At 71.5% G+C, this 112,736-nt stretch carries 105 protein-coding genes, 2 tRNA genes and 2 pseudogenes (1 of these 109 running past the window's edge); 69 read left to right on the forward strand and 40 right to left on the reverse strand.

Annotated elements, in window-relative coordinates; all coding sequences use genetic code 11:
• Positions 1 to 238 precede the first annotated feature (238 nt).
• From CWN80_RS06170 to pknB, 6 genes are read left to right on the forward strand one after another with little or no spacing between them, the layout of a single operon-like run.
• Entirely contained in the window at positions 239 to 1,153 is a 915-nt protein-coding gene (locus CWN80_RS06170) for an FhaA domain-containing protein (RefSeq protein ID WP_040881717.1), read from the forward strand.
• A gap of 33 nt (positions 1,154 to 1,186) precedes the next feature.
• A complete protein-coding gene (locus CWN80_RS06175; protein WP_128277021.1) occupies positions 1,187 to 1,684 on the forward strand; it encodes an FHA domain-containing protein FhaB/FipA in 498 nt (165 codons plus the stop codon).
• A 2-nt stretch (positions 1,685 to 1,686) separates the two neighbouring features.
• Positions 1,687 to 2,919, forward strand: coding sequence for a Stp1/IreP family PP2C-type Ser/Thr phosphatase (locus CWN80_RS06180; protein ID WP_007929567.1), 1,233 nt, complete (start codon positions 1,687 to 1,689; stop codon positions 2,917 to 2,919).
• The gene (locus CWN80_RS06185) at positions 2,916 to 4,292 is read left to right on the forward strand and encodes an FtsW/RodA/SpoVE family cell cycle protein (RefSeq protein ID WP_040881721.1); all 1,377 of its coding nucleotides are present in this window, start codon (positions 2,916 to 2,918) and stop codon (positions 4,290 to 4,292) included. Before CWN80_RS06180 ends, CWN80_RS06185 begins: the two co-directional genes overlap by 4 nt.
• Positions 4,289 to 5,743 (forward strand): peptidoglycan D,D-transpeptidase FtsI family protein, encoded by a 1,455-nt coding sequence (locus CWN80_RS06190; RefSeq protein ID WP_007929569.1) that lies wholly within the window; start codon positions 4,289 to 4,291, stop codon positions 5,741 to 5,743. Before CWN80_RS06185 ends, CWN80_RS06190 begins: the two co-directional genes overlap by 4 nt.
• Before the next feature lie 52 nt (positions 5,744 to 5,795).
• Entirely contained in the window at positions 5,796 to 7,661 is a 1,866-nt protein-coding gene (pknB, locus tag CWN80_RS06195) for a Stk1 family PASTA domain-containing Ser/Thr kinase (protein ID WP_007929571.1), read from the forward strand.
• A 145-nt stretch (positions 7,662 to 7,806) separates the two neighbouring features.
• Here the strand turns inward: pknB and CWN80_RS06200 are convergent, their stop codons facing one another.
• From CWN80_RS06200 to CWN80_RS06210, 3 genes are read right to left on the reverse strand one after another with little or no spacing between them, the layout of a single operon-like run.
• The gene (locus tag CWN80_RS06200; protein ID WP_007929573.1) at positions 7,807 to 8,814 is read right to left on the reverse strand and encodes a YihY/virulence factor BrkB family protein; all 1,008 of its coding nucleotides are present in this window, start codon (positions 8,812 to 8,814) and stop codon (positions 7,807 to 7,809) included.
• Between the two features lie 9 nt (positions 8,815 to 8,823).
• On the reverse strand, positions 8,824 to 9,480 hold the full coding sequence (locus CWN80_RS06205; RefSeq protein WP_007929574.1) for an aminodeoxychorismate/anthranilate synthase component II: 657 nt from the start codon (positions 9,478 to 9,480) through the stop codon (positions 8,824 to 8,826).
• 16 nt (positions 9,481 to 9,496) lie between these two features.
• Positions 9,497 to 10,357, reverse strand: a complete 861-nt coding sequence (locus CWN80_RS06210; protein ID WP_007929576.1) for a DUF881 domain-containing protein — start codon at positions 10,355 to 10,357, stop codon at positions 9,497 to 9,499.
• 78 nt (positions 10,358 to 10,435) lie between these two features.
• Between CWN80_RS06210 and CWN80_RS15795 the strand changes: the two genes are divergently transcribed.
• Positions 10,436 to 10,804, forward strand: coding sequence for a cell division protein CrgA (locus CWN80_RS15795; RefSeq protein WP_007929577.1), 369 nt, complete (start codon positions 10,436 to 10,438; stop codon positions 10,802 to 10,804).
• A gap of 178 nt (positions 10,805 to 10,982) precedes the next feature.
• On the opposite strand, the gene CWN80_RS06220 is transcribed toward CWN80_RS15795, so the two are convergent.
• Together CWN80_RS06220 and CWN80_RS06225 are read right to left on the reverse strand one after the other, a co-directional pair.
• Positions 10,983 to 11,876, reverse strand: a complete 894-nt coding sequence (locus tag CWN80_RS06220) for a rhomboid family intramembrane serine protease (RefSeq protein ID WP_007929579.1) — start codon at positions 11,874 to 11,876, stop codon at positions 10,983 to 10,985.
• A 5-nt stretch (positions 11,877 to 11,881) separates the two neighbouring features.
• Complete coding sequence (locus tag CWN80_RS06225) at positions 11,882 to 12,403, reverse strand: peptidylprolyl isomerase (protein WP_007929580.1); 522 nt, start codon at positions 12,401 to 12,403, stop codon at positions 11,882 to 11,884.
• Between the two features lie 126 nt (positions 12,404 to 12,529).
• On the opposite strand from CWN80_RS06225, the gene CWN80_RS06230 reads away from it, so the two are divergent.
• Complete coding sequence (locus CWN80_RS06230) at positions 12,530 to 13,555, forward strand: hypothetical protein (RefSeq protein WP_007929582.1); 1,026 nt, start codon at positions 12,530 to 12,532, stop codon at positions 13,553 to 13,555.
• A 199-nt stretch (positions 13,556 to 13,754) separates the two neighbouring features.
• Here CWN80_RS06230 and CWN80_RS06240 read toward each other — a convergent pair whose 3' ends face one another.
• The 7 genes from CWN80_RS06240 to gyrB form a co-directional block, all read right to left on the reverse strand.
• Positions 13,755 to 14,000, reverse strand: coding sequence for a hypothetical protein (locus tag CWN80_RS06240; protein WP_192899845.1), 246 nt, complete (start codon positions 13,998 to 14,000; stop codon positions 13,755 to 13,757).
• Between the two features lie 289 nt (positions 14,001 to 14,289).
• Positions 14,290 to 14,362: transfer RNA gene (locus CWN80_RS06245), tRNA-Ala, on the reverse strand.
• 13 nt (positions 14,363 to 14,375) lie between these two features.
• Positions 14,376 to 14,558: a DLW-39 family protein gene (locus tag CWN80_RS06250; RefSeq protein ID WP_007929584.1), complete on the reverse strand. Its 183-nt coding sequence runs from the start codon at positions 14,556 to 14,558 to the stop codon at positions 14,376 to 14,378.
• Positions 14,559 to 14,577: 19 nt separating this feature from the next.
• Positions 14,578 to 14,654 (reverse strand) — tRNA-Ile (locus tag CWN80_RS06255).
• 87 nt (positions 14,655 to 14,741) lie between these two features.
• Positions 14,742 to 15,212 carry a DUF3566 domain-containing protein gene (locus CWN80_RS06260; protein WP_238148098.1) on the reverse strand — a complete coding sequence of 157 codons (471 nt, stop codon included), beginning with the start codon at positions 15,210 to 15,212 and terminating at the stop codon, positions 14,742 to 14,744.
• Positions 15,209 to 17,788 (reverse strand): DNA gyrase subunit A, encoded by a 2,580-nt coding sequence (gene gyrA, locus CWN80_RS06265; protein ID WP_128277023.1) that lies wholly within the window; start codon positions 17,786 to 17,788, stop codon positions 15,209 to 15,211. Before gyrA ends, CWN80_RS06260 begins: the two co-directional genes overlap by 4 nt.
• Positions 17,789 to 17,858: 70 nt before the next feature.
• The gene (gyrB, locus tag CWN80_RS06270) at positions 17,859 to 19,967 is read right to left on the reverse strand and encodes a DNA topoisomerase (ATP-hydrolyzing) subunit B (protein WP_083853676.1); all 2,109 of its coding nucleotides are present in this window, start codon (positions 19,965 to 19,967) and stop codon (positions 17,859 to 17,861) included.
• A gap of 243 nt (positions 19,968 to 20,210) precedes the next feature.
• Between gyrB and CWN80_RS15345 the strand changes: the two genes are divergently transcribed.
• Complete coding sequence (locus CWN80_RS15345) at positions 20,211 to 20,942, forward strand: hypothetical protein (protein ID WP_156811750.1); 732 nt, start codon at positions 20,211 to 20,213, stop codon at positions 20,940 to 20,942.
• A gap of 68 nt (positions 20,943 to 21,010) precedes the next feature.
• On the opposite strand, the gene CWN80_RS06280 is transcribed toward CWN80_RS15345, so the two are convergent.
• The 8 genes from CWN80_RS06280 to dnaA all read right to left on the reverse strand — a co-directional run bounded on the left by CWN80_RS06280 (position 21,011) and on the right by dnaA (position 29,752).
• On the reverse strand, positions 21,011 to 21,880 hold the full coding sequence (locus tag CWN80_RS06280; protein ID WP_007926515.1) for a hypothetical protein: 870 nt from the start codon (positions 21,878 to 21,880) through the stop codon (positions 21,011 to 21,013).
• 1 nt (position 21,881) lies between these two features.
• Complete coding sequence (locus CWN80_RS06285; RefSeq protein ID WP_007926512.1) at positions 21,882 to 22,730, reverse strand: hypothetical protein; 849 nt, start codon at positions 22,728 to 22,730, stop codon at positions 21,882 to 21,884.
• Positions 22,731 to 22,929: 199 nt separating this feature from the next.
• On the reverse strand, positions 22,930 to 23,484 hold the full coding sequence (locus tag CWN80_RS06290; RefSeq protein ID WP_007926508.1) for an LURP-one-related/scramblase family protein: 555 nt from the start codon (positions 23,482 to 23,484) through the stop codon (positions 22,930 to 22,932).
• Positions 23,485 to 23,498: 14 nt separating this feature from the next.
• Positions 23,499 to 24,041, reverse strand: a complete 543-nt coding sequence (locus CWN80_RS06295) for a DciA family protein (protein ID WP_128277025.1) — start codon at positions 24,039 to 24,041, stop codon at positions 23,499 to 23,501.
• Complete coding sequence (gene recF, locus CWN80_RS06300) at positions 24,038 to 25,243, reverse strand: DNA replication/repair protein RecF (RefSeq protein WP_128277026.1); 1,206 nt, start codon at positions 25,241 to 25,243, stop codon at positions 24,038 to 24,040. Before recF ends, CWN80_RS06295 begins: the two co-directional genes overlap by 4 nt.
• A 1-nt stretch (position 25,244) precedes the next feature.
• On the reverse strand, positions 25,245 to 26,330 hold the full coding sequence (gnd, locus tag CWN80_RS06305; RefSeq protein ID WP_007926504.1) for a phosphogluconate dehydrogenase (NAD(+)-dependent, decarboxylating): 1,086 nt from the start codon (positions 26,328 to 26,330) through the stop codon (positions 25,245 to 25,247).
• A 51-nt stretch (positions 26,331 to 26,381) separates the two neighbouring features.
• Positions 26,382 to 27,515 (reverse strand): DNA polymerase III subunit beta, encoded by a 1,134-nt coding sequence (dnaN, locus tag CWN80_RS06310; protein WP_007926502.1) that lies wholly within the window; start codon positions 27,513 to 27,515, stop codon positions 26,382 to 26,384.
• 746 nt (positions 27,516 to 28,261) lie between these two features.
• On the reverse strand, positions 28,262 to 29,752 hold the full coding sequence (gene dnaA / locus CWN80_RS06315; protein ID WP_128277027.1) for a chromosomal replication initiator protein DnaA: 1,491 nt from the start codon (positions 29,750 to 29,752) through the stop codon (positions 28,262 to 28,264).
• A gap of 444 nt (positions 29,753 to 30,196) precedes the next feature.
• Between dnaA and rpmH the strand changes: the two genes are divergently transcribed.
• From rpmH to CWN80_RS06355, 8 genes are all read left to right on the forward strand, one after another.
• Complete coding sequence (rpmH, locus tag CWN80_RS06320; RefSeq protein ID WP_007926496.1) at positions 30,197 to 30,334, forward strand: 50S ribosomal protein L34; 138 nt, start codon at positions 30,197 to 30,199, stop codon at positions 30,332 to 30,334.
• A gap of 10 nt (positions 30,335 to 30,344) precedes the next feature.
• Positions 30,345 to 30,719, forward strand: coding sequence for a ribonuclease P protein component (gene rnpA / locus CWN80_RS06325; RefSeq protein WP_007926494.1), 375 nt, complete (start codon positions 30,345 to 30,347; stop codon positions 30,717 to 30,719).
• Positions 30,716 to 31,048, forward strand: coding sequence for a membrane protein insertion efficiency factor YidD (yidD, locus tag CWN80_RS06330; protein WP_007926493.1), 333 nt, complete (start codon positions 30,716 to 30,718; stop codon positions 31,046 to 31,048). The genes rnpA and yidD overlap by 4 nt, the downstream gene beginning before the upstream one ends.
• Positions 31,045 to 32,082, forward strand: a complete 1,038-nt coding sequence (yidC, locus tag CWN80_RS06335) for a membrane protein insertase YidC (RefSeq protein WP_007926492.1) — start codon at positions 31,045 to 31,047, stop codon at positions 32,080 to 32,082. The genes yidD and yidC overlap by 4 nt, the downstream gene beginning before the upstream one ends.
• A gap of 51 nt (positions 32,083 to 32,133) precedes the next feature.
• Positions 32,134 to 32,763: a Jag family protein gene (locus tag CWN80_RS06340; RefSeq protein WP_007926491.1), complete on the forward strand. Its 630-nt coding sequence runs from the start codon at positions 32,134 to 32,136 to the stop codon at positions 32,761 to 32,763.
• A gap of 24 nt (positions 32,764 to 32,787) precedes the next feature.
• Positions 32,788 to 33,426: a 16S rRNA (guanine(527)-N(7))-methyltransferase RsmG gene (gene rsmG, locus CWN80_RS06345; RefSeq protein ID WP_007926490.1), complete on the forward strand. Its 639-nt coding sequence runs from the start codon at positions 32,788 to 32,790 to the stop codon at positions 33,424 to 33,426.
• A 585-nt stretch (positions 33,427 to 34,011) separates the two neighbouring features.
• Positions 34,012 to 34,809, forward strand: coding sequence for a ParA family protein (locus CWN80_RS06350; protein ID WP_128277028.1), 798 nt, complete (start codon positions 34,012 to 34,014; stop codon positions 34,807 to 34,809).
• Entirely contained in the window at positions 34,806 to 35,909 is a 1,104-nt protein-coding gene (locus CWN80_RS06355; protein WP_007926488.1) for a ParB/RepB/Spo0J family partition protein, read from the forward strand. The genes CWN80_RS06350 and CWN80_RS06355 overlap by 4 nt, the downstream gene beginning before the upstream one ends.
• Before the next feature lie 99 nt (positions 35,910 to 36,008).
• On the opposite strand, the gene trxA is transcribed toward CWN80_RS06355, so the two are convergent.
• The 8 genes from trxA to CWN80_RS06395 form a co-directional block, all read right to left on the reverse strand.
• Positions 36,009 to 36,332 (reverse strand): thioredoxin, encoded by a 324-nt coding sequence (gene trxA / locus CWN80_RS06360; protein ID WP_007926487.1) that lies wholly within the window; start codon positions 36,330 to 36,332, stop codon positions 36,009 to 36,011.
• Positions 36,333 to 36,378: 46 nt separating this feature from the next.
• Complete coding sequence (gene trxB / locus CWN80_RS06365; RefSeq protein WP_007926485.1) at positions 36,379 to 37,413, reverse strand: thioredoxin-disulfide reductase; 1,035 nt, start codon at positions 37,411 to 37,413, stop codon at positions 36,379 to 36,381.
• A gap of 109 nt (positions 37,414 to 37,522) precedes the next feature.
• Entirely contained in the window at positions 37,523 to 38,284 is a 762-nt protein-coding gene (locus CWN80_RS06370; protein ID WP_007926483.1) for a hypothetical protein, read from the reverse strand.
• Positions 38,277 to 38,906 (reverse strand): RNA polymerase sigma factor SigM, encoded by a 630-nt coding sequence (gene sigM / locus CWN80_RS06375; RefSeq protein WP_007926482.1) that lies wholly within the window; start codon positions 38,904 to 38,906, stop codon positions 38,277 to 38,279. The genes CWN80_RS06370 and sigM overlap by 8 nt, the downstream gene beginning before the upstream one ends.
• Before the next feature lie 4 nt (positions 38,907 to 38,910).
• Positions 38,911 to 40,836, reverse strand: a complete 1,926-nt coding sequence (locus CWN80_RS06380; RefSeq protein WP_128277029.1) for a protein kinase family protein — start codon at positions 40,834 to 40,836, stop codon at positions 38,911 to 38,913.
• Positions 40,837 to 40,930: 94 nt separating this feature from the next.
• Positions 40,931 to 42,604, reverse strand: a complete 1,674-nt coding sequence (gene murJ / locus CWN80_RS06385; protein WP_007929775.1) for a murein biosynthesis integral membrane protein MurJ — start codon at positions 42,602 to 42,604, stop codon at positions 40,931 to 40,933.
• Positions 42,605 to 44,635, reverse strand: a complete 2,031-nt coding sequence (locus tag CWN80_RS06390; RefSeq protein ID WP_128277030.1) for a DUF6049 family protein — start codon at positions 44,633 to 44,635, stop codon at positions 42,605 to 42,607. It lies immediately after the preceding gene.
• Positions 44,608 to 45,090: an NUDIX hydrolase gene (locus tag CWN80_RS06395; protein WP_128277031.1), complete on the reverse strand. Its 483-nt coding sequence runs from the start codon at positions 45,088 to 45,090 to the stop codon at positions 44,608 to 44,610. The genes CWN80_RS06390 and CWN80_RS06395 overlap by 28 nt, the downstream gene beginning before the upstream one ends.
• A gap of 156 nt (positions 45,091 to 45,246) precedes the next feature.
• On the opposite strand from CWN80_RS06395, the gene CWN80_RS06400 reads away from it, so the two are divergent.
• The 17 genes from CWN80_RS06400 to CWN80_RS06485 all read left to right on the forward strand — a co-directional run bounded on the left by CWN80_RS06400 (position 45,247) and on the right by CWN80_RS06485 (position 67,573).
• Entirely contained in the window at positions 45,247 to 46,209 is a 963-nt protein-coding gene (locus CWN80_RS06400) for an esterase/lipase family protein (RefSeq protein ID WP_128277032.1), read from the forward strand.
• 158 nt (positions 46,210 to 46,367) lie between these two features.
• On the forward strand, positions 46,368 to 47,837 hold the full coding sequence (locus CWN80_RS06405; RefSeq protein WP_128277033.1) for a CCA tRNA nucleotidyltransferase: 1,470 nt from the start codon (positions 46,368 to 46,370) through the stop codon (positions 47,835 to 47,837).
• Between the two features lie 108 nt (positions 47,838 to 47,945).
• Complete coding sequence (locus CWN80_RS06415; protein WP_157986917.1) at positions 47,946 to 49,277, forward strand: hypothetical protein; 1,332 nt, start codon at positions 47,946 to 47,948, stop codon at positions 49,275 to 49,277.
• A gap of 73 nt (positions 49,278 to 49,350) precedes the next feature.
• Complete coding sequence (locus tag CWN80_RS06420) at positions 49,351 to 49,827, forward strand: hypothetical protein (RefSeq protein ID WP_128277034.1); 477 nt, start codon at positions 49,351 to 49,353, stop codon at positions 49,825 to 49,827.
• Between the two features lie 10 nt (positions 49,828 to 49,837).
• Positions 49,838 to 50,311 carry a hypothetical protein gene (locus CWN80_RS06425; RefSeq protein ID WP_128277035.1) on the forward strand — a complete coding sequence of 158 codons (474 nt, stop codon included), beginning with the start codon at positions 49,838 to 49,840 and terminating at the stop codon, positions 50,309 to 50,311.
• 5 nt (positions 50,312 to 50,316) lie between these two features.
• Positions 50,317 to 51,147, forward strand: coding sequence for a PP2C family protein-serine/threonine phosphatase (locus CWN80_RS06430; protein WP_238148099.1), 831 nt, complete (start codon positions 50,317 to 50,319; stop codon positions 51,145 to 51,147).
• Between the two features lie 2 nt (positions 51,148 to 51,149).
• A complete protein-coding gene (locus tag CWN80_RS06435) occupies positions 51,150 to 53,192 on the forward strand; it encodes an FHA domain-containing protein (protein ID WP_128277036.1) in 2,043 nt (680 codons plus the stop codon).
• Positions 53,193 to 53,199: 7 nt separating this feature from the next.
• Positions 53,200 to 54,921: a serine/threonine-protein kinase gene (locus tag CWN80_RS06440; RefSeq protein ID WP_128277037.1), complete on the forward strand. Its 1,722-nt coding sequence runs from the start codon at positions 53,200 to 53,202 to the stop codon at positions 54,919 to 54,921.
• Positions 54,918 to 55,397, forward strand: a complete 480-nt coding sequence (locus CWN80_RS06445) for a hypothetical protein (RefSeq protein WP_007929790.1) — start codon at positions 54,918 to 54,920, stop codon at positions 55,395 to 55,397. The genes CWN80_RS06440 and CWN80_RS06445 overlap by 4 nt, the downstream gene beginning before the upstream one ends.
• Positions 55,394 to 56,110, forward strand: coding sequence for an FHA domain-containing protein (locus CWN80_RS06450; protein WP_007929794.1), 717 nt, complete (start codon positions 55,394 to 55,396; stop codon positions 56,108 to 56,110). Before CWN80_RS06445 ends, CWN80_RS06450 begins: the two co-directional genes overlap by 4 nt.
• Before the next feature lie 7 nt (positions 56,111 to 56,117).
• The gene (locus CWN80_RS06455; protein ID WP_128277038.1) at positions 56,118 to 57,560 is read left to right on the forward strand and encodes a hypothetical protein; all 1,443 of its coding nucleotides are present in this window, start codon (positions 56,118 to 56,120) and stop codon (positions 57,558 to 57,560) included.
• 13 nt (positions 57,561 to 57,573) lie between these two features.
• Positions 57,574 to 58,542, forward strand: a complete 969-nt coding sequence (locus CWN80_RS06460) for an AAA family ATPase (RefSeq protein WP_007929797.1) — start codon at positions 57,574 to 57,576, stop codon at positions 58,540 to 58,542.
• A 13-nt stretch (positions 58,543 to 58,555) separates the two neighbouring features.
• Positions 58,556 to 59,980, forward strand: a complete 1,425-nt coding sequence (locus tag CWN80_RS06465) for a DUF58 domain-containing protein (protein WP_128277039.1) — start codon at positions 58,556 to 58,558, stop codon at positions 59,978 to 59,980.
• 5 nt (positions 59,981 to 59,985) lie between these two features.
• On the forward strand, positions 59,986 to 62,373 hold the full coding sequence (locus CWN80_RS06470) for a transglutaminase TgpA family protein (protein WP_192899846.1): 2,388 nt from the start codon (positions 59,986 to 59,988) through the stop codon (positions 62,371 to 62,373).
• 5 nt (positions 62,374 to 62,378) lie between these two features.
• The gene (locus CWN80_RS06475; protein WP_128277041.1) at positions 62,379 to 66,776 is read left to right on the forward strand and encodes an FtsK/SpoIIIE domain-containing protein; all 4,398 of its coding nucleotides are present in this window, start codon (positions 62,379 to 62,381) and stop codon (positions 66,774 to 66,776) included.
• A 181-nt stretch (positions 66,777 to 66,957) separates the two neighbouring features.
• A complete protein-coding gene (locus tag CWN80_RS06480) occupies positions 66,958 to 67,230 on the forward strand; it encodes a WXG100 family type VII secretion target (RefSeq protein WP_083853647.1) in 273 nt (90 codons plus the stop codon).
• Positions 67,231 to 67,279: 49 nt separating this feature from the next.
• On the forward strand, positions 67,280 to 67,573 hold the full coding sequence (locus tag CWN80_RS06485; protein WP_128277042.1) for a hypothetical protein: 294 nt from the start codon (positions 67,280 to 67,282) through the stop codon (positions 67,571 to 67,573).
• A gap of 69 nt (positions 67,574 to 67,642) precedes the next feature.
• On the opposite strand, the gene CWN80_RS06490 is transcribed toward CWN80_RS06485, so the two are convergent.
• From CWN80_RS06490 to CWN80_RS06500, 3 genes are read right to left on the reverse strand one after another with little or no spacing between them, the layout of a single operon-like run.
• Positions 67,643 to 67,861: a biotin/lipoyl-binding carrier protein gene (locus tag CWN80_RS06490; RefSeq protein ID WP_007925829.1), complete on the reverse strand. Its 219-nt coding sequence runs from the start codon at positions 67,859 to 67,861 to the stop codon at positions 67,643 to 67,645.
• A gap of 35 nt (positions 67,862 to 67,896) precedes the next feature.
• Positions 67,897 to 68,991 (reverse strand): inositol-3-phosphate synthase, encoded by a 1,095-nt coding sequence (locus tag CWN80_RS06495; protein ID WP_007925826.1) that lies wholly within the window; start codon positions 68,989 to 68,991, stop codon positions 67,897 to 67,899.
• Entirely contained in the window at positions 68,988 to 69,584 is a 597-nt protein-coding gene (locus CWN80_RS06500) for a PadR family transcriptional regulator (RefSeq protein ID WP_238148100.1), read from the reverse strand. Before CWN80_RS06500 ends, CWN80_RS06495 begins: the two co-directional genes overlap by 4 nt.
• Positions 69,585 to 69,749: 165 nt before the next feature.
• On the opposite strand from CWN80_RS06500, the gene CWN80_RS06505 reads away from it, so the two are divergent.
• The 8 genes from CWN80_RS06505 (at position 69,750) to CWN80_RS06540 (ending at position 77,897) form a co-directional block, all read left to right on the forward strand.
• The gene (locus CWN80_RS06505) at positions 69,750 to 72,107 is read left to right on the forward strand and encodes a transglycosylase domain-containing protein (RefSeq protein ID WP_128277043.1); all 2,358 of its coding nucleotides are present in this window, start codon (positions 69,750 to 69,752) and stop codon (positions 72,105 to 72,107) included.
• A 128-nt stretch (positions 72,108 to 72,235) separates the two neighbouring features.
• A complete protein-coding gene (locus CWN80_RS06510; RefSeq protein WP_128277044.1) occupies positions 72,236 to 73,429 on the forward strand; it encodes a glycosyltransferase 87 family protein in 1,194 nt (397 codons plus the stop codon).
• A 171-nt stretch (positions 73,430 to 73,600) separates the two neighbouring features.
• On the forward strand, positions 73,601 to 73,888 hold the full coding sequence (gene rpsF / locus CWN80_RS06515; protein WP_007925817.1) for a 30S ribosomal protein S6: 288 nt from the start codon (positions 73,601 to 73,603) through the stop codon (positions 73,886 to 73,888).
• Between the two features lie 75 nt (positions 73,889 to 73,963).
• Positions 73,964 to 74,566, forward strand: coding sequence for a single-stranded DNA-binding protein (locus CWN80_RS06520; RefSeq protein WP_007925816.1), 603 nt, complete (start codon positions 73,964 to 73,966; stop codon positions 74,564 to 74,566).
• 95 nt (positions 74,567 to 74,661) lie between these two features.
• Entirely contained in the window at positions 74,662 to 74,898 is a 237-nt protein-coding gene (rpsR, locus tag CWN80_RS06525) for a 30S ribosomal protein S18 (RefSeq protein WP_007925814.1), read from the forward strand.
• Positions 74,899 to 74,928: 30 nt separating this feature from the next.
• Complete coding sequence (gene rplI, locus CWN80_RS06530) at positions 74,929 to 75,375, forward strand: 50S ribosomal protein L9 (RefSeq protein ID WP_007925812.1); 447 nt, start codon at positions 74,929 to 74,931, stop codon at positions 75,373 to 75,375.
• A gap of 182 nt (positions 75,376 to 75,557) precedes the next feature.
• Complete coding sequence (locus tag CWN80_RS06535) at positions 75,558 to 77,138, forward strand: DUF3352 domain-containing protein (protein ID WP_007925809.1); 1,581 nt, start codon at positions 75,558 to 75,560, stop codon at positions 77,136 to 77,138.
• A 138-nt stretch (positions 77,139 to 77,276) separates the two neighbouring features.
• Positions 77,277 to 77,897, forward strand: a complete 621-nt coding sequence (locus CWN80_RS06540) for a hypothetical protein (RefSeq protein ID WP_128277045.1) — start codon at positions 77,277 to 77,279, stop codon at positions 77,895 to 77,897.
• A 98-nt stretch (positions 77,898 to 77,995) separates the two neighbouring features.
• On the opposite strand, the gene CWN80_RS06545 is transcribed toward CWN80_RS06540, so the two are convergent.
• A complete protein-coding gene (locus tag CWN80_RS06545) occupies positions 77,996 to 79,339 on the reverse strand; it encodes an MATE family efflux transporter (RefSeq protein ID WP_007925807.1) in 1,344 nt (447 codons plus the stop codon).
• 108 nt (positions 79,340 to 79,447) lie between these two features.
• Between CWN80_RS06545 and CWN80_RS06550 the strand changes: the two genes are divergently transcribed.
• From CWN80_RS06550 to CWN80_RS06580, 7 genes are all read left to right on the forward strand, one after another.
• Positions 79,448 to 81,523, forward strand: coding sequence for a discoidin domain-containing protein (locus CWN80_RS06550; RefSeq protein WP_051987881.1), 2,076 nt, complete (start codon positions 79,448 to 79,450; stop codon positions 81,521 to 81,523).
• A 145-nt stretch (positions 81,524 to 81,668) separates the two neighbouring features.
• Positions 81,669 to 82,628, forward strand: a complete 960-nt coding sequence (locus CWN80_RS06555) for an AAA family ATPase (RefSeq protein WP_007925804.1) — start codon at positions 81,669 to 81,671, stop codon at positions 82,626 to 82,628.
• A gap of 7 nt (positions 82,629 to 82,635) precedes the next feature.
• A complete protein-coding gene (locus CWN80_RS06560; RefSeq protein ID WP_007925802.1) occupies positions 82,636 to 83,517 on the forward strand; it encodes a DUF58 domain-containing protein in 882 nt (293 codons plus the stop codon).
• Positions 83,507 to 83,980 (forward strand): hypothetical protein, encoded by a 474-nt coding sequence (locus tag CWN80_RS06565; protein ID WP_007925800.1) that lies wholly within the window; start codon positions 83,507 to 83,509, stop codon positions 83,978 to 83,980. The genes CWN80_RS06560 and CWN80_RS06565 overlap by 11 nt, the downstream gene beginning before the upstream one ends.
• Complete coding sequence (locus CWN80_RS06570; protein WP_040880857.1) at positions 83,980 to 84,963, forward strand: VWA domain-containing protein; 984 nt, start codon at positions 83,980 to 83,982, stop codon at positions 84,961 to 84,963. The genes CWN80_RS06565 and CWN80_RS06570 overlap by 1 nt, the downstream gene beginning before the upstream one ends.
• Positions 84,960 to 85,931: a vWA domain-containing protein gene (locus CWN80_RS06575; protein ID WP_007925796.1), complete on the forward strand. Its 972-nt coding sequence runs from the start codon at positions 84,960 to 84,962 to the stop codon at positions 85,929 to 85,931. The genes CWN80_RS06570 and CWN80_RS06575 overlap by 4 nt, the downstream gene beginning before the upstream one ends.
• A complete protein-coding gene (locus CWN80_RS06580) occupies positions 85,931 to 86,674 on the forward strand; it encodes a hypothetical protein (RefSeq protein ID WP_007925794.1) in 744 nt (247 codons plus the stop codon). The genes CWN80_RS06575 and CWN80_RS06580 overlap by 1 nt, the downstream gene beginning before the upstream one ends.
• A gap of 12 nt (positions 86,675 to 86,686) precedes the next feature.
• Here CWN80_RS06580 and CWN80_RS06585 read toward each other — a convergent pair whose 3' ends face one another.
• Positions 86,687 to 87,427 (reverse strand): GntR family transcriptional regulator, encoded by a 741-nt coding sequence (locus tag CWN80_RS06585; RefSeq protein ID WP_040880854.1) that lies wholly within the window; start codon positions 87,425 to 87,427, stop codon positions 86,687 to 86,689.
• Between the two features lie 137 nt (positions 87,428 to 87,564).
• On the opposite strand from CWN80_RS06585, the gene CWN80_RS06590 reads away from it, so the two are divergent.
• The 11 genes from CWN80_RS06590 to CWN80_RS06640 all read left to right on the forward strand — a co-directional run bounded on the left by CWN80_RS06590 (position 87,565) and on the right by CWN80_RS06640 (position 100,271).
• Positions 87,565 to 88,581, forward strand: coding sequence for a Gfo/Idh/MocA family protein (locus CWN80_RS06590; RefSeq protein WP_007925790.1), 1,017 nt, complete (start codon positions 87,565 to 87,567; stop codon positions 88,579 to 88,581).
• A 2-nt stretch (positions 88,582 to 88,583) separates the two neighbouring features.
• Positions 88,584 to 89,504 carry a TIM barrel protein gene (locus CWN80_RS06595; RefSeq protein WP_083853643.1) on the forward strand — a complete coding sequence of 307 codons (921 nt, stop codon included), beginning with the start codon at positions 88,584 to 88,586 and terminating at the stop codon, positions 89,502 to 89,504.
• Complete coding sequence (iolC, locus tag CWN80_RS06600; RefSeq protein WP_007925786.1) at positions 89,504 to 90,466, forward strand: 5-dehydro-2-deoxygluconokinase; 963 nt, start codon at positions 89,504 to 89,506, stop codon at positions 90,464 to 90,466. Before CWN80_RS06595 ends, iolC begins: the two co-directional genes overlap by 1 nt.
• Positions 90,463 to 91,362, forward strand: a complete 900-nt coding sequence (locus tag CWN80_RS06605) for a Cgl0159 family (beta/alpha)8-fold protein (protein ID WP_040880852.1) — start codon at positions 90,463 to 90,465, stop codon at positions 91,360 to 91,362. The genes iolC and CWN80_RS06605 overlap by 4 nt, the downstream gene beginning before the upstream one ends.
• Positions 91,359 to 92,327, forward strand: a complete 969-nt coding sequence (gene iolB / locus CWN80_RS06610; RefSeq protein ID WP_007925784.1) for a 5-deoxy-glucuronate isomerase — start codon at positions 91,359 to 91,361, stop codon at positions 92,325 to 92,327. The genes CWN80_RS06605 and iolB overlap by 4 nt, the downstream gene beginning before the upstream one ends.
• A 292-nt stretch (positions 92,328 to 92,619) precedes the next feature.
• Complete coding sequence (gene iolD / locus CWN80_RS06615) at positions 92,620 to 94,584, forward strand: 3D-(3,5/4)-trihydroxycyclohexane-1,2-dione acylhydrolase (decyclizing) (protein WP_128277046.1); 1,965 nt, start codon at positions 92,620 to 92,622, stop codon at positions 94,582 to 94,584.
• A gap of 72 nt (positions 94,585 to 94,656) precedes the next feature.
• Positions 94,657 to 95,625, forward strand: a complete 969-nt coding sequence (locus CWN80_RS06620) for a substrate-binding domain-containing protein (protein ID WP_040880840.1) — start codon at positions 94,657 to 94,659, stop codon at positions 95,623 to 95,625.
• A gap of 7 nt (positions 95,626 to 95,632) precedes the next feature.
• Positions 95,633 to 96,673: an ABC transporter permease gene (locus tag CWN80_RS06625; RefSeq protein ID WP_007925780.1), complete on the forward strand. Its 1,041-nt coding sequence runs from the start codon at positions 95,633 to 95,635 to the stop codon at positions 96,671 to 96,673.
• Positions 96,670 to 97,554 carry an ATP-binding cassette domain-containing protein gene (locus tag CWN80_RS06630; protein WP_128277047.1) on the forward strand — a complete coding sequence of 295 codons (885 nt, stop codon included), beginning with the start codon at positions 96,670 to 96,672 and terminating at the stop codon, positions 97,552 to 97,554. Before CWN80_RS06625 ends, CWN80_RS06630 begins: the two co-directional genes overlap by 4 nt.
• A 98-nt stretch (positions 97,555 to 97,652) precedes the next feature.
• Positions 97,653 to 98,666: a Gfo/Idh/MocA family protein gene (locus CWN80_RS06635; RefSeq protein ID WP_007925778.1), complete on the forward strand. Its 1,014-nt coding sequence runs from the start codon at positions 97,653 to 97,655 to the stop codon at positions 98,664 to 98,666.
• A 96-nt stretch (positions 98,667 to 98,762) separates the two neighbouring features.
• Positions 98,763 to 100,271, forward strand: a complete 1,509-nt coding sequence (locus tag CWN80_RS06640; protein WP_007925777.1) for a CoA-acylating methylmalonate-semialdehyde dehydrogenase — start codon at positions 98,763 to 98,765, stop codon at positions 100,269 to 100,271.
• Between the two features lie 170 nt (positions 100,272 to 100,441).
• On the opposite strand, the gene CWN80_RS06645 is transcribed toward CWN80_RS06640, so the two are convergent.
• Positions 100,442 to 101,251, reverse strand: a complete 810-nt coding sequence (locus tag CWN80_RS06645) for an alpha/beta hydrolase (protein ID WP_007925775.1) — start codon at positions 101,249 to 101,251, stop codon at positions 100,442 to 100,444.
• A 188-nt stretch (positions 101,252 to 101,439) separates the two neighbouring features.
• Between CWN80_RS06645 and CWN80_RS06650 the strand changes: the two genes are divergently transcribed.
• On the forward strand, positions 101,440 to 102,663 hold the full coding sequence (locus tag CWN80_RS06650; RefSeq protein ID WP_007925773.1) for an NAD(P)/FAD-dependent oxidoreductase: 1,224 nt from the start codon (positions 101,440 to 101,442) through the stop codon (positions 102,661 to 102,663).
• Between the two features lie 21 nt (positions 102,664 to 102,684).
• On the opposite strand, the gene CWN80_RS06655 is transcribed toward CWN80_RS06650, so the two are convergent.
• From CWN80_RS06655 to CWN80_RS06665, 3 genes are read right to left on the reverse strand one after another with little or no spacing between them, the layout of a single operon-like run.
• The gene (locus CWN80_RS06655) at positions 102,685 to 103,710 is read right to left on the reverse strand and encodes a Gfo/Idh/MocA family protein (RefSeq protein ID WP_007925771.1); all 1,026 of its coding nucleotides are present in this window, start codon (positions 103,708 to 103,710) and stop codon (positions 102,685 to 102,687) included.
• A 1-nt stretch (position 103,711) separates the two neighbouring features.
• Positions 103,712 to 104,482: an SDR family oxidoreductase gene (locus CWN80_RS06660; RefSeq protein ID WP_007925770.1), complete on the reverse strand. Its 771-nt coding sequence runs from the start codon at positions 104,480 to 104,482 to the stop codon at positions 103,712 to 103,714.
• Positions 104,483 to 104,491: 9 nt separating this feature from the next.
• Positions 104,492 to 105,658 (reverse strand): phytanoyl-CoA dioxygenase family protein, encoded by a 1,167-nt coding sequence (locus CWN80_RS06665; RefSeq protein ID WP_128277048.1) that lies wholly within the window; start codon positions 105,656 to 105,658, stop codon positions 104,492 to 104,494.
• A gap of 74 nt (positions 105,659 to 105,732) precedes the next feature.
• On the opposite strand from CWN80_RS06665, the gene CWN80_RS15800 reads away from it, so the two are divergent.
• Positions 105,733 to 105,945, forward strand: coding sequence for a type II toxin-antitoxin system VapC family toxin (locus CWN80_RS15800; RefSeq protein ID WP_007925768.1), 213 nt, complete (start codon positions 105,733 to 105,735; stop codon positions 105,943 to 105,945).
• Positions 105,946 to 105,954: 9 nt separating this feature from the next.
• On the opposite strand, the gene CWN80_RS16085 is transcribed toward CWN80_RS15800, so the two are convergent.
• Positions 105,955 to 106,035 carry a multicopper oxidase domain-containing protein gene (locus CWN80_RS16085; RefSeq protein ID WP_202865229.1) on the reverse strand — a complete coding sequence of 27 codons (81 nt, stop codon included), beginning with the start codon at positions 106,033 to 106,035 and terminating at the stop codon, positions 105,955 to 105,957.
• Between the two features lie 277 nt (positions 106,036 to 106,312).
• Entirely contained in the window at positions 106,313 to 106,927 is a 615-nt protein-coding gene (locus CWN80_RS06680) for a DUF5701 family protein (protein ID WP_007925767.1), read from the reverse strand.
• Between the two features lie 132 nt (positions 106,928 to 107,059).
• On the opposite strand from CWN80_RS06680, the gene CWN80_RS06685 reads away from it, so the two are divergent.
• The 4 genes and pseudogenes from CWN80_RS06685 to CWN80_RS06700 all read left to right on the forward strand — a co-directional run.
• A complete protein-coding gene (locus CWN80_RS06685) occupies positions 107,060 to 107,452 on the forward strand; it encodes a YciI family protein (RefSeq protein ID WP_007925766.1) in 393 nt (130 codons plus the stop codon).
• Positions 107,449 to 108,735, forward strand: coding sequence for an RNA polymerase sigma factor (locus CWN80_RS06690; protein WP_007925764.1), 1,287 nt, complete (start codon positions 107,449 to 107,451; stop codon positions 108,733 to 108,735). Before CWN80_RS06685 ends, CWN80_RS06690 begins: the two co-directional genes overlap by 4 nt.
• A gap of 100 nt (positions 108,736 to 108,835) precedes the next feature.
• Positions 108,836 to 109,078: a helix-turn-helix domain-containing protein gene (locus CWN80_RS06695; protein ID WP_337590128.1), complete on the forward strand. Its 243-nt coding sequence runs from the start codon at positions 108,836 to 108,838 to the stop codon at positions 109,076 to 109,078.
• Positions 109,079 to 109,146: 68 nt separating this feature from the next.
• Positions 109,147 to 109,485 (forward strand): annotated as a pseudogene (locus CWN80_RS06700) (SRPBCC family protein); the annotation flags it as partial.
• 38 nt (positions 109,486 to 109,523) lie between these two features.
• Here the strand turns inward: CWN80_RS06700 and CWN80_RS06705 are convergent.
• Positions 109,524 to 109,916 (reverse strand): annotated as a pseudogene (locus CWN80_RS06705) (TniB family NTP-binding protein); the annotation flags it as partial.
• A 119-nt stretch (positions 109,917 to 110,035) separates the two neighbouring features.
• Between CWN80_RS06705 and cmtR the strand changes: the two are divergent.
• From cmtR to CWN80_RS06720, 3 genes are all read left to right on the forward strand, one after another.
• A complete protein-coding gene (gene cmtR / locus CWN80_RS06710) occupies positions 110,036 to 110,395 on the forward strand; it encodes a Cd(II)/Pb(II)-sensing metalloregulatory transcriptional regulator CmtR (protein ID WP_083853642.1) in 360 nt (119 codons plus the stop codon).
• Positions 110,392 to 110,994 carry a cadmium resistance transporter gene (locus CWN80_RS06715; protein ID WP_007925754.1) on the forward strand — a complete coding sequence of 201 codons (603 nt, stop codon included), beginning with the start codon at positions 110,392 to 110,394 and terminating at the stop codon, positions 110,992 to 110,994. Before cmtR ends, CWN80_RS06715 begins: the two co-directional genes overlap by 4 nt.
• Positions 110,995 to 111,377: 383 nt before the next feature.
• Positions 111,378 to 112,736 carry the 5' portion of an alkaline phosphatase PhoX gene (locus CWN80_RS06720; RefSeq protein WP_007925751.1) on the forward strand. It continues 84 nt past the right edge of the window, so 1,359 of the gene's 1,443 nt are visible here — the first part of the coding sequence; the start codon lies at positions 111,378 to 111,380; the stop codon falls past the right edge of the window.

The raw sequence follows: 112,736 nt of genomic DNA on the forward strand, positions 1-112,736 counted from the left end.
GGCCTCCTCAGGGAGCGCGTTGGAGACGGCCGCGGGCGGCCTCCTCAGGGAGCGGGTGAAGGGACTACGGCCTTACCCCCCGGTGGGGTAGGGCCGTAGCGCTGACGCGAACTCCTCCCTTCGCCGGCCTCCCGCAGCGGGCAGACGCACCACGGCGCGGGTGCAGGCATCGCCCAGCCAGCGCCGTTAGGGTGGCCGGACCCATGTCCGTGTCGACCGCTGCCCGAAGGGAGGAAGCGTGAGCCTCTTCGAGAGGATGGAGCGCAAGCTCGAGCGCACCGTCAACGGCGTCTTCGCCCGCGCCTTCCGTGCCGAGGTGCAACCGCTCGAGCTGGCCTCCGCGCTCCGCCGCGCGATGGACGACCGGGCGACCATGCTCGGCCGGGGTCGCACGATCGTGCCCAACCTCTTCACCGTCGAGCTCGCACCGAGCGACTACGAGCGCCTCACCGAGTTCGACCAAGAGCTCGAGGACGAGCTGGTCGCGGCCGCCCAGGAGCACTGCGAGTCGCAGCGCTACCAGCCCGGCGGCCCCCTGCAAGTCCTCTTCGACCAGGACGACGAGCTCGAGACCGGCGTCTTCCGGGTCCGCCCCGCCACCGCCCGGCAGCGTGTCGAGCGCGCCGAGCAGGTGCGCGCCTACTCCGACGAGCAGGCCCGCACCGACGACCGTCACGACGCCTACGACGAGTACTCCGGCGGCTGGGACCTCGACGACGTCGAGGACGAGCCGGCACCTGCACCCCCGCCCGCTGCCCCCCAGCAGACCGTCCCGCGGCCCCGCCCGGCCGCCGAGGACCAGCCGACCGCCGTCCACCGCCCGGCACCGGCCCGCCCCGCAGCCACCCCCCGCTCGGTCCACGACCGGCCCTGGCTCGAGGTCGACGGCGAGCGCTACCCGCTCATCGCCGCCATGACCGTGCTCGGCCGCGACGAGGGCGCCGACGTCGTCCTCGACGACCCCGGCATCTCCCGCCGGCACTGCGAGGTGCGCGTCACCCACGACGGGCCCCGCCTCGTCACCCACGTCCGGGACCTGCGCTCGACCAACGGCACCTTCGTCAACGGCGAGCCGACCGACGCCGCCCAGCTCTCCGACGGCGACCGCATCACCGTCGGTCGCACCCAGGCCACCTTCCACGCCGGTCGCTGACGCGACCACCATCCCCCCGACAGGAGCCCCGAGTTGAGCGAGTTGACGGTCACCGTGCTGCGCCTCGGCCTGCTCGTGCTGCTGTGGGTCTTCGTCCTGTCGGTCGCCTCCGTGCTGCGCACCGACCTCTTCGGCACCCGGGTCGTCAACCGTCGCCCCGCCCCGCCCAAGAAGGCCGCCCGCCGCGCCAGCACCGAGAGCGCCGCCCCGGCCACCCCGCGCCCCGCGCGCAACCCGCGCACGCCGACGCACATCGTGCTGACGACCGGCCCGCTCACCGGCACCTCCCTCCCCCTTCGCGACGCCGGCGTCCTCATCGGACGCAACCCCGAGTGCGCACTCGTCCTCGACGACGAGTTCGCCTCCGGGCGGCATGCGCGGATCCTGCGCGCCGAGGACGGCTGGTACGTCGAGGACCTCGGCTCGACCAACGGCACCTTCGTCGGCCAGTACCGCGTCGGCGACCCCGTCCCCGTCGAGGTCGGCACCTCGATCCGGATTGGGCGCACCGTCATCGAGCTGAGGAACTAGCGATGGCGCTGACCTTCCACTACGCCGCCCGCTCCGACGTCGGGCTGGTCCGCAAGGACAACCAGGACTCCGGCTACGCCGGCCCCCACCTGCTCGTCGTCGCCGACGGCATGGGCGGCCACGCCGGCGGCGACATCGCCTCCGCGACCGTCGTCACCGAGCTCGTCGAGATCGACCACGACTCCCTCACCGCCGCCGAGGCCTCCACCCAGCTGGGACGGGCCATCACCGCGGCCAACGACGAGATCGCGCACACCATCGCCGACAACCCCGAGCTCGAGGGCATGGGCACGACGGTCACCGCGATCATGCGCGCCCGCAACAAGCTGATCCTCGCCCACATCGGCGACTCCCGCGCCTACCTCCTGCGCGAGGGGCGCCTGGCCCAGATCACCAAGGACCACTCCTTCGTGCAGACCCTCATCGACGAGGGGCGCATCACCGAGGAAGAGGCCAGCACCCACCCGCAGCGCTCCGTCGTCACCCGCGTGCTCACCGGCGACGCCGGCGACGAGCCCGACATCGGGGCCCGCGAGGCCCGCCCGGGCGACCGCTACATGCTGTGCTCCGACGGGCTCTCGGGCTTCGTCGCGCTCGACACCATCGAGGAGATCCTCACCGCCGGCACCGCCCCCGGGCGGGCGGCCGACGACCTCGTCTCCCTCGCGCTGCGGGCCGGCGCCCCCGACAACGTCACCGTCGTCGTCGCCGACGTCGTCGACTCCGGCACCGGCCCCTCGACGCAGCCGCAGGTCGTCGGCTCCGCCGCCCTGCGCCGCCCCGCCAAGCGGGTCGACACCTCGCCCGCCGCCCGGGCCGCCGCCCTCACCGCGGGCGACGACGACGAGGACGTCGAGCTCGCCGAGGAGAGCCCGAGCCGGCGCGCCCGCTGGCTGCGCCGCATCGGTGGGCTGGCCGTCGCACTGCTCCTCCTCGGCGCGGTCGCCTACGGCGGCTACGCCTGGACCCAGCAGCAGTACTACGTCGGCGCCCGTGACGGGCACGTCACGATCTTCCGCGGCGTCGCCCAGGACCTCGGCCCGATCACCCTGCACACCGCCGTCGACGAGACCGACATCGAGATGGCCGAGCTGCCCTCCTTCTACCGCGACGAGGTCGAGGCGACGATCTCCGTCGACTCGCGCCCGGCCGCCGACGAGCGGGTCGCCAGCCTGCGCGCCGCCGCCGAGAAGTGCGGCCGGCTGCGGGCCACCGGGGAGCCCTGCGGGCGATGAGGCGGGCCATCACGACGATCACCCCGGCACGCGGGCGCAATGTCGAGCTGCTGCTCACGGCGCTCGCCATCGGCGTCGTCATCCTCGCCTACGTCAACGTCACCGTCGCCGAGTCGGGCGAGATCCCGCCCGACCTGCTCGGCCACACCGGCATCCTCGCCGCGATCGCGCTCGGCGTGCACCTCGTGCTGCGCTGGCGGGCCTCCTACGCCGACCCGATCATCCTGCCGATCGTCACCCTGCTCAACGGCATCGGCCTGGTGATGATCCACCGGCTCGACCTCGCCGCCGGCCGCGACTTCAGCTCCGGTTTGGCCCTGCGACAGCTCATCTGGACCGGCATCGGCGTCGCCATCGCCCTCGTCGTGCTCGTCGCCCTGCGCGACCACCGCGTCCTGCGCCGCTACACCTACACGGCCGGCCTCGCCGCCCTCGTCTTCATCGCCCTGCCGCTCACCCCCTTCGGCCACTCCGTCTACGGCGCGAAGATCTGGATCAAGCTCGGCGCCTTCACCTTCCAGCCCGCCGAGGTCGCCAAGATCCTGCTCGCGGTCTTCTTCGCCGGCTATCTCGTGCAGACCCGCGACATGCTCGCCCTCGCAGGCCGCAAGTTCCTCGGCATCACCTTCCCCCGTGCCCGCGACCTCGGGCCGCTCGCCATCGCCTGGCTCGCCGCCGCTCTGGTGCTCGTGCTCGAAAACGACTTCGGCACCACCCTGCTGATCTTCGGCCTCTTCGTCGCGATGCTGTACGTCGCGACCGAGCGGATCTCGTGGATCGTCCTCGGCCTGCTCACCGCGGCAGCCGGCGCCCTCGTCGTCTACCAGTTCGCCTCGCACGTGCAGACGCGCGTGCTGTGCTGGACCGACACCTTCTCCGAGGAGGGCATGGAGCAGTGCGGCCAGATCGGCACCGGCATCATGGGCATGGCCGCCGGCGGCATCTCCGGCACCGGCCTGGGCCGCGGCCGGCCGTGGCTCACCCCCCTGCCCGAGTCGGACTTCATCTTCACCAGCCTCGGTGAAGAGCTCGGCCTCATCGGCGTCTTCGCGCTGATCATGCTCTACGCGCTGCTCGTCGAGCGCGGCCTGCGCTCGGCGATCGGGCTTCGCGACGGCTTCGGCAAGCTCCTGGCGACCGGCCTGACCTTCGTCCTGGCCATCCAGGTCTTCGTCGTCATCGGCGGCGTCACCCGCGTCATCCCGCTCACCGGGCTGACCCTCCCCTTCGTCGCCTACGGCGGGTCCTCGCTGCTGACCAACTGGACGCTCGTCGCGATCCTCCTGCGCATCAGCGACCACGCCCGCCGGCCCGAGCCGGAGTTCGACCCCGCCTCCATGGACGCCCCGACCCAGGTGGTGAAGACGCGATGAACCAGCCCATCCGCCGGCTCTCGATGCTCGTCGCCCTGATGTTTGCCCTCCTGCTCGGGTCGAGCACGTGGATCCAGGTGCTCGGCTCCCAGGACATCAACGACCGCCCGGGCAACCGCCGCACCCAGCTCGAGAGCTACTCCCGCGAGCGCGGGCAGATCCTGCTCGCGGGCCGCCCCATCGCCAGCTCGACGCCCTCCGACGACGACCTGCAGTGGCAGCGCGAGTACAGCGACCCCACGCTCTACAGCCACATCACGGGGTGGAACTCCTTCACCTACGGTCCCGGTGGCGGCGTCGAGTACGCCGCCGACGGCCTGCTCTCCGGGCGCGACGACAAGCTCTTCTACGACCGCCTCACCGGCACCATCGCCGGCCGCGAGCCGAAGGGGGCCAGCCTCGAGCTGACCATCAACCCCAAGGTGCAGAAGGCCGCGAGCCAGGCCCTCGGCGACCAGCGCGGTGCCGTCGTCGCCATGGACCCGCGCACCGGCGAGATCCTCGCGATGGTCTCCCACCCGGACTACGACCCCACGCCGCTCGTCAGCCACAGCCCCGCGACGGAGAAGAAGGCGTGGGACTCGCTGAACGGCGACCCCAACCGCCCGCTCGTCAACCGCGCGATCTCCGGCAACCTCTACCCGCCCGGCTCGGTCTTCAAGATCGTCACCGCGGCCGCCGCCATCGAGGACGGGCAGTGGGACAAGGACTCGTCGATCCCCGGCCCCGCGGTGCTCGACCTGCCGCAGACCGACGTCGGCCTGCCCAACTCGCACCCCGGCGCGTGCGGCCCGAACGACAAGGTCACTCTCGCCGTGGCCATGCAGGACTCGTGCAACACCGCCTTCGGCTGGCTCGGCATGGAGCTCGGCGGCGACGCGATGCGCGAGCAGGCCGACAAGTTCGGCTTCGGCGAGGACCTCGACATCCCCATGAGCGTCACACCGTCGACGGTGCCCGCGGAGCTCAGCCCGCCGCAGGAGGCGCAGGTCGGCATCGGGCAGTACGACGTGCGGGTCACCCCCCTCCAGGTCGCCATGGTCACCTCCGCCGTCGCCAACGACGGCGTCGTCATGCGGCCCTACCTCGTCCAGTCGGTGCTCGGCTCCGACCTGTCGACGATCAGCGAGACCAAGCCGCAGCAGCTGTCCGAGGCCATGCAGCCCGAGACCGCCGACCAGCTGACGGGCATGATGCAGCTCGTCGTCGACCAGGGCACCGGCAAGCAGGCGGCCGTGCCCGGCACGAGCGTCGCCGGCAAGACCGGCACCGCCGAGCACGAGGACGGCAAGGCGCCGCACGCGTGGTTCACCGGCTTCGCCCCCGCGGACAACCCCCAGGTCGCCGTCGCCGTCGTGGTCGAGGACGGCGGGCGCGCTGGCAACGAGGCCTACGGTGGGTCGGTCGCCGGCCCGATCAGCGCCGCCGTCATGAAGGCGGCGATGGAGTGACCACCCCACGCACCCCCCGCAGCACACCCACTCGCGACGCCAGGGAGACACGATGAGCGCAGCGGCACCCCGCCTGCTCGGCGGACGGTACGAGGTCGGCGAGCTCATCGGGCGTGGCGGCATGGCCGAGGTCCACCTCGGCCACGACACCCGCCTCGGTCGACCCGTCGCGATCAAGATCCTGCGCACCGACCACGCCCGCGACGCCGCCTTCCTCGGGCGCTTCCGCCGCGAGGCCCAGTCCGTCGCCGGGCTCAACCACCGCTCGATCGTCGCCGTCTACGACTCCGGCGAGGACCGGGTCGTCGAGGCGGGCGGGGCCCACCTCGACATCCCGTACATCGTCATGGAGTACGTCGACGGCCGGACCCTGCGCGAGCTGCTCAACGAGTCCGAGACCGGCACCCTCGAGCCCACCGAAGCCGCCCGCATCGTCCAGCAGGTCCTCGAGGCCCTCGACTACAGCCACGACATGGGGATCGTCCACCGCGACATCAAGCCGGGCAACGTCATGATCGCCGACGACGGCGCGGTCAAGGTCATGGACTTCGGCATCGCCCGCGCCATCGCCGACACCCAGGCGACGATGACCCAGACCCAGGCCGTCATCGGTACCGCCCAGTACATCTCCCCCGAGCAGGCCCGCGGTGAGACCGTCGACAAGCGCAGCGACGTCTACTCCACCGGCTGCCTGCTCTTCGAGCTGCTGACCGGACGCACGCCCTACACCGGCGAGCCGATCTCGCTGACCTACCAGCACGTCAACGCCGACATCCCGCTCCCTTCGAGCGTCAACCCGCAGGTGCCGCCGCAGCTCGACGCGATCGTCCACCACGCCCTGACCAAGGACCGCGACGAGCGCTACCCCGACGCGAAGTCGATGGCCGAGGACCTCGAGGCCTACCGCGGCGGCAGGCCGATCAGCCCCGTCGCCACTGAGCGCCTCGACGCGGCGACGACCGCGCTGCCCGTGGTCGCGCCGCGGGGCGAGCCGACGCCGCGCACCGACCCCGAGACCGCGTCGATGCCGGTGGCCCAGCAGCGGCGCCGCGGCGGGGGTCTCGGGTGGCTCATGGCCGCCCTCCTGCTCATCCCGATCGCCCTCCTCGGGTGGTTTGCCTGGGATGCCAGCCAGGGCGAGGAGGTCGTGCAGGTCACCGTGCCCAAGGTCGTCGGCAGCGACGAGGACGCCGCCGTCGCCAAGCTGGAGAGCGTCGGCCTCAAGGCGGACGTCGAGACCGTGACCGATGACGGCGCCGTCGGGACCGTCATCGCGCAGGATCCGGGCGAGGGCACGAGCGTGCCCGAGGGCGACACCGTCGTCATCCAGGTCTCCGGCGGGCCGGACGAGGTCGGTGTGCCGAGCGTCGTCGGCATGGGACGCAACGAGGCCACCAAGGCGCTCCAGGACGCCGGGCTCGAGGTCGGTGAGATCACCGAGGAGGACAGCCCCGACCAGGGCCCCAACCGGGTCATCAGCTCCAGCCCCGGGCCGGCCGAGTCGGTCGCGAAGGGAAGCAAGGTCGACCTCGTCATCGCCTCCGGTGACGTTGACCTGCAGGACTACACGGGCCAGAAGATCGACGACGTCCGCAGCGACCTCTTCGGCCTCAAGCTGAAGATCAAGGAGACGACCCGCGAGTCCGACGAGGACGAGGGCACGATCCTCGAGCAGTCCCCCGGCGAGGGCAAGATCCGCCAGGGGCGCACGGTGACCTTCGTCGTGGCCCGCAAGCCGGCCGAGACGGTGACGACGACGCCGAGCTCGAGCGAGACCTCGGACGAGCCGAGCGACTCGGAGTCGTCCGAGCCCAACCCGACGTCGACCTCCCCTTCGGCCCCGCTGACCCCGACGCCCTCGGAGCCGAGCAGCACCCGCTCGACCAGCAGCACCACGCAGTCCCCCGCCAGCCCCTGACCCTGCCCACCTCGCATGTCCCTCGGCGGATGCGCAGGGGGTTGCCCAGGGCGTGCGCATTTCCCTAGGGAGATGACACCCCGCCCTGACATCTCCCTAGGGAGATGTGGGCTTCCGTGCGCATTTCCCTAGGGAGATGCGCAGGTCAGCTGATGTCGCCGTCGCCATCCCTGTCCCCGTCGTCGCGACGGCGGGCGTCGTCGAAGAAGACGTCGATCCGCTGGAATCCCTTGAGCTGCTGGGCCTCCGCGTGCCGGGCGTAGGCGCGCTGGTCGGCTCCGGTGAGCACGACCTGGTCGGTGAAGGGCGTGAGCAGAGCCCGGGGCCACAGATGCTCCTTGAGCACGACGTTGACCTCGAGGCAGAGCATGATGACGACGGCCATCGTGTAGAGGAAGACCAGCAGGCCGAGGACGACGGCGAAGACGGAGTTGAGGTTGCTCGCCCGCTCGATGACCGTGCTGACGTACACGGCACCGACCGCCTGCATCCCCTGCCAGGCCAGCGCCGCGAGCACGGCGCCCGGCAGCACGTCGGTGAGGCGCAGCGGCCGGGTCGTCGAGATGATGAAGACCAGCCCGATGACGAGCGTGTTCAGCCCGATCGAGGCGATGGTGATCGCCCAGCCCGCGTAGCCGCCGGCGACGAGCCGCTGCAGGTAGGTCGTCAGACCGGTCGTCAGGACGATCGTCAGGCCGGCGACGGCCAGCAGGAGCAGGCCACGGGCACGGCTGGCGAAGGGGTTGGGCCGGGAGTTGCGCGGGATCATCCAGGCGGTGTTGCTCGCGTACTGCAGCGCCTGCCCGACGCCGAGCCCGCCGTAGAGCGCCGCGAGCCCACCGATGAGCAGACCCATCGGCCCACCGCCGAGGGTGCCGGTCGTCCGCAGCTCGTCGCCGACGATCGGGAACTCCGACAGCGCCGAGTCGAGGATGCGGTCCTGCCACTGCGGCTGCCCCTGGAGGATGAAGCCGACCGCAGTCGACAGCAGCAGCAGCGCGGGGAAGAGCGACAGGAACCCGTAGTACGTGAGCAGTGCGCACAGGTAGCCGCCGAAGTCGTCGAAGAACTTGTAGACGACCGCGATGGGGAAGCCGACGAGCGGGTGACGACGCTGGATCCGGTCGACCGGACCGATGCTGGGCTCGCCCACAGCCGACCGTCAGCCGGCCGTGACGGCCCGCGCCACGCCTTCGACGTCGCGCACGAGCGGTGACATCCCGATGCTGCGCTCGACCGCACCCTCGTGGCCGGTCAGCTCCAGCCAGTTGGCCAGGATCCGGTGTCCCCCTTCGGTGAGCACCGACTCGGGGTGGAACTGCACGCCGTGCAGCGGCAGGTCGCGGTGGCGAGCGGCCATGATGATGCCCGACTCGGTGTGCCCGGTCGGCACGAGCGTGTCCGGGACGGTGGCCGGGTCGATCGTCAGCGAGTGGTAGCGCGTGGCGACGAAGGGGGACGGCAGCCCCGCGAGAACACCGTCACCGTCGTGCAGGACCCGGCTCGTCTTGCCGTGGAGCAGCTCGGGTGCCCGCCCGACGCTGGCGCCGAGGACGACCCCGAGGGCCTGGTGGCCGAGACAGACGCCGAGCATCGGTTGGGCCCGCTCAGCACAGGACTCGATCATCGCCGTCGAGACGCCGGCCTCCTCGGGCGTGCCGGGCCCCGGCGAGACGAGCACGCCGTCGAAGTCGGCCGCGTCCGCCGGCGTGATGGCGTCGTTGCGCACGACCGTCGTCTCAGCGCCCAGCTGCTGGAGGTAGCCGACAATCGTGAAGACGAAGCTGTCGTAGTTGTCGACGACGAGGATCTGGCTCACCGGGTCAGTATCTCCCTCAGTCGGTGGCGGGCAACGGGCGGGCGTGCTCGAGCCGGGTGCGACCGTCGAAGGCGGGCAGCTCCGACTCGTCTGCCCGGCTCACCTCGTAGCCGAGACCGACGGCGTCGACGTACTGGCGGTAGATGTCGACCGCTGGGTCGTCGTCGAGCGCCTGCTCGAGCTCGTCCGGGTCACCAACGGCCGTGATCGTGAAGGGCGGCGAGTAGACGCGGCCCTGGAGGATGAGCGTGTTGCCGACGCAGCGCACGGCGCTCGTCGAGATGACCCGCTGGTCCATGATCTGCATGGCCTCGGCGCCGCCGCGCCACAGGGCGTTGACCACGCCCTGCACGTCCTGCTGGTGGACGACGACGTCGTCGACGGTGAAGCCCTCGGGCACCTCGCTCGCCTTGAGGTGGGCGTCGTCGAGGGTGACCGTCACCGACGGCCCCTTGACCGGGGTCAGGCCCGCGACGCGGCCATTGGTCGTCGTCTCCTGCGAGATCTCGCGCATCCGCGCGCTGCCGGGCACGGCCTCGCGGGTGAGCCGGTCGACGTCGCTGCGCAGGGTCCGCACCTCCTGCCCGGACCGCTCGTTGTCGAGGGTCCGCTCACGGATGACGTCGGGCAGGCCCGTCGCCTCGCTGCGCAGGTCGGTGCCGCGGGCGGTCGTGCTGGAGGTCGCGAAGAGCAGGCCAGCACCCATGGCGATGACCGGCACGAGCGAGGACCACCGGCTGGGCCGATGGGTCAGCCAGGTACGCACGCGCGGGCCGAGGCCGGCCGAGGCGTCGGCCGGGGCGGTGGGGGTGTCGTCGGCGGCCCGGTCGTCGGTGGCTGCGGTCGGCTCGTCGGCCGCGGGCTGGGCGTCGGTCACGGGTACCCCCTTCGGTCGGTTGGTCGGGCCCGGACCTCTACGCTAGGCCACGACCCCGATCATCCCGAGGAGCACCCTGTGGCGAAGTCCGCCGACGACGCACCGGACGCCAAGGCCGAGGCCGACGCGACCCCCAGTACGACGACGTCGACGTCGTCCGCCGCGCGCAGCAAGCGCTCGGGCGACCCGCGCAGGCGCGCGGCCGTCAAGGACGCGGAAGAGGCCGCCGAGGCGAAGTCCCGCCACAAGGTCAAGGCCCAGCAGATCGGCAACCCCGGCTGGTTCGTCCCCGTCATGCTCGGCCTGATGCTCATCGGCCTCGTGTGGGTCGTGACCTTCTACATCACCCAGGAGCAGTACCCGGTCGAGTCCTGGGGGCGCTGGAACCTCGGGGCCGGGTTCGCCTTCATCCTCGCCGGCTTCGCGATGACCACCCGCTGGAAGTAGCCGGTCACCCACTCCGCACAAGGCCGCACCGTCCACACGGACGGTGCGGCCTTGTGCGTGTCCCCACCCCCAGCCCTGTGCACACAATCCTGTGGACAACCCACGTTATCCACAGGATTGTGCACATCTGGGGACAAATGACACGCGTGTAACTCCCGGATTTCCGGGGTTTCGCACGTCAGGCGAAGGGGGTGAGCACCGGCGCTGAGGACATCGCGTACTTACCCACAGCCAGGGCGAGGACGACGAGCAGCGTCGCCCCGATCCCGACCCAGGCGATCGCCGGCTGACGCCGGCTGCGGGAGAGCGCCAGCGCCAGGGCCATGAGGGCACCCGCGACGAGACCGCCGAGGTGGGCCTCCCACGCGACGTTGGGGACGACGAAGCCGATGACGGCGTTGATGCCGATCGTCGCGATCATCGACGAGCTGTCGCGGCCGAGGTGCCGGTTGAGCACGATGACGGCGGCGAAGAGACCGAAGACGGCGCCCGAGGCCCCGACGACGGGCACGTACGCGCCCGGGTCGTAGGGGTCCACCGGCTGGAAGAGCAGCCAGGTGACGCTGCCCGCGAGTGCGGCGACGAGGTAGACCGCGAGATAGCGGGCCCAGCCGAGCATCCGCTCGAGGTACCCGCCGACGAGCCACAGCGCGAGCATGTTGAAGAGGATGTGCATCGGCTGGTTGGGGCTGTGCGCGAAGGCCGAGGTGATGAGGCGCCAGGGCTCGGCGGTGCCGAGGGCCGGCGCGAAGGCGACCTCCTGGAAGACCCGCGGGGAGAGCAGCTCGGCGACCCACACGACGGCGCAGATCGCGATGATGCCCATGGTGAGCATCGGGCGACCGTCACCGGCGCGGCCGCCGAAGATCGTCACCTGGGGGCGCTCCCCCTTCGCCTGCTCGCGGACGCAGTCCACGCACTGGACGCCCACGGCGGCGCTGCGCTGGCACTCCGGGCAGACAGGGCGACGGCACCGCTGGCAGCGGATGTAGCTGACCCGGTCGGGGTGACGCGGGCAGACGGGGACGTCGCCGGAGCCGCCGTCCGGCGCGCCGGACGGCGGCTGCGACATGCGGATCAGTCCTCGACGATCTCGACGGACTCGATGACGACCGACTCGACGGGCTTGTCCATCGCACCGGTCGGCACGGCCGCGATCTTGTCGACGACCTCACGGCTGGGGCCGTCGGCCACCTCGCCGAAGATCGTGTGCTTGCCGTTGAGCCACGGGGTCTCGCCGACGGTGACGAAGAACTGCGAGCCGTTGGTGCCGTGGCCGCCGCGCTTGCCGGCATTGGCCATGGCGAGCAGGTAGGGCTTGGAGAAGGTGAGGTCGGGGTGGATCTCGTCGTCGAACTCGTAGCCGGGGCCACCGATGCCCTGACCCAGCGGGCAGCCGCCCTGGATCATGAAGCCGGAGATGACCCGGTGGAACTCGAGGCCGTCGTAGAACTTCTGCGGGTTGGTCCGGCCCGCGTCGTCCTTGTACTCCGCCTCGCCCGTGGCGAGGCCGACGAAGTTGGCGACCGTCTTGGGGGCGTGGTCGGGGAGGAGGGCGACGGTGATGTCGCCGAGGTTCGTGTGCAGGATGGCCTTCATGCTCCCCATCGTAGTCAGGGGGCCCGACACGGCGAACGTGGCAGGGCTCATCGCAGCCCTCGGTTTCGTCCGTCGCCGATCCGGTGCAGGATGGGGGTGAGTCCCCCGACGTCCGCAGGAGGAAGTGTGTTCCAGAAGAACAACAAGGTCGAGGGTGGTCGGGTCCGTGCCCACGAGACCGCCGAGGCCGCATCGCAGAAGGTGCACGAGATCATCGACAAGGTGGCCGAGCACTCCGAGCAGGGAGCCGAGCGCGCGCAGGAGCTCAAGGGCGCCGCCGCCGAGCAGGCCCAGTCCGCCAAGGTGAGCGCCGCCGCCCGCGCCGCCGACCTGCGTGAGCAGGCCGAGGACGTCAAGCAGCAGGCGGCCAAGGACGCCAAGCGCAACCGCAAGGCTGCCCGCAAGCAGGTCAAAGCCACGAGCAAGCGCGCCCGCAAGCACGCCGACAAGGCCGGCTCCGAGGTCCAGGACCTGCGCGACACCTTCGTCGACGAGGTGCTGCCCAAGGTCGCCACGACGGCCTCCGGCCTCGCCGCGGCGGGTGTCGCCGCGGGCCGCAAGGCTGCCGACGAGGCGGCCTCCCGCGCCCCCGAGGTCGTCGCCGCGCTGCGTGACGAGCAGGACCCCAAGCTGGCGCTCGCCGCGGCGAAGGGGGAGAAGCCCCGCAAGAAGCGACGCGGGCTCAAACTGCTCCTCCTCGCGCTCGTCGCGGGTGGCATCGCCGCCTTCGTGGCGAAGCAGAAGCAGGGCCCCAAGAAGGACCCGTGGGCCGTGCCCGCCGGTGACCCCTACAAGGCTCCCGCCACCGGCCGCGACTCCTCGCTGGCCACCGGCACGTCCGCTGCCGCCACCACCGCTGCGGCCGCCCCGGCTGCCGCTGCCGGTGTCGCCCCGGCGGCCGAGGTCGTCGACGAGGCGCCCGTCGCCGCGCCGCTGGCCGACGTGGACGTCGACGACGAGGGTGCCGACTCGATCGACTCCGAGGAGACGCTCGAGGACACCCGCGCCGAGGGCGACGACGCCTGGAGCTCCGCCCGTGACTGGGCCGACAACTCCGCGGTGCCGTCCGTCACGGACACCTCCGAGGGCAGCGACGTCACCCCGCACAACCTGGGTGGCGACCTCCCCGTCGAGGGCGACACCACGGCCTGATTCACCACCGATCCCCGAGGAGGGCGCCCCGCGCCCGTCTCGAAGGGCCACGACGAAGGGCGCCACTCCCCACACCGGGGGGTGGCGCCCTTCGTCGTCTGCGGGCCCAGGCGAGGGAGTCGCGGACGAGCCGGGTGGAGCTGGCTGCCTGCTCGACCTGCACCCAGTGGCCGCACTGCCCGAAGACGTGCAGCTGCGATCAGCCGCCGACGAGCTCCGGTGGGCGCTCGGCGGGGGTCTCGCGCCGCTGGCGGGGGATGAGCAGGCAGACGAGCGCACCGGCGAAGGCGGCCCCCGCACCGACGAGGAAGCAGACCCGGAAGGCGGACTCGTCGGGGATGACGTGGTCACCCAGGCTGATCGTGCGGCTGGTGAGGATCGCGGCCATCACCGCGCCGGCGAGGAGCTCGACCTCGAGCAGTCGACCGTCAACCGGCAGGTCCACGCGGCGCTCGAGTCAGGGGTCGTCGAGCGCTCCCGCCCCTCCGGCTCGCCGACCTATCTCGTCGGGATGAGCGTCGAGGGCCGGGAGCGCTTCCTCGCCGACATGGACCGCCTGCTCGCCGTCTACGACCGGGCGGTCGCCGCCGGCCCGCGGCAGAGCACGAGCGCTTCCTCGAGCACCTCGCGGCCTTCGTCGCGGCGCTGGACCCGCACACGGTCACCGCTACCGACTGACGGCACGACGAAGGGGGCCGCCCCGCTGATGCGGGACGACCCCCCTTCGATCTCGGTGGAGGCGATCGGACTCGAACCGACAACCCTCTGCTTGCAAAGCAGATGCGCTACCAATTGCGCCACGCCCCCGAGGGCTGGTCGATCAGGTGGGGCGGTCGGTGACCGCCGCCCACGCACCGCCCGATCCGCCGGGGGCGGGTGCGGTGCTGCTCATCCGGCTCGTCGCGGCGTGCAGGTCCTTTTCGGACCGCTGCTGCTCGAGCTTGCGCCGGGCGTAGACCGCGCCGGCAGCCGCGACGATGACGAAGACCTTCTTCACGAACATCTCCTCACCGTCGTCGTGGTGGTGGGCCCAGGAGGACTTGAACCTCCGACCTCTTCGTTATCAGCGAAGCGCTCTAACCGCCTGAGCTATGGGCCCGTGTGCGCCGTGGAGAGTCTCCGTGGCGCGACGCCCGAGATTACCCCACACCCGGCGCCGAAACCAAAACGGCGCCGGGGGTGCGGATCAGTCGTCGGTCAGCGTCATGTGCACGCCGCCCACGAGGCTGGCGACGATGTTGTAGAGGAAGGCACCGAGGGTGGCGATGGCCGTCAGCAGGAAGACGTCGACGACCGCGATGACGATCGACAGCGAGACGACCCGGCCGAAGCCGAGGAAGTCCATGACGTCGAACTCCTCGCCCGAGCCGTCACCGATGATCTGGCCGGCCAGCTCGTTGACGGAGTCGAAGACCCCCATCGCCGAGAGCAGCACCCACATGACGGCCGTCATGACGACGAGCGCGATGCCCAGGGCCACGGAGACGAGGAAGCCGACCTTCATGACGGAGAAGGGGTCCACCCGCGAGACCATGAGCTTGACGCGGCGACCGGCCCGGGGGGCGGGTCGGGAGGCGGTGCCTCCGGACGAGGTCCGCCGGGCCTGGGACGACCCTGCAGCCGTCCGCACGGCCGTGGTCTCTCCTGTCGAGCTCACTCCTGGTCACCTCCGGGGGCATCCCCCTGCTGGGCGGTCTCCGCCGGGACCTCCCCGGCGGACTGCACGTCAGGGTCCGACGCTACCTGCTCGTCCCCCGGCTCCGCGTCCTCGCCACGGTCGACGTTGCGAGCAACTGCGACGATCTCGTCACCCTTGCGCGGCGAGGCGAAGCTGACGCCCTGGGTGTTGCGGCTCGTCCGGTTGACCTCGGCCACCGCCGAGCGGACGATGTTGCCCTTTTCCATGACGACCATGACCTCGTCGTCCTCGTCGACGACGAGAGCACCGACGAGCCGACCGCCCTTGCCGGACTTCGCCGCGAGCACGCCGAGGCCGGAGCGGCCCTTGGCGGTCCACTCGGAGGCGGAGGTCCGCTTGGCGACGCCGTTGTCGAAGACGACGAAGACGTCCGGGTCGGTGCCGTCCTCGATGACGTTGAGCGCGAGCAGCGAGTCGCCGTCGCGGAACTTCATGCCCGTGACACCGCTCGTCGAGCGGCCCATCGGCCGCAGCACGTCGTCGGTCGCGTGGAAGCGCACCGACATGGCGTCCCGCGAGACGAGCAGCAGGTCGTCCTCGGCCGACACGAGGCCGACCCCGATGAGCTCGTCGTCCTCCCGCAGCTTGATGGCGATGAGGCCGCCGCTGCGGGGCGAGTCGTACTCGGTCAGGCGGGTCTTCTTGACCAGGCCGCGCTTCGTCGCGAGGACGAGGTAGGGGGCCGCCTCGTAGTCCTTGATGGCGTAGACCGCGGCGATCTGCTCGTCCGGCTGGAAGGCGAGCAGGTTGGCCACGTGCTGGCCCTTGCCGTCGCGGGCCGCCTCGGGCAGCTCGTAGGCCTTGACCCGGTAGACCCGGCCGAGGTTGGTGAAGAAGAGCAGCCAGTGGTGCGAGGTCGTCGTGAAGAAGTTGCGCACGACGTCCTCGCCGCGCAGCGCCGCGCCGCGCACACCCTTGCCGCCACGCTTCTGCGCGCGGTACTCGTCGACCCGGGTGCGCTTGGCGTAGCCACCCCGGGTGATCGTCACGACGACGTCCTCCTCGGGGATGAGGTCCTCCATCGCGACGTCACCGTCGTAGGGGAGGATCCGGCTGCGCCGCTCGTCGCCGTAGCGGTCGACGATCTCACCGAGCTCGTCCTTGACGATCTGCCGCTGCCGCTCGGGCTTGGCGAGGATGTCCTTGTAGTCGACGATCCGCGCCTCGATCTCGTCGTGCTCGTCGATGATCTTCTGCCGCTCCAGCGCGGCCAGACGGCGCAGCTGGAGGTTGAGGATCGCCATCGCCTGCAGCTCGTCGATGTCGAGCAGCTTGATCAGGCCCTCGCGGGCCTCGTCGACGGTCGGGGAGCGGCGGATGAGCGCGATGACCTCGTCGAGCAGGTCGAGCGCCTTGAGGTAGCCGCGCAGGATGTGGATCGCGGCCTCGTCCTTGCGCAGCCGGTACTCGGTCCGGCGGACGATGACGTCGATCTGGTGCTCGACCCAGTAGCGGATGAAGGCCGAGATCGGCAGCGTCCGCGGCACCCCGTCGACGAGCGCGAGCATGTTGGCGCCGAAGTTGGTCTGCAGCTGGGTGTGCTTGTAGAGGTTGTTGAGCACGACCTTGGCGACCGCGTCCCGCTTGAGGACGATGACGAGTCGCTGGCCCGTGCGGCCGGAGGTCTCGTCGCGGATGTCGGCGATGCCCGACAGGCGACCCTCCTTGGTCATCTCGGCGATCTTCTGCGCCAGCGCGTCCGGGTTGACCTGGTAGGGCAGCTCGGTGACGACGAGGCAGGTGCGTCCCTGGATCTCCTCGACCTCGACGACCGCCCGCATGATGATGGAGCCGCGGCCGGTGCGGTAGGCGTCCTCGATGCCGCGCGTGCCCATGATGAGCGCGCCGGTGGGGAAGTCGGGGCCCTTGATGAAGCCCATGACCGCCTCGAGGGCCTCCTCGCGGGAGGAGTCGGGGTGGTCGAGCATCCACTGGGCGGCGTCGGCGACCTCGCGCAGGTTGTGCGGCGGGATCTGGGTCGCCATGCCGACGGCGATGCCGGCGGAGCCGTTGGCGAGGAGGTTGGGGAAGCGCGCGGGCAGCACGTCCGGCTGCATCGTCTTGCCGTCGTAGTTCGGGACGAAGTCGACCGTCTCCTGGTCGATGTCGCGCACGAGCTCCAGCGACAGCGGAGCCATCTTGCACTCGGTGTACCGGGGGGCGGCCGCACCGTCGTTGCCCGCGGAGCCGAAGTTGCCCTGCCCGTCGATGAGCGGGTACCGCAGCGACCACGGCTGCACGAGGCGGACCATGGCGTCGTAGATCGCGCTGTCGCCGTGCGGGTGGTACTGGCCCATGACGTCGCCGACGACGCGCGAGCACTTGTTGTAGCCGCGGTCGGGGCGGTAGCCACCGTCGTACATGGCGTAGACGATGCGGCGGTGCACGGGCTTGAGCCCGTCACGCACGTCGGGCAGGGCGCGGGAGACGATGACGCTCATCGCGTACTCGATGTAGCTGCGCTGCATCTCCGCGTTGAGGTCGATCGGCTCGGTGCGATCCGCCTCGGGGGGCGTGGTGGGGGTGTCGGTCATGTGGTCAGGTCACCTCGGGGTCGTGCCGAAGGGGGGGCAGGGCGGGTCGTCGCGGTGCGCGCCGGCCGGGTCAGATGTCGAGGAAGCGCACGTCGCGCGCGTTCTTCTGGATGAAGCTGCGGCGGGACTCGACGTCCTCGCCCATGAGCACGGCGAAGATCTCGTCGGCCGCGGCGGCGTCGTCGAGGGTCACCTGGAGCAGCACGCGGCTGGCCGGGTCCATCGTCGTCTCCCACAGCTCCTGGTAGTTCATCTCGCCCAGACCCTTGTAGCGCTGGATGGCGTTGTCCTTGGGCAGTCGCCACCCCTTCGCCTGGCCCTCGGCGACCATGGCGTCGCGCTCGCGGTCGGTGAAGGCGAACTCGTGGTCGTGGTTGGACCACTTGAGGCGGTAGAGCGGGGGCTGCGCCAGGTAGACGTAGCCGGCCTCGATGAGCGGCTTCATGAAGCGGAAGAGCAGCGTGAGCAGCAGGGTGCGGATGTGCATGCCGTCGACGTCGGCATCGGCCATGAGCACGATCTTGTGGTAGCGCGCCTTGGCGATGTCGAAGTCCTCGCCGATGCCCGTGCCGAAGGCCGAGATCAGCGCCTGGACCTCCTGGTTGGCGAGGATCTTGTCGATCCGCGCCTTCTCGACGTTGAGGATCTTGCCGCGGATCGGGAGGATCGCCTGGTTCTCCGGGTTGCGGCCCGCCTTGGCCGAGCCGCCGGCGGAGTCGCCCTCGACGATGAAGACCTCGGAGATCGTCGGGTCCTTGGACTGGCAGTCGGAGAGCTTGCCGGGCAGGCCGCCCGACTCGAGCAGCCCCTTGCGCCGGGTCGCCTCACGCGCCTTGCGCGCGGCCATGCGGGCGGCGGCCGCCTGGACGGCCTTGCGGACGATGTCCTTGCCCTCGTTGGGGTGCGCCTCGAGCCAGTGGCCGAACTCGTCGGTCATCGCCCGCTGGACGAAGCCCTTGACCTCGGAGTTGCCGAGCTTGGTCTTGGTCTGGCCCTCGAACTGCGGCTCGCCGAGCTTGACGGAGATGACGGCGGTCAGACCCTCGCGGATGTCGTCGCCGGTGAGGTTGTCGTCCTTGTCCTTGAGGAGGTTCTGCTTGCGCGCGAAGTCGTTGATGAGCTTCGTCATCGCCGCACGGAAGCCCTCCTCGTGGGTGCCGCCCTCGTGCGTGTTGATCGCATTGGCATAGGTGTGGACGGACTCGCTGTAGGCGCTCGTCCACTGCATCGCCAGCTCGAGGGAGAGGGCCCGCTCGGTGTCCTCCGTCTCGATCGAGATGATCTCGGCGGTGACCGGCTCGGCCTTCTTGGAGCCGACGAGGTGGCTGACGTAGTCGACGATGCCGTTGTCGTAGCGGTAGGAGACCTTGCGGGCCTTCTTGGCGGGGGCGGTCTCGCCGCCCTCCGAGTCGACGACCTCGGTGATGTCGTCGTCGACGTGGTCGAGGTCCTCGGCCTGCTCGGTCTCCGTGGGCTCGTCGACCCGCTCGTCGACGAGGTTGATCGTCAGGCCCTTGTTGAGGAAGGCCATCTGCTGGAAGCGGGCGCGGATCGTCTCGTAGTCGTACTCGACCGTCTCGAAGATCTCGGGGTTGGCCCAGTACGTGATCGTCGTGCCGGTCGCGTCGGTCTCCTCCTCACGGCGAAGGGGGCCGGTCGGCACGCCGTGGTCGAAGGACATGCGGTGGGCGTGGCCCTTCTGCCGCACGCAGACGTCGAGGCGGGTCGAGAGGGCGTTGACGACGGACGAGCCGACGCCGTGGAGGCCACCGGAAACCTTGTAGCCGCCGCCGCCGAACTTGCCACCGGCGTGCAGCTGGGTGAGGACGAGCTCGACCGCGGAGATGCCCTCGGCCTCGTGGATGTCGGTCGGGATGCCGCGGCCGTTGTCCTTGACCCGGACGGCACCGTCCTCCATGAGCGTCACGTCGATCGTGTCGGCGTGGCCGGCCATCGCCTCGTCCACGGCGTTGTCGACGATCTCCCACACGAGGTGGTGCAGACCGCGCTCGCCGGTGGAGCCGATGTACATGCCGGGCCGCTTGCGCACGGCCTCCAGGCCCTCGAGGACCTGGATCGCACTCGCGTCGTACTCGGGGCTCCCCGTGTCGGGGGACTTCGGCTGGATCTCAGGCGACTGCTCGTCTGCCACGGTGCTCCTCGAGCTGGTGCGGTGCATGGATCGCCGCGGGCTGGCCCCTGGGGCTGGCACCGCGGCCTCAACCCTCTGATCCTACCCTCTGGAGCGTCCTCGCGCGGCATCTTGTGGGCCCGTGGCGGCGGCTCTCGCCGCCCCACGGGGCGCCGGACGACTCCCTCCACACATCGGGGCCCCTCCGGCGCTCTCGTCGGCTGCACGACGACGCGCCGTCGGGGAGTCCTCCCCATGGCGCTGCGCACCGACGTCGTGAGGCTCGAGAGCATGATGACCACGCGCCGTACCCGTTCCTTCGCCGCCCTGGCCGCCGCCTCCGCGCTCGCGCTCTCCGCCTGCGGCGGTGACTCCGACACCGAGGGCAGCTCGTCGAGCACCTCCAGCTCAGCGGAGTCCTCCGCGAGCTCCTCCGAGGGCAGCGAGTCGCCCTCGGAGTCGGCCTCCGAGAGCCCGAGCGAAAGTGAGTCCGCCGAGGGCGAGAGCGGCGGCGAGGGCAGCGTCACCGCGTCGAAGTCCGGCGTCACCTTCGACGTGCCGGACGGCTGGACCACCGTGGACCCGTCCGCGCTGGCCAAGGACCCCGACAAGGCCCCGCAGTCGATCAAGACGATGGCCGAGACGGCGGGTCAGCCGGTCGACCAGTTCCTCACCCAGCTGTCGCAGAGCATCGACGTGCTCGTCATGGGCGAGGCGGAGGACGGCTTCTCCCCCAACATCAATGTCATCCCGAGCCCCCAGGCCCTCACCGAGTCCGACCTCAAGGCCAGCCTTGCGCAGCAGTCCGCCACGGTCTCCGGCACCGAGGAGGTCGACACGGACTCGGGCAAGGCCACCGTCGCGACCTACACGATGTCAGCGGGCAGCCAGACCGTCCACGGCCAGATGATCGCCGTGCCGTCCGACTCGGGCGCCGCCGTCATCACCGTCTCGACCATCGACAAGGACGAGACCGCCGAGGTCGCCAAGACCATCACCGACAGCGTCACCAAGGCCTCCTGACCCGGCCCACGACGCGGCGAGCCCGCCACCCCCTTCGTCCGGGGTGGCGGGCTCTCGCCGTCCCGGGGTCAGGAGCAGGCGCCCGCCGGCAGCTCGTCGCGGTGCCGGCGCACGACCTGGGCGAGCTGGTCCGCGATGGCCGTGCCCTGGGCATGGGTCCCGGTGCGTACCTGGAGGGTCACCGCCGTCCGACCGCCCTCGCCGGGGACGATCCCCAGCTGGCGCACGACGTACCCCTCCGGCGTCGAGCCCCAGCCGCCCTTGTACCGGGCCCCGGCGATGCCGCCGAGACCCCAGCGCTGGCCGTCGACGACCTGGCCCATCGCAGTGGTGACCGGTCGCGAACCGCTGAGGCAGGGCAGGGCGGAGGTCATCCGGGTCTGGTCCGTCAGGCGCCACGTCGCCTGGCCGAAGGGGGAGTACCCCTCGACGACGACGCGCGACGGGACCCCGGTGCGACGGTCACCCCCACGACGCAGCTGCTCCTCCACCGCCCCGGAGGCGCTCGCCCCGTCGCCGAGGGACTCCCACAGCCTCGCTGCGGCCTCGTTGTCCGAGGCGGTGAGGGCCGAGGTGATGTCGGTGGACAGGCGCTCACCGTCGCCCGCACGCACGACGGCCAGGGCGAGAGGGACCTTGATCGTCGACCAGGCGACGAGCGGCGGGGCATCACCGACGACGACCGGCACGCCGCCACCGACCGGGGCGTAGGCCAGGGCGATGTCGGCGTCCGGGTGGTCCGCGACGACCCGGCGAACGTCACGCGCGAGACCGGCGGAGGGCTTCGTCGAGGTCGGGCTGGCCGTGCTCGTCACCGAGGTGCTCGGGGTCGAGCTGCTCGAGGAGGCTGCGCTCGACGGGCCCTCCGGGGCGCCACAGGCACCCGTGGCGACGACGAACGCCGTCAGCAGCGACCCGCCGAGCAGCCGCCGCCGCACGTCAGTAGAGGACGACGACGGCGTCGTTGCCCCCGGTGCAGCGGGTGATGGTCGAGCCGGTGCAGGTCATCGTGTAGTTCTTCTTGGTCACGGGACTGCGCACCTCGAGCTTCGTCGAGCCGCTCGTCGGGTCCTCCGCGAGGTAGGCATCGCGCACCGCGCCGGCGAAGGCGCAGCTCGTGACCTCGGAGCCACGTCCCACGGAGGTGCCCTGCTTGGGTCCGGCGCACTTGGTGACGCCGTCGGGGAGCTTGCCCGTGCGCCTGTCCGTCGTCGACGAGGAGCTGCTCGACGACGAGGTCGAGCTGGACGTCGATGTGGAGGTCGTCGGCTGCGAGGTGGAGGTCGACGTGACCGTCGTCGACGTGGCCACCGGCTCGTCGTCGGCGCTGTTGAGCGCCATGACGGCCCCACCGACGCACAGGCCACCGACGAGCACCCCACCGACGAGCATGCCGACCATGCCCGCCGGGGACACACCCCGACCCGGCTCGCGACGCGGAGGCTGATGGGCCTGCGGCTGCTGCGCGTAGGCCTGCTGCGCCGGCGCGGCGTGGGCCTGCTGCCAGGCGGCAGGGGCGGGGGCCGCCGGTGGCGCGGCCTGCGGCTCGGGCTGCCACCAGTCCTCGGGCACGGCACCCGACGGGGTGGGCTCGGGCGTGATCGGCGGGACGACCGGCGTGGCCTGCGTGGGCTCGCCGCGGCGGCGCAGCTCGACGTCCTGCGTGGGCTCGTCCTCGGACTCCGTGGGCGCAACCTCCCGCGTCGGTCCCATGTGACCGGACGGGGTGGGGTCGCCGAAGAAGTCGTCGAAGGCGTCAGCGCCTCGACCGTCCTTCGGACCACTCATGATGCTCTCCTCGCAGGCATGGACACGCCCTCGGGATCAAGAGCGGCACCTCACGATGCCATAACAACCCGGGGTGACCGCCAATCGTCCGTGACGGGCGTCACCCCTTCGCGCCCGACACCGGCGTCGCCAGCCCACCGAAAGGGGTGCGCAGGTCGCGGATGAAGAAGCAGTTGACCCACACCATGCAGGCGTACGCTCAGCCGTTGTTGCGCTGCTTGGCCCGGATAAGGTCGAGCGCGATGACGGCGCCGATCGTCCCGAGCTTTTCGGGGGCCGGCACCTGGGGGCTGAAGCCGAGGACGTAGCGCTCGCGCCCGAGGAAGACCTGGGTGACGCCCGGCCAGTGCCTGCTCACCGTCGCGGCCACCCCACCCGGCCCGGTCACGCTGAACTCGTGGTCGAAGAGGGAACCGTCCAGGCGCAGCTGCGGGCCGGTCGTCAGCTCGATGCGCAGCGCCTTCTTGAAGAGGGTGAACTCCTTGACGATGCGCGCGACGAGGTTGCCGTGCCCGTCGAGCACCTCGAAGCGGTCGAGACCGAGGTTGGGCGGGTCGACGAGCCGCATGAGGAGGGTCCCGTCGCTGTCGACGATCGCCAGCTGCCGGTTGCCCATGAGCAGCCGCGAGCCCGCACCACCCTCTGTGACGATCCGCCCGACCGGCTGCCCGGTGAGGTCGTGGATCGCGAAGTCGTTGCTCAGGAAGGACCGCACCTGGTACAGGACGATGGCATCGGTCTGCAGGATCCCCACGTGCCCAGTGTGCTCTACCCGTACGTGTCCCGAGGGCCCCGACCGTCGCTCGTGCGCCGCGGACCACGCGACCACGACGGGGCGCTCGGCCCGTGCACCCGGATCTCGTGGACGACGTCCGGCCCCACGGAGTCGGTGATCCGCCCGAGCAGGGTGCTCGACAGCAGCCGGATCTGGGTCGCCCAGGCCGTCGAGTCGGCACGCACCGACAGCACCCCGGCCTCGAAGGTCACCGGCTCGCAGTGCTCGGCCACCTCACGACCGACGATCTCCGACCACCTGCCCATGACCGACCCGGCGGCGACGTCGACCTGCCAACCGCGGTCGCCGACGAGTCGCTCGACCTGGTCACCGATGGTCTGCGGGTCGCGGCCGCCGAAGGACAGCACCCCCTGCGGCTGCCACTTCCGCTTGCGGCGCGGCTTCATCCCCGGGCGCAGCCCCTTGCCCGCCGCCACGGCGCGGGCCCGGGCCAGTGCCGCTGCGGCGGCGTCCTGCTCCTGCGGCCCCTCCACCCCGCCCTCCGACGAAGGGGGCGGGACCTCCCCTTCGCTCATGGGGCGGACACCTCGCCGAGACTCACCGCGTAGGTGCGGCCGGCCAGCCCCTCGGGCACGTCCTCGGGCACGGCAGCGGTGATGAGCACCTGCTCGCAGTCGGCGATCATCGCGGCCAGCCGCTCGCGCCGCCCGGAGTCCAGCTCGGCGAAGACGTCGTCGAGCACGAGCACCGGGTCGTCGCCCAGGTCGTGCCGCAGCAGGTGGTAGGCCGCCAGCCGCAGACCGAGGGCGAAAGACCACGACTCACCGTGGCTCGCGTACCCCTTCGCCGGCATCTCGCCCAACCCGAGCACGAGGTCGTCACGGTGGGGGCCGACGAGGTTGACCCCCCGCTCGATCTCCTGGCTGCGCCGCTCCGCCAGCGTCTCCAGGAGCATGGTGCGCAGCTCGTCCGGCTCGGGCACCGCGCCGCCGGCGATCGCCTCGGCCGCCGCATCGTGCAGCGAGCTGCGGTAGACGGCAGTCGCCTCCGACTGGTTGGCGCTCACCTCGCGGTAGGCCTCCTGCAGGTGCGGCACGAGGTCACGCAGCAGCCGCAGTCGCGCGTAGAGCAGCTGGCTGCCGACCGTCGCCAAGTGGTCGTCCCAGATGTCGAGGGTGCGCACCGCCTCCTCGGCGGCCTCCCGCGGGTCGACGCCCTCCGGTACCGAGGCGCTGCGTCGCCCCCGCCCCGGGCGGCCACCGAGGAGCGAGGCTGCCGACTTCAGCAGGGCACCGCGCTGCTTGAGGATCTTGTCGTAGTCGGAGCGCACCCCGGCCCAGCGGGGCTGACGCTGCACGAGGAGGTCGTCGAGGAAGCGCCGCCGCTCACCCGGGTCGCCCTTGACGAGCGCCAGGTCCTCCGGCGCGAAGAGCACCGTGCGCAGCGTGCCGAGCACGTCGCGGGTCCGCGGCAGCGGCGAGCGGTTGAGCTTGGCCCGGTTGGCCTTGCCCGGGGTGATCTCGAGCTCGACGAGGCTCTCGCGACCGTCGCGGACGACAGCGCACCGCACGATCGCCCGGTCCGCGCCGAAGCGCACGAGCGGCTGGTCGGTCGCGACCCGGTGACTGGAGAGGGAGGCGACGTAGCCGATGGCCTCGACGAGGTTGGTCTTGCCCTGGCCGTTGAGCCCGACGAGAGTGCTGACACCCGGCTCGAGTGCCAGCTCGGCGCTCGGATAGCTGCGGAAGTCCCCGATGCTCAGGTGACGGACGTGCACGTCACTCGGTCGACCCGGACCCGCTCGTCGGTCCCGGCGACCCACCCGTGCTCTGCGTGCCCGACGTGGGACCCGCGTCGGCGGCATCCCCCTGCGCGGCCTCGGCGGGGGCCGCCGGCTTGTCGATCTTCTTGTCCTCCTGGGCCCGGCTCGCGGCGGGCGAGGCCACGCCCTTCGCCGCCTCGGCACGCAGGTCCTCGCCCTCGGCGACGGTCATCACCTGGTGGCCGCCGAACTGGCCACGCAGCGCGGCGACCGCCTGCATCGCGGGGCTCACCTGCTGACGGGAGGCGAAGCGCGCGAAGAGCGAGGCTGAGATGACCGGCATCGGCACGGAGTTGGCGATGCCCTCCTCGACGGTCCAGCGGCCCTCTCCCGAGTCGGCGGTGTAGTCGCTGACGTCGTCGAGATCGGGATTTTCCTCGAGGGCCTTGACCATGAGGTCGAGCAGCCAGGAGCGCACGACGGTGCCGCGGCTCCACGCCTTGAAGGCGCCGGGGACGTCGGTGACGATGTCCTTCTTCTCGAGCAGCTCGTAGCCCTCGGCGTAGGCGTGCATCAGGCCGTACTCGATGCCGTTGTGCACCATCTTCACGTAGTGACCGGCACCCACGGCGCCCGCGTGGACGAAGCCCTCGTCGCGCGGCCCCTCGGGACGCAGCGCATCGAAGATCGGCATCGCCTGCTCGACGTGCGCGGCGTCGCCACCGACCATGAGGCCGTAGCCGTTGTCCAGGCCCCAGATGCCGCCGGAGACGCCGCAGTCGAGGTACCCGACCCCCTTCGTGCCGAGCAGCTCGGCATTGGGGCCGTCGTCGCTGAATCGGGAGTTGCCACCATCGATGACGAGGTCACCGGGCTCGAGACGCTCAGCGAGGTCGGCGATGACCGCCCGGGTCACCTCGCCCGCCGGCACCATGACCCAGACGACGCGCGGGGTCTGCAGCGCCTCGACCATGGCCTGCACGGACTCGACGTCGGAGACCTCGGGGTTGGTGTCGTAACCGACGACCTCGTGACCGGCACGGCGCACACGCTCGCGCATGTTGCCGCCCATCTTGCCCAGACCGATGAGACCGAGCTGCATGACGAGTGCCTTCCTGTCGGGGGTCGCCCTGGGGTGCAGGACGAAGGGAGGTCAGCCGGCGAGACGCACCGGCTGCAGGACGTAGCGGTAGGAGGTGTCCATCTCGCCGTCCTGGCTCTCCTGGCCGGTGATCATCGCCGGCTTGAGGGGAGCGGTGAAGGAGAGCCGGGTGAAGTTGGTGCCGAGCACGCCGAGCCCATCGAGGAGGTAGCCGGGGTTGAAGGCGACCTCGATGTCGGGCCCGTCGACGGCGGCCTCGACGGCCTCCGAGGCCTGGGCGTCGTCGCCGGTGCCGGCCTCGATCGTCACCTGGCCGTCGGTGAACTTCAGCCGCACCGGGGTGTTGCGCTCGGTGACGAGAGCGACGCGCTTGACGGCCTCGGTGAGCAGCTCGGTGTCGACGACCGCCTCGGTCTCGCTCGAGCTCGGGAAGATTTTGGCGACCTTGGGGTACTCGCCGTCGAGCAGACGACTCGTCGTGTGCCGCTGGCCGGCCTCGAAGCCGACGAGACCGGAGCCGCCCGCCGCGGCACCGAGGGAGACTTCGATGGAGCCGGCGGCACCGAGGGCCTTGGCTGTGTCGGACAGGGTCCGGGCCGGGATGAGCGCGATGTGGCTGGCATCGGAGGCATTGGGTTTCCAGGTGAGCTCGCGCATCGCGAGGCGGTAGCGGTCGGTGGCGAGCAGGGTGACCTTCTCGCCCTCGATCTCGACGCGCACGCCGGTGAGGATCGGCAGGGTGTCGCCGCGGTCGGCCGCGATCTGCACCTGCTGGACGGCCTGGGTGAAGGCAGTGCCGTCGATGCTGCCGCTGGCCTCGGGGCTCGTCGGCAGGGTCGGGTACTCGTCGGCCGGCATCTGGAGGAGGGCGAAGCGCGAGCTGCCGCAGGTCACCTGGACCTTGGCGCCGTCCGTGGTGACGTCGACCGGCTTGCCCGGCAGGTTGCGGGAGATGTCGGCGAGCAGGCGGCCGAGGACGAGCACGGTCCCGGGCTCGGAGACCTCGGCGGCGACGGTGATCCGCGCCGAGACCTCGTAGTCGAAGGTCGAGAGCGTGATCGTGCCCTCGTCGCTGGCCTCGATGAGGACACCTGCGAGGACGGGGACCGGAGGTCGGTTCGGCAGACCGCGGGCCACCCAGGTGACCGCCTCGGCCAGCACATCGCGCTCGACGCGGAACTTCACGACAGACCTACCCTTCGGCGCGCCCGTGAGGGAGCTGGATGGATGACACGTTCTTCGGTGGTGCCCATGGCGAATGACACGTCGGACGTGCGCACACGCATGGGCTCCAGACATTACGCGGTCGAGCGCCCGGTCGGCGACTGCGGGTCGCCTTGTCATTCGTCGTCCGGGCGTGGTCCACAGATCGGGCCACCGTCATGCGTGGGGGAGGGATCGGATGGAGAGAGGACTCATCGTTGTCATGGGCGGTGTGGATCTCGTGGACAAGTGGGTTCTGGCCCGAGATCTGGCGGTACACAGCTGTGGACAACGCCGTGGATGACGACGTGCACGACAGAGGGGTGCTGTGGGTGGAGATGCGTCGTCACCAGTGGGCCCTCGTCGTGCACACGTCGTGCACAGCGTCGTCCTCACCCGGTTGTGGGTAGATCCGGTGGTCTGGGGCCACCTCCAGGCGTCCGAAGGTAGTGGCCAGCCCCTCGGCACCGCGCGCGCCGGGCCAGGGTGTGGACGAGCGGGGGACGTGGTGTGGACGAGGCTCGCCGTACCCCGACTTTTCAGGTGCTTCCGGGTATGCACAAGGTTGTCCACACCTTGGGGACATGTGGACGAAGGGAGGGGGTCCCGCGAGATCACGCCCGGATCTCGGGTGGCACACAGCTGGGGAGAAGCCTGTGGACAACGAGCGATGCGCGTGTATCCGTGAATATCTGCTGGGGGATAGATCGACCGATAGTGATCGATCGTCAGCCGGCCTGCTGCTTGATCCGGTTCGTCAGCTCGGTGACCTGGTTGTAGATCGCCCGCCGCTCGCCCATGAGCTCACGGATCTTGCGCTCGGCGTGCATGACCGTCGTGTGGTCGCGGCCGCCGAACTGCTTGCCGATGTTGGGCAGAGACATGTCGGTGAGCTCGCGGCACAGGTACATGGCGATCTGGCGCGCGGTGACGAGCAACCGGGTGCGTGAGGCGCTCTGCAGGTCCTCGATGCTCAGCCCGAAGTAGTCGGCCGTCTGCGCCATGATCGTCGCGCTCGAGATCTCGCTCGACTGCTCGTTGGGGATGAGGTCCTTGAGGACGATCTGGGCGAGCCCGATGTCGACCGGCTGACGGTTGAGGCTGGCAAAGGCGGTGACGCGGATGAGCGCACCCTCGAGCTCGCGGATGTTGGTGCTGATCCGACTGGCGATGAACTCCAGGACGTCCGCCGGGACGGAGAGCTTTTCCTGGATGGCCTTCTTGCGCAGGATCGCGATGCGGGTCTCGAGGTCAGGCGGCTGCACGTCGGTGAGCAGGCCCCACTCGAAGCGGCTGCGCATCCGCTCCTCGAAGCCCGAGAGGAGTTTCGGAGCGACGTCGGAGGTGATGACGACCTGCTTGTTGGCGTTGTGCAGCGTGTTGAAGGTGTGGAAGAACTCCTCCTGCGTCTGCATCTTGCCCTGCAGGAACTGGATGTCGTCGATGAGCAGGACGTCGACATCGCGGTAGCGACGCTGGAAGTTGGCCGCCTTGTCGTCGCGGATGCTGTTGATGAAGTCGTTGGTGAACTCCTCGGAGTTCACGTACCGCACCTTGACGTGGGGGTAGAGGCTGCGGGCGTAGTGCCCGATCGCGTGGAGCAGGTGGGTCTTGCCCAGGCCGGACTCGCCGTAGATGAAGAGCGGGTTGTACGCCTTGGCCGGGGCCTCGGCGACCGCGACCGCTGCGGCGTGGGCGAAGCGGTTGCTCGCGCCGATGACGAAGGTGTCGAAGATGTACTTCGGGTTGAGCCGGGTCAGCTCGACCTGCTCGGGCTCGGGCCGCCCGCGACGCGGTCGCACGGGTGCCGGCTCGGGGTCCTCGTCGACGAGGCCGTCGTCGCGGTCCTCGACGGGCAGGGTCGACGACAGGCCCTGGGGTCGGGGGGCGGTCGTCTCCGCGGGAGCAGCCGGCTCCGGGTCGAGACCCTGGGTCGGCGGGAGCGGCTCACCGTCGGCGAGGTCGGGGTCGACGGTCACCGCGAGGCGGATCTGACGCCCGAGTTGGTCGGAGAGGGCCTGGGTGACGTGGCGGCGCAGGCGCTGCTCGACGAAGTTCTTCGAGAAGTCGTCGGGGACGGCGATCAGGGCGGTGTCGTCGAGGAGTCCGACGAGGCGGGCCATGCTGAGGAAGGCGCGACGCGTGACGGGGACACCGTCGGCGTCCAGGGACTCGAGGGTGGTGCGCCACACCTCACCGAAGTCGACCTCGTCGGCCACGGGCGCACACCTCAAATTCCTGCGGCTCGCTGGCCGATCGATTCCCTGTCAGCTCTCATCCTGCCCCGGTGACGGCGGATCATCCACATCGTTGTCCACAGACTGTGGGTATACATGTGGGGCAGGTGCGCTGACGCTAACAACCCGAGCGGGCCGGGGCAAGCCGATCGGACCGGCAATCGTGCCGTCATCGGCGTGTCGCCTCGTCCGGGCCCGCCGACGCTGGCATCGTCATGCGGTTGGCCCACCGACACCGGCCGATCGTCGTGGGTTTGACCCTCTGTGGCGGCGTCCCGTACCGTGGTCGTCGGCCTGTCGGCCGCTTTCGCATGCCCATCATCCCGCTGGACCCCCGGTGAGCGAGGTGGGCTTCCGATCGCGGCCGAAGGGCGTAGAGGACTTCAGCACCGGGCCCACCGGCCCACCGACCCATCGGAGACTGCCATGAGCAAGCGCACCTTCCAGCCCAACAACCGTCGCCGCGCCAAGACGCACGGCTTCCGTCTGCGCATGCGGACCCGCGCCGGCCGGGCCATCCTGTCCAACCGCCGCGCCAAGGGCCGCTCCAAGCTCTCCGCCTGACGAGCCGCTGGTGCTGCCCGCGCGGCACCGCCTGACGGACCGCGCGGACTTCGCGGCAACCATCCGGGGACGCGGCGCCAAGCGCCACGGTTCCAGGCTGCTCGTGGTCCATGCCCGTGTGGCGGACTCGACCCAGACCGACGCCCGAGGAGATGACTCCCCGCGCGTCGGTCTCGTCGTGTCCAAAGCGGTGGGCAATGCCGTGACCCGGACCCGGGTGAAGCGCCGTCTGCGGGCCCAGGCCGCCGAGCTGATCGGCGGCCTGCCGGCCGGAGCCGACGTGGTCATCCGGGCCAACCCGGCTGCAGCCGCCGCTGACTCGCACGAGCTGGGTGACGCCCTTCGACACTGCCTGCGTCACCTCCTCGACGGGGACCGGGCATGAAGGTGCTCGCGCTGCCACTCATCGGCCTCGTGCGCGGCTACCAGCTGCTCGTCTCGCCACTGCTGCCCCAGAGCTGCCGCTATTTCCCGAGCTGCTCGGCCTACGGTCTGACCGCCCTGCGCAGGTTCGGCCTCGTGCGGGGCAGCTACCTGACCGTGCACCGCATCGTGCGGTGCAACCCCTGGTCCGCCGGGGGCATCGACCACGTGCCCGACACCTGGGCGCAGCGCGGCTCGCCTGACCTGGCGCGTCCGCGCTTCGCCGATGTCGAGCGCGACGACGACGACGTCGACACCGGCGTCACCGACCGAAGGACGTTCACCACGTGAGCTTCAGCGACATCATGTACCCCTTCGAGTGGCTCGTCGCCTGGATCATGCATCTGTGGCACGGCGCACTCACCGCGATCGGCCTGCCGGAGGCGAGCGGGTGGACCTGGACGCTGTCCATCGTCGGCCTCGTCGTCGTCATGCGGGCGGCGCTCATCCCGCTCTTCGTCAAGCAGATCCACGCCTCGCGCAAGATGCAGCTCATCCAGCCCGAGATGGCGAAGATCCAGGCGAAGTACAAGGGCAAGAACGACCCGGACTCCCGTCAGAAGATGACGGAAGAGACGATGGCGCTCTACAAGGACAGCGGGACCAACCCCTTCGCGTCCTGCCTGCCGATCTTCGCGCAGATGCCCTTCTTCTTCGGCCTCTTCCGGGTGCTCAACAGCCTCGACGAGATCGGTGCCGGTACCAAGAGCGGCATCGGCCCGATCACCCAGGCGGTCGCGGCCCAGGCCGAGTCGTCCACGATCTTCGGAGCCCAGCTGTCGGCCCAGTTCCTGGGCACGGACGGGGGCCTGAGCGTCAAGATCGTGACGATCACGCTCATCATCCTCATGTCGCTGACGACCTTCACGACGCAGTACCAGCTGATGCGCAAGAACATGCCGGCTGCCGCGCTCGAGGGTCAGTTCGCGCAGCAGCAGAAGATCATGCTGTACCTCTTCCCGATCATCTTCGCCGTCTCCGGCGTCTACTTCCCGATCGGTGTCCTCATCTACTGGTTCACGACCAACCTGTGGACGATGTGCCAGCAGTTCTACGTCATCCGTCGCATGCCGGCGCCCGGCTCCGCCGCGGAGAAGGCGATGCAGGATCGTCGCCGCAAGGCGGGCAAGCCGCTCGACACCCCCGAGGAGGCGCGCGAGCGGGCTCACGACGCCGAGATGGCCGAGGAGCTGACGGCGAAGGGCGTGATCTCTGGTCAGCGCCAGCAGCCCACCTCCAAGAGGCGGGCCAAGAAGAAGGGCGGCCCGCCGCCGAAGTCGGGTGGCTCTGCCGTGAGCGAGCAGAAGCCCAAGACTGACAACTGACCTCGGTCGTCCCTCGTTGGACGACCGCCCGCCACACGCAGGAGAAGCACCATGAGTGAGACCCCCATAACCGAGGTCGCGGCCGAGCCGGAGACCACGGAGACCCCCACCCCCGAGACGGCGGCGCCGAAGCGTTCGCGTCGTGAGCTGCTGGAGCGGGAGGGGGAGGTCGCGGCTGACTTCCTTGAGACGCTCCTCGACATCGCCGACCTGGACGGCGACATCGACCTCGACATCGACGGAGACCGCGCGGCCGTGGCGGTCGTCGATTCGGACGAAGGTCGGGTCCCACGGCGGCTCGTCGGCCAGGACGGCAAGGTGCTCGAGGCGTTGCAGGAGCTGACCCGCCTCGCCGTGCAGTCGGCGACCGGCGACCGCAGCCGCCTCATGCTCGACGTCGCGGGCCACCGCGCCGCTCGTCGTGCCGAGCTCGTCGAGCTGGCGCAGCAGGCGATCGACACCGTGAAGTCTTCCGGCGAGTCGGTGGACCTGGATCCGATGAGCGCCTTCGAGCGCAAGGTCGTCCACGACGAGGTGCTGGCTGCGGGCCTCGTCTCGGACTCCTCGGGTACGGAGCCCCGGCGCTACGTTGTCGTGCACCCCGCTGAGGCGGCTGCCGGCGACCAGTCGACCGACGCATCGACCTCGGACTCGGCCGCCGCCGACTCCGCCGATGCGTGACGTTTCACGTGAAACGGCCCGGTCATGACCGCTGAGATCCCCCCGGCCCCGGACGGCGCTCACCGACTCTTCGGTGAGCGCCGTCCGCGCGCCGAGGCCTTTGTCGCCATCCTCGCGGACACGGGTGTGAGCCACGGACTCATCGGTCCGCGCGAGGTGCCCATCCTGTGGGAGCGCCACGTCCTCAACTGTGCCGTCATCGAGGACGCGTTCAGTCGAGACGCCCGTGTCATCGACGTGGGGTCGGGCGCAGGTCTGCCCGGTCTCGCTGTGGCGATCGCTCGACCCGACCTCGATGTCCATCTCGTCGAGCCGATGCTCCGACGGACGGAATGGCTCGAGCACACGACCCGCGAGCTCGACCTCGAGAACGTGACCGTCCACCGTGGTCGCGCCGAGGAGTTCCACGGCCAGCTGTCGGCTCCCTTCGTCACGGCGCGGGCTGTGGCCCGTCTCGACAAGCTCGCCCGGTGGTGTGTCCCTCTCGTCGACCCCGGTGGTCAGATGATTGCCATGAAGGGGCGATCGGCAGCGGATGAGATCGCTAAGGCGGCGAAGGTGCTACGGCGACTGGGAGTGACAGCAAGCGAGGTCACGCCGCACGGTGCGGACATCCTGGACGAGCCGACACTCACCGTGGACTGCTCGGTGCGGGGCGGCTAGCTCGCACCGGACTCATTTGCGGCCCGTTTCACGTGAAACACGTGAAACGGGCCGCGGTCGTGTCACGCCCGGGTCCGGAGGATCAGCGGCCCCAGCTGCACTCCGAAGCAGCAGGCTCCATGGCGCCACCGTCGACCTCTCGCGTTTCACGTGAAACACGGCGCCATCCCCAGACGGCTGTGCACGACATGTGGACATCCCTGTGCATGACGAGCCTGTCATCCACAACGACCACGCGCGTTTGGCGTGTCGGCCCCCGCTGGGGTTGGATGGCGGGGCTCGCATGCCCACAGGAGGAATGTCTCGGTGACACCAGCACGAACCGTTGCCCCGGGGATCGGATGGCCGGGTCTGGAGACACCGGCGGCTACGGCACCTGTCGGCTGGATCGCCGACGAGGTGGTGGGTGCGGCTGCACCACCCCTCGACGCGGCACCTGTGGACGACGTGACCGACCCCGTGTCCCTGGCGGAACCCGCCCCGACCCACGAGGTAGCCGTGCCGGAGATCGACGAGACGCAGGGCGCCGCCCGCCCCGCCGCGGACGAGCCGCCAACGCTCCCTCGCCCGCCGAGGCCGCGGATCATGACGGTGTCGAACCAGAAGGGTGGTGTAGGCAAGACGACGACGGCGGTCAACATCGCTGCCGCGCTCGCCGAGGCCGGGCTCCACGTCCTCCTCATCGACACCGACCCGCAGGGCAATGCGAGCACGGCGCTCAACATTGACCACCACTCCGAGGTCCCCAGCGTCTACGACGTCCTCGTCGACGGCACCGCGATCTCTGACGTCATCCAGGCGTGTCCGGATGTGGACAACCTGTGGTGCGTGCCCGCGACGATCGACCTGGCGGGAGCGGAGATCGAGCTGGTCTCCCTCGTTGCCCGGGAGAGCCGCATGAGCAAGGCGATCGACCGGTGGATGGTGGAGCGTGCCGAGGCCGGTGTGGCCCGGATCGACTACGTCATCATCGACTGCCCCCCGAGCCTAGGTCTGTTGACGGTCAACGCCTTCGTCGCCGCCGACGAGGTCCTCATCCCGATCCAGTGCGAGTACTACGCCCTCGAGGGGCTGAGCCAGCTCCTCAACAACATCCAGCTCATCAAGACGCATCTCAACCAGGACCTCCACGTGTCGACGATCCTGCTGACGATGTACGACGCCCGCACCCGGCTGTCGGCGCAGGTGGCCGACGAGGTGCGGGAGCACTTCGCCAGTCAGGTGCTCGAGGCCACCGTCCCGCGATCGGTCCGCGTGTCCGAGGCTCCGAGCCATGGCCAGACCGTCATCACCTACGACCCGCAGAGCACGGGGGCCCGTTCGTACCGGGCAGCCGCCGCCGAGATCGCCCACCGTGGCGCCGAGATGAAGGAAGAAGCATGAGCGAGAAGCGACGCGGTCTCGGGCGGGGCCTGGGAGCCCTGATCCCTGACGCCGGGACGGCAGGACGGGGCACCGAGCGCCCCGTGGACGTCTTCTTCCGAGACCAGGAGCGGACCCCGACGGTCCCCAACACGGTCGCCGGCATGGTGGCGGAGCAGCACTCCGCGTCGGATGAGGGTGCCGACTCGTCGAAGACCGTCGTCCCGGATGCCCCGACAAGCGGTATTTCGCAGGAGCAGGAAGCGCCCGCGGAGCAGACGGCTCCAGACGGCCTCGCACCGGTGCCCGGAGCGACTTATGCCGAGGTTCCCGTGGCGGCCATCCGCCCCAACCCCAAGCAGCCCCGCACCGTCTTCGACGAGGACGACATGTCCGAGCTGGTCCACTCGATCCGTGAGATCGGTGTCCTTCAGCCCATCGTGGTCCGGCGCGTCACCGCCGAGGACGGCGTCGAGTACGAGCTCATCATGGGCGAGCGCCGGTGGCGGGCCAGCATCGCGGCCGGCAAGGAGACGGTCCCGGCCATCATCAAGGCCACGGAGGACGACGCCCTCCTGCGGGACGCACTGCTCGAAAACCTCCATCGGAGCAACCTCAACGTCCTCGAGGAGGCGGCGGCCTACCAGCAGCTGCTCGACGACTTCGGATGCACACAGGAGGAGCTCGCCGGGCGGATCGGGCGCTCCCGCCCGCAGATCTCCAACACCCTGCGTCTTCTGCGGCTGCCCCCACTCGTGGCTCGTCGGGTCGCTGCCGGGGTCCTCAGCGCAGGCCACGCCCGGGCCCTGCTGACGCTCGACGACGGTGAGCAGATGGAGCGACTCGCCCAGCGCATCGTCGCCGAGGGGCTGTCGGTCCGCACCGTCGAGGAGATCGTGGCCCTCGGCATGGACCCGGAGAAGCCGCGCCGATCCGCCCCCCGGGCGGGCCGGTACAGCCCGCAGCTCGACGATCTCGCCGGCCGTCTCAGCGATCGGCTCGACACCCGGGTGAAGATCAACCTCGGTCAGCGCAAGGGACGGATGACGATCGAGTTCGCGTCGATGGAGGACCTCGAGCGCGTCCTCGGGCAGATGGGCGTCGAGGCCGACATCGACTGACGCCTCTGACGACGAGAGGCCCCGCGGCAGCGCCGCGGGGCCTCTCGTGTGTGTGACGCTCGGATCAATGCCGATGTGCCACAACCAAATTCGTCAGACTCAGGAGACGAAGGGGTCGAGCTCCTTGACGAGCTTGGGCTTCGGGACGGCACCGACGATCGTCTTGACGACCTCGCCGCCCTGGAAGACGTACATGGACGGGATCGAGGTGATGCCGTACTTCGCGGTCGTCTGCGGGTTGGCGTCGGTGTCGAGCTTGACGATCTTCAGCTTGCCGTCGTACTGGCCGGACAGCTCCTCGAGGACCGGGGCCACGGCGCGGCACGGGCCGCACCAGGTCGCCCAGAAGTCGACGAGGACGGGGATGTCGCTCTTGAGGACGTCCTGCTCGAAGGTGGCATCGGTGGTCGGCGTGGTCGCCATGTCGGGTCCTTGTCTCTCGGTGACGGGTCGGTGGTGGATCGGTGGGTCAGCGGGCGCCGACGGTGCCGGCGACGGGGTTGTCCTGCGCGGTGAGGGCCTGGTCCTCGGCGGGCAGGCCGGCCTCCTCGCGGGCGGCGAGCCAGCGCTCGGCGTCGAGGGCCGCGGCGCAGCCGGAGCCGGCCGCCGTGATGGCCTGACGGTAGGTGTGGTCGACGAGGTCGCCGGCCGCGAAGACGCCGTCGACGTTGGTGCGCGAGGAGCGTCCGTCGACGAGGACGTAGCCCTCCTCGTCCAGTGCGACGGTCGTCGCGTCGGTGGTGGCCTTGAGCAGCTCGTTGCGCGGGTCGTGACCGATCGCGACGAAGAGGCCGGTGGCCTCGATCTCGCGCGTCTCGCCGGTGACGGTGTCGCGAAGGGTGAGCCCCGTGACCTTGTCGTCGCCGTGGATCGCCGCGACCTCGCTGTTCCACGCGAACCGGATCTTGTCGTTGCCGTGGGCGCGCTCGGCCATGATCTTGCTGGCGCGCAGCTCGTCGCGCCGGTGGACGATCGTCACCGAGCGGGCGAACTTCGTGAGGAAGGTGGCCTCCTCGACGGCGGAGTCGCCCCCGCCGACGACGACGATGTCCTGGTCGCGGAAGAAGAAACCGTCGCAGGTGGCGCACCAGCTGACGCCGTGGCCCGACAGACGCTTCTCGTCGGGCAGCCCGAGCTCGCGGTAGGCCGAGCCCATGGCGAGGATGACGGCGTGGGCCCGGTGGGTGCCCCCTTCGCCGTCCGTGACGACCTTGACCGGGCCGTCGAGCTGGACGGCGGTCACGTCGTCGGTGACGATCTCGGTGCCGAAGCGCTCGGCCTGTGCGCGCATGCCGAGCATGAGGTCAGGACCCATGATGCCGTCGGTGAAGCCGGGGAAGTTTTCGACATCGGTCGTGTTCATGAGTGCTCCGCCGGCGGTGACCGAGCCCTCGAACATCAGGGGCTGGAGGTTGGCCCGGGCGGCGTACACGGCGGCGGTGTAGCCCGCCGGGCCGGAGCCGATGATGATGACATTGCGGATGTCGGAGCTGGCGTCGGCCACGAGGAGAGTCCTTGGATCGGGGAGGGCGCCACAGGGCGCGCACGGTCTGAGAGGTCAACGCCATCGTAGATCCGTCTGTTCCCCGGGGCGGGGCGCACCCCCGCTCAGGTCACTGCTCGGTGAGGTCGACGGCGTCCGGCCAGATCGGCTCGCACCCAGAGGTGATGGCCCAGGCCTTGGCGGGGCCGTCGGGGAGGCTCTGGGCGACGATGAGCAGACCGTCCTCCCCGTCGAACTTCGCGACGTCGACGACGACGGCCTGCATCTGGGGTGCGCCGAGTCGGGCGAGGCAGTCGCTGGCACCGGCTGCCGTCGTCAGCGTGCCCAGAGCCCGGTCGTTGGTGTTTTCGGGGAACTCGGTGGGGTTGTCGAGCAGCTGCGATGCGCCGTCCGATACGGTCGCCTCGCTGTAGTCCTGGCCGCTCGCGGTGATGACGAAGGCCGGGACCTCGTCGTCGGGCGAGGCCGCGTCTCCGGCCGCCTCGCTGCTCCCGGCGGACTGCTTCGCGCTCTGCGTGGGCGCGGCGTCGGATGCGGTGTCCCCGCCGCCGTCGAGCCGGTTGATCATCAGACCGCCGACCCCGAGCGCGACGACGATCGCGGCGGCCGCTCCGAGGATCCACGGCGCCTTGGGCCGCCGGGTGCCCCGCGGGCCGGCGTCGCCCATCGTCCGCCAGAAGGGGGTGTCGTCGGTGTCCGACGCCCCACCGTCACCGTCGACGTCGGCGGTGTCTGACGGAGCTTGGCGGGCGGCTTCTTCGTCCGCGAGGCTCTCGGTGATGCGCTTGTTGAGGTCGGCGGGCATCGGTCCACTCTCCTTGAGGCTGGCCAGCAGGTGACGCATGCCCGTGGGGTCCTGGTCCTCAGTCATGGCCACCTCCCTTCGAGTCCGTGTGGCCTGGTGTGTCTGACGTGTCGGCTGCGCCGGAGGTTCCCTCGTCGGTGAAACCTGCGGCGACCAGCGCGGCGGCGAGGGCCTCACGGCCCCGGGCGCAGCGGGACTTGACGGTGCCCACCGCGACGTCGAGCACCTGCGCGGCCTCGGCGACGGGCAGGCCGTGCATGTCGACGAGGACGAGGGCCAGGCGCTGTCCCTCGGGCAGGCTGTGCAGCGCCTCGTGCACGGCGAGCCGGGTGTCGACCCGGCTTGCGGAGTCGGGTGCTGCCGGTGCGCGCGAGACGACCTCGTCGGTCAGCTCGGCGGTGGGCCGCGTCTTGCGGATCTGGTCGATGCTCGCGTTGACGACGATGCGGTGCAGCCAGGTCGTGACCTGGGCGTCACCGCGGAAGGAGTCGGCCCGACGGAAGGCCGACACGAAGCCCTCCTGGACGGCCTCGGCGGCCAGCTCGCGGTCGCCGCAGACGCCGACCGCGACGGCCCACATGCGGTCACGGTGGCGCCGGTAGACCTCGCCGAAGGCCTCTCGGTCACCGGCGACGTGGCGCCGCAGGAGGATCCGGTCGTCGACCTCGTCGAGGGGCGTGGTCGTCATCGTGTCAGCGGACGGTGACTTCGCCGAGGCTGGCGCGATAGCGGCCGTCGTCGGAGGGAGCGAGGGAGGTGAACCAGATGGTCACGTACTGCGCCGTGACCTCGGACTGCGGCTCGAGGACGACCTGGCCGGTGCGGCCCTCGGTCTTGCCGATCTCGGTGCCGGAGTTGGTCGCCTGGTCGCCGGCGTAGACGGTCGCCTGGGCGCTGGTCGGCAGGTCGAGGGTGACAGAGCTGATCTTCTGCGCCTGGCCGAGGTCGACGGTGATGCCGACGCCCTGCTTGACGCCGCCGAAGGTCTCGCTGTTGTAGCCCTCGGTCGTCCACACGGTCTGCGGGCTGCCGTCGTAGACGCGCTGCACCTCGGCGTTGTGCTCCACCCCGTCGCCGGGGGGCGGGTCGAAGCCCGCGGCGTTGATGATGCCGAAGGGTTCGCCGCTGCCGTCGCCCTCACTGCCGGAGTCGGAGGACTGGGTGGTCTGGACGGCGGTCGTCTCGTCGCCACCGAGGATCTTGCCGAGATCGGTGCCGGAGCCGATCCGCGAGGAGCCGAGGCCACCGATGACGCACGCGACGAGCACGAGGCCCGCCATGAGGGCGAGCACGAGGTTGGACTGGCTGCGGCTCGGCGGCGCACCGGCCGAGGCGGGCAGCAGCGGGGCCGGGGCCTCGAGCTCGGCGGTGACGGGCGCGGCGCCGAGCGAGCTGCGGGTGCGCTGGTCCTTGCGGATGGCCTCACGGCGCTGGCGGGCGTCGTGGATCGCCTCCTTGGAGCGGTCGCCGGCGGTGCGTGCGGCCTTGCCGAGGCGGTCGCCGATGACCTTGCCCCCGGCGCCGACAGCGGCCGCGGCCGCGGCTGCTGCGGCGGCGGCCGCGGCGCGGCGCTCGCCGTGGTGGTCGTCGCCCTCGTCCTCGCTCTCCCGGCCGTCAGCGGTCCGGGACCCGGTGTGTCGCGTGGTGGTGGGCTCGGTGGCCGCCTCGCCGTCGTCGTGGGCCGGGAGGTCGCGACCAGGGGTGATGACGACTGTGTGGCGGCTGTCGCCGCGCGTGTCGATGGCCTGGGTGACGTCCTCGTCGCGGTCGGCGCCCTCGGCGAGCTCGGTGACGGCTGTCGCGGGGGTCTCCGCCGCCGCAGTGACCGTCGGCACGACCTGGGTGTCGGCCGACCCGGTGCGCACCGCGCCGGCGAGGGGGATGCGGGACCACGGCGCGATCTGGGCGGCGTAGTCGCCGGGCGAGTCCGGGCCGGTGTCGTCGCCGAGGGTCTCGCGGCAGATGGTGTCGAGGTCGCCTGGGACGGCCACCGCGAGGTGCGAAGGGGGCGTCGGCGCGCCGTCGCTCGTCGGTGCGGCGGGCAGGCTGGTCGAGCCGGGCAGCGGCCAGGTGCCGGTGAGGCCGGCGTAGGCGAGGGCGACGATGGCGCGGGCGTCGTCGCGATCGGCCTCCTCGCCCTCGGTCTCGGTGCCGCCGAGGGCGGCGGAGGTGGCGAGGCCGCGCACCTTGACCCGCCCGTCGTGCGTCAGCAGGACGATGTCCGGGGTGAGGGCGAGGTGGTGCAGGCCGCGGGCCCGGGCGGCCTCGACTCCGGTGGCGATCTCGCCGGTGATGCGGCGGACCTCCTCGGCGGGCAGTCCGTCGGTGCCGATGGCCTCGGCGTAGGTGAGGGCGTCGGCGAGCGACTCCTCGGCGACCCAGGACAGGTCGCCCTCGGTGTCGACGTCGAGGATGCGGACGAGCTGGGCGGCCTCGACCCCGGCGGCCCGCCGTGCCGCGTCGAGGGCGGCGGGGGTGCTCGCGCCGTCGGTGGGCATGACGAGCAGCGTCACGTCGCGGTCGAGCGTCGTGTCCCTCGCGGTCCAGCGCTCGCCGCCCGCGATCTCCTCGATCCGGGATGCGACCGTGTATCGACCGAGCTCGGTCCCCGGGTTCACCCCGTGCACGTTGTCCCTCTCGTCGGTGGATGTCTGCCGCGCCATCCTAGGTGCCCGACCCGGTCGAGGTCGGGAGCCCGCCGCGGGGGGCGCGTCAGCCGCGCCGCAGCCGTCGGGTGAGGGGGGCGAGTGTCTCGGTGACCTCGCGCACCCGCATCCGGGCGGCGAGGGCGAGGCTCAGGGCGAGGACGACGAGGGCGACGAGGGCGGTGACGACGACGGCCCCGGCCCAGGTGTCGGTGTCGAGGACCAGGTCGAGGCCGCGCAGGACGAGCCCGCCGCAGGCGGTGGCGGCGACGGTGGCGATGACGAGGCGGATGTTTTGCTGCAGGACGCGGCCGAGCTGGAGGGGGCCGAGCCGGCGGCGCAGCAGCCAGAAGCCGATCAGGGCGGCGGTGAGGTTGGAGACGGACTGCCCGATGCCGACCCAGGTCGCGACGTCCTCGGGGGGACGGGTGGAGCCGAAGAGGGTCACGGAGACCGCGACGAGGGTGACCACGAGCTGCAGGCCGAAGGGGGTGCGACCGTCCTCGTAGGCGTAGTAGGCCCGTTGGACGAGGAAAAACCAGCCGTAGGGCACGAGCCCGAGCATCATCGTCACGAGGACGCCCACCGAGGCGTCGGTCGCGGCGCGGGGGGTGCCGGGCAGGATCGCGGCGAGGACGAAGGGGGCGAGCAGCACCATGATCGCGGTGGCCGGGATCAGCACGACGGCGGGCAGGGTCATGCCGCGTCGCAGGTCGGCCGTGACGGCGGCGGTGTCGCGGTCGTGGGCGGCGTGGGAGAGCCGGGTGAAGAGGGCGGTGACGAGGGAGACCGTGATGAGCCCGTGGGGGAGCATGAAGAGCAGGTAGGCATTGGCGTAGGCGGTCAGGCCGGCGCCCTCGACGCCGAGGTGCTGGGCCTCGTAGGTCGCGGAGGTCAGGACGCGGGAGTTGACGAAGTAGCCGAGCTGGCCGACGGCGACGGCGGCGAAGGCCCACATCGCCATGCGTGAGGCGCTCCCGAGGCCGCTGCCCCGCAGGCCCCACACCGGCCGGTAGCGCAGGCCGGTGGCCCGCAGCGACGGGACGAGCACCAGCGCCTGCAGGGCGATCGAGAGGGTGGCCGAGCCGGCGAGGACGGCGATCATCGTCGGGCTCCAGTCGGCGACCGGGGCTCGCAGTGGGGCGTCGGTCAGCAGGAACCACGCGAGACCGGCGATCGCGACGACATTGGCCAGAGCGGGCGCCCACATGAACATGCCGAAGCGGCTGTGGGCGGTGAGGACCTGCCCGAAGAGGGTGTAGACGCCGTAGAAGAAGACCTGCGGCAGGCAGATGACGGCGAAGGCGGTCGCCAGGCCCCGCGAGGGTCCGTCCCAGCTGCCGGAGACGACCAGCTGCACGAGCAGGGGCGCGGCGAGGGTGAGGGCGAGGGTGACGGCCGCGAGCGTGGTCACGGCGATCGTCAGCAGTCGGTTGATGTAGACGGTGCCGCCGTCCTCGTGGCGCATGGCCTTGGTGATCTGCGGGACGATGACGGCGTTGAGCACCCCGCCGGCGATGAGCAGGTGGAAGATGTTGGGCAGCGTGTTGGCGGCATTCCAGGCGTCGGCCGGCACGAGGTTGAGGCCGACGACAGCGATGGTCAGGGTGTTGCGCACGAGGCCGAGCACCCGGGAGGCCAGGCTGCCGGCGGCCATGATCGCGCTCGAGCGCACGATCGAGGGCTGCTCACGGGTCGTCGTGGGCTCCACGTCGTCGGGCCCGGTGGGCGCCTGACTCATTCAGCTCTCCTCGGTGGGCTCGTCCGCGGTCCTCGGACGACGACCGCCCCGCACGGTACGCCACGTGCCGCCGGCCAGGAGGAGGGCGGCCGCGCCACCGATGACCCAGTAGATGGATGCGCCGGTCGGACGCACCTTGACGCGCAGGGTCGCGGGCGCGGTGACCTCGTGCCCTGAGGGGGTGGCGACCGAGACGTGGACGGGCACCTGCCCGGCGGCGAGGGCGCTGGCCTGGACGGTCACGGTGTGGCTGCCGCCGGGGCCGATCGTCACGGGCTCGGGGTCGTCGTCGATGCGCAGGGAGGGGTTGCCCGGGGAGAGGCGGACGACGAGGTTGGTCAGCTCGACGTCGGTGCGGTTGACGATCGTGATCTGCAGCCGACCCGTGTCGGCGAAGAAGTTGACGTCGCCGGACCGGACGACGACGTCATCGGCGGTGAGAGCGACCTCGTCGGTGACCTGTTGCTGCAGCGCCGCGTAGTCGCTCGGTGCGGTGCGCCACCGGGCGGAGGTCAGCTGGTGGAGGGTCGGCACGAGCTCGCGTCGCCAGGCCCGTCCGTCGGAGCGGACCGACGCGAAGGTGACCATCGCCTCCTGGTCGTCGGAGATCTGCTGGGCGCGGTTCTTGCTGAGCAGCGCGGCCCGAGGCGTGTCGGGCGTGGTGGCGCGGCGGATCTCGGTGCGCGTGCGGGGGGTGCGGACCGGATCGGCGTCCTCGGCGGCGGTCAGGACGCTCGCGAGGTCCCCCTTCGTCACCCACGGGATGTCCCCGGAGGCGTCGCGCAGCTGTTCCCACGCATCGGGGTCCGGGGTGGTGCCGCGGTCGGGCACGACGAGCACGGTGCGGGGGGTGCCCGATCGTTCGGTGAGGATCGACGCGGTCTCGGCGACGAGCTGCTGCCGGGCGAGGACGACGTCGTCCGGGCCGGTCAGTCCGGCGACGAGCTCGGAGAGCGGGCCGTCGCGCACGACGAGCGGGGTCCCCCCGGTCGTGCGGACCCCGCCGGTGGCGGTGAAGCCGTCGGACTCGAGGCTGCTGCCGGGGACGAGGAGCGAGGTCGGGTCGGCGTGGAGGTCGTCGAGTGCCTCCGCCCGCTCGTCGGTGGCCAGACCGTCGGCAGGCCACAGGACGTCGCTGCGGGCGCCGAGCTCCTCGGCGACCGCGGCCCCGTCGGCGACGCGGGGGCGGACGAGGCGGGCCGCGGCCCCGGAGCGGGCCCCGGCGGCGACGTCCGCGTCGGCGCCCGGGAGCACGAGGGTGCGCGACCCGACGATGCGGTCGCGCAGGGCGGTGGCACGCTCGGCGCGCACCCGCCGCTCGGCGGTGCGCGTGGTCTCCTCCTCGGGCACGTCGAGCAGGGTGGGGTCGATCAGCCAGGCCTCGTCACGGGCCGGAGGTTCGTCGGTGAGCCGGGCGAGCCGCGAGTCGGGGCCGACGGCCTCCGACCAGGCCTTGGCCCTCCCTTCGCCGTGGCCGAAGAGACGACGGTCGGCGGGCAGGCCGAGCGGGATGCCCCAGACGAGGCCGAGCGGCTCGTACTCCTTCGTCCGGTGGACCCCGATGAAGGTGTGCACCGCGGTCGTCTCCGTCTGGATGCTCACCCAGGCGGCGCCGGCGGAGGCGTCGGGCAGCAGGTCGTCGGCGTCGACCCGCAGGACGAAGGGGGTCGACCGTCCCGCCGGGAGGTCGTCGAGCGAGTCGTCGTCGAGGGAGGCCCCTTCGACGGGGCGGGTGCCCTCGGTCCAGGTGGCGATGTCCGAGCGGCGGCTGCCGGCCTGCTGCGGGACGAGCCGGACCGAGGGGCTCTCGAGGGTCTCGGTGCCGGTGTTGGTCAGTCGGCCGCGGACGGTGGCGCGGCCGTCACCGTCCGCGACGGGGGTCATGGAGGTGATCGTCAGCCGGGTGCCCGTGGCATCGGGCGCCTCGGGGGCAGCGGTCGAGGGCGCGGCAGCGACGGGGAGCACGACGAGCACCGCGAGCAGCAGGCCCGCGATGCGTGCGCTCAGCCGTCGCCGGCGAGCCGCTGCCACGCCTCCCTCGCGATGCGTCGCTCGTTGGGGAAGGTCAGGTGCCGGGGGGCGTCCCGCAGCGGCAGCCAGGCGACGTCGACGGCCTCGTGGTCGGGGTCGTTGTCGATCGTCAGGTATCCGCCGATGGCCTCGAGCAGGTAGTGGTGGACGAACTTGTGGATCCGCCGGTCGGGCGTGGCGAACCAGTAGTCGATGGTGCCGAGCTCGACGAGGACCCGCGCCTCGATGCCGGTCTCCTCCGCGACCTCGCGCGCGGCGGTCTCGACGAGGGTCTCCTCGCCCTCGATGTGCCCCTTGGGCAGGCACCACTCCAAGCGACCGGCCCGGTTGCGCCGCGCGATGACGGCGATGCGGGCCTCCCCTTCGTGCACGTCGACGACGACGCCCCCCGCGCTGCGCTCCTCGACCGCAGGCAGACGGCGCTGCGGTCCGGAGGTGGGAGCGGGGTGACTCATGTGGTCACTGTAGCCACCGCGCCCGTGGCTCCCCCGGGGAGCATGGTCCGGTGGCTCGGGGAGCGGGCGCGGCCTACCTACCGCTAGGTTCGGACGGCACCGCCGAGGACGTCGGTGCCGCCAGCGTCAGCGTCGACGCCGTCATCTGGAGCCCTCATGAGGTCATCTCTTCGCCGACTCGCCGTCTCCGCCGCCGCTGCAGCAGTGGCCTGCGGTGCGCTCTCCGCCGCACCGGCCAGCGCCGCACCGGCGGCTGCCGACGCCGCGCCCAAGGTCGGTCCCTACCAGCTGAACTTCAGCAGCAGCCTGCTCTACTCGCTCGTCTACCCGGACGCGCAGGCGCAAGGGGTCAACGACTGGGGGTGCGTGCCGCGAGCGGGTGAGCACCCGGTCGTCCTCGTCCACGGCACCTACGCCAACCAGTACAACTCCTTCGCCCGGATGGCGCCCGAGCTGCGATGGGCCGGCTACTGCGTGTACTCCTTCAACTACGGCACCGACGGCACGGATGCTGCGGCGCAGCTGCCCGGGGTGTACGGCACGACGGGGCTGTCGGACAACGGCGACGAGCTCGCCGCCTTCGCCGACACCGTGCGTGCGCGCACCGGGGCCAGCAAGGTCGACATGGTCGGCTGGTCGCAAGGCGGGACGATCATCACCGACGTGCTGAAGAAGCACGGCGGCGGTGGGGTCGACGACGTCGTGACCCTCGCCGGCAGCCACCACGGCACGACCCTGTCGGGTCTGGGGACGATCGCCGAAGCCGTGGGGGCGACGGACCTCACCCGGGCCGGGCTGGGCCAGGCCGCCGTCGACCAGATCAAGGGCTCGGAGTACATCACCGCACTCACCGCCGACGGCGACACCGTGCCCGGGGTCGACTACACCGTCATCGGGACGAAGTACGACGAGGTGGTCACCCCCTACCGCAGCACCTTCCTCACTGCCGGTCCGGGAGCCACGGTCCGCAACATCACCGTCCAGGACGGCTGCGCGATCGACGTCAGCGACCACCTGTCGATAACCCACAGCCCCCGGGTCATCGACATCACCAAGCGCGCGCTCAGGGCCAACGGATCGGGGACCCTCCGCTGCCTGCCCAACGCGCCCGTCCTCTGACCCACCCCCTCGCCACGCATTTGCCTAGGGAAATACGGATCCCCCCGCGCATTTCCCTAGGCAGATGCGGACCCCCCGCATTTCCCTAGGGAAATGCGGACGGGGGGTGGGGGCGGGGCGAAGGGAGCGGGCCCGGGCACCGCGTAGCCTTGGGCCCCATGTCCGACCCCGCCCTGCCCCCGGAGATCCTGCGCGCCGCGGTGGCCCACCTGGCTCCGACGGTCCCGCTCCTCACCGACCTGGGTGAGCGCTTCGCGGCGGGTGGGCACGAGCTCGCGCTCGTCGGCGGCCCGGTGCGTGACGCCTTCCTCGGGCGGACCAGCGGCGACCTCGACTTCACGACCTCGGCGTCGCCGGACGAGACCGAGGCGATCCTCGCCGACTGGGGCGACGCCCACTGGGACATGGGGCGCGACTTCGGGACGATCGGTGCACGCAAGGGCGCCGACGTCGTCGAGGTGACGACCTACCGGGCGGACGCCTACGACGGGACGACCCGCAAGCCCGTCGTCGCCTTCGGCGACAACCTCGAGGACGACCTCGTCCGCCGCGACTTCACCGTCAACGCGATGGCCCTGCGACTGCCCGACCTGGAGCTCGTCGACCCGCACGGCGGCATGCTCGACCTCGCCGCGGGGCGGCTGCGTACCCCGTCCGCCCCCGAGGTCTCCTTCAGCGACGACCCGCTGCGGATGATGCGCGCGGCGCGCTTCGTCGCCCAGCTCGGGGTGACCCCCGGGCCCGAGGTCTTCGAGGCGATGACCGCGGCCGCGGGGACCCTCGAGATCGTCTCGGCCGAGCGGATCCGTGACGAGCTGGTCAAGCTGCTCCTGGCCGCCGACCCGGTCGCCGGGCTGCGGGTCCTCGTCGACACCGGCCTGGCCGAGCACGTCCTGCCGGAGCTGCCCGCACTGCGGCTCGAGATCGACGAGCACCACCGGCACAAGGACGTCTACGAGCACTCCCTGACCGTGCTCCAGCAGGCGATCGACCTGGAGGGCGTGGCGGGGCCGGACCCCGACGCGGATCTCGACCACCCGGTGCCGCGGCCCGACCTCGTCCTGCGTCTTGCCGCCCTGCTGCACGACATCGGCAAGCCCCGCACGCGGCGCTTCGAGGAGGGCGGCGGTGTCTCCTTCCACCACCACGACGTCGTCGGGGCCAAGATGACCGCCAAGCGGATGCGGGCACTGCGCTTCGACAAGGAGACGACCAGGTCGGTCGCGCGCCTCGTCGAGCTGCACCTGCGATTTCACGGCTATGGCGACGGGCAGTGGACCGACTCGGCCGTGCGTCGCTACGTCACCGACGCCGGCCCCCTGCTCGAGCGCCTCCACCGGCTGACCCGCGCCGACTGCACGACCCGCAACCAGCGCAAGGCGGCTCGCCTGCGCCGGGCCTACGACGACCTCGAGGAGCGGATCGTCGAGCTGCAGGAGCAGGAGGAGCTCGACCGGGTGCGCCCCGAGCTCGACGGGCACCAGATCGCGCAGATCCTCGACATCGACCCCGGCCCGGTCCTCGGCGAGGCCTACCGGTACCTCCTGCAGGTCCGGCTCGACGAGGGCCCGATCGGCGAGGAGGCCGCCGCAGACCGGCTGCGTGCGTGGTGGGCCGAGCGCGGGTGAGGGCAGGTCCGATGGGGAGTGCTGCCCATCGCCCTGCGGCGCCCACCGCCCTAGATTTGGGCTGACCCGCCCGCGAGGGCCGCACCGCCCACCTCCCAGGGAGAAACCATGACCGTCCGTGAAGGCATGGACAGCTCGCGTGTCCGAGAAGTCGCGAGCGGCCTCGACACCCAGGTCCATCGACTCGGGGAGATCCTCGTGCGCGGCAATGCGAGCGCCGCGGTCCTCGGGGACAACTGGGGCGGCGAGGACGGGCAGGAGCTCCTGCGCCAGTGGCGCGACGACGCCGGCAAGCAGGTCGGGGCCGCGAGCGAGATGCTGCGCTCGATCTCCAGCGAGCTGCGCCGACAGGCGGACGACCAGGACCGCGGCTCCGGCGGGCAGGGCAGCGGCGGGGGACCCGGTGGTCCGGGCGGTCCGGGCGGACCCGGTCGCGAGCCGGGTGACGGTCGCGGCCGCGGCACGGACGCCGAGGAGCGCCCCGACATGGGCAACGGCTACGACATCCTCGGGCGCGACCAGGACTCCTGGGGGGTGCGCACCAACACCGACGAAGAGGGCAACAAGCACCACTACGACCCGATCACGGGCAAGACGTGGCAGGAGGACGCCGAGGGTCGGTGGCTCAACAGCCAGGGCCCACTCGGCCACGAGATGCGCTCGCACACGGACATCAACGAGCGCGGCGACGGGTGGGAGACCGCGCACGAGAGCACCCGCGGAGAGGGTGGGGGGTACCGCGAGTGGGGCGAGTCGTGGTCCAACGAGCGCTCCTTCGACGACAACCGCTGGCAGGACGTGCAGGGCGTCCTCGACAACGTGCAGAGCGAGCCCATCGTCGAGCAGGGCCTGTGGGATGGACAGGTCGGCGACCAGGTGGCCCGGGGCGAGGTCGGCAACGACCAGGTCGGCGCGAGCGGCGAGTTCCTCTCGTACAACGCGGAGTCGCAGGGCTCGATGGGCATCGACGCCACACGCGGTGCCTACGTGGACGCCAGCGCCGAGGCCGGCCTCTACGTCGCACGCGGCGAGGCCCACTGGGCCAACGACCACGGCACGTCGGCGCAGGCCGAGGGTTACATCGGTGCGCAGGGCGAGGCCACGGCCGGCGCCCAGATCGGCCCGGGCGGCGCGCGCGTCGAGGCCGGTCTCGAGGCCTTCGCCGGTGGTCGGATCGAAGGGGGCGTGAGCCAGGACCTCGGGCCGGCGAGCGTGGGGGCCTCCGGTTCCCTGTCGTACGGCATCGGTGCCCACGCCGAGGGGAGCGCGGAGTTCTCCGCCGACCGGGTGGGCGTCTCCTTCGACGTCGGCGCCACCCTCGGCGTCGGAGCCTCCATCTCGCTCGACCTGTCGGTCTCGCCCAACGAGATCATCGACGGCCTGAGCGATGTCGGTGAGTCGCTCGCCGAATCCCCGATCAACCCAGGCAACTGGTGGTGACCCCCCTTCGTCCCGAGATGGCAGGCTGGGCCCCAGACCCCGGCCGCCGCCCCCGAGCACACAGGAGCGCAGCATGACCCAGATCAGCTACCCCAGCGAGGTCGTCCCCGGCCCCCCGCCCATCACCCTCGAGATGCCTGAGGGCTGGGAGCAGGTGTGGGCACCGGACACGCTCATCGCCATCCGCGACCGGGACGAGGGCGCCACCCACTTCCTCGCCAACGTCGTCGTGCGCTTCTACCAGCGGCTGGCTCCCTTCGGGCCCGAGGAGATCCACGCGGAGCTGAAGCAGTACGCACAGCAGCGTCAGGAGGGGACGGTCGGCCAGCTCAAGCACCAGGAGGTCGACGGTCGCGAGTTCGTCGGGGCCGACGTGGCCTTCGTCGACGCCGAGGCGGGCACCGTCGGTCAGGTGCACTGGTTCACGGCGCAGCGGCAGAACGACGTCTTCGACGTCATCCAGGTCACGGGGTCGTACGCCGGCGCTCGCCGCGAGACGGATTACGCCACCATCGATCGCATCGTCGACTCCATCCGCATCAACCCCTGAGAGCCGCCCCATGCCGCAGCTGACCTACCCGAGCGAGGTCTTCCCGGGTCCCCCCGGTGTGACCATCGACGTCCCGGACACGTGGGCGCCCGTGCGGGTCGGCGGGACCCTGCTGTCCTGCCGCCGCATCGAGAGCGACCACGGCTTCGCGCCCAATGTCGTCATCCGAGGCTTCCAGCGCACGGGGGACTTCTCGATGCGCCAGGCACTGGACGAGCTGCGCGGCTTCGTCGCCCAGCAGGACCAGGGCCACGTCGACGAGCCCTTCGAGCTCGAGCTGGGCGAGGTTCCCTTCGTGGGGGTCAACGTGTCGTGGACCGACCCGGAGATCGGGACGGTCGTGCAGATCCACCTCTTCGCCGGGTCGCGGCGAGGCCGCATCGTCGACCTCGTCCAGGCCACCGGGTCCGTGGGCGGCGGTGACGCGCAGAGCGCCTACGGTGAGGTCCAGCAGGTGCTGCGGACGATCCGGGTCACCCGGTGACGGCGGTGGCACGCCCCGAGGAGCTGCCCGGCCTGACCCTGCGGGTGGGTGCGGCGACGGACACCGGGCGGGTGCGCTCGCTCAACGAGGACTCGGCGCTCGCGGAGGGCGGCATCTTCGTCGTCGCCGACGGCATGGGCGGGCACGCTGCCGGTGAGGTCGCCAGCGGCATCGTCGTCGAGACGATGCGCGAGCTGGTCTCGCGCGAGGACCTCACGGCCGACGGCGTGAGCCGCCAGCTCGTGCTGGCCAACGACCGCATCCTCGAGGCGGTCGACTCCCACCCGGAAAACAAGGGGATGGGCACGACCGCCACCGGTCTGGCGCTCGTCACCGCCGGGGGCGCCGACCACTGGGCGGTCTTCAACGTCGGCGACTCGCGCGTCTACCGGGCCATCGACGGCGCACTCACCCAGGTGACCGTGGACCACTCGGAGGTGCAGGAGCTCGTCGAGGCCGGAGTCATCACCGCCGAAGAGGCCCGCACCCACCCGGCGCGCAATGTCGTCACCCGCTCGCTGGGCACGGACTACGCCTTCCAGGCCGACGTGTGGGTGCTGCCGCCCTATGCCGGTGAGCGCTTCGTCATCTGCTCGGACGGCCTGACCAACGAGATCACCGACGAGCAGCTGCATGAGATCCTGCAGCGCGAGCCGCACCCCCAGGCCGCAGCCGAGGAGCTCGTCCGGGCCGCGGTCGCGGCCGGTGGGCGTGACAATGTGACCGTGGTGGTCGTCGACCTGCACGGTTCGGTGGGCGACGACCTGTCGGAGACGAGCCCCCGGGCCACGGGGGACGACACCGCGCCGCGGGGACAGCTGAGCGACAAGGAGTGACGATGAGCACGAGGATCGACGGTCGGGACGGGTGGATCGAGGTCACCCGCGACGGGCTGCACCTGCTCGCGAAGGGCGACGTCTCCCTCGCCGAGCGGGTCGAGGCCGCCCTCGGGTCGGCCGACGGCGACGACCTCGTCGATGTCGTGACCGACGAGCTGACGACGGGCGGCGTGCGCCGCACGCCCGACTTCGCCCTCGTCGACGAGACCTCCGGCCGGGTCCTCGTGCGCGGCACCGCGTCGGTGACCGTCACCGGGGCCGAGGGGACCCGCACCGTCCTCGCGCCCGCACGCGGACCGTGGACCGACGAGGACCTCGAGGGCGGCTCGGACGAGGTGGTGCTGGCCACGGGTGAGCCCGAGCCCGCCGTCACCACGCCCGACGTCGAGCAGACTGATGTCGAGGAGCCTGCTGACGGACCCGCTGCTGAGGAGCCTGTGGCCGACGAGCCCGCCACCGAGGCGCCCGAGCAGGCAGCGGCGCCCGAGGCCTCCGGCTGGGCGCTCCCCTCCGTCTTCGCCGCGGAAGCGACCTCGGCCCAGGAGCCGTCCCAGCAGGAGCCGGTCGAGGAGGGGCGGGTCGTCGAGAGCCCGGCACCCGAGGCCCAGGAGCTCGTCGAGCCCGAGCCCCAGCCGCAGGCGCCCGCCGACGCTCCTGCCCCGACGACGCCCGCCGACACCCCGGCGGAGGACGAGGAGGAGCTGCCGAGCTTCGACTTCCTCTTCGGCAACACCCAACACCACCGCAGCTCGCTGCTGGCGGCCATGGAGGAGGACGAGTCCAAGCAGGCCCCGATCGACTCCGGTCCGGTCGCCGCCGCCGGTGGCTACCAGCCCTCCGACAACCCGGCCCATGCCACCCTCGCCCCGCCCTCGGAGGAGGACGAGCTCGACGGACCGGCAGAGCCCGCGGGCCCGACCGCCGGCGAGCTGCCGGGTGGCCTGCCCCCGATGCCGGGGGGCGCTCCCTTCGCCGCCGACGACAGTGACACCTCGGGTGACGACATCGGCTACCCGGCCGAGGAGGAGCCGGGCGCAGGCACCGGGTACCCGGTGCCTGCGCCGCAGGCCGCCGATGAGCAGGTCCCGAGCGACACGGGCCAGGACGAGCCCACGGACGAGGAGCCGGCAGCCGCCGCTCCCATCCCGGCCGCGGCCCGGGCTGCCGTCCCGGCGGCGCCGAGTGGTGTCATGGCCGCCCGCGACACCGCGACGGGTCACGAGCCCGGGGGTGGTCGACCGCAGTTCGTCGACGGCCACCTGGTGGGGTCGCGGGTGCCCGAGGCAGCCGCCGAGCCGCCGAGCGCGCCGGTGCACAGCGGCCCGGGTGCCCCCGTCGACAGCGGCCCGGCCGCAGCAGCAGCTCCGACGGCCCCCGAGACCTCCCGCCCGGAGGCCTCCGACGGGCTGATCTCCTCCGTGCCCTGGGCCGGTGACGGTGGTGCCCCCGCGGGCGGACCGGCCGGCCCCAACCCCGGGGTGCCGGGCCTGCCCTTCGGCCTGCCGGGCCTGCCGACCCCCGACCAGGGGGCCGCCGTCCAGCCCGAGCCCACGTCGACGGAGGACGAGCAGCCCGGCGCCGCCGAGCCCATGGTCCTCGCGGTGCGCTGCTCCGTCGGTCATCTCAACGCGCCCCACGCCACCCGCTGCCGGGTGTGCGGGCAGGACCTGCCGAGCCAGCAGCCCGAGCAGACCGCCCGTCCGGCCCTCGGTCACCTGCGGTTGTCGACCGGCGACGTCGTCACGCTCGACCGTGGGGTGCTCATCGGACGCGCGCCGCGCGCAGACGTCACCGGCCCGCGCACGCCGCACCTCGTGCGCATCTCCAGTCCCGACAACGAGATCTCGCGCAACCACGTCGAGGTCGTGCTCGACGGCTGGCACGTGCTCGTCCGTGACCTCGGCTCGACCAACGGCACGACCGTGGCGCTGCCGGGGTCCTCGCCGGTGCGGGTGCGCCCCGGCGACCAGCAGACGATCGAGCCTGGTACGACGATCACCCTCGCCGACCAGGTCTCGATGGTCTTCGAGGTCACGGGATGATGCCTGAGTGAGCAGCACGTTGCCGCCCGACCTCGAAGGGCTCGACTACGTCCAGCCGCTCGGCTCGGGCGGCTACGCCGACGTCTTCCTCTACGAGCAGCAGATGCCGCGGATGAAGGTCGCGGTCAAGGTCCTCAAGACCGAGGGCCTGACGCCGACGATCCAGCAGCAGTTCATCGACGAGGCCAACACGATGGCCCAGCTCGCGGACCACCCGTACATCGTCCAGGTCTTCCGTGCGGGGACGAGCGACGACGGGCGCCCCTTCCTCGTCATGAAGTACTACCCGCCGCCCAACCTCGCCCAGCGGGCGCGGACGGCGCGCTTCTCGGTCGAGGAGGTGCTGCGCACCGGCATCCAGCTGGCGAGCGCCGTCGAGACCGCGCACCGGGCCGGGGTCATCCACCGCGACATCAAGCCGGCCAACGTGCTCGTCAGCCAGTACGGCTCGCCCGGCCTGACCGACTTCGGCATCGCCGGGCGCGGTGGTGCCCTCGAGGAGCTCGACGAGGACCTCGGGGTCTCGATCCCGTGGGCCCCGCCGGAGGTCCTCTTCGGCCACAGCAACGGTGACGCGCGCGCCGACGTGTACGCCCTGTCGGCGACCCTGTGGCAACTGCTCGTCGGGCGGTCCCCCTTCGAGGTGCCGGGCGGGGACAACTCGGCCCTGGAGCTCATGCCCCGCATCCGGTCCAACCCGCCGCCGAGCACCGGCCGGGCCGACGTGCCCCAGTCCCTCGAGCGGCTCCTCGCCCAGGCGATGAGCAAGAACCCGCTGGCGCGACCCGCCAGCGCGATCGAGTTCGCCCGCAGCCTCCAGCAGATCGAGCAGGAGGAGCGCTTCTCCCGCACGGCCATCGTCGTCCTCGACGAGCTCGGGCACAGCGGGGACTCCGGCCGCCTGCCGGGGCAGACGCAGGACCGCACCCAGCTGCGGGCCTCGTCGGGGTCCAACCCCCGCCCCACGACGGGTGCCCCGCCGCCGCCGCTCGGCCAGCCGGTCATCGGTGGGCAGCTGAGTGGAGGACGCAGCATCGGGCACTCCGGGCCGGTGCCGATCGCGGACGGCGTCGTCGCCCGCGCAGGTGACCCGGCGCCCTCCGGGCCGCGTCCGGACCACGCGTCCGGGCCGCGACCTCCGCAGTCCTCCGGCCCCCGTCCGCCGTACGCGCCGGGCCCCCAGCCCGCGCAGAGCTCCGGCCCCCGTCCACCACAGGCCTCGGGCCCGCGCCCGCTGCAGTCACCGCCGGGTGGTCCCGGTAGTGGGCCCCGGCACGGGTCCGGCGCGCCACGACGGCCCGGCCCGCGACGCTGGGTGCCGATCGTCGCCGGCGCCTGCGGCTTCCTCCTCATCGTCGGGATCATCGGTACGGCGCTCGCCCTCAACGGTGGGAGCGAGGGCACGCAGACGTCCGGCACGGGCGGTGCGACCGGGGGCTCGCTCGACAGCGCCCCGACCTTCACGATGCAGGTCGAGGACTCGCAGCTCGTCTACACGATCGACTACCCCACCTACCAAGAGGGTGACCGCTACCTCGTCAAGGCGGCCCTGTCCGAGGACGTCATCGACAAGGCGACGGCCTACGGCGTCTCTGAGATCGACACGACCACCGGGACGGGGACCTTCTCGCAGGAGTTCGGGTCGGCCAGTCGCCAGTGCGCGCGCGTGCGCGTCCAGCGCGGCGAGGACTACTCGCCGTGGAGCGAGACGAAGTGCGCGGACAAGTGAGCACCCGTCCCCGCACCACCCCGCCGCCTCCCGTCCCCGAGCCCCCGAAGAAGGGGATCGAGGTCGGCCTCGTGCCGCTCATCGCGAGCATCGTCGGAGTCCTGCTCGTGTGCGGCGCGATCGGTGCCGTCCTGTGGGTGACCCGCGACGGGGCCGACCCGCCGCCGACGACGAAGGTCGACCCGACCCAGCCGACGGGTGCGCTCTCCGGTGCACCCGACCTGTCGGTCCGGCTCGACGGGGAGACGATGGTCTTCACCTTCGCCTATCCGGGCCTGCAGGATGGGGACTACTTCTACATCCGCACCGGTGAGGATCCCGACCGGGTGACGGGGACCCCCGTCCGCGTCGACGGCACGGAGCACCGGCTCGGGGTCGCCCCGGGGGTACAGCAGTGCGCGACGGTCCAGGTCGTGCGAGGCTCCCAGCGGTCCGGGTGGTCACAGGTGCAGTGCGAGACGGTGAGGAACTCATGAGTGACAGCGTGGTGACGGTGGACTTCTGCGGGGAGCTCCACGAGGCGCCGAAGGACGGGACGCTGACGATCGGCAGGGAGGGCGACGTCGAGATCGACGACAACCCCTTCCTCCACCGGCACTTCCTCCAGGTGACCCACGAGGGCGGCTGGTGGTGGCTGACCAACATCGGCTCGACCCTCACGGCCACCGTGGCGGACAAGAAGGGCCTCTTCCAGGCGTGGCTCAACCCGGGGGCACGGATCCCCCTGGCCTTCGAGCGGGTCACCGTGTGGTTCACGGCCGGCCCCACGACCTACGACTTCGACGTCCTCGTCGCCAACCCGGGCTTCGTCTCGATCGACAACGACGTGCTCGTGCCTCAGTCGGGCGGGGAGACGACCGTCGGTCGGGTCTCGCTGACGCCGGACCAGAAGCTCCTCGTCGTCGCCCTGTGCGAGGACTTCCTGCGGCGTGACGGGGCCGGGCAGGGGAGCATCCCGAGCTCGACCGCGGCGGCCGAGCGGCTGGGGTGGAAGGTCACGAAGTTCAACCGCAAGCTCGACAACGTCTGCCAGAAGCTCGCCGACGCGGGCATCCGCGGTCTCCACGGTGGCCCGGGCAAGCTCGCCAGCAACCGCAAGTCACGGCTCGTCGAGCACGCTCTGTCGACCCGCATGGTGACCGACGCCGACCTGGTGCTCCTCGACGACGCCTCCTCCGAGGAGGACTGACCGGCGGATGAGCGTGCAGGGGCAGGGGGCGGCCGAGGGGACCGCCCAGACCGCGGGACGTCGTCGGCCCGTCTGGCTCACCGCCGTCTCGGGGGCCATGGTCTCGGTGCTCGTCGTCGTGCTCGTGATCCTCGCCGTGCGTGCCGACGGTGAGCCGGTCCACGACGTCGCCCTGTCCGACGGCGGGATCTGGGTCTCGGGCGGCAGCACCGGCTACTGGGGTCGGGTCAACACCGGCGCCCACGGTCTCGACCTCGTCATCGGGGGCGGCAAGGCCGCCTCGGGCGCGAAGGGGGAGGCGCCGCCGGACATCCTCCAGGACGGCCGCAACGTCGTCGCCGTGACGAGCGACCGCCGTCTCGTCGGCATCGACTCGCGGTCCGGCGAGCCGTTCGAGGGCGAGGTGGAGCTGCCGAAGCCCACCTACGTCACGGGTGTCGACTACGCCAAGCCCGACCTCGTCGGTCTCCGCGGCAACACCCTGGCCGTCGTCGACCACGACACCGGACGGGTCTGGGCCAAGCGCCTCGACCCGAAGGGGGGCACCCCGGTCGCGGACCTCATGGACACCGGTGAGCTCACCACCGTCGGGCCCAATGCGTCGGTGACGGTCGACGTCGACGGGGACGTCATGGCGGTGTCCGCGGAGTCGGGCACGGTCGTGGAGATCCCCGCCGAGGGCGACGGCTTCGGGTCGCCCGAGCGAAGCGACCTCGGCTTCAGCGGGCGGGCCGCGGACATCACCGCGGTCGGCGACGCGTGGGTCGTCCTCGACCTCGAGAAGGGGGAGGTCCACGCCGAGGGCCTCGAGCAGCCGCAGGCGCTGCCGGGGGAGACCCAGGACCAGGCCGGCGTCACCCTCGTCATGGCGACCCTCCAGCAGGCCGGCCCGAGCAACGAGGTCGTCGCCTTCCAGACCCGCGACGAGGCCGGCTACGTGCGGATCGTGGAGGGAGCCGAGTCGTCCACGGAGACCGGGGTGACCTCCGGCCTCGCCGAGGAGGAAGCGCAGGCGCGCTACCAGCGCATCTCCCGGCCGACGATCAACGGAGACTGCCTCTACGCGGCCTGGGGCGACGGCGACACCGTGCGCTGGGGCTCCGCCTGCGGTCAGGCGAGCTCGCCCACGACCGAGCTGCCCGTCTCCGGTACCTTTTCGCGCCGCTACCCGGTCGCCGTGCGGCACGACCGGGGTCAGGTGCTGCTCAACGACCTCGACACCGGTCGCGTCTACGACCTGACCCTGCCGGGCGAGGTGCGGATCGACACGTGGCCCGCCGAGTCGGCGGGCTCGACCCCCCGGGTGTGGGACCCGATGTCGGTCAGCGCCTCCCCGACGAGCACCAGTCGACCGAAGCCGTCGAAGACCTCGACGTCCTCGAAGAAGACGACGAAGAAGGGCTCGGGCGCCAAGAGCCCGACCTCGACGTCCACCAAGAAATCCGGATGAGGAAGCAGGAACGATGAGCGTCTCCCAGGAGCAGGCCGGGTGGTTCAGCCAGGCCTTCCAGCAGATGGTCGGCAACATCGACCAGGTCGTCCTCGGCAAGCAGCACGTGGTGCGGCTGGCCCTCACCTGCCTGCTCTCCGAGGGCCACCTCCTCCTCGAGGACTACCCGGGGACGGGCAAGACGCAGCTGGCCAGGGCGCTGGCCGCGACAGTCCAGGGCACCAACAGCCGCATCCAGTTCACCCCGGACCTGCTGCCCAGCGATGTCACCGGCGTGACGATCTACGACCAGCAGAGCAAGCGCTTCGACCTGCACAAGGGGCCGGTCTTCGCCTCGATCGTCCTCGCCGACGAGATCAACCGGGCCTCGCCCAAGACGCAGTCGGCGCTCCTCGAGGTCATGGAGGAGGGCCGGGTGACGATCGACGGGACGACCCACGAGGTCGGCGTGCCCTTCATGGTCGTCGCGACGCAGAACCCCATTGAGCAGGCGGGCACCTATCGCCTGCCGGAGGCCCAGCTCGACCGCTTCCTCATGAAGACCTCGCTCGGCTACCCCGACCACGAGGCGACGGTCGCCGTGCTCGCCGACGCCGCTCGTCGTGACCGGGCTCGCGGTCTGCGCCCGGTCGTCACGACGAAGGTCGTGGGTGACATGGCCAAGCTCGCGGACCAGGTGCACGTCGACGCGGCGATCCTCGCCTACGTCTCCCGGATCGCGGAGGAGACGCGGCGTCACCCCAACGTGCGCCTCGGTCTGTCGGTGCGTGGCTGCCTGGCCTTCGTGCGCTGCGCCAAGACCTGGGCGCTCAGCCAGGGCCGGACGCACGTCGTGCCCGACGACATCAAGATGCTCGCCGAGCCGGTCATGAGCCACCGCCTGCTGCTGTCCGCCGAGGCGGAGTTCGCGGGCGTCCGCGTCGGTGACGTCATCGGCCGCGTGCTCGGCGAGGTCGCCCCGCCGACCGAGCGCGTCGCCTGACCAGCAGTCCTCGATGACGACCGGACTGCCGACCCCGCCGCCCGACGCCCCTCGTGGGCGCGGTCGCGTCCGCGCGCCCGATACTCCGGCGACCCCCACGGGCCCGTCGAAGCACGAGGCCCGGCTGCAGCAGATGGCGGAGTCGTCGAAGCTGCGTGCCACCGGCGCCCGCCGCACCGTCACCCTGCCCGGCGCGTCGGTCGTCGCGGCCGGTCGTGGCGCGGGCCGGGCGGTCCGCTCCGGTGTCGCGGCGACGGACGAGCGGGTCCGTCGCACGTGGTTCGGCGGTCGGCTGGACTGGGTCACCCCACTCGGCTGGACCCTGCTCGCGCTCGGCGTCCTGCTGTGGGTGCTCGGCGCGGTCCTCGGGTGGGTCGAGCTGACGATCATGGCGGCGACCCTCCTCACCCTCGTCGCGGTGTGCGTGCTGGTCTCGCTCGGTCGTCACAAGGCGGACGTCACGCTCGTCGTCGAGCCGGTCCGGGCGGAGATCGGCGACCTGGCGCAGGGCCACGTCGTCCTCACCAATGCCTCGCGGCGCACGATGCTCCCTTCGCTCGTGCGGCTGCCGGTCGGTGACCACGACGAGCTGATCCCCGTGCCGCTGCTGCGCAAGGGGGCACAGCACCGCACCTCCTTCCCCATCGCGACGCCGCGCCGCGGGGCCGTCCCCGTGGGGCCGCCGACGACCGTCGTCGGTGACCCGCTCGGCATCACCCGCCGGACCGCGACCTTCGGCGAGCAGCAGATCATGCACGTGCACCCGCGGCGGGTCGCGCTCGAGTCCGGCGCCCACGGCCTGCTGCGTGACCTCGAGGGCGAGGCGACGCCCGAGCTGTCGATGGCGGACATCTCCTTCCACGCCCTGCGCGAGTACGAGCCGGGCGACGACCGTCGCCACATCCACTGGCGCTCCTCCGCCAAGCACGGCCAGCTCTTCGTGCGCCAGTTCCAGGAGACGCGTCGGTCGCACCTGGGTGTCGTCGTCGACGCCGACCCGGCGATGTACACCGATGGCGAAGGGGACGTGGAGACCGCCATCGCTGTGGCGGCCTCCCTCATGGTCCAGTCGATCAAGGACGAGCAGGAGGCGACGGTCGTGTGCCGCGACGGGCTCGCCTCGCGCACCACGGTCCCGCTGGTCCTCGACACCCTGACGACGGCGACGCTCGGTCGGGTCGACCTCGTCCGGTCGGCCCGGGTCGTCGTCCATCACGCCCCGGACTCGTCGGTCGCCGTGCTGTGCACCGGCCCGGCGCGGGCCTTCCTCGAGATCCAGCAGTGCCTCGGCGAGTTCGAGACCGAGGTGCACAAGGTCGCCGTCATCGTCGACCCGACGGCCAGTGCGACCGTGCGTCGGGTGCGCGGCCTCACGGTCGTCACCCTCGCCGAGCTCGGCGACCTCACCGACGTCGTCACGGGACTGGTCCCGGCATGAGTTTCATGGGTGCTCCCAAGCCGGGGATGATCAAGCCCCAGCAGACGACCGGCGAAAAGGTGCGCGCGACCCTCGGCCGGATGCGGCCGGGTGCCGCCCACTGGGTCGACACCGTCTTCACCATCGCGCTCGTCGCGTGCGCGCTCGTCGGGCTGCGCACGGTGGTCTTCGGCTGGGAGTGGTGGCAGGCCGCTGCCGCAGGTGTCCTGCTCGGGCTCGTGCTCGGGCACATCCAGGGCACCTACCGGTGGCCCCTCGTCGCGACGACCGCGCTCGGGGCGGTCCTCTACTTCCTCCTCGGCGGGCCGCTCGCCGTCCGCGACGACGTGAAGTGGGGCTTCCTGCCCACGGGGACGACCTTTCGCGACCTGCTCGCGGGGCCGACCCGCGGCTGGATGGACCTGCTGACCCTCGTGCCGCCCGTGGACGCCCGGGGCCACGTCCTCGCCGTCCCCTTCTTCCTCGCGCTCGTCGGCACCGCGACGACCTACGCGACCGCCCGCGTGACCAGCTCGCGACTGCGACTGGGGGTGGCTCCCTTCGTCCTCCTCACGGTGACGATCGCCCTCGGCACGAGCGCTCCGGCGTCCCCGTGGGTGCAGGGTCTGGTCTTCGTCCTCCTCCTCGTCGCGTGGTGCGTCGCCCGCGACCACCTCGACCCGGAGGTCGGCATCGCCCGTCCGGGGGCCCGTCGCCCGGCGCTGTCGCGCGTCGTCGCGGGGGCCGTCCTGCTCGGCGTCGCCGCGCTCGTCGGCGGGCTCCTCGGCCCGCACCTGCCGGGCAGCGGTGGTGAGCGGCAGGTCGTGCGCACCGATGTCGTGCCGGGGCACGACACCAATGTCCTGGCCTCGCCGCTCTCGCGGTACCGCGAGTTCACGGCGACGAGCCCGACGGGCCTCTACGACCGTCAGCTGCTCCAGGTCGACGGTGTCCCGGCGACGACGCCGATGCGGCTGGCCACGCTCGACACGTGGGACGGGTCGACGTGGGGCATCGCCGGCCGCGGCTCCGACCGGGCCGACGCCGGCCGCTCCTTCCAGCAGTTCGGCCGCCGGGTCGGCGTGCTCGCCAGCGACGACACGACGCAGGTCAAGGTGACCGTCCCGGAGGGTGGCTACACCGGCTCGTGGGTGCTCACGACCGGTCGGGTCGAGGGCATCGAGTTCCTCGACGACACGCAGGAGCGGCTCGAGGGGCAGGCCTGGCTCAACCTCAGCACCAACACCGTGCTCGTACCGCCGGCGATCCGCCCGGGTGACGGCTACGAGGTGCGCACCGAGCTCCCGCCGAAGGGGGCCGGTGCCCTCCCCGAGTCCCTGCCCGTGGCCTCGGGCAGCATGCCGATCTCGGGGGACGCCTCCTTCGTCGACGGGCGCATCGCGGCGTGGAAGGGGGACGCCACCGACCGGTGGGGGCAGTTCCGCAACATCGCGACGACCCTGCGCGAGGAGGGCACCTACACGGACGGGACGCCGGCGACGGGTGACCACGCGCCCTCGGGCGACGACGACCTCGCGGCGCAGACGCAGCGCTTCCCCGCCGGGCACGGCCTCGGGCGTCTCGACGCCTTCCTCAACTCCGACCCGCTCGCCGGCAACGACGAGCAGTACGCCTCGACGCTGGGCCTCATCGGCAACCGGCTGGGCATCCCGACCCGGATCGTCGTCGGGGCGACCGCGACCGACGACGGCGTCATCCGCGGCCGTGACATCCACGCCTGGGTCGAGGTCCAGCAGGCCGACGGCAGCTGGTTCCAGGTGCTGCCGCAGACCTTTATCCCCGACATGGCCGAGCAGGCGACCCCCGCCGGCACGGACACGACCCCGTGGGAGGCGCCGGCCGTCGAGCCGCCCCCGCCGCCGCCCCCGCCGCCCCCGCCCCCGCCGGAGCCGGTCGTCGACTGGTCCGCGCCGTCGACGTGGCCCCTGTGGGCCCAGCTGCTCGGGATCTTCGTCGGCATCCCGCTCCTCCTGCTGCTCCTCACCCCGCTCGTCACGGCCGTGCGTCGGGCCGTCCGGCTGCGGCGCGGCACGCCCGACCGCAGGGTCGGTCGCGCGTGGAACGACCTCGTCGAGGAGGCGCGGGTCCTCGGCCACACGCTCCCGGCCGGCGGTACCCGCATCGAGCAGGCCCGGGCCCTCGGGCCCGCCGTCGACGCGGTGCCCGCGGCGATGCGGGCCGATGCCCTCGTCTTCGGCGAGGCGCCGCCCCAGCCGGCCGAGGTCACCGCGTGGCAGGCCGAGCTGCGCCGGGTGCGCCGTCGGCTGCGGCGCGAGGCTCCCTTCGTCACCCGGGTCCGCACGATCTTCGACCCGCGCCCGCTGTTGTCCCGCCAGGAGGACATCGGGCTCCACGACCACACCACCGCCCCCTCCCGGAAGGCGCTCCGATGAAGCTGATGTTCACCCTCCGCGGGTCCGACAACCAGGACACGGACCTCGTCGCGACCGTCGACGGCCGCACGACGGTCGGTGACCTCGCCGAGCACCTCGTCCTCGCCGACCCCGAGCGGCAGCGGTCCGGGGTCACGCCCGGGCACGCGGACCTCGGTGAGCTGACGCTGGCGCTGGTCGACGAAAACCACCGGGCCGTCGACCCGCACACCACGGTCCAGGAGTCGGGCCTGCACTCCGGGGCCCACCTCGCGGTGACCCGTCGGTCCTCGGGGTACAAGGACACCGAGGCCCCCATCGCCATCGCGCGGGTCGTCGCCGGGCCGGACACCGGTCGGGAGTACCCGCTCCAGCGGGGGACCTCGCACGTCGGGCGTGGTCGCGGCTGCGAGGTGCAGATCAACGACGCCTCCGTCTCGCGACGTCACGCCAAGCTGCTCGTCGCGGACGTCGTCGAGGTGACCGACCTCGGCTCGTCCAACGGCGTCGTCGTCGGCGACGAGCAGGTCGACCGGGCGATCCTGCGCGAGGGCGAGACCTTCACCATCGGTGACACGACCTTCGAGATCTCGGCCCGGACCGCGGCCGCGGGCGTCACCCGCACCGAGTCCGGTGACGTCGCCTTCGTCCGCTCGCCCCGGATCGCACCCGTCTACCAGGGTCTGCAGTTCGAGGTGCCGGAGCTGCCCGAGCGCGGCAAGCCGCAGCGCATCCCCCTGGCGATGATGATCGTGCCGGTCTTCATGGGCGCGACCCTCTTCGCCATCACCCGCTCGCGCTTCACGATCATGTTCATGCTCATGATGCCGATGATGATGCTCGCCAACGCGTGGGAGTCCAAGCGGCGCGTGCGGTTGGACTTCGAGGAGGCGATGGTCGACTTCCGCGAGGACGTGGGCTACCTCGTCGAGGACATCGAGACCGAGCTCGACCGCGAGCACGACGTGCGTCGGCAGGAGCACCCGGCCGTCGCGCAGTTCGGCCAGGCGGTTGCCGCCCACCACCCGCTCATGTGGACCCGGCGGCCGGGGGAGCCCGGTTTCCTCGAGTACCGCCTCGGTCTGGGCGTGCGGCCGAGCCGCAGCGAGATCAAGCTGCCCAAGATGGGGCGGACCCGCGCCGAGGCGTGGCTCGAGGTCTCGACCCTCATGCAGGGCCTCGGCGTCGTCGCCGACGTGCCGGTGACGGCTCACCCGCTGCTCGACGGCGCCATCGGCGTCTCGGGACCGCGCGACGCGGCCCTCGGCCTGGCCCGCTCGCTCGTCGTCCAGACCCTCGCCGCGCACTCGCCGGCCGAGGTCGTCCTGTGCGCGCTCACCTCGACGACGTCGGCGCGTGACTGGGACTGGCTCAAGTGGGTACCCCACACCTCCTCGCCGCAGAGCCCGCTCGACGTGCAGCACACGGCCAGCTCCGGCCCCGGGTGCTCTGCGGTCATGGAGCAGCTCGAGGGCCTCGTCGCCGGCGCCGCCGGGAGCAACGACACGCGCAGCGGCCCGGCGGTCGTCGTCCTCGTGGAGAACGACGCGCCGGTCGACCGGGCCCGCCTGGTGCAGCTCGCCGAGACGGGCTGGCAGCAGGGCGTCGTCGTCATCTGGGTCGCGCCCGTCACCGAGCAGCTGCCGGCGGCCTGCCGCACCTTCGTCGAGGTCGCCGACGGGGGCGCCTGCCGGGTCGGTTGGGTCGGGCCCGCGCAGGTGGCGACGGACGTGCAGGCGGACCTGCTCGCGCCGGCCGACGCCGAGACCATCGCCCGCCAGCTCGCACCGATCACCGACTCCAGCGCGCTCGCCCAGGACGACTCCGACATCCCGCGGTCGGTCTCCTACCTCGCTCTCGTCGGGACCGAGATCGCCCAGTCCGAGATGGCCGTCATCGAGCGGTGGAACGAAAACCGTTCGATCCTCACCGGCCGGCACGCGCCGCCGACCCCGAGCCGCAAGCCGGGCTCCCTTCGCGCCGTCATCGGTCAGTCCGCGCTCGGCACGCACAGCGTCGACCTGCGCACCGACGGGCCGCACGCCCTCGTCGGCGGGACCACCGGTGCCGGCAAGTCCGAGCTGCTCCAGGCGTGGATCCTCGGCATGGCGACGGCCAACAGCCCGCAGCGGGTGACCTTCCTGCTCGTGGACTACAAGGGTGGTTCGGCCTTCCGCGACTGCGTCCAGCTGCCGCACACCGTCGGCATGGTGACCGACCTGTCGCCGCACCTGGTGCGACGGGCCCTGGAGTCGCTCTCGGCGGAGCTGCACTACCGCGAGCACCTGCTGGCCCGTTTCAAGGCCAAGGACCTCGTCGAGCTCGAGCGTCGCGGCGAGGTCGAGGCCCCGCCGAGCCTGATCATCGTCGTCGACGAGTTCGCCGCGCTCGTGCAGGAGGTGCCCGACTTCGTCGACGGCGTCGTCAACATCGCCCAGCGAGGTCGCTCGCTCGGCATCCACCTCATCCTCGCGACGCAGCGCCCCGCGGGCGTCATCAAGGACAACCTGCGCGCCAACACCAACCTGCGCATGGCGCTGCGGATGGCCGACACCGATGACTCGACCGACGTCCTCGGCACGCCGGACGCGGCCTACTTCGACCCCGGCCTGCCGGGCCGGGCGATGGCCAAGTCGGGACCGGGTCGTCTCGTGCCCTTCCAGACCGGCTACGCCGGTGGGTGGACGAGCAACACGCCGCCACCGCCGGACATGCTCGTCTCGACGCTGACCTTCGGTGCTCCGGTCGCGTGGGAGCTGCCCGCCAAGCCGAAGGGGGACGAGGATGCCGACCTCGGCCCGACCGACATCCAGCGGGTCGTCGAGACCGTCGAGCGGGCCCGGGTCGAGGCGGAGATCCCGATCCCCCGCAAGCCGTGGCTGCCCGAGCTCGAGGAGGTCTACGAGCTGGCCAAGCTGCCGACGGACCGCCGCGACGACGAGCTGGTCATCGGCATCGCCGACAACCCCGAACGGCAGAGCCAGCCGTCGATCTCCTTCCGCCCGGACGTCGAGGGCAACCTCGCGGTCTACGGTGCGTCGGGCTCGGGCAAGAGCACCTTCCTGCGGACCATCGCCATCGCGGCGGGCTTCACCGTGCGCGGCGGGCCCTGTCACGTCTACGGCCTCGACTTCGGCAACCGCGGCCTGTCGATGCTCGAGGACCTGCCGCACGTCGGCAGCATCATCTCGGGTCAGGACGAGGAGCGGGTCAAGCGACTCATCACGACGCTCCGCGAGACGATCGACGAGCGCGCCATCCGCTACTCGGCCGCCAATGCCACGACGATCACGCAGTACCGCAAGATCACCGGCCGCACCGACGAGCCGCGGATCTTCGTCCTCGTCGACGGGCTCACCGCCTTCCGCAATGCCTACGAGTCGGCGGGAGCGCTCATGAAGTGGCTCGACGCCTTCACCTCGCTCCTCGCCGACGGGCGCCCGGTGGGTGTCCACTTCGTCCTGTCGGTCGACGCCCGCAACGGGCTGCCGGTCGCCATGGGCTCCTCGGTCCAGTCGCGCTTCGTGCTGCGCATGGCGACCGAGGACGACTACTCCTTCCTCGGCGTGCCGACCGACGTGCTCACGCCGGAGTCGCCGCCCGGCCGAGGCATCTTCAAGAAGCGCGAGGTCCAGGTGGCCGTCCTCGGCGGCACCCACGACGCCTCCGAGCAGTCGCGCATGGTCCGCGGTTTCGCCGAGACCATGACGAAGTCGGGAGTGCGACCGGCCGAGCCGATCGCCTCGCTGCCGGAGGTCGTGCCGGCAGCGAGCATGCCGGCCCAGGTCGACGGTCTGCCCGTCATGGCGATGAGCTCCGACGCGATGGCCCCGGTGACCATCGACCCACGCGGTGGCTTCATCGTGACCGGCCCGCCCGGGAGCGGACGGACCACGGCGGTCGTCCAGCTCGTGCGTGCGGTCAAGCGGTGGGACCCCACCTGCCAGGTCAGTCTCATCACGCTGCGCCGCAACTCGGAGCTGCTCGGCCTCCCCGAGATCGACGCCTCCGCGACCCGCGAGGACGACATCAAGGAGCTGTGCGCGACGCTCAAGGAGCGGGCGCTCGACGAGAGCTCCCCCCGGCAGGTGCTCGTGTGCGAAAAGCTCGACGACCTCAACGCGCCGCCCTTCCAGATGCCGCTGCAGGAGGCGATCAAGCCGCTCGTCGACAACGACCACTTCGTCATCGGTGAGGCCGACCCGAGCGCGCTGAGCACGAGCATGGGCCTGCCTGGCCTGGTCAAGGCCAGCCGGTCGGGCATCGCGCTGGCGCCCGACGGGTCCGAGTCGTCGATGATCTTCAAGACCAACTTCCCGCCGCTGGCACGGGTCGTCATGCCCGAGGGCCGAGGGGTCATCGTGCGTCGCGGCAAGTCGCTGATCGCCCAGATGGCGCTCCCCGGCGGACTGGGGAGATCATGAATTCCGTTGTGCCGCAACGGTATCGACGGGCAGGTGCCGGTGCGGTGGAGGTCGGGGGAGTTCTCCCCATGTACCTCCCCGCGGACCTTCCCTAGTGTTGACCTCAGTCGGGCGGAGGGATCGCTCGAGTGAGCAGCACAGATCCACACATCACGATCAGCATCTACAGCAGGAGGACACAATGGGTTGGCTCGGAATGAACCTCGACGTCGTCAAGGGTGAGCTGCCGAAGTGGCAGAACCTCGCCGAGGACCTCGGCACCGTGATCACCAACGTCAACACCCAGGTCCAGGCGGCCAACGAGGCCTGGAACGGCGCCGACTCGGAGAAGTTCGTCTCGGAGTGGGAGTCCCAGCACCGCCCGCAGCTCGAGAAGATCAAGCAGATGCTCGACGCGCTGAGCGAGCAGCTCCAGCACGAGACCACCCAGCAGGGCGAGATCTCCAACCGCTGAGCGACCACACCGACAGCTTCGAACCACACAGACTTGAAGGGACACTGAGATGAGCGGAAACCTGACCGACGGAATGGATGTTGCCAAGATCAAGGAGGTGGCCCAGCAGCTGACCACCCAGTCCGGCAAGATCGGCGAGGTCGCCACCAGCGGCACCTCGCAGGCCGCCACTCTGGCGGAGAACTGGCTCGGCACGGACTCCGAGCAGTTCACCAGCTCCTGGCAGGACGCCGTCAAGGCGCTCCAGAGCGCGCAGGACTCCATCGACGCCTACGCCAAGCAGGCCGTCGAGCAGGCCGACCAGCAGACCGAGGGCTCGGGCGGCGGCGGGCGCGGCGCCTGATCGCCACCACACGCACCGAAGGGTGGGTCCGACCGCATGGTCGGACCCACCCTTCGTCGTGTGCGCAGGTCAGTCGTCGATGACGACGAGCACCTCGCCCTCCTGGACGACGTCGCCGGGGGCGACCTTGACCTCGGCCACCCGCCCGGAGCGCTCGGAGAGCACGGGGATCTCCATCTTCATCGACTCGAGGAGGACGAGCTCGTCACCCACGGCGACGACCTGGTCGGCCGCCACCTGCACGGCGATGACGTTGGCGACCAGCTCCGACTCGACCCTGTGACCCATGGCACACAGGCTAGCGGGCCGGCGTCGAGCTCCGGTCAGCGCTCCTCGGTGCCGGCGATGAAGGCCTCGAGCTTGGCCCGACCCTCGGTGTCCTCGCGCTGCTCCGGCGGGGACTTCATGAGGTAGCTGCTCGCGGACAGCAGGGCGCCGCCGACGCCGCGGTCCTTGGCGATCTTCGCCGCGCGGATCGCGTCGATGATGATGCCGGCGCTGTTGGGGGAGTCCCAGACCTCGAGCTTGTACTCGAGGTTGAGCGGCACGTCGCCGAAGGCGCGACCCTCGAGGCGGACATAGGCCCACTTGCGGTCGTCGAGCCAGGCGACGTAGTCCGACGGGCCGATGTGGACGTTGCGGTCGTCGGCCCCGACGCCGGCGAGCGGGCCGTCGAGGTTGGACGTGACCGCCTGCGTCTTGGAGATCTTCTTCGACTCCAGGCGCTCGCGCTCGAGCATGTTCTTGAAGTCCATGTTGCCGCCGACGTTGAGCTGGTAGGTGCGGTCGAGGACCACGCCGCGCTGCTCGAAGAGCTTGGCCATGACGCGGTGCGTGATCGTCGCGCCGACCTGGCTCTTGATGTCGTCGCCGATGATCGGGACACCGGCGTCCTCGAACTTCTGGGCCCACTCCGGGTCGGACGCGATGAAGACGGGCAGCGCGTTGACAAAGGCGACGCCGGCGTCGATCGCGCACTGCGCGTAGAACTTGTCCGCCTCCTCGGAGCCGACCGGCAGGTAGGAGACGAGCACGTCGACCTCGGCGTCCTTGAGCGCCTGGACGACGTCGACCGGCTCGGCCGGGGACTCGTCGATCGTCAGCGCGTAGTACTTGCCGATGCCGTCGAGGGTGTGGCCGCGCTGCACCGTGACGCCGGTCGTCGGGACGTCCGCGATCTTGATCGTGTTGTTCTCCGAGGAGTTGATCGCCTCGGCGAGGTCCTTGCCGACCTTCTTGTCGTCGACGTCGAAGGCGGCGACGAACTGCACGTCCGAGACGTGGTAGTCGCCGAAGGTCACGTGCATGAGGCCGGGCACGGTGCCCGACGGGTCGGCGTCCTTGTAGTACTCGACACCCTGGACGAGCGAGCTCGCGCAGTTGCCGACGCCGACGATGGCGACACGGATGGCAGTCATGGGTTCTCCTTGGTGGGGGGCGGGTTGAAGGCTGGGTGCGATGGGTCGCTGAGGGTGCCCGGGCGGGCGTGGGGCTCTCGGCGCTCGGCGTCGATGAGCTCGTCGAGCCACGCGAGGGCGCGCTCGGTCGCGTCCTCGTCGTGCGCGGCGAGGGCGGCCGACCAGCGGTCGGCCCGGGTGGCGCCCTCGCGCATGGCACGCAGCTGCTCGGCGAGGCGGGCCCGGCGCCCTTCGAGGATCCGCAGGCGAACCTCACGCTCGGTGCGCGCGAAGAAGGCGACCCGCACGTCGAAGGCGTCGTCGGCCCAGCTCGGCGGGTCGGACCGGCCGGCCAGCTCGGCGAAGGCCGCCCGACCGGCCTCGGTGATCGTGTACGTGATCCGCTGACGCCGTCCGCCGCCGGTACGCGCGCCGTCGCCGTCGACGAGGCCCTGACCCTGCAGGCTCGCCAGGCAGGGGTAGAGCGTGCCGAAGGAGAGCGCCCGGAAGGCGCCGAGGCGGGTGTTGAGCCGACGGCGCAGCTCGTAGCCGTGCAGGGGGTCCTCGTGGAGCAGGCCGAGCACGGCGAACTCGAGCATCTCGCGACGGCGCACGTGACTCCCTTCGCCCGGTCGGTGGACCACCGGCCGGCGGCTCGGTGCGGGGAGAGCGTACCCGATGTATCGAGGTGATACATCGACTCGACGTGGGTGGGCGCGCCGCGATGCGTTCATACTGGGGAGGTCTAGTCGTGATCCCGCGTGTGCAGAGGTGCCCTCATGTCCGACTCCCCCCGCTCCCGCGCCGAGGCGCGGTCTCGGCGACGCTCGTCGTCCCGGCGGAGCAGCGCGCGCCCCAAGCGGGGGAAGCGACGCATCCTGCGCAAGGTCCTCATCGGGCTGACCGCCCTCGTCGCTCTCGGCATCGGCGCGGTCGTCGCGGCGTACCTGCTCATCGACATCCCCAAGCCCAACGACCACGCGGTCTCGCAGGCCTCGGTCATCTACTACTCCGACGGCAAGACGGAGATGGACCGGATCGCCAAGGTCAACCGCGAGGCCGTCGAGCTCGACCGGGTGCCGGAGCACGTGCAGCACGCCTTCCTCGCCGCCGAGGACCGCAGCTTCTACGAAAACCGGGGCATCTCGCCCAAGGGCATCTTCCGTGCGGTGAGTGGTGCGCTCGCCGGCGAGGACCGGGGCGGCGGCTCGACCATCACCCAGCAGTACGTGAAGAACTACTTCCTCACCCAGGACCAGACGCTCGAGCGCAAGGGCCGCGAGATCCTCCTGTCGGTGAAGATCGACGGTGAGCTCAGCAAGGACGAGATCCTCACCAACTACCTCAACACCATCTACTTCGGTCGCGGCGCCGACGGCATCCAGACCGCGTCCAAGGCCTACTTCAACAAGGACGTCGAGGACCTCACGCCCTCCGAGGGCGCGCTGCTCGCGAGCGTCATCCGCGGCCCCTCGCTCTACGACCCCGCCCTCGGCGAGGAGCAGACCGAGCTGGCGACGAGCCGGTGGAACTACGTCCTCGACGGCATGGTCGACCAGGGCTGGATGACCGCCTCCGAGCGGGCCGAGCAGAAGTTCCCGAAGACCAAGGCGCCCAAGCGATCGCAGGCGAAGTCCGATGACATCGGCTTCATCACCGAGGAGGTGCGCTCCGAGCTGCGCAACCGCCTCGAGCTGAGCGACGCGGACATCGACCGCGGCGGCTTCAAGATCGTCACGACGATCGACAAGGACGCGCAGGCCGCGGCGGTCAAGGCGGTCAAGGAGCACCGGCCGACGGGGCGCCGGACCGCGGACCTCCACATCGGTCTCGCCTCGGTGCAGCCGGGCGACGGGGCGATCCGGGTCATGTACGGCGGCGAGAAGTTCGGCCGCGGCAAGTACGGCTACTTCAACTCGGCCGTGGACGGCAAGATGCAGGCCGGCTCGACGATGAAGCCCTTCACGATGATCGCGGCCCTGCGCAAGGGCATCCCGCTGTACACGACGTACAGCGGCGCGAGCCCGTACTACAACCGGGCCTTCGTCTACTCCGGCTCCGACGCCACGCCGATCCAGCGGGCCGGTGGCATCGTCAACTACGGCAACTCGTCGTACGGCCCGGTCAACATGCGCACGGCGACCCAGAAGTCGGTCAACACCTACTACGCGCAGCTCAACCTCGCGGTCACCCCGAAGTCGACCGCCGCGTCCGCCAAGGACGCCGGCGTCATCGGGTGGCAGGGTGACAAGAAGGTCCCGCTGTCGGACGGCCCGGGCAATGTCTTCGGTACGGACTCCGTCCGGGTCATCGACATGGCCAATGCCTACGCGACGATCGCGGCCGAAGGGCGCCGGGCCACCCCGTACTACATCTCGTCGGTGACGAGCACGGGCGCCTACGACATCGACTACAAGGTCAAGAAGGACGTGCGGCGGGCCTTCCCCCAGGACGTCGCCCGCGACACGATCCAGGCCATGAGCCTCGTCGGTCAGCCCGGCGGCACCGCCTACCCGACCGTCGCCGATCTCGGCCGCCCCGTCGGGGGCAAGACCGGCACGACCTCCAACAACTACGCCGCCTGGTTCGACGGCTTCACCCCGGGCCAGCTCGCGACCGCCGTCGGCATGTACAAGGGCGACGGCTCGCTCACCGAAGAAAACCAGCTGAGCAATGTCGGCGAGTACGGAGAGATCACCGGTGGCACCGTGCCGGCGCGGATCTGGACCGACTACATGATCGACGCGCTCGAGGGTGAGCCGGTCAAGCGGCTGCCACCGCCGGGCAACGTCAAGTACCGGCCGCAGACCGACCCGCCGACCGACGCCCCGGCGCCGATCACGACGACCCAGGCCCCCGCGCCCACGCCCACGACGACGCGCTCCCCGAGCAGCTCCTCGTCGAGCTCGAAGTCCTCGTCGAGCAGCTCCTCGTCGACGTCGAAGTCCACGTCGACCTCGAAGTCCACGTCGACGACGAAGTCGCCGACCTCGACCCCGAAGCCGACCTCGTCGACTCCCAAGCCGACCTCGTCGACCCCGAAGCCCACCTCGACCACGCAGCCCCCTGAGCCCCCGGAGCCGACGCTGCCCAGCCTGACGCCGGGCCGGGGTGCGACCGAGGGCCGAGGCGACTAGTGCCCCGCGAGTGGACGCCGCGCGACCTCCTGCCCGGGGACGCCAGCGCGATCATCGGTGGTCCGCTGGGGCGACGGGCGTCGGGGCGCGAGCGGAGTCTGGGTCGGCTCCTGCCCCTGATCGTCCTGATGTCGGTGCTCCCGATCTCGGGCGCGGTGCTGCGTCAGGGCCACTGCGTGGCCAACGGGTGGAACGGCGACGACCAGTTCTGGCGGGGCTGCTTCTCCGACCTGCCGGCGCAGTACCAGCTGGCCGGGCTCGACCGGGGGCTGCCAGCCTGGCTGGGCGGCGACGTCCGGCTCGAGCAGATGCCGCTGCTGTCGGGGCTGATGGCTTTGGTCGGCGGCATCGTGCCGGACGGCAACTGGCTGGACTCGTCGCGCTGGTACCTCGTCATCTGGACGCTGCTCATCACCGCCGCGCTCGCCGTCGCGGTCTGGTGCGTGGGCCGGCTGCGTCCGCAGCGGCTCGACCTGGCGACCCAGCTCGCGCTGTCGCCGATCCACGTCGTCGCGGCGCTGCTGTCGCCCGACCTCGTCGTCGTCACCCTGGTCCTGGCGGCGATGCTCGCCGACGCGCGTCGTCGCACGACCCTGGCGGGCGTGCTGCTCGGGCTGGCTCTGCTCGGGCACGCGTGGGTCGGCCTCGTCGCGATCGCCCTCGTCGTGGCCGCCCGCCGGGAGGAGCGCACCGACGAGGCGGTCCGCACGGTCGTCATCGCCCTCGCGACGGCCGTGGGCGGCATGGCCGTGCTGGCGATCGCCTCCCCTGACATCGTCCTCGGCCCCCTGCAGACGTGGTGGGCGGAGAAGCCCGGCTACGGCTCCATCCTCATGATCCCGGAGCTCGCGGGGCGCCCGCTGCCGGACCGGGTCGCGCCGATCGTCGCCCTCGTCGGGTGGGCGGGCGCCGTCTGGGCGGCCGTCGTCATGGCCCGTCGCGCATGGCGCCCGGCGACGTGGGCGCAGGTGGCGGCCTTCAGCGTGCCGGTCCTCGCGCTCACCGGTACCTCGGTGCCGGTGCAGGCGGCGCTGTGGGTGCTGCCGCTCGCGCTCCTCGCGGGCGTCTCGTGGCGCACCCACCTGGGCTTCGTCGCCGTCGAGGCGGTCCACGCGAGTGCGCTGTGGCTGCACATCGGCGCGGCGTCCGACCCGGACAAGGGGTTGCCCGCCCCCTGGTACGCCGTCGTCGTCCTCGGCCGGACCATCGCGTGGTGCTTCCTGCTGTGGAGTGTCTGGTACACCCCCGTCGACAACCCGGCTCCCCGTCCACAGCCGGGCCCCCGCCTCGATGCCCGTCCACAGGAGCCGGCCGGGGTCTGACGTCGGCCGCCCGTCCGGGGCACGCTTTGGTGCGAAGGGAGTGCAGCCGATAGCCTTGATGGGTCCCCTGCGTCAGCTCGTCGCCCGATGAGCCTGCCCGGGGGCGGATGCACAACCCTCCTGTCACGGAGAGACCGTGACCGTTCAGACCGAAGGAGGCGGGTTATCAGCATGCGTCAGTACGAGCTCATGGTCATCTTCGACCCCGAGACCGACGAGCGGGCCGTCCAGCCGCTGTTCGACAAGTTCCTCACCGTCGTCACCAAGGACGGCGGCAGCGTGGACAAGATCGACCACTGGGGCCGTCGTCGTCTCGCCTACGAGATCAACAAGAAGGCGGAGGGCCTCTACGCCGTCGCCAACCTGACCTGCACGCCGGAGACGAGCAAGGAGCTCGACCGGCAGCTGGGTCTCTCCGAGCAGGTCCTGCGGACCAAGCTCATGCGCGTCGAGGCCTGAGCGGCCTCACCCTCCGGCCTGTCGGTGTCTGCTGACAGGCTCACCTGAGACGATCACCGATCGAGAAGGAAACCCATGGCTGGCGAGACCCCCATCACCGTTATCGGCAACCTCACGGCGGACCCGGAGCTCCGGTTCACGCCGAGTGGTGCCGCAGTGGCCAACTTCACCGTTGCCTCCACCCCCCGCACGTTCGACCGTCAGACGAACGAGTGGAAGGACGCGGAGACGCTCTTCATGCGCTGCTCCGTGTGGCGCGAGGCCGCTGAAAACGTGGCGGAGTCCCTCACCCGTGGTACCCGCGTCGTCGTGACCGGTCGCCTCGTCTCCCGCTCGTGGGAGGACAAGGAGACCGGGCAGAAGCGCTCCGTCATGGAGATGCAGGTCGACGAGGTCGGCCCGTCGCTGCGCTATGCCACCGCCAAGGTGACGAAGACCCAGCGCGGTGGCGGCGACGGCCAGGGCGGCGGCTCGTGGGGCGGCGGCCAGCAGGGCGGCGCTCCCCAGGGTGGCGGCTTCGGCGGCCAGCAGGACGACCCGTGGGCGAGCGGTGGCCAGCAGGGCGGCGCTCCCCAGGGTGGCGGCTTCGGCGGCCAGCAGGCTCCTGCCCAGGGCGGCGGCAACCAGGGTGGCGGCGGCTGGGGCAGTGCGCCCAGCTACGACGAGCCCCCCTTCTGATCGATCTCTCACGCCCGGGTACGCCCGGGCACTGACACCACCCCCATCCCGAGGACCAACCTCGGGCTCTCGTGAACACGAAGGAGAGCACCACGATGGCCAAGCCCGTAGTGCGCAAGCCCAAGAAGAAGGCCAACCCGCTCAAGGCGGCGAAGGTCGAGAACATCGACTACAAGGACGCGAACCTGCTGCGCAAGTTCATCTCCGACCGCGGGAAGATCCGCGCCCGTCGGGTCACCGGCGTCTCCGTCCAGGAGCAGCGTCGCATCGCGACCGCCGTCAAGAACGCCCGGGAGATGGCGCTGCTGCCCTACTCCTCGTCCAACCGCTGATCCGCGGCCGCGAAGAACTCAGGAGCAGACATGAAGGTCATCCTCACCCACGAGGTCTCCGGCCTCGGTACCGCCGGTGACGTCGTCGACGTCAAGCCGGGCTACGCCCGCAACTTCCTCTACCGCCGCGGTCTCGCGGAGCAGTGGACCAAGGGTGCGCAGAAGCAGGTCGAGGCGCTCGCCGCCGGCCGTGCGGCTCGCGCTGGCAAGTCCCTCGAGGAGGCGACGTCGATCAAGGGCAACCTCGAGTCGAAGTCGGTCACCATCAGCGCCCACGCCGGTGAGTCCGGTCGCCTCTTCGGCGCCGTGACCAGCCGCGAGGTCGCCGAGGCCGTCGCGGCCGCCGGTGGCCCGGAGCTCGACCGTCGCACGATCGAGATCCCGACCCCGATCAAGTCGGTGGGCCCGGCCGAGGCGCTCGTGCGTCTCCACCCCGAGGTCCAGGCGAAGATCAGCCTCGACATCGTCGCCGGCTGACGACACCCGCTCGAAGGGGGGCGATCCACCGTGTGGTGGGTCGCCCCCCTTCGTCATGCGTCCTGCGTGAGCTCCCCAGGGGCGGCGCCGTCGTCATCTCATGGGTAGTCCTCCCCATGTCCGTGGGGCGGTCGCCGACCGTAAGGTCTTGGTAAGACATCACGACGAGCGGGGAGCCCACCATGACCATGCCGCCCTACGGCCAGCAGCCCGGCTACGGCCAGCAGCCCGGCTACGGCCAGCCCTACCAGGGACAGCCGATGTACCAGCAGCCCTACGGCCAGCCCGCCGGCCAGTGGGGCCAGGCGCCCCAGCAGCCGACGCCGCGCTCCGGCTCCGGCCTGAAGTGGCTCGCCTTCGGCACCGCAGGTGTCCTCTCGTTCGGCCTCCTCGGCGGTGGCGCGCTCTTCGCCTACAGCAAGATCAACGGGGGCGGCCCCCAGCCCGAGGAGGCGCTGCCGGCCTCGGCCTTCGCCTTTGCCAAGCTCGATCTGGACCCCGCCGCGGACCAGAAGGTCGATGCCTTCCGCTTCGCCCGCAAGTTCCCGGGTGCCCAGGACCCGCTGGCCGACATGGACGAGGACGGAGACCTGCGCAAGGAGATCTTCGAGGAGCTGCAGGAGGACGGCGAGTTCGAGGGCGTCGACTACGCCCAGGACGTCGAGCCGTGGCTCGGCCAGCGGGTCGGCGTCGCGCTGCTCCCGGGGACCGACGGCGGTGAGCCCGAGGTCGTCATGGCCCTGGCCAGCACCGACCAGGACGCCGCCACCCAGGGCATCGGCAAGCTCGCCGGCGACGGCACCTACTGCTCGGTCCAGCCCGAGTGGGTGCTCTGCGGCGAGGACCAGGGGGTCGTCGACAAGGCGGTCAACGAGGCCGCGTCCGCCCCGCTCTCGGAGGCCGACGGCTTCTCGCAGGACATGTCCGACCTCGGCGAGGACGGCATCGCGACGGCGTGGATGGACGGCACCAGGGCCGCCGAGCTCGAGTCGGTAATCGGCGAGGACGTCACGGGTAGCGGTCAGTCCCAGGGGCGGTACGCCGCCGCGCTGCGCTTCGACGGGCCGACCCTCGAGATCGCCGGTCGGGTCAACGATCTGCCCGAGGGCAGCGTGCCCGCGGGTGACGGGACCTCCATCGGCAAGCTGCCGACGAGCACGCTCGCGGCCTTCTCGGTCGCCGGCCTCGACGAGTCCCTGCGCAAGGCCTGGCCCGAGATCGACAAGGCGGCCCGCGAGAGCCTCGGCGACGAGTGGCAGGAGGGCCTCGACGACTTCACGAGCGAGACCGGTCTGTCCGTGCCCGAGGACGTCGCCAAGGCGGTCGGCAGCGACACGACCGTCGCGCTCGGTCCGGACGCCGACGAGCCCAAGGTGGCCTTCGTCAGCAATGGCGACCGTGGCCTGATCGACAAGGTCGTCGGGAGCACGCAGGGCAGCCCCTCCGGCTACTCCAGCGGTCCGGCCTTCGAGGTCAAGGACGCGGGTGATGGCCGCACCGTCGTCGCGACGCCGGCCGGCTACGCCGACGAGGTCGCCGGTGGCAGTGGGCTGGGTGACTCCGACGCTTTCAAGGACGCCGTCCCGGACGCCGACAAGGCCGGCACCGTCGCCTACGCCGACATCAGCAAGATCGTCGAGACCTTCGGCTCCGACATGGACGACGAGACCAGGGCCAACCTCGAGCCGCTGTCGGCCGTCGGGTTCGCGATGTGGGGCGAGGGCGACCAGGCCGAGTTCACCCTCCGTCTGACGACGAAGTGAGCCCGCTGCGGGCGGCCCGCTGTGACGCCCCATGACGAAGGGGNNCCCCTTCGTCATGGGGCGTCGTCCAGTGGACGGGGCGGGGGGGCCTGACTTTCGCCCGCCCCGCGCAGCGGGCAGGATGCAGGGGTGACTTCCATGGATCAGACCGACCGCAGTGGTGAGCGTCGAGCCGACTTCTGGCGGGCCGTCGGCTCCGTCGGGGCGCAGCACGGCGCGCTGGGCGACGCCGACGAGGGCGGGCTGTGGCCGACGGGGGCCTCGTCCTACGTCCTCGTGACGACGACCCACACGGGCATCGTCAGCACCGACGGCCTGAGCGCGGGCTCCGGCGGTCTGGGCGTCGAGCTCTACGTCGAAGGGCGCGAGCTGCTCTCCGGGCCCACCGGCGAGGGGCGGTGGCTGACCGCCGCCCTCGAGGAGGCGGCCGGTGCCGTGGCCGGTGCTGCGGCGAGCCTCGCTGAGGCACTCGACGCCCACGACCTGCTCTCCGTCGAGCTGTCGGGCGAGCACGCCCCGGCCGACTGGGTCGATGACGGCCGTCTCGGCGCGCTCATCGGTGTCCAGTTGCCCGGCCGGCCCGTCGACCTCGACCTCGAGGGCTCCGGCGCGCGGGTCCTCCCGCTCACCCCGCTGCGCCCCGCAGAGCTCGCGGTGGTCACCGCCGAGGGCGCCGCCGGCCGCCGCCGCGTGGCCGAGGGCCTGGCCGCCCAGGGCTGGTACTCCTACGCCGACAGCACCCGCCCCAGCGTCGTCTGAGGGTGCATTTCCCTAGGGAAATGCGCAGGTGGGGCCGAATTTCCCTAGGGAAATGTGTACGTGGATGGGTATTTCCCTAGGGAGATGTGCAGGTGGGGTCAGCGGGTGGCGCCGGTGACGGCCCAGGCATCGCCTCGGATGCGCCAGGCCATGAAGGCGCCCCGCACGAGCATGAAGACGGTGAAGGCCACCCACAGCGCGATGACGGCGGCCTCCGGCCCGTGGCCTCCGCCGACCGCCCGGGTCACCGCGACGACGGGCACGTAGGAGAGCAGCACGAGGGCCATCGACCCAGCGAGCCAGCGGCCGTCGCCGGCCCCGATGAGCACCCCGTCGACGACGAAGACGTAGCCGGCGAGCGGCTGCCCGAGCGCGATGACGACCAGCCCCGCGGCGATCGCGCTGCGCACGGCGGGGTCGTCGGTGAAGAGGATCGGCAGCACACGGTGCAGCGCCAGCAGCACGAGGCCGAGGGCGACCCCGCCCCACACGCCCCACCGGACCATGAGGGCGGTCGCCTCACGTGCCCCCCGCGCGTCGCCGCTGCCGAGCTGGGCCCCGGTGAGGGCCTGGCCGGCGATCGCGAGCGCGTCGAGGGCGAAGACGAGGAGCGACCAGACCGTCGTCGTCACCTGGTAGGCGGCGAGCGGCACGTCACCGAAGTCGGCGGCGGTCGCGACGGTGAGGAGGATGACGGCCCGCAGCGCGAGGGTCCGCACGAGCAGGGGGACGCCGTCGAGGGCGGCGGCCGCGACCCGCCCGACGTGCGGCCGGAGGGAGGCCCCGGCGGCCCTCCCTTCGCGCAGGACCACCCCGAGCAGTGCCACGGCCATGCCCCACTGGGCGATGACCGTGCCCCAGGCGGCACCGCCGATGCCGAGGTCGAGCCCGAGGACCAGCACGACCGACAGCACGGCATTGGCGCCGAAGCCGAGGGTGGCGACGGCCAGTGGGGTGCGGGTGTCCTGCAGGCCGCGCAGGATGCCGGTGGCGGCGAGGACGAGCAGCATCGCGGGCAGGCCGAGGGCGCTGATGCGCAGGTAGACGACGGCCTCGTCGAGGGCGGCCGGCGACGACCCGAAGGCGTGGGCCAGGGGTCGGGCGGCCAGACCGACGACGAGGGCCGCGAGCACCCCGAGGCCTCCGGCGAGCCAGACGCCGCCGACGCCGGTCTCGAGGGCCCCGCGCCGCGACCCGGCGCCGAACTGACGGGCGACGACACTCGTCGTGCCGTAGGCGAGGAAGACGAAGACGCCTGCGGCAGTGAGGAGGACGGAGCTCGCGGCCCCCAGGCCGGCGAGCGGCACGACGCCGAGACGCCCGACGACGGCCGCGTCGACCATGAGGAAGAGCGGCTCGGCGACGAGCGCGAGGAAGGCGGGGACGGCCAGGCCGAGCACCTCGCGGGGGCCGACGCGCGGGGCCGGGTCGGGGGAGTGCACCCACGCACCCTACGGAGCCGCGAAGTTACTCACCGGTAGACCAAAGTGTTACTCGTCGGTAGCCTGTGGAGGCCGGGCCCCACCCGCCGCCACCGATCGGAGACCGCCATGACCACACCCCGCCGCAGGACCAGGCGCAGAGGGACCCCCTTCGCCCTGCTCGTGCTCGCGCTCGTCCTCGGACTGCTCGCCCCGGGAGCCGGTGCCGGGACCAAGCCCTGGTACGAGCAGAGCGCCCCGCAGGCCAAGGACTCGGAGGTCAACGTCACGGGCGCCCCGTCGACGGCGACGCCGCAGGGGGAGGTGCGCGGGCTCATCGACGCGCACACCCACCTGATGTCCGACGAAGGATTCGGCGGGGACATCGTGTGTGGCAAGACCTTCAGCGAGCTCGGCATCCAGGACGCCCTCACCGACTGCCACAGCCATGGCAGCGACGGGCGGACCGGCCTCATCGAAAACCTCACCCACCTCGAGGGCAAGGGCCCGCTGGACACCCACTCGACCACGCTCTACCCCTCCTTCGCCGATGCGCCGAAGTGGTCCTCGCTGACCCACCAGCAGATGTACTACCGCTGGGTCGAGCGGGCCTGGCGTGGAGGGCAGCGCATCATGGTCGCCGACACCGTCAACAATTCGGTGCTCTGCTCCCTGCCGACGCAGGTCAACACGAGCTCGTGCAACGACATGGACGTCGTGCGCCGGCAGGTGAAGAAGACCAAGGAGCTCGAGGCCTTCATCGACGCGCGGCACGGCGGCCCGGGCAAGGGCTGGTTTCGGATTGCCTACTCGGCCCAGGAGGCCCGCGAGTACATCCGTCAGGGCAAGCTCGCCGTCATCCTCGGGATGGAGGTGTCCGCTCCCTTCGGCTGTGGGCAGACCATCGGGATCGCGCACTGCACCAAGGCCCAGATCGACGCCGGCCTCGACGAGGCCAAGGAGCTCGGCATCCGCTCGATGTACCTGTGCCACAAGTTCGACAACGCGCTGTGCGGGGTCCGCTTCGACTCCGGCACCCAGGGCATCGTCGTCAACGCCGGCAACTTCCTGAGCACCGGGCAGTTCTGGCAGGTGGAGTCCTGCCCGACCTCCCTGCACGACAACACCGTCGAGGGCGGGGTCATCCCGCCCGAGGTGGCCAAGCACCTGCCGGTGCAGGTCCTGCCGATCTATCCCAAGGGGCCGCACTGCAACAAGCGCGGGCTGACCTCGCTCGGTGAGTACGCGCTGCGCGGGATGATGGAGCGAGATCTCATGGTCGAGATCGACCACCAGAGCGTCAAGTCCGCCAAGCGGACGATGGAGATCCTCGAGGCCGAGGGCTACCCGGGCGTCATCTCGAGCCACTCGTGGATGGACAAGCAGTTCACCGAGCGGGTCTACCGGCTCGGCGGCTTCATCGCCCAGTACGGGCACGGTGCCGAGGACTTCGTCGAGGAGGGTCACGCCGATCGGCCGGTGCGGCAGAAGTACGGCGTCGGCTACGGCTTCGGCATGGACATGAACGGCTTCGGTGGCACCCCGCCGCCCCGCGACGACGCCGCGGAGAAGCCGCTGAAGTACCCCTTCCCGACCGTCACCGGGTCGGGCACCGTCGACCGCCAGGTGACCGGCCAGCGGATCTGGGACTACAACCGCGACGGCGTCGCGCACTACGGGATGATCCCGGACTGGGTGCAGGACATGCGCACCCACGGCGGGACCCGGGGCGAGCAGGTCGTCCAGGACCTGCTGCGCGGCCCGGAGTCCTACCTGCGCACCTGGGCGGCGACGACGGGCTGGCAGGAGGGCTCCGACCTGACGACGGGGGCGGTGGCCACCGCGAGCTCGACCCAGTGGAGCCTCGCGGGCAGCTACCGGGCCGGCAATGCCATCGACGCCAGCGCCACGAGCCGGTGGGCGAGCGCCTGGGGTGACGACGCGTGGTGGGCCGCCGACCTCGGCACCCCGCGCCTCGTGCGTCGGATCACCCTCGACTGGGAGGCGGCGTACGCCTCGTCGTACCGGGTCCAGACGAGCCTCGACGGCCGGTCGTGGACCACCGTCAAGACGGTCAAGGACAGCGACGGCGGCATCGACACCATCCGCCTGCCCGGCGCCTCGGCGCGGCACGTGCGGATCGTCACCGACCGCCGCGCCACGCGGTACGGCGTCTCCCTGCACGACGTCGTCATGACGAGCTGAGCGAAGGGGGCGATGTCGCGGCCGGTCTCGGGGGGAGTGCTCCCCAGTGCCGCGGGCCGCGTCACTCCGTAGAGTGGCCGCGACATCGACCACCGATCGAAGGGGGAGCCTCGTGCCGCCCACGAGCAGGATCAGCAAGGACCAGATGGAGCGGGCCCGCAGCCTCGTCGCGGCGGTCGACAAGGGCTTCGAGACGAAGGTCGTCGGGCAGAAGCGTCTGCGCGAGACCCTCCTCATCGGTCTGCTGACGAGCGGCCACGTGCTCCTCGAGTCGGTGCCCGGCCTGGCCAAGACCACGGCGGCGCACGCGCTCGCGACGGCGATCGGTGGGTCCTTCAAGCGGATCCAGTGCACGCCCGACCTGCTGCCGAGCGACATCGTCGGCACCCAGGTCTACGACGCGAGCCAGGGCAAGTTCGTCACCCAGCTCGGCCCGGTCCACGCCAACTTCGTCCTGCTCGACGAGATCAACCGCAGCTCGGCCAAGACGCAGTCGGCGATGCTCGAGGCGATGCAGGAGCGGCAGACCTCCATCGGCGGTCAGGTCTTCAAGGTCCCCGAGCCCTTCCTCGTCCTCGCGACGCAGAACCCCATCGAGCAGGAGGGCACCTACGTCCTGCCCGAGGCCCAGCTCGACCGCTTCATGCTCAAGGACCTGCTCGACTACCCGAGCCCCGCGGAGGAGGCCGAGGTCGTGCGCCGCATCGACTCCGGCGTCTTCGACCAACCGGACCGGGCGATGATCGACGTCGCCGACGCCCGCGAGCTGCAGCGTCTGGCCGGCTCGGTCTACCTCGACAAGGCGGTCCTCGACTACATCACCTTCATCGTCTCGGCAACCCGCACCCCGGGCAAGGTCATGCCGCCCGAGCTCGCGCGCTACGTCGAGATCGGCGCCAGCCCGCGTGCCTCCATCGCCTTCGCCAAGGCCGCGCGCGCCTCCGCCCTGCTCCAGGGCCGCGACCACGTCATCCCCGAGGACGTGCGCCACCTGGCCCACCGCGTCCTGCGCCATCGCGTGCTCCTCACCTACGAGGCCACCGCCGACGACGTGCGCGTCGAGACGATCATCGACGCCGTCGTGCGCGCCGTCCGCACCCCCTAGGGCGGCCATGACGCGACTGGTCCACAAGGTCAAGGGGAAGCTGTCGATCCACGTCCGACGCCGGTCGGTCGCGCTGCTCGACGGTGGGTACGCCTCTGTCCACAAGGGACGGTCGATGGACTTCGACGACCTGCGCGAGTACGCGGTCGGTGACGACATCCGGGACATCGACTGGCGGGCCTCGGCCCGGCACGGCTCGATGCTCATCAAGCGCTACGTCGCCGAGCGCCACTTCTCCCTCGTCGTCATCATGCCCGCCGGCCGGGAGATGGCCGCCACGGCCGCCGGCGGGGAGCCCAAGCGCGACATCGCCGTGCTCGCCGCAGGGGTCCTCGGGTGGCTCGCCGTGCGCCACGGCGACGACGTCTCGATGATCAGCGGCGGGCCGGGGCGCATCCACGCCACCCGAGCGCGCAACTCGGAGGGGCACCTCGAGCACATCCTGCAGGAGACGATCGCCCTCTCCCAGCCGGACTCACCCCCTTCGGACCTGCCGGGACTGCTGCGGCACGTCAGCCGCAACGTCCGCGGGCGCAAGGTCCTGCTCATCATCGCCGACGACGGCGTCGAGCCCCGCGAGGTCGAGGACCTGCTGCGGAGCCTGCGGCTGCGCCATGAGGTCCTGTGGGTCGACGTCGCCGACCTCGACCCCCTCGGCGTCGCCGAGGACACCCTCGTGCGCGATGTCGCCGCCGACCACACGCTGCCCGACCTGCTGGCCACCGACCGCCTCCTGGCGGAGGAGTTCGGCCGGTCGGAGACCACCCGGAGGGCGGATGTCGAGACCATGCTGCGGCGGACCGACGTCTCCTCCGCGCGCGCCGGGCACACCGACGAGGTCGTGCCGATGATCGTGCGCATGCTCGAGAAGAGGCGCCGTGGACGCTGACCCGATCTACCTCGCCCCGCAGGACTACGCGATCACCTGGCCGCTCCTCGGCGGCTTCATCATCTTCGCCCTGATCATCTGGTGCGTCTGCATCTGGCTCTTCACGCGCACGCCGGACCCGCAGGAGCGTGGCGGCTCACTGCCGCCCTCCGCCCTGACCAAGCTGCGGCGGGACGCCCTGCGTCGGATCGACGAGATCGACTCGGCCGTCGGCGGCGGCAAGATCACCGCCCGTCGGGGTCACCACGAGCTGTCGAAGGTGGTGCGCGGCTTCGTCGCCAAGGCGAGCGGGCTGCGTGCCGACACCATGACCGCGCAGGACCTGCGTGAGCGCGGCCCGGCCCACCTCGCGCAGCTCATCGAGACCTTCTACCCCCGGCAGTTCGGGGCGGCCGAGGCCGACCGGCCGAGCTTCGAGGCGTCAGCGGGCGCGGCCCGCGAGGTCGTCGGGGGGTGGTCGTGATGGGTCTGACGTGGTGGTGGCTCACCCTGCTCATCGTCCTGGCCATCGGCGCCGTCGCGGCCCTCGGCTGGTGGTTCGCCGGGCGCGACACGGCGGCCCGCACGGCCGTCCTCGTCGCCCACACCCGCCGGCTCACCCGACTGCCCGCCTACCGTGCCGCCGTCGCCCGGCAGCGCACCCGGCTGCTCGGGATCGCCGCGATCATCGGCCTGACCGTCCTGCCCCTCGCGGTCGCCGCCGGGCGACCCGCGACGACCGAGACGATCGAGCCGGAGAAGAACAACCGCGACATCATGCTCTGCCTCGACGTCTCCGGGTCGATGATCCGGACCGACAAGGCGGTGCTCGAGGACTTCGCCGAGATCGTCAAGAGCTTCCGCGGCGAGCGCATCGGGCTCGTGCTGTGGAACAACCAGGCGGTCACCGCCTTCCCCCTCACCGACGACTACGAGCTCGTCGAGGAGCAGCTGACCGGCTACGCCGAGGGCTTCACGACCTTCGGCGGCGGGCAGTACAGCCCGACCGACGGCACCTTCAACGAGCGGATCATGGCCAGCTCGCAGGTCGGTGACGGTCTGGCGAGCTGCGTCTTCAACTTCGACCACCTCGACCAGGAGCGGCCGCGCGCGATCATCCTCGGTACGGACAACGAGGTGCACGGCGAGGGCGTCTACACCCTCGACGAGGCGGCCGACCTGGCGACCGAGCGCAAGATCCGCGTCTACGGGCTCAACCCCTACGACTTCGGCAGCAACCACCAGGAGCTCGTCACCGCGACGGAGAAGACCGGCGGGCGGACCTGGGGGCTCGACCAGCCCGGCGCGACCGCCGAGGTGACGAGCGACATCGAGGAGCTCGAGGCGGCCCGCCTGCCCGACAGCGCCCCGATCACCGTGCGCACCGACCTGCCCGCCGTGTGGGTGACCCTGGCGGTGTTCGGCCTGCTCGTCCTCTACCCCGTCCTGTGGAGGTGGCGCCGATGAGCTGGCATCCGCTCCTGCCCTGGCCGATCGTCGTGCTCCTCGGTCTGCTGCTCGTCGGCTTCACCGGCTGGCGCCTCGCCGCCGACTCGCGCCACCGGCTGCGGTGGGGCCTGCGGCTGGCGACAGCGCTCGCCATGGTCGTCGCCCTGCTCGGCCCGGCGACCACCGGCGGCATCGCGCGTCAGGCCGCCTCGGACGTCAACGTCTTCTTCGTCGTCGACACGACGACCTCGGCGATGGCCCGCGACCACGTCGACGGCGCGACCCGCCTCGACGGTTACCGCGACGACATCGCGAAGATCCAGGAGGAGATGCCCGGTGCCCGCTTCTCCATCATCACCTTCGACTACACGGCCCGCGTGACGATGCCGCTCACGACCGACACCCAGGCGCTGCGGACCGCGACGGACAACCTGCGCGCCGAGGACAGCCTCTACTCGGGCGGCTCCTCGGTGACCGAAGCCGATGAGCGCCTGCGCACCACCCTCGAGGGGGTCAAGGAGCGCCAGCCCGAGCGGGCCCGCATCGTCTTCTACCTCGGTGACGGCGAGCAGACCTCGTCCGAGCCGGGGACCCCCTTCGACGTGGCCGACCTCGTCGACGGTGGCGCCGTGCTCGGCTACGGCACCGAGGAGGGAGGCCGGATGGCGACGACGAATGCCGACGGCTCGACCGGTGACGACGTGACCGATGCCTCGGGCAACCCCGGGGTGAGCAAGATCGACGAGGCCAAGCTCGAGGAGATCGCCGAGCAGCTCGGGGTGCCCTACACCCACCGGGCCGGCGGCGACATCGGCCCGGCGCTCGAGGAGGCCGACCCCGGCACGACCGTCGACGGCGCCGGTACCGAGATCGAGACCTACACCTCGCTCGTGTGGGTCGCAGCGGTCATCGCGTGCGTGCTCCTCCTCGTCGACCTCTTCACCATGACCCGAGAGATCGGCCGACTGCGAAGGGTGGAGTCGTGATGGCGACCCTCGAGCCCCGGCTGCGCCGTCGGCGGCGCCTCGTCTGGGGCACCGTGCTGCCCGCGATCGTGCTCCTCGTGCTCGCCGCGCGCTTCCTCACCCTGCCCCTGCACATGGGCTCGGCCCAGGACGCGCACGCCGCGGGCGACGGGCCCGGCGTGGTCCGGGCCGCCGAGCGGCTGGGCATCCTCAACCTCGTCGAGCGGTGGCGTGCTCCCTTCGTCGAGGGGACGGGCAAGTCGATGTCCGGTGACCTCGAGGGGGGTCGGCGCGACCTCGAGCTGGCGCTCTCGCGCACCGGCAACCCGCAGGACGACTGCACCGTGCGGACCAACCTCGTCATCACGATCTCCCAGCAGGCCGACCAGGCCAACGAGGCCGGCGACGCCGACCAGGAGAAGGCCTTCGCCGAGGAGGCCCTGACGCTCATCGAGGAGGGCCCCGAGGGCTGCCTCGACGGGTCCGACGACGGCAACGAGGGCGAGGCCGGCGCCAAGCAGCAGGAGCAGAAGGACAAGCTTGAGGAGCAGACCGGCAAGAAGGAGCCCGAGGAGGAGCCGGAGGACCCCGAGGACACGAAGGACGACGAGTCCGAGGGTGAAGAGGGCGAGGAGGAGAAGGACCCGAAGCAGAAGGAGCTCGAGGAGCGCAACAAGACCGGTCAGGACGAGGCCGAGAGCGAGCGCCGCCAGGCAGAGGGTCAGGACGAGGGCAACTCCGGGGGCGTCGACAAGCCCTGGTGACGGGCGGGGGCGTCAGCGCTCGTCGAGCATGAGGTCGATCGTGTAGTCCTCGGCCCGGTAGGCGTGGTCGCCGAACTCGACCGCGGCGCCGGAGGCGTCGAAGGCCATCCGCGTCATCGTCAGCACGGGCTGGCCCGAGCGCAGGCCGAGGGCGCGGCGCTCGGCGGCCGTCGGCATCCGCGCGCCGATCGACTGGCGGGCGACGACGGGCCGGACCCCGCGACGGCGCAGGAGCGCGTAGAGACCCTGGGCCTCGAGGGCCTCACGGGTGATGTCCGCGTGGGCCGGCGGCAGCCAGTTGTGCATGATCGCCAGCGGCTGGTCGCCGGCCGAGCGCACCCGCACGAGCGAGAGCATCTCGGTCCCCGGCTCGAGGTCGAGCGCCGCAGCGGCCCGCTCGTCGGTGCCCATCTCGAGCTCGACGATCTCGGTGCGCGGCTGTCTCCCTTCGGCCTCGAGGTCGTCGAAGAGCGAGGACAGGCGCGCCTTGCGGTGCACCTTGCGGTTGGCGACCCGCGTGCCGAGGCCGCGGCGGCGCACGAGCAGGCCCTGGTCGACCATCTTCTGGATCGCGCGGCGCACCGTCGGCCGGGAGAGGGAGAGGCGGGTCGCGAGGGCCACCTCGTTTTCGAAGGGATCGCCCGGCTGGAGGCGTCCGTCGTCGACGGCGGCGGTCAGCTGCTCGGCGAGCTGGTGGTAGAGCGGCACCGGCGACTCGCGGTCGATGACCACCTCGAGCTGCTGCGCTGACATGCCGGGGAGCATACGCGCACGACGGCAGGACAGCCATACGTCAATATGTCCTGACAAACTATTGACAGGCGCGAAGGGAGTGGGCCAGAGTGTCCCGCATCACTCACGTGCCCCTCGCGCAAAGGAGCGTGCCGCGGATGCGGATCGGACTCGTCGGCCTGGGCCGCATCGGCGCCTTCCACGCCGAGACCCTCGTGGCCCTGCCGGCCGTGGAGACCCTCGTCGTCACCGACGCCCGGGCCGACGTCGTGGCCGAGGTCGCGGCCCGCCTCCGGGGGACCGGCGCCGCGGTCGAGACGTGCCGGCCCGAGGAACTGCTCGAGGCCGGCATCGACGGTCTCGTCGTCGCGACCGCGACCAACGGCCACGCGGAGTGGATCCGCCGCGGCATCGACGCCGGCGTGGCGACCTTCTGCGAGAAGCCGGTCGCCGGCGACCTCGACGAGATCATCGAGCTGGCCCGCCTCGACGCCGCGAGCGAGACCCCCGTGCACATCGGGCACCAGCGACGCTTCGACGCCGGCTTCGCCCGGGCACGTGATGCCGTCGCCTCCGGCGAGCTGGGCTTCGTCCACACGATCCGCGCCAACACGCACGACCAGGCACCGCCGCCAGCCGAGTTCATCCCTACCTCCGGCGGCATCTTCCGCGACTGCGGGGTCCACGACTTCGACGCGATCCGCTTCGTCACCGGCCACGAGATCGCCTCCGTCTACGCCGTCGGGGCCAACAAGGGCGCGGACTTCTTCGCCGCGGCCGGCGACGTCGACACCGGCGCCGCCGTGCTCACCCTCGACGACGACACGCTCGTCCTCATGTCGACGACCCGGTACAACGGCGGTGGCCACGACGTGCGCATGGAGGTCATGGGCGAGCGCGGCACGGTCACCGCCGGCCTGGACCACTCGCTCGCGATGGTCAGCGCCGAGCCGGACGTCGACTTCCCCCGCGGCCCGCAGGTGTGGTCCTTCATGGAGCGCTTCCAGCCCGCCTACCGGGCCGAGCTCACCGCCTTCTGCGAGGTGGCCGCCGGCCGCCTCGAGAGCCCGTGCACCATCGCCGACTCGCTCGAGGCCTTCCGCGTGGCGGAGGCCTGCGAGCTCTCGCGCGCCCAGCGCCGCCCGGTGGCCCTGACCGAGATCCGAGGACTGTGACCATGACCGACCCGACCGTGCGCCCCCCGATCACCGAGCGGATCGCCGCCGCCCCCATCTCGTGGGGGGTGTGCGAGGTCCTCGGCTGGGGGTGGCAGCATCAGCCGCAGACCGTGCTGACGCAGATGCGTGAGCTCGGCATCGCGGCGACCGAGTTCGGCCCCGACGGCTTCCTGCCGGACGACCCGCAGGCCAAGGCGGACACGCTCGCGCAGTACGGCCTGGCCGCGGTCGGCCAGTTCGTCCCCGTCGTCCTGCACGACCCGAGCATCGACCCCCTGCCGACCGTCGAGACGGCGATGGCCGGTCTCGTCGCGGCCCGGGCGACGACCGTGGTCATCGCCGCCGCGACCGGTGCGGAGGGCTACGACGCCCGTCCCGAGCTCGACGAAGGGGGGTGGGCCACCCTGGTCGCCAACCTCGACCGGATCTCGGATGCCGCTGCGGCACAGGGCCTCACGGCCACCCTGCACCCGCACGTCGGGACGATGGTCGAGTCCGGTGAGGAGACCGACCGCGTGCTCGCCGGCTCACGCATCGGGCTGTGCCTCGACACCGGCCACCTCCTCATCGGGGGTGGCGACCCCGTGCGCGTCGCCCGCGAACACCCCGAGCGGATCGCCCACATGCACCTCAAGGACGTCGACCTCGCCTGGGCCCGCAAGGTGCAGGAGGGCTCGGCAACCTACACCGAGGCCGTCGCCGCCGGCATGTACGTCGCCCTCGGCCGTGGCGACGTCGACGTCGCCGCGATCGTCGACTCGCTCGAAGGCGCCGGCTACGCGGGCTGGTACGTGCTCGAGCAGGACACGATCCTCGCCGGTGACCCGGCCGACCCGGCGACGCCGGCCGGTGCGGCAGACCCCGTCGCCGACGTGCGGGCCTCGGTCGACCACCTCGCCACCCTGGGGAGGCGGGGCTGATGCACGATCTCATCACCATGGGCCGGACCGGGGTGGACATCTACCCCCTGGACCACGGGGTGCCGCTCGAGGAGGTGCGGACCTTCGAGAAGTTCCTCGGTGGCTCCGCGACCAATGTCGCCGTCGCCGCCGCGCGGTACGGGCGCTCGACCGCGCTCATCACCAAGACCGGTGCCGACGCCTTCGGCCGGTACGTGCGGGCCGAGGCCGAGCGCCTCGGTGTCGCCGGTGACCACATCACCCCCATCGTCGGCGACGGCCCACCGACCCCGGTGACCTTCTGCGAGGTGCACCCGCCGGACGACTTCCCGCTGTACTTCTACCGGTGGCCGACGGCCCCCGACCTCATGCTCACCGACGCCGACCTGCCGCTGGAGCAGATCCGCTCCGCCCGCGTCTTCTGGACCACGGTGACCGGTCTGAGCGCCGAGCCCTCCCGCGCGGCCCACCACACCGCCTTCGCCGCCCGCGGCCGCGCCGAGCACACGGTGCTCGACCTCGACTACCGGCCGATGTTCTGGGCCGACCCGAGCGAGGCGACCCGCGAGGTCGGCCGAGCTCTGGAGCACGTGACGATCGCCGTCGGCAACCGCGAGGAGTGCGAGGTCGCGGTCGGCGAGACCGACCCGCAGCGCGCCGCCGACGCCCTCCTCGAGCGCGGCCTCGAGCTGGCGATCGTCAAGCAGGGGCCGAAGGGGGTGCTCGCCGCCACCGCCGACGAGCGGGTGGAGGTGCCCCCCTTCGACGTCGAGGTGGTCAACGGGCTGGGAGCGGGCGATGCCTTCGGCGGCGCCCTCGTCCACGGCCTCCTCGAGGGCTGGGAGCTGCGGCGCATCCTCGAGTTCGCCAACGTCGCGGGGGCGATCGTCGCCTCACGCCTGGAGTGCAGCACGGCCATGCCGACGACCGCCGAGGTCGAGGCCGGCCTGGCGCAGTGGGCGGCGAAGGGAGCGACGGCATGACGACGCAGCAGGCCCGCACCTCGGTCGCCGACCTGACGACGACCCGGGCCACCGACCCGGGTGCCATCACCCGCGGCTGGGCCGCCCGCGAGCGCCGCCCCCTGCTCGGTGGTGACGGCCGGATGCTCCTCGTCGCCGCCGACCACCCGGCCCGCGGCGCCCTCGGGGTGCGCGGTGACCGGCTGGCGATGGCTTCCCGCTCCGACCTGCTGCGCCGCCTGGCCACCGCGCTGTCCCGACCCGGCGTCGACGGCGTGCTCGGCACGCCCGACGTCCTCGACGACCTGCTGCTCATGGGCGCCCTCGAGGGCAAGGTCGCGATCGGCTCGATGAACCGCGGCGGGCTGCAGGGCTCCGCCTTCGAGCTCGACGACCGCTTCACCGGCCACACCGCCGCCGAGATCGTCGCCCGGGGCATCGACGGCGGCAAGATGCTCACCCGCATCGACCTCGACGACCCGGCGAGCGTCGCGACCCTCGAGGCCAGCGCACGCGCGGTTACCGAGCTCGCCGCGCACGGGACCATGGCGATGGTCGAGCCCTTCTGGTCCACCCGCCGCGACGGCAAGGTCGTCAACCTGCTCGACCCGGACTCGACGATCCACTCGATCACCGTCGCCTCGGGCCTCGGCGCGAGCAGCGCCCACACCTGGCTCAAGCTGCCCGTCGTCGACGAGCTCGAGCGGGTCATGGACAGCACGACCCTCCCGTCGCTCCTGCTCGGCGGTGACCCGCAGGGCGACCCCCGCGACGCCTACGCGGCCTGGGGACGCTCCCTGCAGATCCCGCAGGTCCGCGGGCTCGTCGTCGGCCGGGCCCTGCTCTACCCGCCGGACGGTGACGTCGCCGCCGCCGTCGACATCGCCGCCGACCTCGTCCACGGAGGTGCCGCATGAGCCACACCCCGCGCACCGGGGCAGACAACGACCGGTGGTACCTCCCCTTCGCGCCGAAGGGCGGTCCCTGGGCCGTCGAGATCACCGACGCCGTCGACGGCTGGCAGCACACCTCCCTGCGCATCGCGGTCCTCGAGCCCGGGCAGCAGGTCGGGCACACGCTCTGCGGGGAGGAGGGCGTCGTCGTGCCGCTCATGGGCGGCGCGACGGTGGCCGTGGCTGGTGAAGAGCACGTCCTGACCGGGCGGCCGAGCGTCTTCGCCGGGCCGACCGACACCCTCTACGCCCCCGCGGGCAGCGAGCTGACGATCACCAACCCCGGCAGCGCGCCCGCGCGGGTCGCCCTGTGCGGCGCCCGGGTCGAGGACTCGACCGGCGGCGGCCGTGAGGTCGTCCTCGTGCCCGCCGACCGGGTGCCCGTCGAGCTGCGGGGCGCCGGCATGTGCAGCCGCGAGGTCCGCGGCTTCGGCATGCCCGACACCCTGGTGGAGGCCGAGCAGATCCTCGCCTGCGAGGTCATCACCCCGGCCGGCGGCTGGAGCTCCTACCCGCCGCACAAGCACGACACCGACCGCCCCGGACAGGAGAGCGAGCTCGAGGAGATCTACTACTTCGAGACGCAGTCCGTCGGCGATGCCGCCGCCGGGCGCGCCCCGGTCACCCGCGGCACCGACCGCGAGGACGGCCGCCAGCCGGTCGGCTACCAGCAGGTCTACGGCGCCGAAGGGAGGCCCATCGACGTGCTCGTCGAGGTCACCACCGGCGACACCGTGCTCGTGCCCCACGGCTGGCACGGGCCCGCCATGGCCGCGCCCGACGCCGACCTCTACTACCTCAACGTCATGGCCGGCCCCGGGCCGGAGCGGGCCTGGCTCATCTGCGACGACCCGGCGCACGGCGCGATCCGGGAGAGCTGGGTCGGCGGCCAGGTCGACCCGCGGTTGCCGATCGGAGGCGGACGATGAGGGTCGCCACCATCACGGTCCCTGAGGAGCGAGGCCGTCTGCAGCTGAAGGTCCCCACGGTCCCTGAGGAGCGAGGCCGTCTGCGGCCGAAGGTGCCCACGGTCCCTGAGGAGCGAGGCCGTCTGCGGCCGAGCGTCTCGAAGGGACAGACCCTTCGAGACGGGCCCGGGGGGCCCTCCTCAGGGACCCTTCGAGACGGGCCCGGGGGGCCCTCCTCAGGGAGCGGTGGGGGTGGTCGCGGAGCGACCTCCTCAGGGAGCGGGCGGCGCGATGGTTCGGAGAGGTGGCAGCGATGACGACGGTCAGGCTCACGGTGGCGCAGGCGCTCGTGCGCTTCCTCGGGGCGCAGTGGAGCGAGCGGGACGGGGAGCGGCAGCGCCTCTTCGCCGGGGTGCTCGGCATCTTCGGCCACGGCAACGTCGCGGGCGTCGGGCAGGCGCTGCTCCAGGAGGAGCTCGCTGCCGGTGAGGGCGGGCCCGACCTGCCCTACGTCCTCGCCCGCAACGAGCAGGCCATGGTGCACACCTCGGTCGCCTACGCCAAGCAGCGTGACCGCCTGCAGACCTGGGCCTGCACCGCCTCGGTCGGCCCCGGCAGCACCAACATGCTGACCGGCGCCGCGCTCGCGACGATCAACCGGCTGCCGGTCCTGCTCCTGCCGAGCTCGACCTTCGCCACCCGCGCGGCGGGTCCGCTCCTCCAGGAGCTCGAGCAGCCGCACGGCGGTGACCTCACGGTCAACGACGCCTTCCGCCCGCTCTCGCGCTTCTACGACGAGGTGCGGCGCCCGGAGCAGCTGCCCGCGATCCTCCTCGCGGCGATGCGGGTGCTCACCGACCCCGCCGAGACCGGCGCCGTGACGATCTCGCTGCCGCAGGACGTCCAGGCCGAGGCCTACGACTGGCCGGTCGAGCTCTTCGCCGAGCGGACCCACCACGTCGCCCGGCCCCCGGCCGAGGCCCCCCGCATCGCGGCCGCCGCCGAGATCATCCGCTCCGCCGAGCGGCCGATGATCGTCGCCGGCGGCGGGGTCCACTACTCCGGCGCCGAGGACGCGCTCGCCGCGCTGTGCGAGGCGACCGGCATCCCCGTCGGGGAGACCCAGGCTGGCAAGGGATCGCTCCTGCACGGTCACCCGCAGCTCCTCGGAGCGGTCGGGTCGACCGGCACGACGGCAGCCAATGCCGTTGCGGCACAAGCGGATGTGGTCATCGGTATCGGCACCCGATACCAGGACTTCACGACCGCCAGCCGCACGGCCTTCGCCGCCGACGGGGTGCGTTTCGTCAACCTCAACATCACCCCCTTCGACGCGGTGAAGCACTCCGGTCTCACCGTCGTCGGCGACGCACGCGAGGCGATCACCGCGCTGACCGCCGCGCTCGACGGCTGGTCCGTCGACGACGACTACCGGCAGGAGCAGGCCGACCTGTGTGCCGACTGGGACGCGCAGGTCGAGGCGGCCCACCACCCTTCGTCGCAGATCACCGACGCGCTCGCCGACGGCCTGCTCACCCAGGGCGAGGTCCTCGGGCTCGTCAACGAGCTCTCCGACCCCCGCGACGTCGTGCTGTGTGCCGCCGGCTCCATGCCCGGCGACCTGCACAAGACCTGGCGGGTCCGCGACCGACGCGGCTACCACGTCGAGTACGGCTTCTCCTGCATGGGCTACGAGGTGCCGGCCTCGCTCGGCATCCGCTGGGCCGACCCGACCCGCGACGTCTTCGCGATGGTCGGCGACGGCGGCTACCTCATGATGCCGACCGAGCTCGTCACCGCGGTCCAGGAGCGGACCAAGGTCATCGTCGTCCTCGTGCAGAACCACGGCTTCCACTCCATCGGGTCGCTCTCCCAGTCCCTCGGCAGCCAGCGGTACGGCACGGCCTACCGGGGCCGCGGCGACGGGGGGCGCCTCGACGGCGACCGGCTGCCCGTCGACCTCGCCGCCAACGCGCGCTCGCTCGGCGCCCACGTCATCGAGGTGCACGACCGGGCCGGGCTCGAAGCCGCCATCCGCGAAGCCAAAGCAGCCCCGGCCGACGGCGGGCCCGTCGTCATCCACGTCGAGACCGACCCGATGGTCTTCGGGCCCGACTCCGGCTCGTGGTGGGACGTGCCCGTCGGCGAGGTGAGCGAGCTCGACAGCACCCGCGAGGCGCGAGCCACCTACGAGCAGCACAAGAGCCGACAACGTTCGCATCTCGACCCGGCGGAGATCCCGCGAGTCGACGACGCGAGCCCCCAGACTCACAACTGAAGAGAGGTGCCCGCCCGGGCACCGCACCCTTCCGCCGCAACGGAGCGACGGATGATGAGAAAGGCAGAACCCATGTCCCGTTTTTCACGCGTCAGCGTCGCCGCGACGTCGGCCATGGCCGCGCTCGCACTCGCCGCATGCTCCTCATCCGGGGGCAAGCAGACCGAGGAGGGCGGAGGCAGCGCGGGTGGTGTCGACACCCCCGAGATGACCGTCGCCTTCATCACCCACGCCGAGCCCGGTGACACCTTCTGGGACCAGGTGCGCGCCGGTGCCGAGGACGCCGCCAAGAAGAACAACGTCAAGCTCGAGTACACCGCCAACCCCGAGGGTGCCCAGCAGGCCAACCTCGTCCAGCAGGCGGTCGACAAGAAGGTCGACGGCATCGCCGTCACCCTCGCCAAGCCCGAGGCGATGAAGGGCAACGTCGAGAAGGCCGTCGGCGCCGACATCCCCGTCGTCGCGCTCAACGCCGGCATGAACGAGTGGAAGGACATGGGCGCCCTGTCCTTCTTCGGCCAGGACGACGAGCTCGCCGGCGAGGCCGCGGGCGAGCGCCTCACCGAGGAAAAGGCGGGCAAGACCCTCTGCGTCATCCAGGAGCAGGGCCACGTCGGGCTCGAGGCCCGCTGCAAGGGCGTCGCCGAGACCTTCGACAAGTCCGAGAAGATCTACGTCAAGGGCACCGACACCGCCAACGTGCAGTCGACGATCACCGCCAAGCTGCAGCAGGACAAGAGCATCACGCACGTGCTGACGCTCGGCGCCCCCTTCGCCCTCATCGCGCAGAAGTCGGTCAAGGAGGCCAGCAGCGAGGCCAAGGTCGCGACCTTCGACCTCAACGACGAGGCGCTCAAGCAGATCAAGGGCGGCGGCATCGAGTGGGCGGTCGACCAGCAGCCCTACGTCCAGGGCTACCAGGCCGTCGACTCGCTGTGGCTGCGCGTCAACAAGGGCGCCTCCGTCGGCGGCGGCGAGCCGAGCTTCACCGGGCCCGCCTTCGTCGACGACAAGAACGTCGACCTGCTGCTCGAGGACTGATCCGGGGATGACCGCACAGACCGCCGCACCCGAGGCGGACGACCGAGTCGTGGCGAAGGGGAGGGCCGGCCTCCTCTTCGCCCGGCCCGAGGTCGGAGCGCTCATCGGCGCCCTGGCCGTCATGGCCCTCTTCCTCGCCGTCGCCCCGTCCTTCCGCAGCCTGGGCAACACCGGCACGATCCTCTACGAGGCCTCCGCCATCGGCGTCATGGCCGTCGGCGTCTCGCTGCTCATGGTCGGAGGCGAGTTCGACCTGTCGACCGGTGTCGCGGCGACGGCATCGGGGATCTGCGCGGCCCTCACCGCATGGAACTTCGGGCTCAACGTCTGGGTCGGGGTGCTCGCGGCGCTGCTCTTCTCGCTGCTCGTCGGGGCATTCAACGGCTGGCTGCTCATGCGCACCGGACTGCCGAGCTTCCTCGTGACGCTCGGGACCTTCTTCGTGCTCCAGGGTGCCAACCTCGCCGTGACGCGGCTCGTCGGCGGCACCGTCTCGACGCCGACGATCTCCGACATGGACGGCTACGCCTCTGCGCAGCAGGTCTTCGCATGGAGCGTCTCCGTCGGTCCGGTGACCATCAAGTCGCTCGTCGTCTACTGGCTCGTCATGGTCGTGATCGGCTCGCTCGTGCTGCAGCGGACCCGGATCGGCAACTGGATCTTCGCCGTCGGCGGTGACGCCGCCGCCGCCCGCGCCGTGGGTGTCCCCGTCACGCGGGTCAAGATCGGGCTCTTCATGACCGTCGGCTTCTGCGCCTGGATGCTCGGCATGCACCTGCTGTTTTCGTACCAGGTGATGCAGTCCGGCGAGGGTGTCGGCCAGGAGTTCATCTACATCATCGCCGCGGTCGTCGGTGGCTGCCTGCTCACCGGTGGCTACGGGTCGGTCGTCGGCGCGGCCCTCGGCGCGCTGATCTTCGGCATGACCCGCATGGGCATCAACTACGCGGGCTGGAACGTCGACTGGTTCTTCACCTTCCTCGGCGTGATGCTCCTGCTCGCGACCCTCGTCAACCTCTACGTCAAGAAGAAGGCGGACGCACGATGAGCACCCAGACCACGCCGCGGCGCGCGGCCGACGTCGAGCCCCTCGTCGGCATGAAGGACGTCGGCAAGTCCTACGGCAACGTCAATGCGCTGCAGGGCGTCAATCTCGAGGTCTACCCCGGCGAGGTGACCTGCGTCCTCGGTGACAACGGTGCCGGCAAGTCGACGCTCATCAAGATCATGGCCGGGCTGCACGAGCACACCACGGGGACCTTCGAGGTCAACGGGGTGAGCCGCAGCCTCGCGTCGCCGCGTGCCGCGCAGGCGCTCGGCATCGCGACGGTCTACCAGGACCTCGCGCTGGCGCCGCTCATGTCGGTGTGGCGCAACTTCTTCATGGGCAACGAGCTGCGCAAGGGGCCCTTCCTCGACGCGGCCCGGATGAGGTCGATCGCCGACAAAGAGCTGCAGAAGATGGGCATCCACATCGGCGACCTCGACCGGCCGGTCGGTGGTCTGTCGGGTGGTCAGAAGCAGTGCATCGCCATCGCCCGCGCGATCTACTTCGGGGCCAAGGTCATCATCCTCGACGAGCCGACCGCGGCCCTGGGCGTCAAGCAGTCGGGCGTCGTGCTCAAGTACATCGCCAAGGCGCGCGACGCCGGTCTGGGAGTCGTCTTCATCACCCACAACCCGCACCACGCCTACCTCGTGGGCAACCACTTCCTCATCCTCAAGCTCGGCCGGCTCACCCTCGACGCCCACCGCGACGAGCTGACGCTCGACCAGCTGACGGCGGAGATGGCCGGCGGGCAGGAGCTCGACGCGCTCAAGCACGAGCTCGGTGACGTGGACCCCGGCAAGCGGGTGGACCCGGCCGACCCGGAGGTGCAGCTCGCCGGGCCCGGCAAGCCGCAGGTGCAGGAGGAGACGTCGCAGTGACGTCGAGTCCTGCCCTTCGAGACGCTGCGGCCGCAGGCGGCCTCGCTTCTCAGGGACCGGAGGGTGGCCGGGGCCGTCGCGCCGGGCTGCGCGTCGGGGTGGTCGGGGTCGGCACGATGGGCGCCGACCACGCGCGGCGGCTCGCGTCGCGGATCGTGGAGGCCCGCCTCTCCGCGGTCGCCGACCCCGACGTCGAGCGGGCCCAGGCGCTCGCCGACGAGCTCGGCGGGGTCGGCGGCCCGGTGCGGGTGCACGCCGACCCGCTCGACCTCATCGTCGACCCCGAGGTCGATGCGGTCGTCCTCGCCTCGCCGGGGTCGGTCCACGAGGAGCAGCTGCTCGCGTGCTTCGAGCGGGGCGTGCACGTGCTGTGCGAAAAGCCGCTGACGATGGACAGCGCCTCCTCGCTGCGCGTCATCGAGGCCGAGCGGGCGGTCGGCCGCCCGCTCGTCCAGGTCGGCTTCATGCGGCGCTTCGACCCCGAGTACACCCGGCTGCACGAGCTGCTCGGCTCCGGCCGGATGGGGCGCACGCTCCTGCTCCACCAGACCCACCGCAACCTGTCCGTGCCCAATCCCGACTTCCGCTCCGAGATGATCGTCCGCGACAGCCTCGTGCACGAGGTCGACTGCGCGCGCTGGCTGCTCGGCGAGGAGATCGTCTCGATCCAGGTCATCAGCCCGACCCCGACGCGGCACGCCCTCGACGGGGTGGTCGACCCGCAGGTCTCGATCTTCCGGATGGAGTCCGGGGCGGTGGTGACCAACGAGGTCTTCGTGAGCAGCCGCACCGGCTACGAGGTCCGTGTCGAGGCCGTCGGTGAGGACGGCAGCGCGATCATCGGCCGACCGTGGGGCGAGATGTACACGACGACCGTCGGTCCGCAGGGGGTCGACGGCGCCGCGGGCAGCTGGGGTGGCCCGATCGCGCCCGACTACCGCGTCCGTTTCGAGCGGGCCTACGACCTCGAGGTCCAAGCCTGGGTCGACGCCACCCTCCGTGGCGAGGTCGTCGGGGCCACGAGCCGCGACGGCTGGCTCTCGACGCTCGTCTGCTCCGCCGGGATGGAGTCCCTCGCGAGCGGACGACCGGTCGGCGTCGCCCTGCCCTGAGCCACCCCCCTTCGCCCGGATGAAGGGGGTACCGCTCACCCCGACCAGTTGTTAATATGTCAGGACAAAGTCACCGTTGCCCAAAGGAGGGCACAGATGAGCGCCAGCCCGACCGCGCCCGGTCGCATCACCCACCTCGTCGGTCACCAGTCGTGGCAGGGGGAGCCCGGCCGGACCAGCGAGGTCTACAACCCCGCGACCGGCGAGGTCACCGGGACCCTCGACCTCGCCAGCGCCGAGACCGTCGACGAGGTCGTGGCCAAGGCCAAGGCGGCGGCGCAGGAGTGGGGCCACATCTCGCTCGCCCGTCGCGTGCGGGCGCTCTTCGCCTTCCGTCAGCTGCTCGAGGAGCGGAAGGACGAGATCGCCAAGGCGATCACCGCCGAGCACGGCAAGACCTACGAGGACGCCAAGGGGGAGATCTCGCGCGGCCAGGAGGTCGTCGAGTTCGCCTGCGGCATCCCGCAGCTGCTCAAGGGTGGCTTCTCCGAAAACGTCTCGACGAGCATCGACGCCTACTCGATCCTCCAGCCGCTCGGGGTCGTCGCGATCATCTCGCCCTTCAACTTCCCGGCCATGGTGCCGCTGTGGTTCGTCCCCATCGCCGTCGCGACGGGCAACACCGTCGTCATCAAGCCGAGCGAGAAGGACCCGACCGCGGTCAACCTCATCGCCGACCTGTGGCGTGAGGCCGGAGTGCCGGACGGCGTGGTCAACGTCGTGCACGGCGACAAGGAGGCGGTCGACGCGCTGCTCGACCACACCGACGTCAAGGCGGTCTCCTTCGTCGGGTCGACGCCGATCGCGCGCTACGTCTACGAGCGCGGGGTCGCCGCCGGCAAGCGGGTCCAGGCGCTCGGCGGCGCGAAGAACCACATGCTCGTCCTGCCCGACGCCGACCTCGACCTGGCCGCCGACGCCGCGGTCAACGCCGGCTACGGGGCTGCGGGGGAGCGGTGCATGGCGATCTCGGTCGTGCTCGCGACCGACACGATCGCCGACGAGCTCGTCGCCAAGATCGCCGAGCGCACCCGCACCCTGCGCACCGGTGACGGCATGGGCGACTCCGACATGGGGCCGCTCGTCACCCGGGCGCACCTGGACAAGGTCACCGGCTACGTCGAGGAGGGCGTCGAGGCCGGCGCGGAGCTCGTCATCGACGGGCGCGAGGGTGCGGGCGACCTGGGTGGGGGCTTCTTCCTCAAGCCGACGCTCTTCGACCGGGTGACGCCGCAGATGTCGATCTACACGGACGAGATCTTCGGCCCGGTGCTCTCGGTCGTGCGGGTGGGCTCCTACGACGAGGGCCTGCAGCTGATCAACGACAACCCCTACGGCAACGGCACGACGATCTTCACCAACGACGGTGGGGCAGCGCGACGCTTCCAGCACGAGGTCGAGGTCGGGATGGTCGGCATCAACGTGCCGATCCCCACGCCGATGGCCTACTACTCCTTCGGTGGGTGGAAGAACAGCCTCTTCGGCGACACGCACGCCCACGGCATCGAGGGCGTGCACTTCTTCACCCGCACCAAGGCGGTCACCCAGCGCTGGCTCGACCCGAGCCACGGGGGCCTCAACCTCGGGTTCCCGCAAAACGACTGACGACGGCGCGGCGCGCCGACCGAGCGTCAGCGAGGGCGGGTGAGCGGCCTGGCTGGCAGCGTTATCGTCACCCGGCAGCGTTGGTGTCACCCGGTTGCCTCTCTCCGGGGGGCCAGGTGACACCAACGCCGTCAGGCTCGACCCCGTCCACCCTTCGACCGGGAGTTCGATCAGCCGATGTGCTCGTGCACGAAGGCGAGGGCGTCGTCGAGGACCTCTTCGCGGTTGGTCTCGTTGAAGATCTCGTGGCGGGCGCCGGGGTAGCGCTTCGACGGGGCGCCGTCGGGGGCGATGTGTGCCCAGCCCTCGTCGGAGCGGTCGATCGGGACGAGCTGGTCGTCGGCGCCGTGCAGCCAGATCGTCGGGACCTGCAGGCGCCCACCCGCAGTGATCGTCTCGAGGCAGGCGCGCAGCGCGAGGAGGGTGGGCCGCGTGAAGTCGCCGTGCCAGACGAGCTCGTCGGCCTCGTAGGCACGCCCGACGTCGGGGTCGCGGCTCAGGGTCGTGATGTCGATCGGCGTCGGCGGGATCTCGTCGAGGTCGGCCAGGGCGGTCGGCTCCCACGAGCCGAGCACCGGGCCGGAGAGCACCGTTGCCGTGAGCGTCTCGGGGTGGCGCTGGGTGTAGCGGGCGGCGATCATGCCGCCCATCGAGTGGCCGATGAGCACGAGCGGCAGGTCGGGGTGCTCTACGTGGGCACGCTGCACGAGCAGGTGCAGGTCGTCGACGACCCGCTCGAAGTCCTCGATCAGCACCCGCTCGCCCTCGCTGCGCCCGTGGCCGACGTGGTCGTGCCCGTAGACGACGGCGCCGTCGGCGGTGAGCCGCTCGGCCACCCACTGGTAGCGCCCGATGTGCTCGCCGTAGCCGTGCGCGATGACCGCGACCCACGTCGGGTCGCCGGGCGGGCTCCACTGCGAGCCGATGAGCAGGCCGGCGTGGCCCTGGGTGTCGATGTCCTCGGGCGGTATGGTGCTCACGGGGTCCTCCTGCGTGACGTCGGTGTCCGGCTCCAGTCTGTCAGCGCAGCCGGTCGAAGGGGGCGGATGTCCGGCCAGCGGCGAGCGATCCCGGAGCACACGGCACTCTCGTCGAGCGGTGACATGTCCTCGACGTCGCCGCGTGGCGCGCGCGTGACCGCCGTCGGACCCTGTGCGAAGGTCGGGTCATGAGCGAGAGCACGCGCGGGCCGGAGCGGATCGTCGTCGTCGGTGCCGGCGAATGCGGCACCCGGGCGGCGATGGCGCTGCGCGAGCGCGGCTTCACCGGCGCGATCACCCTGCTCGGCCGTGAAGACGTCATCGCCTACGAGCGCCCGCCCCTCTCCAAGGCGGCCCTGGCCGCCGACGACGCCGAGCTGGTCCACCCGTGGACGGCGGAGGCGCTGGCCGAGGCGGGGGTCGCCCTTCGTCTCGGGGTGGACGTCACCGGCATCGACCGCGAGGCGCGGACCGTCGAGACCACCGACGGGCCCGTGCCCTACGACCGGCTGCTGCTCGCGACCGGCGCTGGGCCGCGCCGGCTGGGCCTCGATCACGTGCACTACCTGCGCACCCACTCCGACGCCGCCACGCTGCGTGACCTCGTGAGCAGGGGCGGGCGGCTGCTCGTCATCGGTGCGGGCTTCATCGGCCTGGAGATCGCGGCGGGAGCCCGCGAACGGGGCATGGAGGTCGTCGTCGTCGAGGCCGCCGAGCGTGCCCTGGCCCGGATGGTCCCGCCGGTCGTCGCCGAGCGGGTCGTCGCGCTGCACGCGGCGCACGGGGTCGAGGTGCGCACGGGCACGACCGTCACCGCCGTGGAGCGGCACGAGGGAGGGTTGCGCGCCAGTCTCTCCACCGGCGAGAGCCTCGACGTGGACACGGTCGTCGCCGGTGTCGGAGCCGCCCCACACACCGAGATCGCCGCTGCGGCAGGGCTGCTCGTCGAGGACGGCATCGTCGTCGACGAGCAGCTGCGGACGAGCGACCCGCGGGTCTGGGCAGCGGGGGACTGCGCGGCCTTCCCCGACGCCCGCAGCGGTCACCGGGTGCGCGTCGAGTCCTGGCGCAGCGCCCACGACCAGGCGGTCACCGTCGCCGCGTCGATGACGGGTGGGCAGGAGCCGCACGTCGCCGTCCCCTGGTTTTGGTCCGACCAGTACGACCAGATGCTGCAGACCGCCGGCCTGCCGACGACCGCCGTCGACGAGGTCGTACGTCGCCGCGAGGACGGATCGCTGATCCACTTCGGTCTCGACGCCGGGGGGCGGCTCGTCGCAGCCACCTCGCTCGGCCGGGGCCCGGTCGTCGCCAAGGACATCCGCGTCGCCGAGCAGCTCATCGCGACGCACGCGACCCCCGACCCCGCGGCACTCGCGGACCCGGGGGTCGCCCTTCGCTCCCTGCGGTGACTCAGGGCTCCCTGCGGTGATTCAGGCGCCGCTGGCGGCGCGGATCTCGTCGATCGTCACGGGCCGGTGCTCGGCCAGCGACAGCGTCGCGGCCTCGGCCGCCCACGCGGTGCCCATGGCGTCGGCGACGGTGCACGGGTTGTCGACCTCGCCGGCCGCGACGCGGGTGAAGACGCCGAGCTCGATGCGGAAGGCCTCGGCGAGCCGGTCCATGAAGAACCCGTGGGCCGGGCCCGCGGGCCAGGTCGCGCCCGGCGTCGTCGAGCGAAGGGGGAGCCCCTCGTCGAGACCCGCGGCCACCGCGTCGGCCATGCCGTGGACCTCGAGCCGCACGTCGTAGCCGCGGCCGTTGGTGCGGGTGTTGGACACGACACCGATCGTGCCGTCGGAGAGGGTGAGCAGCGCCGAGACCGTCGAGTGGTCGCCGTGGGCGGCGTACATCTCGGCCGGGGCGTCGGGGTCGACCGCGCCGGTGGCGTAGACCTCGACGACCTCCTGGCCGGTCACCCAGCGCACCGCGTCGAGGTCGTGCACGGAGCAGTCGCGGAAGATGCCCCCGCTCACGGCGAGGTAGGCCGCCGGCGGCGGGGCGGGGTCTAGGGTCGTCGAGCGGACGGTCGTCACCCGGCCCAGCTCGCCGGATCGGACCGCGTCACGCGCGGCGACGAAGGCCGGGTCGAAACGGCGCGGGTACCCGATCTGGACCGGCACGTCGCTGCCGGCGACGGCTGCCTCGACGGCGAGCGACTCGGCGATCGTGCCGGCGACCGGCTTTTCGCAGAAGGTCGGGACTCCTTGCGCCACGGCCGCGCGGATGAGGTCGGCGTGCGCATTGGTGGCCGCCGCGATGACGACGCCGTCGACGCCCGAGGCGAGCAGCGCGTCGGGGTCGGCGACCGCCGTGGCGTTGCCGATCCGGCCGGTGACGGCCTCGACGGCCGCGGCGACCGGGTCGGTGACGACGAGCTCGTCGACGTGGTCGAGCCCGGCGAGGGTGTCGGCGTGGAAGGCGCCGATGCGCCCGAGGCCGATGAGTCCGATGCGCATCTCAGTCCTGCCCTCCGATGACCTGCTGGTCCCAGTCGATGACGGAGCCGGTGACGACCCCGCTGCGGTCCGAGAGCAGGAAGACGACCGCGTCCGCGATCTCGTCGACCTGCCCGAGCCTGCCCATGGGCAGGCGGGCGCCCGCCTGCTCCACCCAGTCGTCGCCGGCGTCGTGGAAGCGGCGCTGCGTCGCGTCCTCGCCCTCGGTCTGCGTCCACCCGATATTGAGCGCGTTGACCCGGATCCGGTCGAAGCGGTGGGCGTGGGCGACGTTCTTCGTCAGCCCGAGCAGGCCCGCCTTGGCCGCGACGTAGGGCGCGAGGTAGGGCTGGCCGCCCTGGGCGCTGATGCTCGCGATGTTGACGATCGTGACCGGCGCCGAGCGGGCGGTCATGTCGGCGATCGCGGCCTGCATGGTGAAGAAGGGGCCGCGCAGGTTGGTCGCGATGTGCGCGTCGAAGAGCTCGGGCGTCGTGTCGAGGACTGAGCCGCGGTCGGTGAGCCCGGCGCAGTTGACGAGGCAGTCGATGCGGCCGTGCCGCTCGATCGTGGCGGCGACGACCCCCTTCGCCTGCTCGGGGTCGGAGACGTCGCCGGTGACGGCGCTCGCACGCTCGCCCAGCTCGGCGGCCAGGGCGTCGCCCGGCTCGGGTCGGCGCCCCGAGACGACGACGGTCGCGCCCTCGCGGACGGCGGCGCGGGCGATCCCGGCGCCGACGCCGGACGTGCCTCCCGCCACGAGGACGACCTTGTCGGTGAGCAGCTGCTGCATCGGGCTCCTTCAGGAGGTGCGGCGGGCAGCGGCGTGCCCGGTGAGTCGGGTGGTGAGGTCGGCGGGTGTGGCGCCGTCGGCGAGAGCCTGCCGCACGATGTCGGCCTGCGAAGGGGGCGACATGCCGTCGACGGGCTGGTCCAGGTCGAGGTTGGTCGGGAAGGCGTAGCCCTCCGCGCTCGCGCTCACCGCGTGGTCGACGCCGACACCAGCAGCCGTGCGGGACAGAAGCGTCGGGTAGATCGCGGTGACGATGCGCTCGCGGTCGACGGCCTCCATGGCGCGGCCGAAGGCCGAGCTGATCTGCAGCAGGTTGGCCATCCGCCGCACGTCGCTCGTCGTGTTGGACCCGGCGGCGTGGAAGAGGGCGGGGTTGAAGAAGACGGCATCCCCCTTCGTCAGGGGCAGCTGCACGTGGTGCTCGCCGAAGTACTCCTGGAACTCGTCGAGCCAGTAGGCGAGGTAGCCGTGCGGGTACTTCTGCGAGTGCGGGAGGTAGAGCGTCGGCCCGGTCTCGACGGGCATGTCGCAGTGGGCGATCGCGCCCTGGAGGGTGAGCACGGGGGAGAGAGCGTGCACGTGCGCGGGGTAGCGCTCGGTGACCTCGGGAGAAGTGAAGCCGAGGTGGTAGTCGCGGTGCACGGTCTGCCCGACGCCGCCGGGGTTGACGACGTTGACCTGGCTGGTCACCTGGTAGCCGGGGCCGAGCCAGGCGCGGGCGGCCAGGGCCACGAGGTCGTCGCTGTAGTAGTCGACGAAGTCCTCGGGGTGGTCGACCGCGAGCTTCTCGAGCGCATTCCAGATGCGGTCGTTGACGCCGCCGGCGGCGAAGTGGTCGCCGACCTCGCCCCCCTTCGCACGCTCGGTGGTGATGATCGCCTCGAAGGCCGCGGAGACCCGGTCGACGACGGGGTGGGCCAGCGCGCCGGCCATGACGAAGATGCCGGGGCCGTCGGCGAGGACGTGCGCGAGCTCGAACTCGACTGCGGCACAACCCTCCTCGGTGGCGATGGCCGCTCGCAGGATGGCGGCGTCGTAGATCGGCACCTGCTGCTCGATGCGGTCGGTGAAGGTCAGCTGCGGGTCGGGCTGGGTCTCGAGGAGCTTCCGCAGGTCCTCGACCCGGCAGTCGGCCTGCCGCAGTCGTCCGGCGAAGGGGGTGGACGTCGGTGTCATGTGCTCCACCCTTCACTGTCCGGCCGGGTCGCGTCGAGGTCGAAGACCTCAAAAACCCCTCAGATGACCGACTCGTGGCCGACCTGCGCCTCGACGCGGTGCCGGTGGACGAGCAGCAGGTCGCCGCTGCGCGAGCGGCCTACCGCGACTACGGCAGGGGGTCAGGTCACGCGGCCGGGCTCAACTTCGGCGACTGCTTCGCCTATGCCCTGGCCGCCACGACCGGAGAGCCCGTGCTCTTCACGGGAGACGACTTCACCCACACGGACGTGGTGCCCGTGGTGTGACGCGGGCCCTCACACCACCGAGAAGTCGGCCATCATCATCCGGTCCTCGTGCTCGAGGTTGTGGCAGTGCAGGACGTAAGCGACCGCGATAGCCCTCGATCGGCACGAGCACCTCGGCGCGCGAGGTCGGGCTGACGTCGACGCCGCCCGCTACCGGCTGCGCATCCTCAACGCCTGCACCGATCGTCGACTCGAGCTGGCCCTCGACACCGGAGGCGACCTCGTCCAGGTCGGCACCGACCTCGGCCTGATGACCCGGCCACACCGAGCACTACGAGCAGATCGAGCCCGGCACGGCGCAGTGGCTGCACGACGCGATCGTCGCCAATGTCGCTCCCCACGCCGACTGAGGGCTGTGTGCACGCCGTCAGTGGCGGGCGGCCGCCGAGGCGAAGCCCAGCCAGGTGTGCCGGTTGCCCGCCCAGCACCAGCCGACCTTGGGCGCGCCCTTGCGCTCACGCCCGTCGCGGCCGGTGCCGTTGCTGATCCAGATGGCGGGCGTGCGGGCGTCCAGGCCCTTGGCCTTCGGCTTGCGGGAGGCGATCGTCATGAAGCACCGGTTGCGCTCGAGCCGCTCCGGCTCCTGCAGCAGCCAGCTGATGCCCTCGCTCACCGTGAGCGGGTGGCGGCCGCGCTCGCGGATCGCCGGCAGCGCCTCGTCGGGTGACCAGCCCGCCATCTCGTCACCGCGCTCGATGTCGGTGATCCAGTAGAGCGGTGCATCGGGCACGACCTCGTCGGGCCGCGGCACGAAGTCGGCCAGGTCGGTCATGTCCGTCACGACGAACCCGGGCTGGTCCCCCTTCGTCAGCAGCGGGGCGAGGTCTGCCGCCGGGACGAGCGAAGGGGAGACCACGAGCACGCCGTCGCCCTCCGGGGCGTCGGGGACAAGGTCGGCGAAGGCGGTGGCGGTGAGGCCGGCGAGGTCGTGGACCCCGAGGGCGATGAGGCGGGCGGTCTCGGCGGCGGCATCGGCAGTCATCGGTGGCGGAACGCGCCCCGGCCGCCATTCCTTCCCCGAGCATGTCGAAGAGCGCCCCGCGGCTCCGACGTCCGTGGTGTCATGGCCAGCAGGCCGCATCCCGAGGCCGCCCCGGCGGCAGGAGGCACCACCATGAAGTTCGTCATCCTCGTCCACTCCACGCCCCAGCCCTGGGGGCATCCCACGGGCGACTTCGTCGCCGCGCACCAGGCGCTGCCGGCGCAGCAGCGCGAGCAGATGGAGCGCGACTTCGAGCAGCTGCTCACCGAGATGCAGGAGGCGGGCGAGCTCCTCGGCGGCGAGGCCCTCGGCGACCCGGCGACGGCGCGGCTCTACCGCTGGGCCGACGGCGAGCCGATCGCGACCGACGGGCCCTACGCCGAGACCAAGGAGCAGTTCGCCGGCTTCTTCCTCGTCGACGTCGTCGACCGGGAGCGGGCCGAGGAGCTCGGTCGGGCCTTCGCGGGTCCCGGCGAGACGATCGAGATCCGTCCGACGATGTGGCCCGGCGGCGAGGAACAGTGACCTCGGCCGAGGGCGTCTGGAGGGAGCACACCGCCGACGTCCTCGCCGCGCTGCTGCGGCGCAGCGGCGACTTCGGGGCCTGCGAGGACGCGGTCCAGGAGGCGCTGCTCGCCGCGGCGGAGCAGTGGCCGCGCGAGGGCCGGCCCGACGACCCCAAGGCGTGGCTGGTCCGGGTGGCCTCCCGCCGGCTCATCGACACCCAGCGCTCCGAGGGTGCCCGCGAGCGCCGCGAGGAGGTCGAGTCCCGCTCTGCCGCACGGCTGCTCGAAGGGAGCAGAGCCGCCTTCGGCGACCCCGGAGCCGTCGTCGACGGGTCGCCGGCCGATGACGACACCCTGCGGATGGCGATGCTCTGCGCCCACCCCGACCTGTCCGATGCCTCCCGGGTGGCCCTGACCTTGCGGGCCGTCGCCGGCCTGACGACCGCGCAGATCGCGGCCTGCTTCCTCGTGCCCGAGGCGACGATGGCGCAGCGGGTCAGCCGGGCCAAGGCGACGATCAGGGCGAGCGAGGCTCCCTTCGCCCCGCCGACGCAGGAGGACGCGATGGCGCGCCTGCACGCGGTGCGGCACGTCCTCTACCTCACCTTCACCGCCGGCCACACGAGCGCCGCCGGCGACGCGCTCGTCGACGTCGACCTCCAGCGCGAGGCCCTGCGCCTGGCCGAGCGCCTCCACCGGGCGCTGCCGCGCGACCCCGAGACCGCCGGCCTGCTCGCCCTGCTGCTCGTGGACCACGCGCGGGCGGCGGCCCGCCAGGACGCGGCCGGTGACCTCGTCCCGCTCGACGCCCAGGACCGCGCGCTGTGGGACCACGACGCCATCGCGCGCGGCGTGCGGATCGTCGAGGAGGCGCTGGTGCGCGGGGCGGTCGGGCCCTTCCAGCTGCAGGCGGCGATCGCGGCGGTCCACGGCGAGGCGCCGACCGCGCAGGAGACTGACTGGGAGCAGATCGTCGTCCTCTACCGGATCCTCCTGCGCATCGCACCCTCGCCGGTCGTCGAGCTCAACCTCGCCGCGGCCGTCGGGATGGCGCAGGGGGCGGCAGCCGGTCTGGCCGCGCTCGAACCGCTGCTCGCGGACCCGACACTGGCCCGGGGGCACCGGGTCCACGCCGTCCACGCCCACCTGCTCGAGCGGGCCGGTCGAGGCGAAGAGGCCTGTGCCGCATACCTGCTCGCGGCTAGCCGCACCCAGAGCATCCCCGAGCAGCGCTACCTCAACCGCCGTGCTGGCCACCGCCGGGGTTTATCGGGTGACCCGAGAAACCCCGGCTTTGCATGAGTCCCAAACTCTTGCGAAGCCGGGGATTTCCGGGTCACCCGAGAATCGCGGGACTCCTGAGGGGTTGACAACGTACAACCATATGGTCGGGGAGCACTCGGTGTCCGCCCTGGCCGCCGACTACCCGACGAGCTTCGCCGTCGTGCAGAAGCACGTGGCGGTGCTCGAGCGGGCGGGGCTGATCACCAAGCGCCGCAGCGGACGAGAGTCGCTGGCGAGCGGGGACGTCGAGGCCGTGCGTGCCGGCGGTGCCCTGCTCGCCGAGCTCGAGGCCGTGTGGCACGGCCGGGTCGCGGGGATCGACGCCCTGGTGGCCAACGACAGCACCACCCCCACCGCATGACCCACACCCAGGAGGTCACCATGCCCATCATCGACGTCACCACTGACCTCGACACCCGCACCCTCGTCATGGCGACCGAGTTCCCCGTCAGCGTCGAGCGCCGCTGGCAGGTGTGGGCCGACCCGCGCCAGCTCGAGCAGTGGTGGGGGCCCGAGGGCTACCCGGCCACTGTGACCGAGCACGACCTCACCCCCGGCGGCACGGTGAGCTACCACATGACCAGCCCGGAGGGGGAGGAGTTCCCCGGCGGCTGGACCGTCGTCGCCGTCGACGAGCCGCGCCGGCTCGAGCTGCGTGACTACTTCGCCGATGCCGACGGCAACCCCGTCGACACCGCCCCGACCTCGACGATGGTCGTCGAGTTCGTCGCCGTCGACGGTGGCGCGCGCATGGTTGTGACTTCGTCTGCTGAATGGCGGGGTTCCTCGGTCGCTTCGTGGCGGGGTCAGGTGACACCGATGACCAGGGTGCTCTGTGCGGCTTCGATGACGTCGTTGGTGATGGTGTCGAGTTCGTTGATCTTCAGGACCCGCTGGATCTGGGGGAAGAGGCGTTCGAGGAGCCGGAAGTTGCCGCGGGTGATCCGTGCGATGGCTGCGATGGCTTGGGCGTCGGTGAAGTCGTCGGGGTCGAGGGTCTTGCCGAGGGATCGCCAGTGTCGCTCGAGGACGAACAGCAGTTCGTCTTGTCCCAGGGGCCGGTACGGGTGGGCGAAGCCGACTCGGCTGTAGAACTGGGGGTAGCGGCTGAACTGCTTCTCCAGGCCGGGCATGCCGATCAGGATCAGGGCGATGTCGTCGCGGTCGTAGCGATCGCGCAGCAGTTCCAGAGCGGCAGGCGTGCCGTCGTTCCTCTCGATAAGTAGCGGTGGTGTCCGGTGAGGGTTCCCCTTGCGGGCATGCGATCTGGGCTGACGCCTGTGACCGAGTGTTCAGTGCGCGCTGTATAGTTCAGTCCATGCTGACTATTGCTTCGCGTCTCGACGTGATGAACCGCCTGGGTCGTGCACTGGCCGACCCCACTCGATCCCGGATCATCTTGACCCTGCTCGACCATCCCGCTTACCCGGCGGAACTGGCCCGAGATCTGGACCTGACACGCCCGAACGTGTCCAACCACCTGGCATGCCTGCGCGATTGCGGGATCGTCGTCTCCGAGCCCGAGGGTCGTCGGACACGATATGAGATCGCCGATTCGCACCTGGCGCAGGCGCTGACGGCACTGGTCGATGCCACCCTGGCAGTGGACGCAGACGCCCCGTGCATCGATCCCGCCTGCTCGCTTCCCGGATGCGACGCAGCTGGGGAGGGCGCATGATCCTCACCTCGGTCTTGCAGGCGATGGGCCTGTTCGCAGCGACCAACATCGACGACATCATCGTGCTCTCCCTCTTCTTCGCGCGAGGGGCAGGCCAGCGCGGCACTACAGCCCGCATTCTGGCCGGCCAGTACCTCGGATTCGTCGGCATCCTCGGTGCCGCGGTCCTGGTGACCATCGGTGCCGGAGCATTCCTGCCCTCGGCAGCCATCCCGTACTTCGGTCTCATCCCTCTGGGCCTCGGCCTCTGGGCCGCATGGCAGGCCTGGCGCGGAGACGATGACGACGATGACGACGAGGCCAAGGTTGCCGGCAAGAAGGTCGGCGTGTGGACAGTCGCAGGCGTCACCCTTGCCAACGGCGGCGACAACATCGGCGTCTACACCCCTGTCTTCCTCAGCGTGGAACCTCTCGCAGTAGTCGCCTACTGCATCGTCTTCCTCGCGCTCGTCGCGGTCCTGGTGGCCCTGGCGAAGTTCGTCGCCACCCGCCCCCCGATCGCCGAAGTGCTCGAACGCTGGGAGCACATCCTCTTCCCCATCGTTCTCATCGGCCTCGGCATCGTGATCCTCGTCAGCGGCGGAGCCTTCGGACTCTGACGTAGCGGCAGCGATCCAAACGGCCCCGACCGGGCGCACCCCTCTCGGTTCAGACCGCGACACCTACCTGCAGCCAGTCCTGCGTGATCGCGGCAACAAGACCGCCACGGAGCGCTGCAAAAACCCCGCCACCAAGCGAACGAAGCCACACGCATGGTCAACACCTCCACGTGGGAGTCCGCCGACGACATGCAGAAGGTGCTCGACATGGGCGTCGTCGAGGGCTCGACGTCCGCGGTCAGCCAGCTCGACAAGCTGCTCGCCGCCTGAGCGCGGCCGACGTTTCACCCACCGTTCGCCCGGGGGACCCGTGAGGGTCGCCCCGGGCGAACGCCTGCTTGCTGGACTACGGCGCGTCCCCTCGACCGATCCCAGGAGTCCCCATGTCCACCCCAGCCCCCATCGACCGCCGCACCCTGCTCGGCGGCTCCGCCGGCGCCCTCGGCCTGCTCGTCGCCGGCAGCTCGGCCCCCTTCGCCGCGCACGCCACCGCCGCGCAGACCACCCGCCTGGCCGCCGGCTACGGCCCCCTTCGTCCGGCCGGTGAGCTGCTCGCCCTGCCGGAGGGCTTCAGCTACACGGTCCTCGCCGAGTCCGGCACGACCACGGTCGGCGGCTACGCCGTGGCCGGCAGTCAGGACGCGATGGGTGCCTTCGCCCGTGCTGGCGGCGGCTCGACGATCGTCTGCAACCACGAGATCGGTGGTGCCGACGACGGCGCCGTCCCGCACGTCGACGGACTGGTCTACGACCGCGGGGCGAAGGGGGGAACCTCCACCCTCGTCGTGGACGCCGACAACACCGTGCTCGAGCACTACACCTCCGTGGCCGGCACCGTCGACAACTGCGCCGGCGGCATCACGCCGTGGGGCACGTGGCTGACCTGCGAGGAGACCGACGAGCGCGCCGGTACCCACGAGGACGATGGCGTCAGCTACACCTTCGAGCAGGACCACGGCTACGTCTTCGAGGTCGACCCGACCAGCCAGGCGGCCAACATCGGCAAGGCCAACATCCCGCTGAAGTTCCTCGGGCGCTTCGAGCACGAGGCCGCCGTTGTCGAGGAGGCGACCGGCCGGATCTACCTCACCGAGGACGCCGACGAGCCCAACGGACTCTTCTACCGCTGGACCCCGCCCGCTGGCTACCGCCAGGGCAAGGGCGCACTCCACGCGCTCGCGGCCGACGGCGCCGTCGAGGTCGGCACCCTCGAGGCGCTCGTCGCCTTCGAGCGCAACGGCGCCCACGTCACTGACCTGTCGAAGGCGACGAAGACCAACACCACCTACACCGTGCGCTGGGTCGAGGTCCCCGACCGTGACGCCCGGGAGACCCCGATCCGTGAGCAGCTCGCCGACGACGAGGTGACCCGCGCGCGCAAGCTCGAGGGTCAGTGGTGGGGCGACGGCGGCGTCTATGTCGTCTCGAGCTATGCCCGCAGCGACGACGGCTCGCTCCACGAGCACGACGGCCAGGTGTGGTTCTTCGACCCCCGCAAGCAGACGATCAGGCTCACGACGATCTTCGCGGTCAACGAGGACGGCGCCGGCGTCGACGGCCCGGACAACATCACCGTCTCGCCCCACGGTGGGCTCGTCCTCGCCGAGGACGGCGAGGGCGCCTCGCAGCTCATCGGCGTCACCGACCAGGGCACGGCCTACCGTCTCGCGCTCAACCTCGTCGACGACAGCGAGTGGGCCGGCCCGACCTTCGACGCCGCGGGCACGACCCTCTTCGCCAAC

The sequence above is a fragment of the Janibacter hoylei PVAS-1 genome (assembly GCF_004025845.1).
GTDB classification, from domain to species: Bacteria; Actinomycetota; Actinomycetes; order Actinomycetales; family Dermatophilaceae; genus Janibacter; species Janibacter hoylei.

Excerpts from the sequence above, each read along its gene's own strand:
- CWN80_RS06180 (WP_007929567.1), top strand. The coding sequence starts at position 1,687 with ATGGCGCTGACCTTCCACTACGCCGCCCGCTCCGACGTCGGGCTGGTC.
- CWN80_RS06185 (WP_040881721.1), top strand. The coding sequence starts at position 2,916 with ATGAGGCGGGCCATCACGACGATCACCCCGGCACGCGGGCGCAATGTC.
- CWN80_RS06190 (WP_007929569.1), top strand. The coding sequence starts at position 4,289 with ATGAACCAGCCCATCCGCCGGCTCTCGATGCTCGTCGCCCTGATGTTT.
- pknB (WP_007929571.1), top strand. The coding sequence starts at position 5,796 with ATGAGCGCAGCGGCACCCCGCCTGCTCGGCGGACGGTACGAGGTCGGC.
- CWN80_RS06220 (WP_007929579.1), bottom strand. The coding sequence starts at position 11,876 with ATGTCGCAGCCGCCGTCCGGCGCGCCGGACGGCGGCTCCGGCGACGTC.
- CWN80_RS06225 (WP_007929580.1), bottom strand. The coding sequence starts at position 12,403 with ATGAAGGCCATCCTGCACACGAACCTCGGCGACATCACCGTCGCCCTC.
- CWN80_RS06250 (WP_007929584.1), bottom strand. The coding sequence starts at position 14,558 with ATGTTCGTGAAGAAGGTCTTCGTCATCGTCGCGGCTGCCGGCGCGGTC.
- gyrA (WP_128277023.1), bottom strand. The coding sequence starts at position 17,788 with ATGACCGACACCCCCACCACGCCCCCCGAGGCGGATCGCACCGAGCCG.
- gyrB (WP_083853676.1), bottom strand. The coding sequence starts at position 19,967 with ATGCACCGCACCAGCTCGAGGAGCACCGTGGCAGACGAGCAGTCGCCT.
- CWN80_RS15345 (WP_156811750.1), top strand. The coding sequence starts at position 20,211 with ATGATGACCACGCGCCGTACCCGTTCCTTCGCCGCCCTGGCCGCCGCC.
- CWN80_RS06285 (WP_007926512.1), bottom strand. The coding sequence starts at position 22,730 with ATGAGTGGTCCGAAGGACGGTCGAGGCGCTGACGCCTTCGACGACTTC.
- CWN80_RS06295 (WP_128277025.1), bottom strand. The coding sequence starts at position 24,041 with ATGAGCGAAGGGGAGGTCCCGCCCCCTTCGTCGGAGGGCGGGGTGGAG.
- gnd (WP_007926504.1), bottom strand. The coding sequence starts at position 26,330 with ATGCAGCTCGGTCTCATCGGTCTGGGCAAGATGGGCGGCAACATGCGC.
- rpmH (WP_007926496.1), top strand. The coding sequence starts at position 30,197 with ATGAGCAAGCGCACCTTCCAGCCCAACAACCGTCGCCGCGCCAAGACG.
- yidD (WP_007926493.1), top strand. The coding sequence starts at position 30,716 with ATGAAGGTGCTCGCGCTGCCACTCATCGGCCTCGTGCGCGGCTACCAG.
- CWN80_RS06340 (WP_007926491.1), top strand. The coding sequence starts at position 32,134 with ATGAGTGAGACCCCCATAACCGAGGTCGCGGCCGAGCCGGAGACCACG.
- rsmG (WP_007926490.1), top strand. The coding sequence starts at position 32,788 with ATGACCGCTGAGATCCCCCCGGCCCCGGACGGCGCTCACCGACTCTTC.
- CWN80_RS06350 (WP_128277028.1), top strand. The coding sequence starts at position 34,012 with ATGACGGTGTCGAACCAGAAGGGTGGTGTAGGCAAGACGACGACGGCG.
- CWN80_RS06355 (WP_007926488.1), top strand. The coding sequence starts at position 34,806 with ATGAGCGAGAAGCGACGCGGTCTCGGGCGGGGCCTGGGAGCCCTGATC.
- trxA (WP_007926487.1), bottom strand. The coding sequence starts at position 36,332 with ATGGCGACCACGCCGACCACCGATGCCACCTTCGAGCAGGACGTCCTC.
- CWN80_RS06370 (WP_007926483.1), bottom strand. The coding sequence starts at position 38,284 with ATGACTGAGGACCAGGACCCCACGGGCATGCGTCACCTGCTGGCCAGC.
- sigM (WP_007926482.1), bottom strand. The coding sequence starts at position 38,906 with ATGACGACCACGCCCCTCGACGAGGTCGACGACCGGATCCTCCTGCGG.
- murJ (WP_007929775.1), bottom strand. The coding sequence starts at position 42,604 with ATGAGTCAGGCGCCCACCGGGCCCGACGACGTGGAGCCCACGACGACC.
- CWN80_RS06395 (WP_128277031.1), bottom strand. The coding sequence starts at position 45,090 with ATGAGTCACCCCGCTCCCACCTCCGGACCGCAGCGCCGTCTGCCTGCG.
- CWN80_RS06400 (WP_128277032.1), top strand. The coding sequence starts at position 45,247 with ATGAGGTCATCTCTTCGCCGACTCGCCGTCTCCGCCGCCGCTGCAGCA.
- CWN80_RS06405 (WP_128277033.1), top strand. The coding sequence starts at position 46,368 with ATGTCCGACCCCGCCCTGCCCCCGGAGATCCTGCGCGCCGCGGTGGCC.
- CWN80_RS06415 (WP_157986917.1), top strand. The coding sequence starts at position 47,946 with ATGACCGTCCGTGAAGGCATGGACAGCTCGCGTGTCCGAGAAGTCGCG.
- CWN80_RS06420 (WP_128277034.1), top strand. The coding sequence starts at position 49,351 with ATGACCCAGATCAGCTACCCCAGCGAGGTCGTCCCCGGCCCCCCGCCC.
- CWN80_RS06425 (WP_128277035.1), top strand. The coding sequence starts at position 49,838 with ATGCCGCAGCTGACCTACCCGAGCGAGGTCTTCCCGGGTCCCCCCGGT.
- CWN80_RS06435 (WP_128277036.1), top strand. The coding sequence starts at position 51,150 with ATGAGCACGAGGATCGACGGTCGGGACGGGTGGATCGAGGTCACCCGC.
- CWN80_RS06450 (WP_007929794.1), top strand. The coding sequence starts at position 55,394 with ATGAGTGACAGCGTGGTGACGGTGGACTTCTGCGGGGAGCTCCACGAG.
- CWN80_RS06455 (WP_128277038.1), top strand. The coding sequence starts at position 56,118 with ATGAGCGTGCAGGGGCAGGGGGCGGCCGAGGGGACCGCCCAGACCGCG.
- CWN80_RS06460 (WP_007929797.1), top strand. The coding sequence starts at position 57,574 with ATGAGCGTCTCCCAGGAGCAGGCCGGGTGGTTCAGCCAGGCCTTCCAG.
- CWN80_RS06465 (WP_128277039.1), top strand. The coding sequence starts at position 58,556 with ATGACGACCGGACTGCCGACCCCGCCGCCCGACGCCCCTCGTGGGCGC.
- CWN80_RS06470 (WP_192899846.1), top strand. The coding sequence starts at position 59,986 with ATGGGTGCTCCCAAGCCGGGGATGATCAAGCCCCAGCAGACGACCGGC.
- CWN80_RS06475 (WP_128277041.1), top strand. The coding sequence starts at position 62,379 with ATGTTCACCCTCCGCGGGTCCGACAACCAGGACACGGACCTCGTCGCG.
- CWN80_RS06480 (WP_083853647.1), top strand. The coding sequence starts at position 66,958 with ATGGGTTGGCTCGGAATGAACCTCGACGTCGTCAAGGGTGAGCTGCCG.
- CWN80_RS06485 (WP_128277042.1), top strand. The coding sequence starts at position 67,280 with ATGAGCGGAAACCTGACCGACGGAATGGATGTTGCCAAGATCAAGGAG.
- CWN80_RS06490 (WP_007925829.1), bottom strand. The coding sequence starts at position 67,861 with ATGGGTCACAGGGTCGAGTCGGAGCTGGTCGCCAACGTCATCGCCGTG.
- CWN80_RS06495 (WP_007925826.1), bottom strand. The coding sequence starts at position 68,991 with ATGACTGCCATCCGTGTCGCCATCGTCGGCGTCGGCAACTGCGCGAGC.
- CWN80_RS06505 (WP_128277043.1), top strand. The coding sequence starts at position 69,750 with ATGTCCGACTCCCCCCGCTCCCGCGCCGAGGCGCGGTCTCGGCGACGC.
- CWN80_RS06510 (WP_128277044.1), top strand. The coding sequence starts at position 72,236 with ATGTCGGTGCTCCCGATCTCGGGCGCGGTGCTGCGTCAGGGCCACTGC.
- rpsF (WP_007925817.1), top strand. The coding sequence starts at position 73,601 with ATGCGTCAGTACGAGCTCATGGTCATCTTCGACCCCGAGACCGACGAG.
- CWN80_RS06520 (WP_007925816.1), top strand. The coding sequence starts at position 73,964 with ATGGCTGGCGAGACCCCCATCACCGTTATCGGCAACCTCACGGCGGAC.
- rpsR (WP_007925814.1), top strand. The coding sequence starts at position 74,662 with ATGGCCAAGCCCGTAGTGCGCAAGCCCAAGAAGAAGGCCAACCCGCTC.
- rplI (WP_007925812.1), top strand. The coding sequence starts at position 74,929 with ATGAAGGTCATCCTCACCCACGAGGTCTCCGGCCTCGGTACCGCCGGT.
- CWN80_RS06535 (WP_007925809.1), top strand. The coding sequence starts at position 75,558 with ATGACCATGCCGCCCTACGGCCAGCAGCCCGGCTACGGCCAGCAGCCC.
- CWN80_RS06540 (WP_128277045.1), top strand. The coding sequence starts at position 77,277 with ATGGATCAGACCGACCGCAGTGGTGAGCGTCGAGCCGACTTCTGGCGG.
- CWN80_RS06550 (WP_051987881.1), top strand. The coding sequence starts at position 79,448 with ATGACCACACCCCGCCGCAGGACCAGGCGCAGAGGGACCCCCTTCGCC.
- CWN80_RS06555 (WP_007925804.1), top strand. The coding sequence starts at position 81,669 with ATGGAGCGGGCCCGCAGCCTCGTCGCGGCGGTCGACAAGGGCTTCGAG.
- CWN80_RS06560 (WP_007925802.1), top strand. The coding sequence starts at position 82,636 with ATGACGCGACTGGTCCACAAGGTCAAGGGGAAGCTGTCGATCCACGTC.
- CWN80_RS06570 (WP_040880857.1), top strand. The coding sequence starts at position 83,980 with ATGGGTCTGACGTGGTGGTGGCTCACCCTGCTCATCGTCCTGGCCATC.
- CWN80_RS06575 (WP_007925796.1), top strand. The coding sequence starts at position 84,960 with ATGAGCTGGCATCCGCTCCTGCCCTGGCCGATCGTCGTGCTCCTCGGT.
- CWN80_RS06580 (WP_007925794.1), top strand. The coding sequence starts at position 85,931 with ATGGCGACCCTCGAGCCCCGGCTGCGCCGTCGGCGGCGCCTCGTCTGG.
- CWN80_RS06585 (WP_040880854.1), bottom strand. The coding sequence starts at position 87,427 with ATGTCAGCGCAGCAGCTCGAGGTGGTCATCGACCGCGAGTCGCCGGTG.
- CWN80_RS06590 (WP_007925790.1), top strand. The coding sequence starts at position 87,565 with ATGCGGATCGGACTCGTCGGCCTGGGCCGCATCGGCGCCTTCCACGCC.
- CWN80_RS06595 (WP_083853643.1), top strand. The coding sequence starts at position 88,584 with ATGACCGACCCGACCGTGCGCCCCCCGATCACCGAGCGGATCGCCGCC.
- iolC (WP_007925786.1), top strand. The coding sequence starts at position 89,504 with ATGCACGATCTCATCACCATGGGCCGGACCGGGGTGGACATCTACCCC.
- CWN80_RS06605 (WP_040880852.1), top strand. The coding sequence starts at position 90,463 with ATGACGACGCAGCAGGCCCGCACCTCGGTCGCCGACCTGACGACGACC.
- iolB (WP_007925784.1), top strand. The coding sequence starts at position 91,359 with ATGAGCCACACCCCGCGCACCGGGGCAGACAACGACCGGTGGTACCTC.
- iolD (WP_128277046.1), top strand. The coding sequence starts at position 92,620 with ATGACGACGGTCAGGCTCACGGTGGCGCAGGCGCTCGTGCGCTTCCTC.
- CWN80_RS06620 (WP_040880840.1), top strand. The coding sequence starts at position 94,657 with ATGTCCCGTTTTTCACGCGTCAGCGTCGCCGCGACGTCGGCCATGGCC.
- CWN80_RS06625 (WP_007925780.1), top strand. The coding sequence starts at position 95,633 with ATGACCGCACAGACCGCCGCACCCGAGGCGGACGACCGAGTCGTGGCG.
- CWN80_RS06630 (WP_128277047.1), top strand. The coding sequence starts at position 96,670 with ATGAGCACCCAGACCACGCCGCGGCGCGCGGCCGACGTCGAGCCCCTC.
- CWN80_RS06640 (WP_007925777.1), top strand. The coding sequence starts at position 98,763 with ATGAGCGCCAGCCCGACCGCGCCCGGTCGCATCACCCACCTCGTCGGT.
- CWN80_RS06650 (WP_007925773.1), top strand. The coding sequence starts at position 101,440 with ATGAGCGAGAGCACGCGCGGGCCGGAGCGGATCGTCGTCGTCGGTGCC.
- CWN80_RS06655 (WP_007925771.1), bottom strand. The coding sequence starts at position 103,710 with ATGCGCATCGGACTCATCGGCCTCGGGCGCATCGGCGCCTTCCACGCC.
- CWN80_RS06660 (WP_007925770.1), bottom strand. The coding sequence starts at position 104,482 with ATGCAGCAGCTGCTCACCGACAAGGTCGTCCTCGTGGCGGGAGGCACG.
- CWN80_RS06665 (WP_128277048.1), bottom strand. The coding sequence starts at position 105,658 with ATGACACCGACGTCCACCCCCTTCGCCGGACGACTGCGGCAGGCCGAC.
- CWN80_RS06680 (WP_007925767.1), bottom strand. The coding sequence starts at position 106,927 with ATGACTGCCGATGCCGCCGCCGAGACCGCCCGCCTCATCGCCCTCGGG.
- CWN80_RS06685 (WP_007925766.1), top strand. The coding sequence starts at position 107,060 with ATGAAGTTCGTCATCCTCGTCCACTCCACGCCCCAGCCCTGGGGGCAT.
- cmtR (WP_083853642.1), top strand. The coding sequence starts at position 110,036 with ATGCTGACTATTGCTTCGCGTCTCGACGTGATGAACCGCCTGGGTCGT.
- CWN80_RS06715 (WP_007925754.1), top strand. The coding sequence starts at position 110,392 with ATGATCCTCACCTCGGTCTTGCAGGCGATGGGCCTGTTCGCAGCGACC.